Annotated in this window: 109 protein-coding genes, 1 tRNA gene and 1 pseudogene (2 of these 111 cut by a window edge); 40 read left to right on the plus strand and 71 right to left on the minus strand. The window is 65.7% G+C overall.

All coding sequences use genetic code 11. The features are described 5' to 3' along the window. A protein-coding gene (gene rsmI, locus ACZ5BH_RS02075; protein WP_464890266.1) for a 16S rRNA (cytidine(1402)-2'-O)-methyltransferase crosses the window boundary here: on the minus strand, positions 1-123 show its 5' end (the start). Its footprint begins 696 nt before the window's first position; 123 of the gene's 819 nt are visible here — the first part of the coding sequence; it begins with the start codon at positions 121-123; its stop codon lies off the left edge, out of view. Positions 124-207: 84 nt separating this feature from the next. On the opposite strand from rsmI, the gene ACZ5BH_RS02080 reads away from it, so the two are divergent. From ACZ5BH_RS02080 to ACZ5BH_RS02095, 4 genes are read left to right on the plus strand one after another with little or no spacing between them, the layout of a single operon-like run. Further along, positions 208-2058, plus strand: a complete 1851-nt coding sequence (locus tag ACZ5BH_RS02080; RefSeq protein WP_464890267.1) for a penicillin-binding protein activator — start codon at positions 208-210, stop codon at positions 2056-2058. A gap of 4 nt (positions 2059-2062) precedes the next feature. Beyond that, positions 2063-2434: a YraN family protein gene (locus ACZ5BH_RS02085; protein ID WP_464890268.1), complete on the plus strand. Its 372-nt coding sequence runs from the start codon at positions 2063-2065 to the stop codon at positions 2432-2434. Between the two features lie 9 nt (positions 2435-2443). After that, positions 2444-3028, plus strand: a complete 585-nt coding sequence (locus ACZ5BH_RS02090) for a phosphoheptose isomerase (RefSeq protein WP_464890269.1) — start codon at positions 2444-2446, stop codon at positions 3026-3028. Continuing rightward, positions 3025-4437 carry an FAD-binding oxidoreductase gene (locus tag ACZ5BH_RS02095; protein WP_464891181.1) on the plus strand — a complete coding sequence of 471 codons (1413 nt, stop codon included), beginning with the start codon at positions 3025-3027 and terminating at the stop codon, positions 4435-4437. Before ACZ5BH_RS02090 ends, ACZ5BH_RS02095 begins: the two co-directional genes overlap by 4 nt. 210 nt (positions 4438-4647) lie before the next feature. On the opposite strand, the gene ACZ5BH_RS02100 is transcribed toward ACZ5BH_RS02095, so the two are convergent. The 7 genes from ACZ5BH_RS02100 to ACZ5BH_RS02130 all read right to left on the minus strand — a co-directional run bounded on the left by ACZ5BH_RS02100 (position 4648) and on the right by ACZ5BH_RS02130 (position 10013). Then, positions 4648-5151 carry an O-acetyl-ADP-ribose deacetylase gene (locus ACZ5BH_RS02100; protein ID WP_464890270.1) on the minus strand — a complete coding sequence of 168 codons (504 nt, stop codon included), beginning with the start codon at positions 5149-5151 and terminating at the stop codon, positions 4648-4650. A gap of 34 nt (positions 5152-5185) precedes the next feature. Continuing rightward, a complete protein-coding gene (locus ACZ5BH_RS02105) occupies positions 5186-5566 on the minus strand; it encodes a ClpXP protease specificity-enhancing factor (RefSeq protein ID WP_464891182.1) in 381 nt (126 codons plus the stop codon). A 36-nt stretch (positions 5567-5602) separates the two neighbouring features. Beyond that, positions 5603-6229 carry a glutathione S-transferase N-terminal domain-containing protein gene (locus ACZ5BH_RS02110; RefSeq protein WP_464890271.1) on the minus strand — a complete coding sequence of 209 codons (627 nt, stop codon included), beginning with the start codon at positions 6227-6229 and terminating at the stop codon, positions 5603-5605. Positions 6230-6334: 105 nt separating this feature from the next. After that, on the minus strand, positions 6335-7075 hold the full coding sequence (locus ACZ5BH_RS02115) for a cytochrome c1 (protein ID WP_464890272.1): 741 nt from the start codon (positions 7073-7075) through the stop codon (positions 6335-6337). Beyond that, a complete protein-coding gene (locus tag ACZ5BH_RS02120; RefSeq protein WP_464890273.1) occupies positions 7075-8463 on the minus strand; it encodes a cytochrome b in 1389 nt (462 codons plus the stop codon). Before ACZ5BH_RS02120 ends, ACZ5BH_RS02115 begins: the two co-directional genes overlap by 1 nt. Continuing rightward, a complete protein-coding gene (gene petA / locus ACZ5BH_RS02125) occupies positions 8460-9056 on the minus strand; it encodes a ubiquinol-cytochrome c reductase iron-sulfur subunit (RefSeq protein WP_464890274.1) in 597 nt (198 codons plus the stop codon). Before petA ends, ACZ5BH_RS02120 begins: the two co-directional genes overlap by 4 nt. 201 nt (positions 9057-9257) lie before the next feature. After that, the gene (locus ACZ5BH_RS02130) at positions 9258-10013 is read right to left on the minus strand and encodes a Nif3-like dinuclear metal center hexameric protein (RefSeq protein ID WP_464890275.1); all 756 of its coding nucleotides are present in this window, start codon (positions 10011-10013) and stop codon (positions 9258-9260) included. A 56-nt stretch (positions 10014-10069) separates the two neighbouring features. Between ACZ5BH_RS02130 and ACZ5BH_RS02135 the strand changes: the two genes are divergently transcribed. Further along, on the plus strand, positions 10070-11224 hold the full coding sequence (locus ACZ5BH_RS02135) for a S1C family serine protease (RefSeq protein WP_464890276.1): 1155 nt from the start codon (positions 10070-10072) through the stop codon (positions 11222-11224). A gap of 84 nt (positions 11225-11308) precedes the next feature. On the opposite strand, the gene hisC is transcribed toward ACZ5BH_RS02135, so the two are convergent. The 11 genes from hisC to ACZ5BH_RS02190 form a co-directional block, all read right to left on the minus strand. After that, entirely contained in the window at positions 11309-12424 is a 1116-nt protein-coding gene (hisC, locus tag ACZ5BH_RS02140; protein WP_464890277.1) for a histidinol-phosphate transaminase, read from the minus strand. A 48-nt stretch (positions 12425-12472) separates the two neighbouring features. After that, on the minus strand, positions 12473-13816 hold the full coding sequence (hisD, locus tag ACZ5BH_RS02145) for a histidinol dehydrogenase (RefSeq protein WP_464890278.1): 1344 nt from the start codon (positions 13814-13816) through the stop codon (positions 12473-12475). Next, positions 13813-14460, minus strand: a complete 648-nt coding sequence (hisG, locus tag ACZ5BH_RS02150) for an ATP phosphoribosyltransferase (RefSeq protein ID WP_464890279.1) — start codon at positions 14458-14460, stop codon at positions 13813-13815. Before hisG ends, hisD begins: the two co-directional genes overlap by 4 nt. Before the next feature lie 50 nt (positions 14461-14510). After that, a complete protein-coding gene (murA, locus tag ACZ5BH_RS02155) occupies positions 14511-15770 on the minus strand; it encodes a UDP-N-acetylglucosamine 1-carboxyvinyltransferase (RefSeq protein ID WP_464890280.1) in 1260 nt (419 codons plus the stop codon). 43 nt (positions 15771-15813) lie between these two features. Beyond that, positions 15814-16071, minus strand: coding sequence for a BolA family protein (locus tag ACZ5BH_RS02160; protein ID WP_464890281.1), 258 nt, complete (start codon positions 16069-16071; stop codon positions 15814-15816). Between the two features lie 79 nt (positions 16072-16150). Further along, positions 16151-16453 (minus strand): STAS domain-containing protein, encoded by a 303-nt coding sequence (locus ACZ5BH_RS02165; RefSeq protein WP_464890282.1) that lies wholly within the window; start codon positions 16451-16453, stop codon positions 16151-16153. Then, positions 16450-17079, minus strand: coding sequence for an MlaC/ttg2D family ABC transporter substrate-binding protein (locus tag ACZ5BH_RS02170; RefSeq protein WP_464890283.1), 630 nt, complete (start codon positions 17077-17079; stop codon positions 16450-16452). Before ACZ5BH_RS02170 ends, ACZ5BH_RS02165 begins: the two co-directional genes overlap by 4 nt. Continuing rightward, complete coding sequence (gene mlaD / locus ACZ5BH_RS02175) at positions 17076-17543, minus strand: outer membrane lipid asymmetry maintenance protein MlaD (protein WP_464890284.1); 468 nt, start codon at positions 17541-17543, stop codon at positions 17076-17078. The genes ACZ5BH_RS02170 and mlaD overlap by 4 nt, the downstream gene beginning before the upstream one ends. 3 nt (positions 17544-17546) lie before the next feature. Further along, positions 17547-18326: a lipid asymmetry maintenance ABC transporter permease subunit MlaE gene (gene mlaE / locus ACZ5BH_RS02180; RefSeq protein ID WP_464890285.1), complete on the minus strand. Its 780-nt coding sequence runs from the start codon at positions 18324-18326 to the stop codon at positions 17547-17549. Next, positions 18326-19135: an ABC transporter ATP-binding protein gene (locus tag ACZ5BH_RS02185; RefSeq protein ID WP_464890286.1), complete on the minus strand. Its 810-nt coding sequence runs from the start codon at positions 19133-19135 to the stop codon at positions 18326-18328. Before ACZ5BH_RS02185 ends, mlaE begins: the two co-directional genes overlap by 1 nt. A 67-nt stretch (positions 19136-19202) precedes the next feature. Beyond that, positions 19203-19856 carry a hypothetical protein gene (locus ACZ5BH_RS02190; protein WP_464890287.1) on the minus strand — a complete coding sequence of 218 codons (654 nt, stop codon included), beginning with the start codon at positions 19854-19856 and terminating at the stop codon, positions 19203-19205. A 68-nt stretch (positions 19857-19924) separates the two neighbouring features. Here ACZ5BH_RS02190 and ACZ5BH_RS02195 point away from each other — a divergent pair, with 68 nt between their 5' ends. The 17 genes from ACZ5BH_RS02195 to mgtE all read left to right on the plus strand — a co-directional run bounded on the left by ACZ5BH_RS02195 (position 19925) and on the right by mgtE (position 32152). Continuing rightward, on the plus strand, positions 19925-20110 hold the full coding sequence (locus ACZ5BH_RS02195; protein WP_464890288.1) for a hypothetical protein: 186 nt from the start codon (positions 19925-19927) through the stop codon (positions 20108-20110). Between the two features lie 146 nt (positions 20111-20256). After that, on the plus strand, positions 20257-21081 hold the full coding sequence (locus tag ACZ5BH_RS02200) for an MlaA family lipoprotein (RefSeq protein WP_464890289.1): 825 nt from the start codon (positions 20257-20259) through the stop codon (positions 21079-21081). Then, on the plus strand, positions 21078-22064 hold the full coding sequence (locus tag ACZ5BH_RS02205) for a calcium/sodium antiporter (protein ID WP_464890290.1): 987 nt from the start codon (positions 21078-21080) through the stop codon (positions 22062-22064). Before ACZ5BH_RS02200 ends, ACZ5BH_RS02205 begins: the two co-directional genes overlap by 4 nt. 20 nt (positions 22065-22084) lie before the next feature. Next, entirely contained in the window at positions 22085-22285 is a 201-nt protein-coding gene (locus tag ACZ5BH_RS02210; protein ID WP_464890291.1) for a heavy-metal-associated domain-containing protein, read from the plus strand. Positions 22286-22289: 4 nt separating this feature from the next. Continuing rightward, a complete protein-coding gene (locus ACZ5BH_RS02215; protein WP_464890292.1) occupies positions 22290-23264 on the plus strand; it encodes a KpsF/GutQ family sugar-phosphate isomerase in 975 nt (324 codons plus the stop codon). 28 nt (positions 23265-23292) lie between these two features. Then, positions 23293-23817, plus strand: coding sequence for a 3-deoxy-manno-octulosonate-8-phosphatase KdsC (gene kdsC / locus ACZ5BH_RS02220; protein ID WP_464890293.1), 525 nt, complete (start codon positions 23293-23295; stop codon positions 23815-23817). Next, positions 23814-24380: an LPS export ABC transporter periplasmic protein LptC gene (lptC, locus tag ACZ5BH_RS02225; protein WP_464890294.1), complete on the plus strand. Its 567-nt coding sequence runs from the start codon at positions 23814-23816 to the stop codon at positions 24378-24380. Before kdsC ends, lptC begins: the two co-directional genes overlap by 4 nt. After that, positions 24364-24870, plus strand: coding sequence for a lipopolysaccharide transport periplasmic protein LptA (gene lptA / locus ACZ5BH_RS02230; protein WP_464890295.1), 507 nt, complete (start codon positions 24364-24366; stop codon positions 24868-24870). Before lptC ends, lptA begins: the two co-directional genes overlap by 17 nt. After that, a complete protein-coding gene (gene lptB, locus ACZ5BH_RS02235) occupies positions 24867-25592 on the plus strand; it encodes an LPS export ABC transporter ATP-binding protein (RefSeq protein ID WP_464890296.1) in 726 nt (241 codons plus the stop codon). The genes lptA and lptB overlap by 4 nt, the downstream gene beginning before the upstream one ends. Positions 25593-25952: 360 nt before the next feature. Then, positions 25953-27422, plus strand: coding sequence for an RNA polymerase factor sigma-54 (locus tag ACZ5BH_RS02240; protein WP_464890297.1), 1470 nt, complete (start codon positions 25953-25955; stop codon positions 27420-27422). 17 nt (positions 27423-27439) lie between these two features. Further along, a complete protein-coding gene (gene hpf / locus ACZ5BH_RS02245; RefSeq protein WP_464890298.1) occupies positions 27440-27778 on the plus strand; it encodes a ribosome hibernation-promoting factor, HPF/YfiA family in 339 nt (112 codons plus the stop codon). Positions 27779-27787: 9 nt separating this feature from the next. Then, positions 27788-28246: a PTS IIA-like nitrogen regulatory protein PtsN gene (gene ptsN / locus ACZ5BH_RS02250; RefSeq protein WP_464890299.1), complete on the plus strand. Its 459-nt coding sequence runs from the start codon at positions 27788-27790 to the stop codon at positions 28244-28246. A 10-nt stretch (positions 28247-28256) separates the two neighbouring features. After that, positions 28257-29198, plus strand: a complete 942-nt coding sequence (gene hprK / locus ACZ5BH_RS02255; protein WP_464890300.1) for an HPr(Ser) kinase/phosphatase — start codon at positions 28257-28259, stop codon at positions 29196-29198. Continuing rightward, the gene (gene rapZ, locus ACZ5BH_RS02260) at positions 29195-30049 is read left to right on the plus strand and encodes an RNase adapter RapZ (RefSeq protein WP_464890301.1); all 855 of its coding nucleotides are present in this window, start codon (positions 29195-29197) and stop codon (positions 30047-30049) included. The genes hprK and rapZ overlap by 4 nt, the downstream gene beginning before the upstream one ends. Next, positions 30046-30459: a PTS sugar transporter subunit IIA gene (locus ACZ5BH_RS02265; protein WP_464890302.1), complete on the plus strand. Its 414-nt coding sequence runs from the start codon at positions 30046-30048 to the stop codon at positions 30457-30459. Before rapZ ends, ACZ5BH_RS02265 begins: the two co-directional genes overlap by 4 nt. Next, positions 30456-30725 (plus strand): HPr family phosphocarrier protein, encoded by a 270-nt coding sequence (locus tag ACZ5BH_RS02270; RefSeq protein WP_464890303.1) that lies wholly within the window; start codon positions 30456-30458, stop codon positions 30723-30725. The genes ACZ5BH_RS02265 and ACZ5BH_RS02270 overlap by 4 nt, the downstream gene beginning before the upstream one ends. Before the next feature lie 68 nt (positions 30726-30793). Beyond that, positions 30794-32152: a magnesium transporter gene (mgtE, locus tag ACZ5BH_RS02275; protein ID WP_464890304.1), complete on the plus strand. Its 1359-nt coding sequence runs from the start codon at positions 30794-30796 to the stop codon at positions 32150-32152. Positions 32153-32388: 236 nt separating this feature from the next. Here the strand turns inward: mgtE and pmbA are convergent, their stop codons facing one another. Further along, a complete protein-coding gene (gene pmbA, locus ACZ5BH_RS02280) occupies positions 32389-33750 on the minus strand; it encodes a metalloprotease PmbA (RefSeq protein ID WP_464890305.1) in 1362 nt (453 codons plus the stop codon). 65 nt (positions 33751-33815) lie between these two features. Between pmbA and yjgA the strand changes: the two genes are divergently transcribed. Continuing rightward, a complete protein-coding gene (gene yjgA / locus ACZ5BH_RS02285) occupies positions 33816-34325 on the plus strand; it encodes a ribosome biogenesis factor YjgA (protein ID WP_464890306.1) in 510 nt (169 codons plus the stop codon). A gap of 317 nt (positions 34326-34642) precedes the next feature. On the opposite strand, the gene tldD is transcribed toward yjgA, so the two are convergent. The 13 genes from tldD to leuS all read right to left on the minus strand — a co-directional run bounded on the left by tldD (position 34643) and on the right by leuS (position 50557). Then, on the minus strand, positions 34643-36085 hold the full coding sequence (gene tldD, locus ACZ5BH_RS02290) for a metalloprotease TldD (protein WP_464890307.1): 1443 nt from the start codon (positions 36083-36085) through the stop codon (positions 34643-34645). After that, positions 36082-36909, minus strand: coding sequence for a carbon-nitrogen hydrolase family protein (locus ACZ5BH_RS02295; protein WP_464890308.1), 828 nt, complete (start codon positions 36907-36909; stop codon positions 36082-36084). Before ACZ5BH_RS02295 ends, tldD begins: the two co-directional genes overlap by 4 nt. Beyond that, a complete protein-coding gene (locus ACZ5BH_RS02300) occupies positions 36906-37265 on the minus strand; it encodes a hypothetical protein (RefSeq protein WP_464890309.1) in 360 nt (119 codons plus the stop codon). Before ACZ5BH_RS02300 ends, ACZ5BH_RS02295 begins: the two co-directional genes overlap by 4 nt. 42 nt (positions 37266-37307) lie before the next feature. Further along, the gene (locus ACZ5BH_RS02305) at positions 37308-41006 is read right to left on the minus strand and encodes a YhdP family phospholipid transporter (protein WP_464890310.1); all 3699 of its coding nucleotides are present in this window, start codon (positions 41004-41006) and stop codon (positions 37308-37310) included. 25 nt (positions 41007-41031) lie between these two features. After that, a complete protein-coding gene (gene rng, locus ACZ5BH_RS02310; RefSeq protein ID WP_464890311.1) occupies positions 41032-42498 on the minus strand; it encodes a ribonuclease G in 1467 nt (488 codons plus the stop codon). A 48-nt stretch (positions 42499-42546) separates the two neighbouring features. Further along, positions 42547-43179, minus strand: coding sequence for a Maf family protein (locus ACZ5BH_RS02315; RefSeq protein ID WP_464890312.1), 633 nt, complete (start codon positions 43177-43179; stop codon positions 42547-42549). A 116-nt stretch (positions 43180-43295) separates the two neighbouring features. Then, positions 43296-43763, minus strand: a complete 468-nt coding sequence (gene rlmH / locus ACZ5BH_RS02320; RefSeq protein WP_464890313.1) for a 23S rRNA (pseudouridine(1915)-N(3))-methyltransferase RlmH — start codon at positions 43761-43763, stop codon at positions 43296-43298. A gap of 236 nt (positions 43764-43999) precedes the next feature. After that, positions 44000-44344, minus strand: coding sequence for a ribosome silencing factor (rsfS, locus tag ACZ5BH_RS02325; RefSeq protein ID WP_464890314.1), 345 nt, complete (start codon positions 44342-44344; stop codon positions 44000-44002). A 14-nt stretch (positions 44345-44358) separates the two neighbouring features. Further along, positions 44359-44985 (minus strand): nicotinate-nucleotide adenylyltransferase, encoded by a 627-nt coding sequence (gene nadD / locus ACZ5BH_RS02330; protein WP_464891183.1) that lies wholly within the window; start codon positions 44983-44985, stop codon positions 44359-44361. A gap of 307 nt (positions 44986-45292) precedes the next feature. Next, positions 45293-46561, minus strand: a complete 1269-nt coding sequence (locus ACZ5BH_RS02335; RefSeq protein ID WP_464890315.1) for a glutamate-5-semialdehyde dehydrogenase — start codon at positions 46559-46561, stop codon at positions 45293-45295. Between the two features lie 13 nt (positions 46562-46574). Next, positions 46575-47600: a DNA polymerase III subunit delta gene (gene holA, locus ACZ5BH_RS02340; protein WP_464890316.1), complete on the minus strand. Its 1026-nt coding sequence runs from the start codon at positions 47598-47600 to the stop codon at positions 46575-46577. Further along, a complete protein-coding gene (locus ACZ5BH_RS02345; RefSeq protein WP_464890317.1) occupies positions 47584-48096 on the minus strand; it encodes an LPS-assembly lipoprotein LptE in 513 nt (170 codons plus the stop codon). The genes holA and ACZ5BH_RS02345 overlap by 17 nt, the downstream gene beginning before the upstream one ends. A gap of 4 nt (positions 48097-48100) precedes the next feature. Continuing rightward, positions 48101-50557 (minus strand): leucine--tRNA ligase, encoded by a 2457-nt coding sequence (gene leuS, locus ACZ5BH_RS02350; RefSeq protein ID WP_464890318.1) that lies wholly within the window; start codon positions 50555-50557, stop codon positions 48101-48103. Positions 50558-50709: 152 nt separating this feature from the next. Here leuS and ACZ5BH_RS02355 point away from each other — a divergent pair, with 152 nt between their 5' ends. After that, positions 50710-51216 carry a zinc ribbon-containing protein gene (locus ACZ5BH_RS02355; RefSeq protein ID WP_464890319.1) on the plus strand — a complete coding sequence of 169 codons (507 nt, stop codon included), beginning with the start codon at positions 50710-50712 and terminating at the stop codon, positions 51214-51216. 135 nt (positions 51217-51351) lie between these two features. Here ACZ5BH_RS02355 and ACZ5BH_RS02360 read toward each other — a convergent pair whose 3' ends face one another. Continuing rightward, the gene (locus tag ACZ5BH_RS02360) at positions 51352-53304 is read right to left on the minus strand and encodes an AAA family ATPase (protein ID WP_464890320.1); all 1953 of its coding nucleotides are present in this window, start codon (positions 53302-53304) and stop codon (positions 51352-51354) included. A 348-nt stretch (positions 53305-53652) separates the two neighbouring features. Between ACZ5BH_RS02360 and ACZ5BH_RS02365 the strand changes: the two genes are divergently transcribed. Genes ACZ5BH_RS02365 through recD form a run of 4 tightly spaced genes read left to right on the plus strand, consistent with a single transcriptional unit; the run spans position 53653 to position 63327 of the window. Further along, positions 53653-54687, plus strand: coding sequence for a helix-turn-helix transcriptional regulator (locus tag ACZ5BH_RS02365; RefSeq protein ID WP_464890321.1), 1035 nt, complete (start codon positions 53653-53655; stop codon positions 54685-54687). After that, positions 54684-57950, plus strand: a complete 3267-nt coding sequence (recC, locus tag ACZ5BH_RS02370) for an exodeoxyribonuclease V subunit gamma (RefSeq protein WP_464890322.1) — start codon at positions 54684-54686, stop codon at positions 57948-57950. Before ACZ5BH_RS02365 ends, recC begins: the two co-directional genes overlap by 4 nt. Beyond that, on the plus strand, positions 57947-61480 hold the full coding sequence (recB, locus tag ACZ5BH_RS02375; RefSeq protein ID WP_464890323.1) for an exodeoxyribonuclease V subunit beta: 3534 nt from the start codon (positions 57947-57949) through the stop codon (positions 61478-61480). Before recC ends, recB begins: the two co-directional genes overlap by 4 nt. Then, entirely contained in the window at positions 61477-63327 is a 1851-nt protein-coding gene (gene recD / locus ACZ5BH_RS02380) for an exodeoxyribonuclease V subunit alpha (protein ID WP_464890324.1), read from the plus strand. Before recB ends, recD begins: the two co-directional genes overlap by 4 nt. A 119-nt stretch (positions 63328-63446) precedes the next feature. Here the strand turns inward: recD and ACZ5BH_RS02385 are convergent, their stop codons facing one another. From ACZ5BH_RS02385 to ACZ5BH_RS02395, 3 genes are all read right to left on the minus strand, one after another. Beyond that, the gene (locus tag ACZ5BH_RS02385) at positions 63447-64703 is read right to left on the minus strand and encodes an ISL3 family transposase (protein WP_464890325.1); all 1257 of its coding nucleotides are present in this window, start codon (positions 64701-64703) and stop codon (positions 63447-63449) included. Between the two features lie 470 nt (positions 64704-65173). Next, positions 65174-65689 carry a hypothetical protein gene (locus tag ACZ5BH_RS02390; RefSeq protein ID WP_464890326.1) on the minus strand — a complete coding sequence of 172 codons (516 nt, stop codon included), beginning with the start codon at positions 65687-65689 and terminating at the stop codon, positions 65174-65176. Positions 65690-65819: 130 nt separating this feature from the next. Beyond that, the gene (locus tag ACZ5BH_RS02395; protein ID WP_464890327.1) at positions 65820-66473 is read right to left on the minus strand and encodes a hypothetical protein; all 654 of its coding nucleotides are present in this window, start codon (positions 66471-66473) and stop codon (positions 65820-65822) included. Positions 66474-66678: 205 nt separating this feature from the next. Between ACZ5BH_RS02395 and ACZ5BH_RS02400 the strand changes: the two genes are divergently transcribed. Then, positions 66679-67716 (plus strand): IS481 family transposase, encoded by a 1038-nt coding sequence (locus ACZ5BH_RS02400; RefSeq protein ID WP_464889278.1) that lies wholly within the window; start codon positions 66679-66681, stop codon positions 67714-67716. A gap of 58 nt (positions 67717-67774) precedes the next feature. On the opposite strand, the gene ACZ5BH_RS02405 is transcribed toward ACZ5BH_RS02400, so the two are convergent. The 9 genes from ACZ5BH_RS02405 to ACZ5BH_RS02445 all read right to left on the minus strand — a co-directional run bounded on the left by ACZ5BH_RS02405 (position 67775) and on the right by ACZ5BH_RS02445 (position 78914). After that, entirely contained in the window at positions 67775-68245 is a 471-nt protein-coding gene (locus ACZ5BH_RS02405; RefSeq protein ID WP_464890328.1) for a hypothetical protein, read from the minus strand. A gap of 57 nt (positions 68246-68302) precedes the next feature. Beyond that, positions 68303-70990 (minus strand): AAA family ATPase, encoded by a 2688-nt coding sequence (locus tag ACZ5BH_RS02410; RefSeq protein ID WP_464890329.1) that lies wholly within the window; start codon positions 70988-70990, stop codon positions 68303-68305. Beyond that, positions 70987-72126: a metallophosphoesterase family protein gene (locus ACZ5BH_RS02415; protein ID WP_464890330.1), complete on the minus strand. Its 1140-nt coding sequence runs from the start codon at positions 72124-72126 to the stop codon at positions 70987-70989. Before ACZ5BH_RS02415 ends, ACZ5BH_RS02410 begins: the two co-directional genes overlap by 4 nt. A gap of 23 nt (positions 72127-72149) precedes the next feature. After that, positions 72150-72755, minus strand: coding sequence for a hypothetical protein (locus ACZ5BH_RS02420; protein WP_464890331.1), 606 nt, complete (start codon positions 72753-72755; stop codon positions 72150-72152). Further along, positions 72756-74636 (minus strand): inositol monophosphatase family protein, encoded by a 1881-nt coding sequence (locus ACZ5BH_RS02425; RefSeq protein WP_464890332.1) that lies wholly within the window; start codon positions 74634-74636, stop codon positions 72756-72758. A 360-nt stretch (positions 74637-74996) separates the two neighbouring features. Then, positions 74997-75164: a hypothetical protein gene (locus ACZ5BH_RS02430; protein WP_464890333.1), complete on the minus strand. Its 168-nt coding sequence runs from the start codon at positions 75162-75164 to the stop codon at positions 74997-74999. Between the two features lie 126 nt (positions 75165-75290). Next, the gene (locus ACZ5BH_RS02435) at positions 75291-76010 is read right to left on the minus strand and encodes a hypothetical protein (protein WP_464890334.1); all 720 of its coding nucleotides are present in this window, start codon (positions 76008-76010) and stop codon (positions 75291-75293) included. A gap of 266 nt (positions 76011-76276) precedes the next feature. Continuing rightward, positions 76277-76606 (minus strand): hypothetical protein, encoded by a 330-nt coding sequence (locus ACZ5BH_RS02440; protein WP_464890335.1) that lies wholly within the window; start codon positions 76604-76606, stop codon positions 76277-76279. A gap of 142 nt (positions 76607-76748) precedes the next feature. Beyond that, positions 76749-78914: an AAA family ATPase gene (locus ACZ5BH_RS02445; RefSeq protein ID WP_464890336.1), complete on the minus strand. Its 2166-nt coding sequence runs from the start codon at positions 78912-78914 to the stop codon at positions 76749-76751. 139 nt (positions 78915-79053) lie between these two features. Between ACZ5BH_RS02445 and ACZ5BH_RS02450 the strand changes: the two genes are divergently transcribed. Next, on the plus strand, positions 79054-80067 hold the full coding sequence (locus ACZ5BH_RS02450) for a helix-turn-helix transcriptional regulator (RefSeq protein WP_464890337.1): 1014 nt from the start codon (positions 79054-79056) through the stop codon (positions 80065-80067). A 123-nt stretch (positions 80068-80190) separates the two neighbouring features. Here the strand turns inward: ACZ5BH_RS02450 and ACZ5BH_RS02455 are convergent, their stop codons facing one another. The 8 genes from ACZ5BH_RS02455 to miaB form a co-directional block, all read right to left on the minus strand. After that, complete coding sequence (locus ACZ5BH_RS02455; RefSeq protein ID WP_464889278.1) at positions 80191-81228, minus strand: IS481 family transposase; 1038 nt, start codon at positions 81226-81228, stop codon at positions 80191-80193. A 223-nt stretch (positions 81229-81451) separates the two neighbouring features. Continuing rightward, positions 81452-81883, minus strand: a complete 432-nt coding sequence (locus ACZ5BH_RS02460) for a type II toxin-antitoxin system death-on-curing family toxin (protein ID WP_464890338.1) — start codon at positions 81881-81883, stop codon at positions 81452-81454. Continuing rightward, positions 81880-82104 (minus strand): AbrB/MazE/SpoVT family DNA-binding domain-containing protein, encoded by a 225-nt coding sequence (locus ACZ5BH_RS02465; protein ID WP_464890339.1) that lies wholly within the window; start codon positions 82102-82104, stop codon positions 81880-81882. The genes ACZ5BH_RS02460 and ACZ5BH_RS02465 overlap by 4 nt, the downstream gene beginning before the upstream one ends. 287 nt (positions 82105-82391) lie before the next feature. Next, the gene (lnt, locus tag ACZ5BH_RS02470; protein ID WP_464890340.1) at positions 82392-83870 is read right to left on the minus strand and encodes an apolipoprotein N-acyltransferase; all 1479 of its coding nucleotides are present in this window, start codon (positions 83868-83870) and stop codon (positions 82392-82394) included. 3 nt (positions 83871-83873) lie between these two features. Continuing rightward, positions 83874-84767: an HlyC/CorC family transporter gene (locus ACZ5BH_RS02475; protein ID WP_464890341.1), complete on the minus strand. Its 894-nt coding sequence runs from the start codon at positions 84765-84767 to the stop codon at positions 83874-83876. Beyond that, on the minus strand, positions 84764-85228 hold the full coding sequence (ybeY, locus tag ACZ5BH_RS02480) for an rRNA maturation RNase YbeY (protein ID WP_464890342.1): 465 nt from the start codon (positions 85226-85228) through the stop codon (positions 84764-84766). The genes ACZ5BH_RS02475 and ybeY overlap by 4 nt, the downstream gene beginning before the upstream one ends. After that, on the minus strand, positions 85225-86193 hold the full coding sequence (locus ACZ5BH_RS02485) for a PhoH family protein (protein ID WP_464890343.1): 969 nt from the start codon (positions 86191-86193) through the stop codon (positions 85225-85227). The genes ybeY and ACZ5BH_RS02485 overlap by 4 nt, the downstream gene beginning before the upstream one ends. A gap of 14 nt (positions 86194-86207) precedes the next feature. Next, positions 86208-87551 (minus strand): tRNA (N6-isopentenyl adenosine(37)-C2)-methylthiotransferase MiaB, encoded by a 1344-nt coding sequence (miaB, locus tag ACZ5BH_RS02490; RefSeq protein ID WP_464890344.1) that lies wholly within the window; start codon positions 87549-87551, stop codon positions 86208-86210. A 196-nt stretch (positions 87552-87747) separates the two neighbouring features. On the opposite strand from miaB, the gene ACZ5BH_RS02495 reads away from it, so the two are divergent. Continuing rightward, positions 87748-88104, plus strand: coding sequence for an HPF/RaiA family ribosome-associated protein (locus tag ACZ5BH_RS02495; protein WP_464890345.1), 357 nt, complete (start codon positions 87748-87750; stop codon positions 88102-88104). A gap of 57 nt (positions 88105-88161) precedes the next feature. Here the strand turns inward: ACZ5BH_RS02495 and ACZ5BH_RS02500 are convergent, their stop codons facing one another. From ACZ5BH_RS02500 to cbiB, 3 genes are read right to left on the minus strand one after another with little or no spacing between them, the layout of a single operon-like run. Beyond that, the gene (locus ACZ5BH_RS02500; RefSeq protein WP_464890346.1) at positions 88162-89040 is read right to left on the minus strand and encodes a cobalamin-binding protein; all 879 of its coding nucleotides are present in this window, start codon (positions 89038-89040) and stop codon (positions 88162-88164) included. A gap of 59 nt (positions 89041-89099) precedes the next feature. Then, positions 89100-90098, minus strand: coding sequence for a threonine-phosphate decarboxylase CobD (gene cobD, locus ACZ5BH_RS02505; RefSeq protein WP_464890347.1), 999 nt, complete (start codon positions 90096-90098; stop codon positions 89100-89102). Next, entirely contained in the window at positions 90091-91017 is a 927-nt protein-coding gene (gene cbiB, locus ACZ5BH_RS02510; protein ID WP_464890348.1) for an adenosylcobinamide-phosphate synthase CbiB, read from the minus strand. The genes cobD and cbiB overlap by 8 nt, the downstream gene beginning before the upstream one ends. 27 nt (positions 91018-91044) lie before the next feature. Here cbiB and ACZ5BH_RS02515 point away from each other — a divergent pair, with 27 nt between their 5' ends. After that, the gene (locus ACZ5BH_RS02515) at positions 91045-92496 is read left to right on the plus strand and encodes a cobyric acid synthase (RefSeq protein WP_464890349.1); all 1452 of its coding nucleotides are present in this window, start codon (positions 91045-91047) and stop codon (positions 92494-92496) included. A gap of 256 nt (positions 92497-92752) precedes the next feature. Here the strand turns inward: ACZ5BH_RS02515 and ACZ5BH_RS02520 are convergent, their stop codons facing one another. The 10 genes and pseudogenes from ACZ5BH_RS02520 to ACZ5BH_RS02565 all read right to left on the minus strand — a co-directional run bounded on the left by ACZ5BH_RS02520 (position 92753) and on the right by ACZ5BH_RS02565 (position 100219). Further along, a complete protein-coding gene (locus ACZ5BH_RS02520; protein WP_464890350.1) occupies positions 92753-93493 on the minus strand; it encodes an adenosylcobinamide-GDP ribazoletransferase in 741 nt (246 codons plus the stop codon). A 4-nt stretch (positions 93494-93497) separates the two neighbouring features. Beyond that, on the minus strand, positions 93498-94103 hold the full coding sequence (cobC, locus tag ACZ5BH_RS02525) for an alpha-ribazole phosphatase (protein ID WP_464890351.1): 606 nt from the start codon (positions 94101-94103) through the stop codon (positions 93498-93500). Between the two features lie 85 nt (positions 94104-94188). Next, entirely contained in the window at positions 94189-95241 is a 1053-nt protein-coding gene (gene cobT, locus ACZ5BH_RS02530; RefSeq protein ID WP_464890352.1) for a nicotinate-nucleotide--dimethylbenzimidazole phosphoribosyltransferase, read from the minus strand. 3 nt (positions 95242-95244) lie between these two features. Then, on the minus strand, positions 95245-95763 hold the full coding sequence (gene cobU, locus ACZ5BH_RS02535; protein WP_464890353.1) for a bifunctional adenosylcobinamide kinase/adenosylcobinamide-phosphate guanylyltransferase: 519 nt from the start codon (positions 95761-95763) through the stop codon (positions 95245-95247). A gap of 147 nt (positions 95764-95910) precedes the next feature. Continuing rightward, positions 95911-96771, minus strand: coding sequence for a regulatory signaling modulator protein AmpE (gene ampE / locus ACZ5BH_RS02540; RefSeq protein WP_464890354.1), 861 nt, complete (start codon positions 96769-96771; stop codon positions 95911-95913). Positions 96772-97032: 261 nt separating this feature from the next. After that, a complete protein-coding gene (ampD, locus tag ACZ5BH_RS02545) occupies positions 97033-97611 on the minus strand; it encodes a 1,6-anhydro-N-acetylmuramyl-L-alanine amidase AmpD (protein WP_464891184.1) in 579 nt (192 codons plus the stop codon). 2 nt (positions 97612-97613) lie between these two features. Next, the gene (locus ACZ5BH_RS02550) at positions 97614-97967 is read right to left on the minus strand and encodes a thioredoxin family protein (RefSeq protein WP_464890355.1); all 354 of its coding nucleotides are present in this window, start codon (positions 97965-97967) and stop codon (positions 97614-97616) included. Further along, the gene (locus ACZ5BH_RS02555; protein ID WP_464890356.1) at positions 97960-98364 is read right to left on the minus strand and encodes a CBS domain-containing protein; all 405 of its coding nucleotides are present in this window, start codon (positions 98362-98364) and stop codon (positions 97960-97962) included. The genes ACZ5BH_RS02550 and ACZ5BH_RS02555 overlap by 8 nt, the downstream gene beginning before the upstream one ends. Further along, complete coding sequence (locus ACZ5BH_RS02560) at positions 98361-98711, minus strand: P-II family nitrogen regulator (protein WP_464890357.1); 351 nt, start codon at positions 98709-98711, stop codon at positions 98361-98363. The genes ACZ5BH_RS02555 and ACZ5BH_RS02560 overlap by 4 nt, the downstream gene beginning before the upstream one ends. 12 nt (positions 98712-98723) lie before the next feature. Further along, positions 98724-100219 (minus strand): annotated as a pseudogene (locus tag ACZ5BH_RS02565) (DUF1538 domain-containing protein). Between the two features lie 134 nt (positions 100220-100353). Between ACZ5BH_RS02565 and nadC the strand changes: the two are divergent. After that, on the plus strand, positions 100354-101196 hold the full coding sequence (nadC, locus tag ACZ5BH_RS02570) for a carboxylating nicotinate-nucleotide diphosphorylase (RefSeq protein ID WP_464890358.1): 843 nt from the start codon (positions 100354-100356) through the stop codon (positions 101194-101196). 278 nt (positions 101197-101474) lie between these two features. Here nadC and ACZ5BH_RS02575 read toward each other — a convergent pair whose 3' ends face one another. The 4 genes from ACZ5BH_RS02575 to thiO all read right to left on the minus strand — a co-directional run bounded on the left by ACZ5BH_RS02575 (position 101475) and on the right by thiO (position 105087). After that, positions 101475-103214 carry a hypothetical protein gene (locus ACZ5BH_RS02575; protein WP_464890359.1) on the minus strand — a complete coding sequence of 580 codons (1740 nt, stop codon included), beginning with the start codon at positions 103212-103214 and terminating at the stop codon, positions 101475-101477. 73 nt (positions 103215-103287) lie between these two features. Then, positions 103288-103363 (minus strand) — tRNA-Thr (locus ACZ5BH_RS02580). 34 nt (positions 103364-103397) lie between these two features. Next, positions 103398-103856 (minus strand): Fur family transcriptional regulator, encoded by a 459-nt coding sequence (locus ACZ5BH_RS02585; RefSeq protein WP_464890360.1) that lies wholly within the window; start codon positions 103854-103856, stop codon positions 103398-103400. 157 nt (positions 103857-104013) lie between these two features. Further along, positions 104014-105087 carry a glycine oxidase ThiO gene (thiO, locus tag ACZ5BH_RS02590; RefSeq protein WP_464890361.1) on the minus strand — a complete coding sequence of 358 codons (1074 nt, stop codon included), beginning with the start codon at positions 105085-105087 and terminating at the stop codon, positions 104014-104016. A 46-nt stretch (positions 105088-105133) separates the two neighbouring features. On the opposite strand from thiO, the gene ACZ5BH_RS02595 reads away from it, so the two are divergent. The 7 genes in view from ACZ5BH_RS02595 to ACZ5BH_RS02625 are tightly spaced (at most 43 nt apart) and all read left to right on the plus strand, a layout consistent with a single transcriptional unit that may run on beyond the window. Further along, positions 105134-105892 carry a GspH/FimT family pseudopilin gene (locus ACZ5BH_RS02595; protein WP_464890362.1) on the plus strand — a complete coding sequence of 253 codons (759 nt, stop codon included), beginning with the start codon at positions 105134-105136 and terminating at the stop codon, positions 105890-105892. Further along, positions 105889-106395, plus strand: a complete 507-nt coding sequence (gene pilV, locus ACZ5BH_RS02600; protein WP_464890363.1) for a type IV pilus modification protein PilV — start codon at positions 105889-105891, stop codon at positions 106393-106395. Before ACZ5BH_RS02595 ends, pilV begins: the two co-directional genes overlap by 4 nt. 7 nt (positions 106396-106402) lie before the next feature. Next, on the plus strand, positions 106403-107581 hold the full coding sequence (locus ACZ5BH_RS02605) for a PilW family protein (RefSeq protein WP_464890364.1): 1179 nt from the start codon (positions 106403-106405) through the stop codon (positions 107579-107581). Further along, positions 107578-108114, plus strand: a complete 537-nt coding sequence (locus ACZ5BH_RS02610; protein WP_464890365.1) for a pilus assembly PilX family protein — start codon at positions 107578-107580, stop codon at positions 108112-108114. Before ACZ5BH_RS02605 ends, ACZ5BH_RS02610 begins: the two co-directional genes overlap by 4 nt. A gap of 43 nt (positions 108115-108157) precedes the next feature. Beyond that, positions 108158-111760, plus strand: coding sequence for a pilus assembly protein (locus tag ACZ5BH_RS02615; RefSeq protein WP_464890366.1), 3603 nt, complete (start codon positions 108158-108160; stop codon positions 111758-111760). A 14-nt stretch (positions 111761-111774) separates the two neighbouring features. Next, positions 111775-112080 (plus strand): hypothetical protein, encoded by a 306-nt coding sequence (locus ACZ5BH_RS02620; protein WP_464890367.1) that lies wholly within the window; start codon positions 111775-111777, stop codon positions 112078-112080. A gap of 8 nt (positions 112081-112088) precedes the next feature. Next, positions 112089-112373 carry the 5' portion of a type IV pilin protein gene (locus ACZ5BH_RS02625; RefSeq protein WP_464890368.1) on the plus strand. It continues 228 nt past the right edge of the window, so 285 of the gene's 513 nt are visible here — the first part of the coding sequence; its start codon is at positions 112089-112091; its stop codon lies beyond the right edge, outside the window.

Raw genomic sequence — 112373 nt, forward strand, 5'->3', positions numbered from 1 at the left:
GCCGTGGGCATGCAACAAGCGCGCGGTGTGACGGGTATCCTCGGCGGCGATCACCTGCACTTCGCGCAGGACGTCGATCGCGCGCTGTGACAGATCGCCCAGATTTCCGATGGGCGTTGCCACAACATGGAGAACACCGTTTTCCCGGATCACGCTATAATCTCCGCGGCCGGTTTCGGCCGGCCCCTTGTCTCGAGTCCAGCCCGCATGATGCCACGTTTCGCCCTCCTCCCGCTCATTCTGGCCCTGCTGCTCGCCGCCTGCGCCGGGCCCACCGGCCGGCAGGCACAGACCGCCGATCTCCAGGCCCTGGAAACCGCCCTGGCGGCCGGTCGCTATCCCGAAGCGGCCGTGGGGCTGTGGCGGCTGGGCCATCTCGCCGAGGGCGATGCCGCCCGGCGCATCATGCTGCGCACCGCCGAGGCCTATGCCCGCGCCGGCAACCTGCATCAGGCGCGGACGATCCTCAAGGGCCTGCGCCTGAACGGAGCCGATCCGGCCCAGGGTTTCCTCCTGCGCCTGAGCCGGGCCACCATCGCCCTCGGCGAACGCCGCCCCGAGGAGGTGCTGCGCCTGCTGGAGACGCCCCCGCCCGCCAACCTGGATCCCTTCTGGCTGGCCGACTATCACGACCTGCGGGCCGACGCCTACACCATGCTGGGCAATCGCCTGGAAACGGCCCGCGAACTGGTGCGGCGCGAAGCCTGGCTGCGCGACCCGGAACTGATTGCCGCCAACCAGCAGGACATCTGGCAGGCCCTGTCGATGATGTCGGCGCGGGCCCTGCAGCAGTTGCGCACCGAACCGCCGCCGGACGTGCTCAGCGGCTGGATGGAACTGGTGCAGATCAGCAAGGCCTTCCAGCTCCAGCCCACCCGCCTGCACCAGGCGGTACTGGAATGGAAGCAGCGCTACCCCGGCCATCCGGCCCGCCCTGCCCTGCTCGAGGATCTGCTCAGCCGCAAGGCCGAGGACATCGTGATCCCCGAGCGCATCGCCCTGCTGCTGCCGCTCAGCGGCCGCTTCGCGCGGGCCGGCGAAGCCGTGCGGGACGGCATTCTGGCCGCCTACTACACCCGCCGCGCCCGGCCCGAGCAGGTCATCCGGATCTACGACACGGAGAGCAGCCCGGACATCCTCGATCTCTATCGCCGGGCCGTGGCCGAGGGCGCCGGCTTCGTCATCGGCCCCCTGGACAAGCGCCGCATCCAGCGCCTGGCCACCTACGGCGAGCTGAGCGTGCCCACCCTGGCCCTCAATTACATTCCGGACGAGACGGAAATCCCGCCCCGACTGTTCCAGTTCGGCCTCTCGCCGGAGGAGGAAGCGCGCCAGGTGGCCGAGCGCACCTGGCTGGACGGCTACGTGAATGCCGCGGTCCTGGTCCCCGCCGGCCCGTGGGGCGAGCGGGTGGCGCGCGCCTTCGAGACCCGCTGGACCGAGGTGGGCGGCGTGGTGGTGGAACAGCAGACCTACAACGCCGCGCGCAACGACTATTCGGGGCCGATCCGCCGCCTGCTCAACATCGACGAAAGCCAGCGCCGCTACCGGGCCCTGAGCCACCTGCTCAACCAGACCCTCAAGTACACCCCGCGCCGGCGCCAGGACATCGATTTCATCTTCCTGGCCGCCTATCCGCGCCAGGCCCGGCAGATTAGGCCGCAACTGAAGTTCTATCACGCCACCGACGTGCCGGTGTATGCCACCTCGCACGTGTTCACCGGCAACCTCAATCCCGAGCGGGATCGGGACATGGACGGCCTGCGCTTCGGCGACATGCCCTGGGTGCTGGGCACCGGCACCCGTCACCGCGGCCTGCGGCCCGAGGTGGAGCCCTACATCAGCAAGGCCGGCAACCGCCTGCAACGGCTGTATGCCCTGGGCATCGACAGTTACCGGATCATCGGCGCCCTGACCACGCTCAAGCAGTATCCCTGGCAACGCTTCGACGGCGAGACCGGCAGCCTGAGCCTGGACGAACGCCAGCGCATCCATCGCCAGCTCATCTGGGTGCGTTTCCGCAGCGGCCGGCCGATGCCCCTCGACGAATCCCTGTGAGGCGATGGGACGCACCCGGGCCATCGGCGATGCGGCCGAAACGCTGGCCGCCCGTTACCTGCAGCAGCAGGGCCTGGCGATCCGCGAACGCAACTACCGCACCCGCCTTGGCGAGCTGGATCTGATCTGCGAGGACGGGAACACCCTGGTGTTCGTGGAAGTGCGCTACCGGCGCCACGCGCACTACGGCAGCGGGCTGGAGAGCGTGGACCGGCGCAAGCAGGACAAGCTCGTCAAATCGGCCCTATACTATCTGCAAACGCATCCCAGTCTCGCCAGCCGGCCAGCCCGGTTCGACGTGATCGCGGTGGCGCCGGGCGCCGACGAACCCCGCATCGACTGGATCCGCAACGCTTTCGACGCCCCGACCGGATAAGGATCTCGCATGACCACCACCGATCGCATCCGCGAACTGTTCGACGCCAGCGTGGCCACCAAGCAGGCGGCCCGCGACGTGCTCGCCGAGCCCCTCGCCCGGGCCGTGACGCTCATGAGCGAAGCCCTGCGTTCGGGACACAAGATCCTCAGTTGCGGCAACGGCGGCTCGGCCGCCGACGCCCAGCACTTCTCCGCCGAACTGGTGTGCCGCTTCGAGCGGGAACGCCCGGGCCTGGCCGCCGTGGCCCTGACCACCGACACCTCGGCCCTGACCGCCATCTCCAACGACTACCATTTCGATCAGATCTTCGCCAAGCAGGTGCGCGCCCTCGGCCAGCCCGGCGACGTGCTGCTGGCCATCTCCACCTCGGGCAATTCGGGCAACGTGGTGCAGGCCATCGATGCCGCCCACGAACGGGACATGGCGGTGGTTGCCCTCACCGGCCGCGAAGGCGGCGACATCGCCCCCCGCCTGCGGGAACGGGACGTGGAGATCCGCGTGCCGGCCGACTCCACCGCGCGCATCCAGGAGGTGCACCTGCTCGCCATCCACTGCCTGTGCCACCAGATCGACGCCACCCTGTTCGACTGAAATCCTTGACCGACCACGCCTCTCCCAACCTGCCGTCCGCCTTCCTCGAGGCCCTGCGCCAGCACCTGCCGGCGGACCGGCTCCTGACCGATCCGGCGGACTGCTGGAGCTACGGCTACGACAACAGCCGCCGCCAGGCTCCCCCCGGCGCGGTGGCCTTTCCCGAAGATCACGACGAGGTGCTGGCCATCGTTCGCCTGTGCAACGAACACCGCGTGCCACTCACGCCACGCGGTCGCGGCACCGGTACCACCGGCGCCACCGTGCCGGATCAGGGCGGCCTCGTACTCAGCACCGAACGGATGAACCGAATCGTCGAGGTGCGCCCCGCCGATCGCTATCTCGTCGCCCAGCCGGGCGTGCTCAACGCCGCCGTGCAGGAAGCGGCCGGGGCCGTCGGCTTCTTCTGGCCACCGGATCCGACCAGCGCCGCCTTCGCCACGGTGGGCGGCAACCTGGCCTACAACTCGGCGGGGCCGCGGGCGGTGAAATACGGCACGCCGCGGGACAACGTGCTGGGCCTGCTGGCCGTCACCGGCGCCGGCGAAAGCCTGCGCACCGGCGTTTTCACCAGCAAGGGCGTGGTGGGCTACGATCTCACCCGCCTGCTCATCGGCTCGGAAGGCACCCTGGCCATCATCACCGAGGCGACCCTGAAGCTCACCCCCCGGCCGGAGGCCAAACGCACCCTGCAGGCCGTCTACCGCGACATCGAATCGGCCAGCGAGGCAGTCGCGGCCATCATGGCCCAGCCGGTGATCCCCTGCGCCCTGGAGTTCATCGACCACCGGGCCATCGAGATGATCCGCGCCCATGCCGAAACGGATCTGCCCCGCGACGCCGGCGCCCTGCTGATGATCGAAGTGGACGGTCCGGCCGCCAGTCTGGAGGCCGCCGTCGAATCGGTTCGCCGGGCCGCCGCCAACGCCGGCCTGCTGCGCCTGCACGCGGCCGCCGACGAGGCCGAAGTGGCCGCCCTGTGGGCCACCCGAAAGGCCCTCTCCCCGGCCCTGCGGCGGGTGGCGCCGAAGAAGATCAACGAAGACGTGGTGGTGCCCGTCTCCCGCATCCCCGATCTGATCCGCGGCCTCGAACGGCTGTCCCGGGAACACGGCATCACCATCGTCAACTTCGGCCATGCCGGCAATGGCAACATCCACGTCAACCTGCTGTTCGACCCGGACGAACCCGGCCAGAGCGAACGCGCCGACCGCTGCCTGGACGCCGTATTCGACCTGGTGCTCACCCTGCGCGGCACCCTCTCCGGCGAACACGGCATCGGCCTGGTGAAACGGCCCTTCGTGGCGCGGGAGATCGATCCGGTCACACTGGATCTGATGCGGCGGATCAAGCGGGAGTTCGATCCCAACGGGATCCTGAATCCGGGGAAGACGCTGCCGGGGGTGTAGTTGTTTCAACGCAAAGGCGCGAAGGGATTTCAATGTAGGAGCGGCGCCAGCCGCGACCATGCAGGGACGAGTAGCGAGGGACGAGGGCCAAGGAAAAACATTGGATGTCCGGCTTCGACAACCTCGTCCCTCGCCACTCGGTCCTCGGCACTGTTCATCGCGGCTTGCGCCGCTCCTACAGGAACGCCCTTTGCGCCCTTGCGTTGAAAATCACCCGCTGTCCATTTCCGCCAGCACCCGCCGATAGCATTCGTAATCCTCCGGGCTGTGCAGCACGGCGATGATGCGGTCGAATTTCGCTTCGTATTCCTTCATCACCCGCAGGGCGATGCGGGCGGCCTGTTCCTTCGGGTAACCGTAGACGCCGGTGCTGATGGCCGGAAAGGCGATGCTGCGGATGCCGTTGGCCAGGGCCAGTTCGAGGCTGTTGCGGTAGGCGTTCTCCAGCACTTGCGCCTCGCCCTGATCGCCTCCGTGCCAGACGGGGCCGACGGTGCTGATCACGTGGCGGGCCGGGAGATCGAAGCCCGGCGAGAGGCGCGCCTCGCCGGGCGGGCAGCCACCCAGCGTCTTGTTGTATTCACGCAATCGGGGACCGGCGGCGCGGTGAATGGCCCCGTCCACGCCGCCGCCCCCGAGCAGGGAGGGATTGGCCGCGTTGACGATGGCATCCACGTCGAGGGTGGTGATGTCGCCCTGAACGAGTTCGATCATGCCAACATCCTTCCGTGATCCGTCGGCCGCCAGGCTACTTGACCAGTTTCAGACTCGGCTTGCCGGGCTTTTCCGGTTCGGGGCCCGACGGCGGCGGCTCCTCGTTTTCCGGTTCGTTGAAGACCATGCCCTGCCCGTTTTCCTTGGCATAGATGGCCAGGACGGCGCCGACCGGAAAGCGGATCTCCATGGCCTGGCCGGCGAAACGGGCCTTGAACGTCACGTCGTCGTTGCCCAGTTGCAGGCCGCTGACCGCGCCGGGGCTGATGTTCAGGACGATCTTGCCGTTCTCCACGTACTGGCGAGGCACCTGGGCCTGGGGATGCTCGGCGTTGACCAGCAGGTAGGGCGTGAGATCGTTGTCCACGATCCAGTCGTAGAGCGCGCGCAGCAGGTAGGGCTGGCTGGAGGTCATGGCATTCATGGCGGGCAAGCGAAGCGGCGGAACGGCCTACTCGTCCTTCAGTTCCCGTTCGCCTTCGGTCAGGCTTTCCCTGAAGGATTCCCGATCGAACATGCGCTCGGCATACTGAAGCAGCGGCTTGGCCGTGGCCGGCAGCTCGATGCCCAGATACGGCAGCCGCCACAGCAGCGGCGTAATGGCGCAGTCGAGCAGCGAAAACTCGTCGCTCAGAAAATAGGGCTTCTGCTCGAAAATGGGTGACACGCTGACCAGGCTCTCGCGCAGTTCCTTGCGCACGGCGTCCGAGGCCTTGGTCTTGTCCCGCAGCCGCCGGGCCAAACCGTACCAGTCCCGTTCGATGCGATACAGCATCAGGCGGTGCTGGGCGCGTGAGACCGGATCCACCGGCATCAGCGGCGGATGGGGAAAGCGCTCGTCGAGGTATTCCATGATCACCTGGGACTGGTAGAGCACCAGATCCCGGTCCACCAGGGTCGGCACCTCGCCATAGGGATTGAGTTCCTTCAACTCCTCCGACGGCGCCTGCAGATCGACCCGCTGGATGTCATAGCTGATTCCCTTCTCGGCCAGCGCGATCCGCACCATGTGGCAGTAGGGACAGGTGTCCCCGGAAAACAGCGTCATGACCGAACGTCGGTTAGCCAGTTGCACCATGTGCTTGCTCCACCCCTTCTTCAGTCAGGAAACAAACGGGGGGAGGCACCAGGCCATCCCCCCGTGATTCGTGTCATGCAGGCGAACCTGCGGCTCCTGGATGGCCTAGTGGATGTCCTTCCAGTATTCCTTCTTCAGGGCATAGGCCACCACGAAGAGCAGCGCCAGATACAGCAGCACCCAGACGCCGATGGTGTAGCGCTTGAGCTTGGCCGGCTCGCCCATGTAGACCATGAAGTTGACCAGATCCCGCACGGCCTTGTCGTATTCGGCCTTGGAGAGCTTGCCCGGCGAAACCTGCTCGAAGCCGACGATGTGCGGCTCGTCCTTGCCTTCGTGGTTCTTGCGCATCTCGATGATCGGCTTCTTCAGGCCCTCCAGCTCCCAGAGCACGTGGGGCATGCCCACGTCCTTGAACACGGTATTGTTCACGCCCCAGGGACGGCTGCCGTCGAGGTAGAAGCCCCGCAGATAGGAATACAGCCAGTCGGCACCGCGGGCGCGGGCTACCACGGTCAGATCCGGCACCTTGGTCCCGAACCAGGCCTTGGCTTCCCTGGCCGGCATGGCGATGGTCATGGTTTCGCCCACCTTCTCGGCGGCGAACATGAGGTTTTCCTTCACCTGGGCGTCGGTCAGCCCCAGGTCCTGCCCCATGCGGTTGTAGCGCATGTAGGCGGCCGAGTGGCAGCTCAGGCAGTAGTTGACGAACAGCCGTGCGCCGTGGCGCAGGGAGTCCTTGTCGTGCAGATCGATGTCCGCCTTGTCCAGGTGCACACCGCCGCCACTGGCCAGGGCCAGGACCGGAGCGAGGCTAAACAGGAATGCAGTGATGAGTTTTTTCATTAGCTTGTCACCCTTTCAGGAACCGGCTTTTCCTGATTCAGATTGGTAAACGTGCCCAGCAGCATGAAGGCGAGGTAGATGCTGGGAATCAGCCAGCTGGTCAGCACCAGCGTCTGATTCGCATCGTTCAGGCGGACGGCATCGTAGATGCTGTACAGGCCGATCAGCACCACCAGCGAACCGATGGCGAAACCGGTCGTGCGCCGCTGGCTGTGGAACCAGATGACATAGAAGAACAGGAAGTACACTTCGGAGAAGCGCAGCCCCATCTCGGCCAGGACCGGTTCGGGCGGGTTGACCCCCAGATAGCCCAGGTAGACGAACACGGCGGCGAAGAACAGCAGGTTGATCTTGTGCAGGGCACTGCGGTAGCGCCAGGACTTGATGGGATTCTTGTCCAGCCAGGGCAGGAAGAACAGAATCACCACGCCGGCGCCCATGGCGATCACGCCGAGGAAGGGATCGGGCACCGCCCGCAGCATGGTATAGAAGGGGGTGAAGTACCACACGGGGGCGATGTGCTCGGGCGTCTTCAGCGGATCGGCCGGCACGAAGTTGGCGTGCTCGAGGAAGTAGCCGCCCATCTCCGGGTAGAAGAACATCACCGAGGCGAAGAACATCAGGAACACCACCACGCCGACGATGTCCTTGACCGAGTAGTAGGGATGGAACGGGATGCCGTCCAGGGGGATGCCGTCCGGGCCCTTGTTCTTCTTGATTTCCACGCCATCGGGGTTGTTGGAACCCACTTCGTGCAGGGCGATGATGTGGGCCACCACCAGCCCCAGCAGCACCAGCGGCACGGCGATCACGTGGAAGGCGAAGAAGCGGTTGAGGGTGGCGTCGGAGATGACGTAGTCACCGCGGATCCAGATGGACAGATCCTCGCCGATCACCGGGATGGCCCCGAACAGGTTGACGATCACCTGGGCGCCCCAGTAGGACATCTGGCCCCAGGGCAGCAGGTAGCCCATGAAGGCTTCGGCCATCAGGGCCAGGTAGATCAGCATGCCGAAGATCCACACCAGTTCCCGCGGCTGCTTGTAGGAGCCGTACATCAGGCCGCGGAACATGTGCAGATAGACCACGATGAAGAAGGCCGAGGCCCCGGTGGAGTGCATGTAGCGGATGATCCAGCCGCCATACACGTCGCGCATGATGTACTCGACGGACGCAAAGGCGAGGTTGGCGTCCGGCTTGTAGTTCATGGTCAGGAAGATGCCGGTGACGATCTGGATGACCAGCACCAGCAGGGCCAGGGAGCCGAAGAAGTACCAGAAATTGAAGTTCTTGGGGGCGTAGTACTTGGACAGATGCTCTTCCCACATCTTGGTGAGCGGGAAGCGGGCATCAATCCACGCCATGAAATCCTGCGACTTGCTCATCATGCGGCTCCTTCATCTTTACCAATCAGGATGCGGGTGTCGCTGAGATACATGTGCGGCGGCACCAGCAGGTTGATGGGGGCGGGCACGCCCTGGAAGACCCGGCCGGCCAGGTCGAAGCGGGAACCGTGGCAGGGACAGAAGAAGCCGCCGCGCCAGTTCTCGCCCAGATCCGCGGGGGCGATTTCCGGCCGATAGGTGGGCGAGCAGCCCAGGTGGGTACAGATCCCCACGATGACGGCGTATTCGGGCTTGATGGCGCGATATTCGTTCTTGCAGTAGGGCGGCTGCTGCGACTCGACCTCGGACTTGGGGTCGCGCAGGAACGGATCGTTCTTGGGCAGATCGTCGAGATTCTGCTGGGTGCGGTGGACGATCCAGACGGGCTTGCCCCGCCATTCCACCGTCATCATCGCACCCGGCTCCAGTTTGCTGATGTCCGCCTCGACCGGGGCACCGGCCGCCTGGGCACGGGCACTGGGCCACATGGAGGCGACAAAGGGAACGGCCGCGCCCACGGCTCCCACGGCACCCACCACGGTGGTGGCGGCCGTCAGAAACCGGCGTCGGCTGGTATCAACGCCATCTGTACTCATTCACGATTCTCCCGATTTTCGGATGGTTCTTGCGGTCGCGCGGACCTTATCATTCCTGTCCGCCAAGCTGGATGACATGGATCAACTCCACATCATCAGTAATTAATTATTTGTTAAACAGGAATTTCGAGCGCGCATAGTTTGCGCCATGCGTGCCGCATTATCAACCTTGGTGTGGTTTTTACCTTGTTTTCCCGGCACTTATGCCGGGTTCGGCACGTCGACGAAAATCGCTTCCAGGGCAAATTCCGCGGCGAGGTGCTCGCCCAGGGCCCGCACCCCGTCCCGTTCGGTGGCGTGATGACCGGCGGCGAAGAAGTGGATGCCGCTCTCGCGGGCCACGTGCACGGTCTGCTCGGAGACCTCGCCGGTAAGAAAGGCATCGACACCCAGTTGCACGGCCTGTTCGATGTGGCCCTGGGCAGCCCCGCTGCACCAGGCCACCGTCTGCACCGGCCGGTCGCTGCCGGCCACGTGCAGGGGCGCCCGGCCCAGGGCCTGCTCGATGCGCCGGGCGAAGTCGGCGCCGCTTTCGGCCCTCGCCAGGCGGCCGTGCAGGCCCAGTTGCGGCCGTTCCCGGCCAAAGCGGCCCTCCACGCTCAGATCCAGGCGGCGGGCCAGTTGCACGTTGTTGCCGTGCACCGGGTGGGCATCCAGGGGCAGATGGTAGGCCAGCAGGGCGATGTCGTGGCGCAGGAGGGTGGCCAGGCGGCGGTGCTTGAGGCCGACGATGCAGGGATCCTCGCCGCGCCAGAACCAGCCGTGGTGGACCAGGATGGCGTCGGCCTGCCGTTCCACCGCGGCATCGATGAGGGCCTGACAGGCGGTCACCCCGGTGACGAGCCGCCGCACCGGGCTGCGCCCGGCCACCTGAAGGCCGTTGGGACAGTAGTCCTCGAAGCGATCCACTTCCAGCAGATCGTGGCAGTAGGCCTGCAAATCGGCGAGCTCAATCATGGATCGGGTATGATGCGGGGCTGAAACCGAACCGCGATTGTACCCGAACCGGCGCCATGCGACTTCCCAAACTGATCGTCTTCGTCTTCCAGTTCGCCACCATCGGCCTGGCGGCGGCGCTGGTGGTGCTCTATCTGTTTCCCCAGTTCCGGCCGGAATTCGTCCACTCGCCGCAGGTGGTGGAAGTGATCGAGGCGCCGGTCTCGACCCCGCCACGGCTCCCCGGCGTGACCTCCTATGCCGAGGCGGTGGCCAAGGCGGCGCCGGCGGTGGTCAACATCTTCACCCGCAAGATCGTCGCCGCCAGGCCGGGGCCGAAAGACGCCGCGCCCCTGTTCCCCCGTCTGCCGGGCAACGGCGGGGCCGTTCCGCGTCTGGAAACCAGTCTCGGGTCGGGCGTCATCATCAGCCGCAACGGCTACATCCTGACCAACCATCACGTGATCGCCGACGCCGATGCCATCGAGGTGGCCCTGCAGGATGGCCGTACCACCACGGCCCAGGTGGTGGGCACCGATCCGGAGACGGATCTGGCCGTGCTGCGCATCGCGCTGCCCGATCTGCAGGCCATGGTGCTCGGTCACTCGCGCAGCCTGCGGGTGGGGGACGTGGTGCTGGCCATCGGCAATCCCTTCGGCGTGGGCCAGACGGTCACCTCGGGCATCGTCAGCGCCACGGGGCGGGACATGCTGGGCATCAACACCTTCGAGAACTTCATCCAGACCGACGCGGCCATCAACCCCGGCAACTCGGGCGGCGCGCTGATCACCACCGACGGCAACCTGGTGGGCATCAATACCGCCATCTTCTCCCAGAGCGGCGGCTCGGAAGGAATCGGCTTCGCCATTCCCGTGGATCTGGCGCGCAAGGTGCTGGCCCAGATCATCGAAAAGGGCCACGTGGTGCGGGGCTGGCTGGGGGTGGCCATCCAGAACCTCACCCCGGCCCTAGCCCGCTCCTTCGATCTGGACAGCACCCGGGGCGTGATCATCTCCGCCATCCAGGCCGACGGCCCGGCCGCCCGCGCCGGGCTGCAGCCCGGCGACGTGATCCTGCGCATCGACGGCAAGGACGTGGACAACGTGCGCACGGCCCTCAACCTGATCAGCGACAATCCGCCGGGCACCGCCATCGCCATCGAGGGGATCCGCAACGGCCGGCCTTTCCGGCTCATCGCCACGGTGGCCGAAAGGCCCTCGCCGGCGCGTTAGCGCCGGCACGCTCAGGCGAGGGACGAGCAGATTACGAAACGTGCCTGGCAGGGCGCAGGACAAATCCAGTCCCTCGCTACGCCATCAAAGGATCTTCTGCAAGGCGTCAAGGAAGCGTTCGTTCTCTTCTTCGGTGCCCACCGTGACCCGCAGGCAGTCGCGCAGGGCCTCGCCGGCATGGGAGAGGTTCTTGATCAGGATCCCCTGGGCCTTGAGGCCGTCGAAGATGGCGTCGGCGCGGCCGGCGGGGACCCGGAAGAGGATGAAGTTGGCCTCGGAGGGATAGACGGTCAGTTCCGGAAACTGCTGCAGGCCGTTGAACAGGATGTGGCGATCCTCGCGGATCCGGCGGGTCTGGGCGGCGAGGATCTCGCGCCGTTCCAGAGCCAGGCGGGCGGTCTCCTGGGTGAGGACGTTGATGTTGTAGGGCAGGCGGATCTTGTCCAGTTCGGCGATCCAGTCCGGGGCGCCTGCCAGCAGGCCCAGGCGCAGGCCGGCCAGCCCCATCTTGGAGACGGTGCGCATCACCAGCAGGTTGTCGTGGTGCGGCAGATCCGGCATCCAGGTGTGATCGGTGAAGGCGTGATAGGCCTCATCGAGGATCACCAGGCCGGGCGCCCGTTCGATGATGGCGGCCACCGCTTCGCGGTCGAAGACGTTGCCGGTGGGGTTGTTGGGACAGGCCAGGAACACCAGCGCCGGCTGGTGCCGGTCGATGGCCGCCAGCGTGGCTTCGGTGTCGAGCGCGAAATCGTCCCGCAGGGGCACGCCCACGTAGTCGAGGCCGGTGAAGGTGGCGATCATCCGGTACATGACGAAACCGGGCTCCACCGTCAGCACGCAGCGCCCCTCCCCCGCCATTGCCAGCATCAGGATCTGGATCAGCTCGTCGGAGCCGTTGCCAAGCAGCAGCGCCGCCCCCGCCGGCACGCCCATGGCCTCGCGCAGCACCGGCAGGAGATGGCGGGCGGCCGGATCGGGATAGCGGTTGAGCGACACCCGCCGCAGGCGCAGCCGCCATTCCTCCACCAGTTCCTCGGGCCAGCCATAGGGGTTTTCCATGGCATCGAGCTTGACCAGCCCTTCGGCATCGGGCACGTGATAGGCGCTCAGCGCACGGATTTCCGGGCGGACCCAGTGCGCGACGCGCTCGCGCAGGGACGAGGGACGAGGGACGAGGGACGAGGTCTTGTCAGTCATCTGAAGCGTCCTGTTGGCCGGTTGCCGAACATTGAGAAACTCGGCATCTCAGGGGTTCTGACGTTCTTCCTCGCCACTCGTCCCTCGTCCCTCGTCCCTTTTTATGCGGTATTCGGCCGAGCGGGCGTGGGCGGTGAGGCTCTCGCCGCGGGCCAGGACTGATGCAATCTTGCCCAGCGTTGACGCCCCCTCGGGCGAGCACATGATCAGGCTGGAGCGTTTCTGGAAGTCGTAGACCCCCAGCGGCGAACTGAAACGGGCGGTGCGCGAGGTGGGCAGCACGTGGTTGGGGCCGGCACAGTAGTCGCCGATGGCCTCGGCCGTGTAGCGCCCCATGAAGATGGCGCCGGCATGGCGGATCCGCGCGGCCAGGGCCCGGGGATCGGCCACCGACAGTTCCAGGTGCTCCGGCGCGATGTGATTGGCCACGGCGACCGCCTCGTCCAGGTCCCGCACTTCGATGAGGGCACCGCGGCTGCCCAGCGAAGTCTCGATGATGGCCCGGCGTTCCATCTCCGGCAGCAGTTTCTCGATGCTGGCCTGGACCGCATCGAGGAAGCCGGCATCGGGCGAGACCAGGATGGCCTGGGCGTCCTCGTCGTGCTCGGCCTGGGAGAAGAGATCCATGGCCACCCAGTCGGGATCGGTCTGGCCGTCGCAGATCACCAGAATCTCGGAAGGCCCGGCGATCATGTCGATCCCCACCTGGCCGAACACCAGCGCCTTGGCGGTGGCCACGTAGATGTTGCCGGGGCCGGTGATCTTGTCCACCTGGGGAATCGTTTCGGTGCCGTAGGCCAGGGCCGCGATGGCCTGGGCGCCGCCGATGGTGTGCACCCGGGTGACGCCGGCAATGCGCGCCGCGGCCAGCACCATTTCGTTCAGCTCGCCATCGGGGGTGGGCACCACCATGACGATCTCCGCCACCCCGGCCACCTTGGCCGGGATGGCATTCATCAGCACCGAGGAGGGATAGGTGGCCTTGCCGCCGGGCACGTAAAGCCCGGCCCGATCCAGCGGCGTGACCTGCTGGCCGAGCACCGTGCCGTCGGGCTCGGTGTACTCCCAGGATTCCATCTTCTGGTGCCGGTGGTAGGCCTCGAGCCGGGCGGCGGCCGCCTCCAGGGCCTGGCGCTGTTCGGCCGGAATGGCGGCCAGGGCCGCCTCGAGCTGATTCTCGGCAAGGGTGAGATCGGCCATCGAAGCGGCATCGAGGCGATCGAAGCGGTTGGTGTATTCGATCACCGCCGCATCGCCGCGGGTGCGCACGTCGTCGAGGATCCCGCGCACGGTCTGCATCACCTGCTCGTCGGAGACGCTCTCCCAGGCCAGCAGGGCATCGAGGCGGGTCCAGAAGTCGGCCTCCGTGGTGGCCAGTCGCTGGAGCTTCATGCGGCCTCCTCCCGGGCGGCCACCGCCTCGGCAATGCGTTCGATGAAGGCCCGAACCTGATCGTGTTTCATCTTCATCGAGGCCTTGTTGACGATCAGACGGGAACTGATGTCGGCCATGTGCTCCAGGGGCGCCAGACCGTTGGCGCGCAGGGTGTTGCCCGTGTCCACCAGGTCCACGATGCGATCGGCCAGCCCGACCAGCGGCGCCAGCTCCATGGAGCCGTAGAGCTTGATGATCTCCACCTGTTCGCCCCGGGCGGCGAAATGGCGCCGGGCGCAGTTGACGTACTTGGTGGCGATGCGCAGGCGGCCTTCGACCGGCGGCGCGTCCACCGGCCCGGCCACCATCATCCGGCAGCGGGCGATGTGCAGATCCAGCGGTTCGTAGAGGCCCTCGCCGCCGTGCTCCATGAGCACGTCCTTGCCGGCTACGCCGATGTCGGCCGCGCCGTGCTGCACGTAGGTGGGCACGTCGGTGGCGCGGATGATCACCAGCTTCACGTCGTCACGGTTGGTATCGAGGATCAGCTTGCGGCTGCTTTCCGGATCGTCGAGCGGCTCGATGCCGGCATGCCGCAGCAGCGGCAGCGTCTCCTTGAAGATGCGGCCCTTGGAGAGGGCGATGGTCAGTGTGTCCTGCATGATGGCAAACCGCTCATGATCTCTTTTCTCTTGTCTCTTGTCCCTTTTCCCTAACTGGGCACTCGGCGGATCTGCGCCCCGAGCTGCTGCAGCTTCTCCTCGATACACTCGTAGCCGCGATCGATATGATAGATCCGTTCCACCACCGTCTGCCCCTTTGCCACCAGCCCGGCCAGCACCAGGCTGGCCGAGGCGCGCAGATCGGTGGCCATCACCGGCGCGCCGGTGAGGGTGGGCACGCCCTTGCAGAAGGCGGTGTTGCCCTTGAGGGTGATGTCGGCGCCCATGCGCTGCAGTTCCAGCACGTGCATGAAACGGTTCTCGAACACGGTTTCTGTGATCACCCCCTGGCCGTCGGCAATCGCGTCGAGCACCGTGAACTGGGCCTGCATGTCGGTGGGAAAGGCCGGATAGGGGGCGGTGGAGACGTCCACCGCCTTCGGCCGCCGGCCCTGCATGTCCAGGGAAATCCAGTCGGGCCCGCTGTCGATCACCGCGCCGGCCTCCTCGAGCTTGATCAGCACCGCATCGAGCAGGCCCGGATCGGTATCCTTGAGCCGCACCCGACCGCCGGTGACCGCCGCGGCCACCAGGTAGGTGCCGGTCTCGATGCGGTCGGGCAGCACGGCGTACTGGCAGCCGTGCAGGCGTTCCACGCCTTCGATCACCAGCGTGTCGGTGCCGGCGCCCTCGATCCGGGCGCCCATGGCGATCAGGAAATTGGCCAGGTCGGTCACTTCCGGTTCCTTGGCGGCATTCTCGATCACGGTGGTGCCTTCGGCCAGGGTGGCGGCCATCATCAGGTTCTCGGTGCCGGTGACGGTGACCACGTCGAGCACGATCTTGGCCCCGCGCAGCCGATCCGCGCGGGCCTTGATGTACCCGTTCTCCACGCTGATCTCGGCGCCCATGGCCTGCAGACCGTGAATGTGCAGGTTGACCGGCCGCGAGCCGATGGCGCAGCCGCCCGGCAGGGAGACCTCGGCCCGGCCGTGTCGCGCCAGCAGGGGACCGAGCACCAGGATCGAGGCGCGCATGGTCTTGACCAGCTCGTAGGGGGCCACCATGTGCTCGATGGTGGTGGGATCCACCTCGATGCTCATGCGCTCGTTGATGGTGAGCGACACCCCCATGCGCCCGAGCAGCTCCATGGTGGTGGTGATGTCGTTCAGATGGGGGATGTTGCCGATGGTCACCGGCTCGTCGGCCAGCAGGGTGGCGACGATGATCGGCAGCGCGGCATTCTTGGCGCCGGAGATGCGGATCTCCCCCTGCAGGGGCGTCCCGCCGGTGATCAGGAGCTTGTCCATGGAGGTGGGGGGTCCTCGTGGCGGCCTGCGGACGGATCCGCTTTCAGGAGGAGATCTGCAGCTTGCGCGCCTGTTCCCATTCCGCCGACGTGTAGGCCTTGATGGTCAGGGCATGCAGTTCGCCGCTGGTGATGAGATCGTTGACCGTGCCGTACACCAGTTGCTGCTTCTTCACGGGCGTGAGGCCGGCGAACACCTCGCCCACGGCGACCACCTCGAAGTGGCTGCCGTCACCGGTGACGGTGATCTCGCAATCGGGCAGGCCGGCGGCGATCCGCTGTTTGACGTCTTCGGGATTCATGGGCGATGTCTTCCGCTGGATGTGGGCAATTCGGGCGCTATTGTAGCCTGCCGGCCCGGGTTTGTCGTGCGAAGCCGGATCAGGCCAGGGGCAGAATCGGCAGCAGATCGCTGATCCGGGCGATTTCCCGCATCTGTTCCGGCAAGCCGGCCAGCTTCAGGGTCACGTCGCGCTGCCGGGCCAGGCGCAGCCATTCGATCAGCAGGGCCAGGCCGACACTGTCGCTGCGCGTGACCCCGGAGAGATCCACCGTCACGGTGCTGCCGCGGGCCCATTCGCCGAACAGCGGCCGACGGCACAGCGTCGGCACCGTCTCCAGGGTCAGCTCGCCCCGCACGTGGTAACGGTCGGCCGCGGCCTGCTCGACGACCACGTCGCTCACTCCGTGGTTCCTCCGGCCGTTTGCGCCGCCTTCGCCTCGAGCCGGGCGATCAGGGCATCGAGCCCCCTGGCGCGGATCTCGGCGGTGAAGCTGGTGCGGTAGTTGGCCACCAGGCTCACGCCGTCGACGGTCACGTCGTAGACCTTCCACTGGCCCTTGCGCCGGTGCAGGCGGTAGTTGATCGCGGTGGGCGCGCGGCCGGGATGGATGACCTCGGTCCGCACCGTCACGTCGCCCGAGGCCGGATCGCCGCGCAGGGGCAGGTAGCGGATCTTCTCATCGGTGTATTCGAGCAGGGCCACGCCGTAGGTGCGGACCAGGATGGTGCGAAAGGCGCGCACGAAACGCAGTTTCTGTTCCCGGCTGGCCGTGCGCCAGTACTTGCCCAGCACCCAGGCCGAGATGCGCACGAAATCGAAATGGGGCAGAACGTCCCGCTCGATGAGGGCGAAGATCTTCTCCGGCTCCCTTTCCAGTTCCGCCCGTTGGGCACGCAGCCGGGCCAGCACCGATTCGGTGACCGTCTCGACCAGTTGCTGGGGATCCGCCGTGGCGGCGCCAACCGGCGGTGGTGCCCACCAGAACAACAGCAACAGCAGCAGCGGCAGCGCGTGGCGAAGGGTCACTGGCCCTTGTCCTCGAGGAACTTGGCGATGAACTGGGCGATCAGCTTCTCCAGCACCATGGAATCCTGGGTCAGGCGGATCTGGTCGCCGTTTTTCAGGCTCTCCTCCTCGCCGCCGGCTTCCAGCCCCACGTACTTCTCGCCCAGCAGGCCGGCGGTGTAGATGCTGGCCGAGGTGTCCCGCGGCAGCCGGTCGTGGCGCTGGTCGATCTCCAGGGTCACCACCGCCTGCAGGGCCTCGTCGTCGAACTCGATGCGCTTGACCCGGCCGATGCGCACCCCGGCCATGGTCACCGGCGAGCGCACCTTCAGGCCGCTGACATCCTCGAAGCGGGCCGTCACCTCGTAGCTTGGACCGGTTTGGTAGGCGGCCAGGTTGCTGACCTTCATGGCCAGCATGAACAGGGCCGCCAGCCCGGCGGCCACGAAGATCCCGACCCAGATTTCCAGCATGCGTGATGTCATGAATCAGTCTCCGAACATGAGCGCAGTCAGTACGAAATCCAGCCCCAGCACCGCCAGGGCCGAGTGCACCACGGTGCGGGTGGTGGCGCGGCTCACCCCTTCCGAGGTGGGCACCGCGTCATAGCCTTCGAAAATGGCAATCCAGGTGACCACGGCGCCGAACACGATGCTCTTGATCACGCCGTTCCAGACGTCGTCGTACAGATCCACCTTGGCCTGCATCTGCGACCAGTAGGCGCCGTCGTCCACCCCCAGCAGCCCGACGCCGACGAACCAGCCGCCAATCACCCCCACCGCGCTGAAGATGGCCGCCAGCAGGGGCATGGCCAGAAAGCCGGCCAGAAAACGGGGCGCCAGGACGCGCCGCACCGGATCCACGGCCATCATCTCCATGGCCGAAAGCTGTTCGGTGGCCTTCATCAGGCCGATCTCGGCGGTCAGGGCCGAGCCGGCCCGGCCGGCGAACAGCAGGGCGGTGACCACCGGCCCCAGCTCCCGCACCAGCGACAGGGCCACCACCACGCCCAGGGATTCGGCGGCGCCGAAATCCACCAGGGTATTGTAGCCCTGCAGGCCGAGCACCATGCCCACGAACAGCCCCGAAACGAGGATGATCAGCAGGGAGAGAACGCCTACCGAGAACAACTGGCGCACCACCAGGGAAAAGCGCAGGAACAGCGGCGGCACCCCCCCCAGGATGGCCAGCAGCAGCAGATGCCCCCGCCCCAGACGCTGGAAGAAGCCCAGCCCCACGAGGCCCAGCCGGCGCAAGGCTTCCCCCATCAGGCGGCCTCCTCCCCGGCAAGCAAATCCTCGGCATACGCCGGGGCCGGATAGTGGAACGGCACCGGCCCGTCCGGCTCGCCGTGCAGGAACTGCCGGGCCCAGGCCGAATCCGACTGCTCCAGTTCGTCGGACGTGCCCTGGGCTACCACCTTGCCTTCCGAGAGCAGGTAGATGTAGTCGGCGATGGCGCGGGTCTCCTCGATGTCGTGGGAGACCACCACGCTGGTCAGGCCGAGGGCGTCGTTGAGGGTGCGGATCAGGCGCACCAGCACGCCCATGGAGATGGGATCCTGGCCGGTGAAGGGTTCGTCGTACATCACCATCATGGGATCCAGGGCGATGGCCCGCGCCAGAGCCACCCGCCGCGCCATCCCGCCCGACAGTTCGCTGGGCATCAGATGCCGGGCGCCGCGCAGCCCCACCGCCTCGAGCTTCATCAGCACCAGGGTGCGGATCAGCGATTCGGGCAGATCGGTATGTTCGCGCAGGGGAAAGGCGATGTTGTCGTACACGTCCATGTCGGTGAGCAGGGCGCCGTTCTGGAACAGCATGCCCAGGCGCTTGCGCAGGGTGTAGAGAGCCTTGCCCCGCAGACGGTGCACGGGCTGGCCGTCCACCTCGATGGTGCCGCGATCGGGACGCAACTGGCCGCCGATCAGCCGCAGCAGGGTGGTCTTGCCGGTGCCGCTCGGCCCCATGATGGCCGTGACCGTGCCCCGACGGATGTCGATGTCCACGCCGTCGAAAATCGGCCGCGAACCACGGGCGAAGTGCAGATCACGGATACGTACCAGAATGTCGCTCATCTCTCGGCGGTTCCCTGCGCAAGGTGGCGGCATTGTCCCCCAGACGCCCCGGGTTGACAATCCGCGCTCACAGCAACTCCAGCAGGAGCTGGGCCTGCTCCAGGGTCTCGACCGACGGCGGCGTCCCCTCCAGGATCAGGATCACCTCGCGGCGCCCGTCCTGCACGGCCAGGCCGGCCTCCAGCCAGTCGCGCAGGCGGCGGGGCGTGGCCTCCCCGGCAGGGACCCGGATGACCGCAAGCCGGCCCCGCTCCAGCCCCGTGGAGGGACCTTCGCCCCGCCAGACGCGCCCGGGGGACGCTTCCTCCGCGCGGCTGGCCGCCGGCGCGCCGTTCTCAAGCGCCACCGGCAGGCCGGCACCGGCCAGCTCCGCCAGCGCGGCTTCGAGACCCGTGCCGTCCCCTTCGCCCAGCACCCAGCCGCCGGCGGTGTCGCCCAGGCCCTTCACCCGCTCGAGCAGCCCGCTGTCGATTTCGTGCGGCGCCGCCTCCAGCAACACCCGAAAGCCCGTGTCCGCCAGTTCCCGCCAGTCGGCGATCTCCCCGTCACCGGCCGCGGCCAGCCGCCGCGCCGGCATCAGCACCACCGGAAACGCATTGGCGTAATAGGCCAGCCGCCATTCCGGCGGCAGATCCTCGGGATAGAATGTTTCCGACCAGGCGGGATGTTCCCAGCCGGCCGCGCCGATGCGCACGGCGTAGTCACGGGCCTTTTCCGGCATGCCTCGCGGTTCCTGTTTCCACTCAAGATTGTGAAATAATAGCCGACCCTGTTACCTGAGACCGAACCATGGGCGACGTGATCCCCTTTCGCAAGCCGCGCCCCGGCGAGAAGCACCGGGGAAAGACGCTCTGCAAGAGCGGCTTTCACCGCTGGGAAGTGGTCAAGGGCAATCCCTTCGACGTGAAGACGGGCAGGCTCGTGACCCGCTACCGCTGCCGCCGCTGTGGCGCCACCCGGGTGGAAGGCCGCTGACCCACGGTTGCAATGCCAAGGATTGTCGCCCGCCCAAATGGAAGTTCCAAATCCCAGACCAGTTATGCAGATCATCATGCGCCAATACCGCCCAATGCACTATGGTCTGGTATTTGGAACTTCGATTTAGAAAATCTGCCGAGCCCATGTCACACAAGTCTCCCCCCGCTTTGCTGAAACCGTTCCTGCTGTTGCTCGTGCTGGTCACGAGCGGTTGCGCCAGCGTGCAGGGCCCGCCCGACGAGCGGGATCCCTTCGAATCCTTCAACCGGGCCGTCTACAAGTTCAACGACGCGGCGGACCGGGCGGTCATCCGGCCGGTGGCGACCACCTATCGGGAATACGTGCCCCGCCCCGTGCGCAGCGGCGTCTCCAACTTCTTCGGCAACCTCGAGGACGTGATCGTCCTGCTCAACAACATGCTGCAGCTCAAGTTCGACAAGGCGGCCTCGGACTTCGGCCGCATCGTCTTCAACACCACCTTCGGCCTGTTCGGCCTGTTCGACGTGGCCACGCCCCTCGGCCTGCCGAAACACAACGAGGACTTCGGCCAGACCCTCGGCCACTGGGGCGTGCCGCCCGGCCCCTATCTGGTTCTGCCCTTCCTCGGCCCGAGCACGATACGCGACACGGCGGGGCTGACGGTGGACGTCTACAGCCACCCCATCTTCAACACCCTGGTCACCGACGAGGCCGTGGCCTGGGGCGCCGTGGGCCTGCGCTACATCGATCTGCGCGCCGAGCTGCTGGGCGCCACCCGGGTGGTGGACGAAGCCGCCCTGGACCCTTACGCCTTCATCCGCGACGCCTATCTGCAACGCCGGCGCAATCTGGTCTATGATGGCAACCCGCCGCCCGACTCCCAATACGACTTCATCCCCGACGACAACGCCGATGCCGACCTCGAGCTGGAACTGGAACTGGAAAAGACGCCCCCGGCATCGCCGCCCCCGGACAAGGCCCATCCATGACTGACAGCCTGCTGCTGCCCGTCGCCGCGGTCATCGGCGGCTTCGCCGTGCTCGTGTGGGGCGCCGACCGCTTCGTGATCGGCGCCGCCGCCACCGCCCGCAACCTGGGCGTCGCGCCGCTGATCATCGGCCTGACCATCGTCGGCATCGGCACCTCGGCCCCCGAAATCCTGGTCTCGGCCATGGCCGCCTGGCAGGGCAACCCGGCGCTGGGCGTAGGCAACGCCCTGGGCTCCAACATCACCAACATCGGCCTGGTGCTCGGCGCCACGGCGCTGATCACGCCCCTGGTGGTGCGCTCCGAGACCCTGCGCCGGGAATACCCGCTGATGTTCGCCATCATGCTGTTCAGCCTGGTACTGCTGCTCGACGGCGAGATGAGCCGCCTCGACGGCCTGCTGCTGCTGGCCGGGCTGGTGCTGATGGTGATCTGGATGGTGCGCCTCGGCCTGCGCCGGGATCACGATCCCATGGAGGACGAATACGCCCAGGAGATCCCGCGCCTGTCCACGGGCCGCGCCCTGGCCTGGCTGGGCCTCGGCCTGCTCCTGCTCCTGGGCAGCTCCCGCCTGCTAGTGTGGGGCGCGGTGGACATCGCCCAGGCCTTCGGCATCAGCGATCTGGTCATCGGCCTGACCATCGTCGCCGTGGGCACCAGCCTGCCAGAACTGGCCGCCTCGGTGATGAGCGCCCTGCGTGGCGAGCCCGACATTGCCATCGGCAACGTGATCGGGTCCAATATGTTCAACCTGCTGGCCGTGCTCGGCCTGCCGGGCCTGATTCACCCCACGGCCCTGGCGCCCGAGGTGCTGAGCCGGGATTTCGTGTTCATGATCGGCCTGAGCATCGCCCTGTTCGCCATGGCCTACGGGTTTCGGGGCGACGGCCGGGTCAACCGGCTGGAAGGCGTCCTGCTGCTCGGCGGCTACGCGGCCTGGCTGTACGTGCTCTATCTGCACGTGGCCGCCACCCACAGTGTCTGATCCCAACGAGGAGTTTCCCCATGGCAACCATCGAACTGAAGGCCCGGAACATCAAGTGCGGCGGCTGTGCCAGCGCCATCCAGGAGGGCCTGAGCGGCCTGCCCGGCGTGGACAGCGTCGAAGTGGAGGTGGACAGCGGCACCGTGCGGGTCAGCGGCGAGGCCGATCAGGCCGCCATCGAGGCGAAGCTGGCCGAGCTGGGCTATCCGGTCGCCGCCTGAGCGCATGGACGAATCCCGACTCCGCGAGCTGGCCCGGGCGGTGATCGACACCGAGGCCCGGGCCGTCGGCGCGCTGGCGGATCGCATCGGCCCGGACTTCGTGCGCGCCTGCCGCCACATGCTCGACTGCGCCGGCCGCATCGTGGTCATCGGCATGGGCAAGTCGGGCCACATCGGCGGCAAGATCGCCGCCACCCTGGCCAGCACCGGCACCCCGGCCTTCTTCGTCCACCCCGGCGAGGCCAGCCACGGCGATCTGGGCATGATCACCGGGCACGACGTGGTGCTGGCCCTCTCCAACTCCGGCGAGACCGACGAAATCCTCACCATCCTGCCGCTCATCAAGCGCCTCGGCGTGCCGCTCATCGCCCTCACCGGCAATCCGCAATCCCGCCTAGCCCGCGAGGCCGACGTGCACCTGGACGTGAGCGTGGAGAAGGAAGCCTGCCCCCTGGGCCTGGCGCCCACCGCCAGCACCACCGCCACCCTGGTCATGGGCGACGCCCTGGCCGTTTCGCTGCTCGAAAGCCGCGGCTTCACCGCCGACGACTTCGCCCGCTCCCACCCTGGCGGGCGGCTCGGCAAGCGTCTGCTGCTGCACGTGGCCGACATCATGCACACCGGCGAGGCCGTGCCCCGCGTCGCGCCTGGCGCCACCCTCGACGCAGTGCTGGTGGAGATGACGCGCAAGGGCCTGGGCCTGGCCATCGTCACCGATGAGGACGAACGGGTGATCGGCGTCTTCACCGACGGCGACCTGCGGCGGGTGCTCGACCACGGCCGGGTGGACGTGCACAGCCTGCGCATCGACGCCGTGATGACCCACCCCTGCCGCACCATCACCGGCGAGCGGCTGGCCGCCGAAGCCCTGCAACTGATGGATGAAAAGCGCATCAACGCCCTGCCGGTGGTGGACGCCGCAGGCCGCCTGATCGGCGCCCTGAACATGCACGACCTGCTGCGCGCCGGCGTGGCCTGAGCGGCAGACGCAAACAGACGGGAAGACGATGAAGGACATTCTGGAAAAAGCCGCCCACATCCGCCTGGTGGTGTTCGACGTGGACGGCGTGCTCACCGACGGCAGCCTGTTCCTCGGCGACGATGGCCAGGAGTACAAGGCCTTCCACTCGCGTGACGGCCTGGGCATGAAGATGCTGCATCGCACGGGCGTGGAGATCGGCATCATCACCGCCCGCGAATCGGACGTGGTGCGCCACCGCATGGCCAGCCTCGACATCGAGCACGTCTATCAGGGGCGGCTGGAGAAACGGCCGGCCTTCGAGGATCTGGTGGCCAAGCTGGGCCTGACGGCGGATCAGGCCGCCTACGTGGGCGACGACGTGGTGGACCTGCCGGTGCTGCGCCGCGCCGGGCTGGCCATCGCCGTGGCCGACGCCCATCCGCTGGTCAAACAGCACGCCCACTGGCAGACCCCACACCCGGGCGGCCACGGTGCCGCCCGCGACGTGTGCGAGCTGATCATGGAAGCCCAGGGCACCCTCGAGGCCCAGTTGCAGCGCTTTCTCGCATGAACCGCCTCCACCTCCTGCTGATCCTCATCGCCGTGCTGCTGGTGGCGGCCTACGCCGGCTGGCTGCTGGAAACCTTCCGTGGCGAGACCCGCCAGGGCGAAGAGGCCCGCCGCCACGTGCCCGACTATTTCCTGGACGGCTTCACCGTCACCGTCTACGCGCCCGACGGCCGCCCCCGCCACACCCTGCGCGGCGAGCGCGGCGAACACTTCGCCGACGACGGCAGCATCGACATCGTCAACCCCCGCCTCACCGTGCGCGAAACCGTGCCGCCCTGGGAGGTGGAGGCCGAACACGGACGGATCCTGCAGGGCGGCGACCGGATCGATCTGGGCGGCCCGGTCAGCGCCCGGCGCGCTGCCCACGACGGCCAGCCCGCCCTGCACCTGCGCACCCGGGATCTGCGGGTGCTGCCGCCGCAACGCCGCGCCGAGACAGCGGCCAGGGCCAGCCTTGCCGCCGGGCCGCACCGCCTGACCGGCACCGGCATGCGCCTCGACTGGGGCCGCCAGCGCCTGATCCTGCTCGCCGACGTGGAGAGCCGCTATGTGCCCACGCCCTGAACGCCTGCTGCTGCTCGCCGCACTCCTGCTGGCCCCGCCCCTGATGGCCCTGGAGTCGGATCGCCGGCAACCGATCGACATCCGTGCCCGCCAGGTGGTGGTGGACGAACAGCGCGGCTACAGCGAATACACCGGCGACGTGACCCTCACCCAGGGCAGCCTGCGCGTCACCGGCGACCGCCTGGTGGTACACCTCGAGGGCGATCGCCTGCAGCGCATCATCGTCGAGGGCCGACCCGCCACCCTGATCCAGACCCCGGCGCCCGAACAGCCGCCGGTCCATGCCTCGGCCCGGCGCATGGAATACGAAGTGGCCAGCCGCACCGTCCACCTGGATCGCGACGCGCAGGTGGAACAGGGCCCGAACCGCTTCCGGGGGGAACACCTGATCTACGACATCGCCGCCGCCACGGTGAAGGCCCGCGCCGGCGAGGGCCGGGTGCACATCACCATCCAGCCGCCGGCGGAAGAAACCGAGAGCCCGCCATGAGCACCCTGCAGGTCCGGGATCTGGTCAAGCGCTACAAGGGCCGCAACGTGGTCGACGGCGTCTCCATGCGCATCGACAGCGGCGAGGTGGTGGGCCTGCTCGGCCCCAACGGCGCCGGCAAGACCACCTCCTTCTACATGGTGGTGGGGCTGGTGCCGGCCGACGCGGGGCGCATCGCGCTGGACGAGCGGGACATCACCCGCCTGGCCATGCACCAGCGGGCCCGCCTCGGCATCGGCTACCTGCCCCAGGAAGCTTCGGTGTTCCGCAAGCTCACCGCGGCCGACAACATCATGGCGATCCTCGAACTGCGCCCGGATCTGGATCGCACCCAGCGCGAGGAGCGGCTCGAGGCCCTGCTCGACGAGCTGCACATCGGCCACATTCGCAACAATCTCGGCCAGAGCCTCTCCGGCGGCGAACGGCGGCGGGTGGAGATCGCCCGCACCCTGGCCATGGAACCGCGCTTCGTGCTGCTCGACGAACCCTTCGCCGGCGTCGATCCCATCTCGGTGCTCGACATCCAGGCCATCATCCGCCACCTCAAGGCGCGGGACATCGGCGTGCTGATCACCGATCACAACGTGCGCGAAACCCTGGGGATCTGCGAACGGGCCTACATCATGAACGCCGGGCGTGTCATCGCCCAGGGCGACCCCGACAGCCTGCTGGCCGATCCCCAGGTGCGCAAGGTCTACCTGGGCGAACAGTTCCGGTTGTGAAACGCAACCCCTCTGCCCTCGCCCTGCTTTCATGCAAGAAATAGGCGAGCCCGGATATTGCACCAAGGTGCCGGATGATTGCGGTCTTTGCAGCCGCGCTCGCGCCGCGCTGGAGCGAAAGGCGTAGCCAACGCTACGTCTTTCGTGAAGCGCAAGCGAGCGCGAGCGAAAAGCCGCAAGGGCCGGCACAGAGGACGGGCGGAAAGAATGACCTTGGAGAAATCGTCTCAAGGCATCAACAAATCTTTATCACTCAAAGACTTGTTCGTCCGCCCGTCCTCGACTTGGTGCAATATCCGGGCTAGAATTGATTCTGCCGCCGCGAAAGCCGCCGGCCCGTGGTACCCCCGAACCGGATCGATGAAACAGACCCTACAACTCCGTCTCGGTCAGCACCTGACCATGACCCCCCAGTTGCAGCAAGCCATCCGGCTCCTGCAGCTATCCTCGCTGGAATTGCAGACCGAGATCCAGGAGGCCCTCGACGCCAACCCCCTGCTGGAGATGGACGAGGACGGCGATGCCGGTCCCGAGGCCGAGGCCGCGCCGGGCGAGCCCGTCGAGGCCACCGAGGAAGCCCTGAGCGAGACGCCCGCCGACGGCGCCAGCGACATCCCCGAGGATCTGCCGGTCGACTCCAACTGGGACGACATCTACGACAGCCTGGCCCCGGTGGGCCCGGGCAGCGCCCCCGCCAGCGACTTCGACCCGCGCGAGATCGAATACAACAGCCGCCCCGGCGGCACCAGCCTGCACGAACACCTCACCTGGCAGATGGATCTCACCCCCTTCAGCCCCACGGATCGGGCCATCGCCGAGTTCATCATCGACGCCATCGGCGACGACGGCTTCCTGACCCTGAGCGTCGAGGAGATCCACGAAGCCCTGGCCGGCGAACAGGAACTGGCGCCGGAGGAAATCGAGGCGGTACTGCACCGCATCCAGAACTTCGACCCGCCCGGCATCGCCGCCCGGGATCTGCGCGAAAGCCTGCTCCTGCAACTGCGCCAGTATCCCATCGACCATCCCCGCCTGGCCCAGGCCATGGCCCTGGTGGAGCAGCACTTCGAGCGCCTCGCCGCGCGCGACTATGCCCAGATCATGCGGCGCATGAAACTCGACGAGGACACGCTCAAGGAAGTGCTGCAGCTCATCCAGTCGCTCAATCCGCGGCCCGGCAGCCAGATCACCGATCAGCAGCCCGAATACATCGTGCCCGACGTGATCGTCACCAAGGTGGGCGACCGCTGGAAGGTGGAACTCAATCCCGACGCCGCGCCCCGCCTGCGGGTCAACCCCACCTACGCCAGCCTGGCCCGGGAAGTGCGCAACCCCGAAGACAACACCTACATCAAGAACCAGCTCCAGGAAGCCCGCTGGTTCATCAAGAGCCTGATGAGTCGCAACGAGACCCTGCTCAAGGTCGCCACCGCCATCGTCGAGCGCCAGACCGGCTTCCTCGAACACGGCGAGGAAGCCATGCAGGCCCTGGTGCTGCACGACATCGCCGAAGCGGTGGACATGCATGAATCGACCATCTCGCGGGTCACCAACAAGAAGTACATGCACACGCCCCGCGGCATCTTCGAACTCAAGTACTTCTTCTCCAGCCACGTCTCCACCGCCGATGGCGGCGAATGCTCGGCCACCGCGATCCGCGCGCGGATCCGCAAGCTGATCGCCGAGGAGGATCCGAAAAAGCCCCTCAGCGACAGCAAGCTGGCCGGCATCCTCGCCGAGCAGGGCATCAACGTGGCCCGCCGCACGGTGGCCAAGTACCGCGAAGCCATGAACATCCCTCCCTCCAACGAACGCAAACGTCTGGCCTGAACAACAAGGAGCCCGCCATGCAACTGAACGTCACCGGTCACCACGTGGAAATCACCGACGCCATGCACGACTACGTCACCAGCAAGCTGGCCCGGCTGGAACGCCACTTCGACCATGTCACCAACGCCCATGTGATCCTCAGCGTGGAGAAGGAACGTCAGAAGGCCGAAGCCACGGTGCACGTCAGCGGCAAGGATCTGTTCGCCGAAGCCGAGAACGGCAACCTCTACGCGGCCATCGACGAACTGGCCGACAAGCTGGACCGCCAGATCCGCAAGCACAAGGAAAAGCTCACCGATCACCGCCGCAGCGAAGGAGCCGAACGCAAGCAGCAGGACATCTCCGGGGAAGCCTGAACCGCCGCCATGCAACTGACCGATCTCCTCTCGCCCGATCGCATCGCCATCGATGTGAACGCGCACAGCAAGAAGCGCGCCCTGGAAGCGCTCAGCGAACTGATCGCCCACGATCAGCCCGGCAGCGCCGAAGACATCTTCGACGCCCTGCTCTCCCGGGAGCGCCTGGGCGGCACTGGGATCGGCAGCGGCGTGGCCATTCCCCACGGCCGGCTCAAGAACACCGACCACACCACCGCCGCCCTGATCCACCTGCGCCAGGGCGTGGACTTCGATGCCATCGACGATCAGCCGGTGGATCTGCTGTTCGCCCTCATCGTGCCGGAGCAGGCCACCGAGGATCACCTGCGCATCCTGGCCATGCTCGCCAGCCTGTTCCAGGAGAGCGAATTCCGCCAGCGGCTGCGGGCCTGCCGCAGCCCGGCCGAGATCCTGAACCTGCTGCGGCAATGGCAACCCGCGGCCTGACGCCGGCCCCGTGGCGCTGACCGCCCGGCAACTTCTCGACCCCCTGCAGGCGAGCCTGGACCTGGCCTGGCAGGCGGCGCCCGCCGCCCGGGATCGGGCCCTGGACGAATCCCGCCTGCGCGAGGCCGGCGGCAACGCCGTGGGCTATCTCAACCCGGTGCGGCCGAACCCCATCCAGGTGCTCGGCCAGACCGAACTGGCCTATCTGGACCAGCTCGGCGCCAACTCGCGGCACGACGCCATCGCGCGGATCCTCCAGCCCCCCACCGAAATCCTGATCGTGAGCGACGCCCTGCCGGTGCCGCCCGACCTGCGGGACCGGGCCGGCGCGGCCGGCATCCCCGTCCTCACCTCGCCCCGTCCCGCCGGCCACCTCGTCGACACCCTGCGCTATGCCCTCACCCGCCGCCTCGCCGCCCGGCAGATCCTGCATGGCGTGTTCATGGAAGTGATGGGCCTGGGCGTGCTGCTCACCGGCCCCAGCGGCGTGGGCAAGAGCGAACTGGCGCTGGAACTGCTGGGCCGCGGCCACCGCCTGGTGGCCGACGACGCGCCCGAATTCCGCCGCACCGGCCCCGACGCGGTGCACGGCCACTGCCCACCCCTGCTGGCCGACTTCATCGAGGTGCGCGGGCTCGGCATCCTCAACGTGCGCGCCATGTACGGCAACCACGCGGTGCTCGAACACAAGCGCCTGCACCTGATCATCGATCTGCAGCCGGAAGACCAGCCGGCCGCCTCACCCGACGAGCGCCTCGGCCAGCACGACCGCCACCGCGAGGTGCTGGGCGTGCCGATCCCGGAAGTGTGCCTGGTGCTGGCCCCCGGCCGGGATCTGAGCGTGCTCATCGAAGCGGCCGTGCGCAACCACGTGCTGCGCCTGAGCGGGTACAATGCGGCCGAGGACTTCATGCAGCGACAACGCCAGGCCATGCACAAAGCGGAGCCATGAAACTCGTCATCGTCAGCGGCCTGTCCGGCTCCGGCAAGAGCATCGCCCTCCATGTGCTGGAGGATCTGGGCTATTACTGCATCGACAACCTGCCGGTGGGCATGCTGCCGAGCCTGGCCGACCAGCTCCGCCAGCGGCCGGGCCAGAGCGAACCGGTCGCGGTGGGCATCGACGCCCGCAATCTGATCGACGATCTGCAGCGCTTTCCCGCCATCCTCGCCGGCCTGCGCGAGCGCGGCGTCACCACCGACGTGCTGTTCCTCGAAGCCGAGGACGCCACCCTGCTCAAGCGCTTCAGCGAAACCCGCCGCCGCCATCCCCTGAGTTCCGGCGAAACGCCGCTGGCCGAGGCCATCGTCCAGGAACGCCGCCTGCTCGAGCCGGTGGCGGGCGAGGCCCGCCTGCACATCGACACCACCCAGACCAACGTCCACCAGTTGCGGGATCTGATCCGCCAGCGGGTGGCCGGCGCCGCCGACGGCCAGCTCTCGCTGCTGTTCGAATCCTTCGGCTTCAAGCACGGCGTGCCGGTGGACGCCGACTTCGTGTTCGACGTGCGCTGCATTCCCAACCCCCACTGGATGCCCGAGCTGCGCCCCCTCACCGGCCGGGATCGCGCCGTCGCCGAGTATCTCGAGGCCCATCCGGAAGTGGAACGGATGTACGAGGACATCCGCGACTTCCTGGCCACCTGGATCCCCCGCTTCGAGGCCGACAACCGCAGCTACATGACCGTGGCCGTGGGTTGCACCGGCGGTCAGCACCGCTCCGTGTACCTGGTGGAGCGCCTGAGCGAACATTTTCGCCGGCAGCGCGATGGCGTGCTGAGCCGGCACCGGGAGCTGTCATGAGGGTCGGACTGCTGATCATCACCCACGGCGAGATCGGCCAGAGCCTGCTGGACACGGCCATCGCCGTGCTCGGCACCTGCCCCCTGCAGACCCGCACCCTGAGCGTGCCCATGGCCAGCGACACCGACGCCGTGGAAGCCGAGGCCCGGCGCCACGTGAGCGAGCTGGATCAGGGCGACGGCGTGCTGGTGCTCACCGATCTCTACGGCGCCACCCCCAGCAACATCGCCTGCCGGCTGGGACGCCACGATCCGCGCGTGGCGGTGGTGGCCGGCACCAACCTGCCGATGCTGGTGCGGGTGCTCAACTACCCGGAACTGGATCTGCCGGCCCTGGTGCACAAGGCCGTCTCCGGCGGCCAGGACGGCGTGCTGTGCTGCTGCAAGGCCGGCGAGGGCGCGCCACGATGATTCGCCGCGAAGTGGAAATCGTCAACAAGCTCGGCCTGCATGCCCGGGCCGCGGCGCGTTTCGTCACCGTGGCCAGCGGCTTTGCCGCCGACATCCTGCTGCGGCGCGACGAGACCGAGGTCAACGGCAAGAGCATCATGGGCGTGATGATGCTGGCCGCCGCGAAGGGCACCCGCCTGGAACTGGTGGCCGAAGGCCCCGATGAGGACGAGGCCATCGCCCGCCTGACGGAACTCATCGCCAACCGCTTCGACGAGGAAGCGTAAGCCGCGGCTCGCGCTCCCATTTGTCACCGCCCCCTGTTACACTGCGCGCACCCGGAGAGGATCCCGAGATGAGCGCAGCACCCCAAGAAGAACAACCGGATCGCCTCGAGCTCATCACCCAGTGGCTCCGGGAGGGCGACACGGCGCAGATCGCCGTCCAGCTCGCCGAGATGCATCCGGCGGAAATCGCCCACCTCCTCGAATCCCTGCCCCCCGATCAGCGCCAGGCCGTCTGGCAACAGGTTCCCGACGACGCGGAAGGGGAGATCCTCGCCAACCTCAACGAGGAAGTGCGGGCCTCGCTGATCGAACAGATGGCGCCGGAGGATCTGGTCGCCGCCACCGAAGGTCTGGAAACCGACGATCTGGCGGACATCCTCCCGGAGATGCCCCAGGACGTGATCCAGGAACTGCTGCTGACCATGGAGCAGCAGGATCGGGAACGCCTGCGCTCGGTGCTCTCCTACGACGAGGACACCGCCGGCGGCCTGATGAACCTCGACACGGTCGTGGTGCGGGCCGATCTGACCCTGGACGTGGTGCTGCGCTACCTGCGCCGGCGCGGCGAGATCCCCGAGGGCACCGACAACCTCTACGTGGTGGATCGCGAAGGCCACTACCTGGGCCTGCTGCCGCTGTCCACCCTGCTCACCTCGGATCCCTCCCTCAAGGTCAGGGACGTGATGATCGAGGACGAGGAAGCCATTCCGGTGAACATGCCGGCGCGCGAGGTGGCCAACCGCTTCGAACAGCGGGATCTCATCTCCGCCCCGGTGGTGGACGAGCACAACGTGCTGCTCGGCCGGATCACCATCGACGACGTGGTGGACGTGATCCGCGACGACGCCGAGCACGATCTCATGAGCATGGCCGGCCTGCACGAGGACGAGGACATGTTTGCGCCGGTGCCGGTGAGCGCCCGCCGGCGCGCCGTGTGGCTGGGCATCAACCTGCTCACCGCCCTGCTCGCCGCCTGGGTGATCGGCCTGTTCGAGGCCACCATTCAGCAGGTGGTGGCCCTGGCGGTGCTGATGCCCATCGTCGCCTCCATGGGCGGCATCGCCGGCAGCCAGACCCTCACCCTGGTGATCCGCGGCATCGCCCTCGGCCAGATCAGCGGTACCAACGCCAAGCGGCTGCTGATCAAGGAACTGCTGGTGAGCCTGTGGAACGGCGTGATCTGGGCCATCGTGCTCGGCGCCATCGCCTGGCTGTGGTTCGGTAACGACACCCTGGGCCTCGTGATCGCCGCAGCGATCCTCATCAACCTGCTGATCGCCGCCATCGCCGGCGCCCTCGTCCCCCTGATCCTGCGCCGCTTCGGCGCCGACCCCGCCCTCGGCGGCGGCGTGGTCCTGACCACCATCACCGACGTGGTCGGCTTCTTCACCTTCCTCGGCCTGGCGTCGATCTTCCTGATCAATTAGCTGCGGTGGAAGAAACGCAGAGGGCGCAGAGACGCAGAGGACGCGGAGAAAAAATATTATTTTGGCGCAACTCCATCGTAGGGCGGCTCAAGCGCAGCGGAGCCGCCGTTTCAAAGGATGCCATCGTTTCTGCCGGCTCCGCTGCGCTTGAGCCGGCCTACATCTGTTTCAGATCTCCGCGTCCTCTGCGTCTCTGCGCCCTCTGCGTTCATTACACTCCCACCTCCCCGAAGCCCCTACTCCGACGCCACCGTCATCTGATCGATGAGCCAGGAGCCGGTCACGAGGCTGGCGCGGCAGTCGAGGTCGTCGGCGATGGCCTGGATGCCGCGGAACATGTCGGGCAGGGTGCTGGCCAGGGTGAATTCCTCCACCGGGTACCGGATCTCGCCGTTCTCCACCCAGAAGCCGCTGGCGCCGCGGGAGTAGTCGCCGGTGACGATGTTCACGCCCTGGCCCATCACCTCGGTGACGATCAGGCCGGTGCCCATGTGCCGGCAGAGATCCTCGAAGCTCACTTCGTCGTGGGAGATGAACAGGTTGTGCACCCCGCCGGCGTTGCCGGTGGTGGTCATGCCCAGCCGGCAGGCGGCGTAGCTGTCGAGGGCGTAGCCCTTGAGCACGCCTTCCTGCACGAGGTCCCGGGCGTGGGTGGCCACGCCTTCGTTGTCGAAGGGCGCGCTGCCCAGACCGCGCCGCAGGTGAGGCCGTTCGTCGATGCGCACGCTGGCGGGGAAGATCGGCTGCCCCAGGCGGTCGAGCAGGAAGGAGGCCTTGCGGTAGAGATTGCCGCCGGAGATGGCGCGCACGAAGTGGCCGAGCAGGCCGCGGGCCACGTCGGCGCGGAAGATCACCGGCACCTGACAGGTCGCCAGGCGCCGGGCGCCCAGGCGGGCCACGGCGCGGCGGGCCGCCTCGCGGCCGACCGATTCCGGATCCTCGAGATCGTCGGGATGGCGGGCCACCGTGTACCAGTAGTCCCGCTGCATGCCGCTGTCGTCCTCGCCGATCAGGGTGCAGCTCAGGCTGTGGCGGGAACTGAAATAGTGCCCGCGGAAGCCGTGGCTGTTGCCATAGACCCGCAGGCCGTCGTGGCTCGAGAGGGCCGCGCCTTCCGAATTGCGGATCCGCGCATCGCTTTCGCGCCCCGCGGCCTCGCACGCGCGGGCGATGGCGATGGCCCGCTCCGCGTCGATCCCCCAGGGATGGTAGAGATCGAGATCGGGAATGTCGCTGGCCAGCCGCTCGGGATCCGCGAGCCCGGCGCAGGCATCCTCTTCGGTGTAGCGGGCGATGTCGCAGGCCGCCCGGACCGTTTCCCGAATGGCCTTTGCGCCGAAGTCACTGGTGCTGGCCGAGCCCTTTCGATGCCCGAAGTAGACGGTGATGCCCAGTCCCTTGTCGCGGTTGTGCTCCAGGGTGTCCACCTCGCCGAGGCGCACGTTCACCGAGAGCCCGGCTTCCATGCTCACGCCGGCCTCGGCGGCCGTGGCCCCGAGCGCCTTTGCCTCGCGCAACATGGTTTCCACCACCTCGAGGCTGCGATCCACATCGAAACCGTGTTTGTCCGGATCCAGGGCGGGTGTCTTGCTGGTCATGATGATTCGCTGCTTCCTGTCTGTGACTGTGGGTTCGTCTCCGCGCCGGTGGCATAATGAGCCCCATGCACGAAGACGATTTGTTCGACGAACGGCCGCCCAGCAAGAGCCAGCGCAAGCGCGAGGCCCACGCCCTGCAGGCGCTGGGGGAAAACCTGGTGGCGCTCACCCCCAGCCAGCTGGCGCGCATCCCCCTGCCGGACGATCTGCGTGCGGCCATCGAGGCGGCCCGCCGCCTGCACCAGCGCGGCGCCCGCAAGCGCCAGATGCAGTACATCGGCAAGCTCATGCGCCAGCTCGACGATCCGGCCCAAGTGCAGGCGGCCTGGGAACGGGTCGTGGCGCCCGGCGAAGCCGAGACCCGGCGCCTGCATCGCGTCGAACGCTGGCGCGACCGCCTGCTCGAGGAAGGCGACGCGGCCCTCGGCGACTGGCTGGCCGAACACCCCGCCACCGACCGCCAGCACCTGCGCCAGCTCGTGCGCGCCGCGCTGAAGGAACGGCAACGGCAGCAGGCGCCGAAGAAGGCGCGCGAGCTGTTCCGTTATCTGCGCTCCTTCATGGAGGAACCGTAGGGCGATTCAGGCGCAGCGAAGCAGGCATTTTCGCATGCGACAATCAGCTACCCGGGTTTGCCGGATCCGCTTCGCTTGAGCCGGCCTACAGCGACGTCTCATTTAACGGGCTGTTGAAAAACGAAACTTTTCGGCAGCCTGTTATTAAATGTCTCAAAATTGTTTTGACACGATTTTTTGTAGGAGCGGCGCGAGCCGCGAAAACGCAACTCATCGCGGCTTGCGCCGCTCCTACACCCTCAATCCCTTTGCGTCCTTCGCGTCCTTTGCGTTGAAAATACAGCCCCTCATCCGGGCATCGCGGTTTGCGCCGGGCATTACCCCGTTCCGCCGACGGTGAGGGTGTCCACCTTGAGGGTGGGCTGGCCGACGCCGACGGGGACGCTCTGGCCTTCCTTGCCGCACACGCCGACGCCGCGGTCCAGGGCCAGATCGTTGCCGACCATGGAGACCCGGGTGAGCACTTCGGGGCCGTTGCCGATCAGGGTGGCGCCCTTGACCGGGCGGGTCACCTTGCCGTTTTCGATCAGATACGCCTCGGAGGTGGAGAAGACGAACTTGCCCGAGGTGATGTCCACCTGGCCGCCGCCGAAGTTGACGGCATACAGGCCCTTGTCCACCGAGGCGATGATTTCGGCCGGATCGTGCTCGCCGGCGAGCATGAAGGTGTTGGTCATGCGCGGCATGGGCAGGTGGGCGTAGGACTCGCGCCGGCCGTTGCCGGTAGAGGCCATGCCCATCAGGCGGGCGTTGAGCTTGTCCTGCATGTAGCCCTTGAGGATGCCGTTCTCGATCAGCACGGTGCGGCCGGTAGGGGTGCCCTCGTCGTCGATGTTGAGGGAGCCGCGGCGCTGTTCGAGGGTGCCGTCGTCCACCACCGTGCACAGGGGCGAGGCCACCTGCTCGCCGATCCGCCCGGCGAAGGCCGAGCTGCCCTTGCGGTTGAAGTCGCCTTCCAGACCATGGCCCACCGCCTCGTGGAGCAGCACGCCGGGCCAGCCGGGGCCGAGCACCACCGGCATGGGGCCGGCCGGGGCCGGCACCGACTCGAGGTTGACCAGGGCCTGGCGCACCGCTTCGCGGGCGAATTCCAGGCCGCGATCCCCGTCGAGGAAATGGCGGTAGTCCACCCGCCCGCCGCCGCCGGCGCTGCCCTGCTCGCGGCGTTCGCCGTCCTCGGCGATCACCGACACGTTGAGGCGCACCAGGGGCCGCACGTCGGCGGCGAAGGTGCCGTCGGAGGCGGCCACGAGGATCACCTCGTGCACCCCGGCCAGGGAGACGACCACCTGCTTCACGCGCGGATCGAGGCGGCGCGCTTCCTCGTCGAGCCGCCGCAGCAGGGTGATCTTGTCATCGGCATCCAGCGAATCGACGGGATCGAGCGGCGCATAGAGCCGGTGCCCCTGCGGCCGCCGCCAGGCCTGCACCCGGCCGCTGCCGCCGCTGCGGGCGATGGCCCGCGCCGCCCCGGCCGCCTCGCGCAGGGCCGGCAGGGCGATCTCGTCCGAATAGGCGAAACCGGTCTTCTCGCCCGAGATCGCGCGCACGCCCACGCCTTCGTCGATGCCGTGATGGCCCTCGCGCACGATACCGTCCTCGAGCATCCAGGATTCGTGGCGGTTGAACTGGAAATAGAGATCGGCGTAGTCCACCTGCCGGTCGAGCAGCCGGCCGAGCACCTGCTGCAGCGCCGCCTCGTCCAGCTCGCCAGGGGCGAGCAGGGTCTGCACCGCCATCTCGAGGGGCTGTTCGCTCATTGGGCGATCTCGCAGGGGATCTTGCGGTGTTCCAGGGCCGGGAAGTGGCGGCGCGTGCTGCGCACCTTGTCCGGATCGATCTCCGCAATCACGAAGCCCGAGCCGCGCGGCAGGCGGTCGAGCACGTTGCCCCAGGGATCGACGATCAGGCTGTCGCCGTGAGTCTCGCGGCCGTTGACGTGGTAACCGCCCTGGGCGGCGGCGATCACGTAGCTGAGGTTTTCGATGGCGCGGGCCCGGACCAGGATCTCCCAGTGGGCCCGGCCGGTGATGGCGGTGAAGGCCGAGGGCACGGCGAACAGCTCCACCCCCTCGTTGACCATGCGCCGGAACAGCTCGGGAAAGCGCAGATCGTAGCAGATGGCCAGGCCCAGCCGGCCGAAGGGCGTGTCGACCACGGTGACCCGTTCGCCCGGCTCGATGGTCAGGGATTCCTCGTAGGTTTCGGCGTTGTCGGGCAGTTGCACGTCGAACAGGTGGATCTTGTCGTAGCGCGCCCGCTGCCGGCCCTGGTCGTCGAAGACCAGGCAGGCGGAGCGGATCCGGCCGGGATCGTTGCCGGCCAGCGGAATGGTGCCGCCCACCAGCCAGATGCGATGCTTGTCGGCCTGCTCGGCGAGAAACTGCTGGATGGGGCCTTCGCCCTCGGTCTCGCGCAGGGGCAGCTTGTCTTCCTCGCGCATGCCCATGAAGGCGAAGTTCTCCGGCAGCACCACGAGACCGGCGCCGGCGTCCACCGCCCGGCTGATCAGGCGGCCGGCTTCGGTGAGGTTGGCATGCAGGTTCGGCCCGGAGGCCATCTGAATGGCGGCGACGCGGTTCATGCGCCTGCTTCCAGCCGGAGCGGACGACGGATCTCGAGTTCGATGCGCCGCGGATCGGGGCTGCCCGGCGCCTTTTCGATCCGCGCGCGGGGCACGCCCAGGGCCACCAGCCAGCTCTCCAGCTCGTTGACCCACAGGGTGCCGGCGTCGCCGCCGGGATAGCGCAGGATCAGGCGGCCCTCGGGCGCCTCACCCAGGGCCTGCACGGCGCCGCGCAGGGCCGGCATGGCGATCAGGGTCTCGGCGCGGCGGGGGACGGACCAGACATCGTATTGCAGGGCGAAGACGGCGTTTTCCGCTGCCTGGGCGGGAGCCGCCATCAACAGCAGAAGGAATGAGGAAAGGCGAATGATCATGCCTACAGGATACCATGGCGCCATCCGGCCCGGCCATGCCCGTCAGCCCTCTTCGTCTTCCTCCACGGCCGGCGAAGCGGGCTTGTCGAGGCGGGTGACGATGGGCTTGTCGAGCGTGCCGGTGACGCGGTACTCGCGGGCGCCGGCCTTGTTCAGCTCCTTGCCGACAAGCTGATCCAGCAGCGCCACCAGCGCGCCCACCTGCAGGCCGAAGGCCAGACCGGTGGCCACCGGCAGGCTGCCGCCCACGTTGGGAATGACCGTCACCCGCTGATCGATCCGGCCGTCGGCCAGCTGCACGTGGCCCTGGACCTCGATCTGCGCCAGCGGGCCGCGAATGGTCAGCTCCGCGATGCGCATGTCGCCCTCGTTCAGGTCGAAGCGGCCATCCACGTCGTCGAAGTTGAAGCCCTTGCGGGTGTCGCCGCCCAGCAGGCGCGGGATCATGGACAGGTTCAGCAGGCCGAGGAGCCGGGCCGGGCCCGGGTCGATGCTGGTGAAACTGCCGTTGGTGAGTTTCAGGCGCAGTCTGCCGTCGAGGGTGGCCGGGTCCGGCTGGTACAACGCCCCCGGCCACTGCAGCCGGGCGTTCAGATGCAGGATGCCGTCCTCGATCACCCGGGGCGCCTTCAGCCTGGCCAGCGCCTGGCCCAGGTTGGCGCTGCTCACGGTCAGTTCGATGCGTGAACGGTGGCCCAGCAGGGTCCGTTTCCAGGTGCCGGCCAGATGCACCTGCAGGGACGGGCCGTTGATGTCCAGCCAGTCGATGCGCAGGCCGCGGCGCACGGGCTGGCTGCGCAGGGCGACCACGCCCAGATCCTTGCCGCCATAGCGAAACTGGCGGATGGTGCCTTCCACGGGGGGGAAGCGCTCCGGCGCCGGCGGTTCGCCGGCGGCGGCAGCGTCCATGGCCAGCAGTTCCAGGGCCTGGAGATCCAGTTGCCAGGACAGCGGCGCCGCCCCCGGCCTGCCGGGGGGAACCAGGTCGTTCCAGGCCGCGGTCCACTCGGGCAGCCGCACGCCCCGCAGGCGGCCCGAGAGCACGATCTTCGGCGACGGCGGCATGGCCACCTCGCGGGGCGGGCCGAAGTGCAGGGCGGCCCGCTCGATGCCCTGCGGGCCGTTGCGCACCACCCCGTTGAGCACGTCGGCATAGCGGAAGGCCACGTCCACGCGATGCCCCCTGGCGAAGGTCAGTTCCGCGCCCAGCTGCCGGGATTCGCCGGCGGGCTTGGCCAGCGGCGAGGGCAGGCGCAGCGCCACGCCGACCAGATCGGAGGTCACCTGCAGCACCGGTGGCAGTGGCCGGCCCTCGGCATCGCGGCCGAAACGGAACACGCCCTGCCAGGCGGAGCGGCCCTGCACCCGGCCGTCCGGGCGCAGGTCGAGCCGTTCGAGCAGCGTGGCGCTGTCGAGTTCGGCGCGGGCCACGATGCTGGTCTGCCGGCCGCCGTCCAGGGGGCGGCTGAAGACGTCGAACACTGCCGGACTGCCGAAGATCCGGCCGCGCAGATCCCGCGCCGTTTCGCCGTTGCGGTCGAACCGGAGCTGGCCCTGCAGGCCGCTCACGTCCACCTTGCCGTCGTACATGCCGATGGCCACGTTCTCGAGCTGCAGCTCACCCTGCCAGTCGCCGTCGCGTTGCATGCGTTCGGGAATCAGGGGCAAATCCAGATTCAGGCGGCCGCGGTAGTTCCCGCTGATGCGCATCTCCCGCAGCACCGGCGTCGCCTCGCCGCCCAGGGGACTCTCCGCCATGAAGCGGGCCACGTCGGCAAAGGGCCCCTGCAGGCGGCCCGCCACCTTCAGCACCGGCTGGTGATAACGGGGGATGCGCACCTGCGCCGGTCCCACCCGGCTCTGGAAGATCCGGGCCGACTGCACGTCGATGCCGATCCCCTGGCGGGTGAAGCGGGCCGCGGCCCGGGCGCCGGTGAGCGCCGGCCAGCCCTCGGCATAGCGCAGGGTCAGATCCTCCACATCGAAATCCACCCGGAACTGTCCGTCGCGCAGCAGATCGCGGAAACGGCCGAGCCGGCCGCGCACCACCGCGCCACCGGCGCGCACGCGGCCCTGGCGAAGGCTCTCGTCGAGCCAGCGGATCAGGCGGGGCTTCATGATGCCCACCGGCAGGTAGGTGGACACCTGGCTGCCGTCGCCATCGGCGAAGCGGGTCTGCAGATCCAGCCAGGGCCTGTTGCCTGCCTCGAGCTGGAGCAGGAACCGGCTGCGGGTCTGGATGTCGGGCGTATCGACGAGCAGGCGGGGGGCGTCCACCTGCCAGCGGGCCTCGTCCAGGCGCCGCCAGCGGATCCGGCCCTCGGCGCGGCTCAGCGTCAGCGGCGCGCGAAACAGGCGGGGCAGACGCAGGCGCATCTGGCGCCCGTCGATCCGCAGATAGCCGTGCTCGGCATCGCTCCACAGCTGGCCGGAGAAGCCTGCCAGGCCGGGGATCCGGCCGTCGGGCGCCATGGCCAGCTGATCGAGGCGGGCCTGCACCCACAGGGGATCCCCCGGTTTCCAGCGCGGCCATGGCAGGCGCAACGCCAGATCGCGAACGTCCCCGGAAGGCGCGGCCTTCGCCATCCACGCATGCAGCGACGCCGGCAGCAGGCGGGTCTGGATCAGCAGGGCCGCCAGATCTTCCAGACGCAGGTATTCGGCAACGAGAGAAAGGGTGCCCCGCGAAGCGCCCCGCGGCTGCCGCTGACGCAGGCTCAGGCGGCTGGCCGGCCACACGGAGCGGCCGCTGATGAAGCGCAGCCGGTCCACGGCCAGATCCCAGCCCGCTTCCCGGGCGCGCCAGTCGAACAGACCGCCGATCAGATCCACCACCAGCGGGGCGCGCAGGAAATCCCCTTCCAGGAGCAGGCCGGCCAGGGTGAGATCCCCGCTCAGGCGCCGCAGCCGGCCCCGGTCGAAGGCGGTCCAGACCCGCACGTCGGCCGCGCCCCGGCGCAGGCTGGCCTTCTCCAGTTGCAGGAAGTCACCCCATTCGGGCAGGTTGATGCCCCGCCCCTCCAGATACATGCGGCCCACCCAGGTGGAAGGCAGGCGCATGTCGCCCCGCACCGAGAGGGCGAACACGAAACGGTGCCCCAAAAGCTTCGGCAGCGACACCTCGGCGCGCAGGTGATGCCGATCGCCCTGATTGATGAGTTCCACGTCCACGTTGCGGAAGTGGCGGCGCGCGCCGCCCCTGCGGTAGTCCTGCCAGACGATGCTGCTGTTGCGGATGGCCAGCTTCGAGCGCCGGAACAGCCATTCGCCCAGTTCGGCGGCCGCTTCCGGATCCACGCGGCGGGGCTTGAGGGTCTTCAGGTCGATGCCCTGCAGGCGGATGCTGCCGTCCTTCTGCCGAGTTACCACCAGATCGATGCCTTCGATGACGAAGCGCGCCGGCACCACCCGCTCGGCCATCAGCGAATCCCACACGGCGATGCTCAGGCGCGCCTCGCGAAACCCCGCCAGTTCGCGCTGACCACGCTTGTCGAGCATCCGCACCCCCCGGAAGACCAGGGTGGGCGTAAGCCCCTCGAAACGGGCGTCCAGCGAATCGATGCGCACCGGATGGCCGAGGAAGGCGCTGGCGATCTGCTCCACGTCGTAGCGGTAGGTGTGCACGTCGGAGATAAACAGCCGCGCCAGCGACAGCAGCACGGCGGCGGTGACCACCACGGCGGTCACGCCATAGAGCAGAAAGCGCCGGAGGCGATGGGCTTTGGCGGGGCGGTGTTTCATGGGGCAGCCGTCTTGCGGGGGGCGCCTACATCAGCACCACGTCGAACTGCTCCTGAGTGTACTCCGCTTCCACCTGGAAGCGGATCGGCTTGCCGATGAAATCCTCCAGCTCCGCCACGGAAGTGGATTCCTCGTCCAGCAGCATGTCCACCACCGGCTGGGCGGCCAGCACCAGGAACTGCTGGGCATCGAACTGGCGCGCCTCGCGCATGATCTCGCGGAAGATTTCATAGCAGACCGTCTCGGCGGTGAGCAGCGAGCCCCGCCCGCCGCACACCGGACAGGTTTCGCACAGCACGTGCTCGAGGCTCTCGCGGGTGCGCTTGCGGGTCATCTGCACCAGCCCCAGGGCCGAGACCTCGCTGATGTGGGTGCGGGCGTGATCCCGCTCCAGCGCCTTTTCCAGGGCGCGCAACACCTGGCGCTTGTGATCCTCGTCCTGCATGTCGATGAAGTCGATGATGATGATGCCGCCGAGGTTGCGCAGGCGCAGTTGCCGGGCGATGGCCTGGGTGGCCTCGAGGTTGGTCTTGAAGATGGTCTCCTCGAGATTGCGGTGTCCCACGAAGGCGCCGGTGTTGACGTCGATGGTGGTCATCGCCTCGGTCTGGTCGATGATCAGATAGCCGCCGGACTTGAGCTGCACCTTGCGCTCCAGGGCACGGCGGATTTCGTCTTCCACCCCGTAGAGATCGAAGATGGGCCGCTCGCCCGGATAGTATTCGATGCACTCGGCCAGTTGCGGGATGAACTTGCCGGCGAACTTGCGCACCTTTTCGTAGGTGGTCCGCGAATCGATGCGCACCTTCTCGATCTCGGTGCCGGAGAGATCGCGCATGGTGCGCATCACCAGGGGCAGATCCTCGTGAATCAGCGTCCCGGCCGGTTCGCTGCGGCTGCGCTCGCGGATGTTCTCCCACAGGCGTTGCAGGAAGTGCATGTCGTTGACCAGGGCCTCCTCGCTCACGCCCTCGGCCACCGTGCGCAGAATGTAGCCGCCCGGATCGAACTCGCCGGCATGGCGGGCGATGATCGCCTTCAGGCGCTGGCGCTCGTCCTCGTCCTCGATCTTCTGCGACACGCCGATGTGATCGGCCCCGGGCATGTAGACCAGATAGCGGGAGGGGATGGAAATCTGGGTGGTCAGCCGCGCGCCCTTGCTGCCCATGGGGTCCTTGACCACCTGCACCAGCACCTCCTGCCCTTCGCTGAGCAGCTCCATGATGGTGTTCGGCTGTGCGCCGTTGGCTTCCCGATCGGCGGCGCTCTGCACGATGTCGTTGGCATGCAGGAAGGCGGTGCGTTCCAGGCCGATTTCCAGAAACGCGGCCTGCATTCCCGGCAGCACCCGGCTCACCCGCCCCTTGTACACGTTGCCCACCAGCCCCCGGCGCCGGGCGCGCTCGATGTGCACCTCCTGCAACACGCCGTTCTCCACGTAGGCCACCCGCGTCTCCTGGGGGGTGACGTTGATCAACAGCTCTTCGCTCATGCCATGCGGCTCCGGAAAAATCCCGATTTCATTGCAACCATAGCAGACTCACCACAGGGAGATGCCGAACCGGCCCAGCAGTTCCGCCGTCTCGAACAGGGGCAGGCCCATCACGCCCGAATAACTCCCTTCCAGGTGCTCGACGAAGGCCGCGCCACGCCCCTGGATGGCATAGCCGCCGGCCTTGTCGGCCGGCTCGCCGCAGGCCCAGTAGGCGGCCATCTCGGCTTCGCCGACGGGCCGGAACCGCACCCGGCTGCGGCTTATCTTCACCGCCTTGCGGGTGCCCGTCATCAGCGCCACGGCGCTCAGCACCTCGTGCTCGCGCCCCGACAGGCGGCGGAACATGGCCTGGAAATGCGCCTCGTCCCGCGGCTTGCCGAGGATCTCCCCGTCGATCACCACCGCCGTGTCCGCGCCCAGCACCGGATGGGAATCGTCCGCCGAAAGCGTCCGCCACCCGGCCCGCGCCTTGTCCAGCGCCAGGCGCTGCACGAACACCTCCGCCAGCTCGTTGCGGCGGGGCACCTCGGGCACGTCCACGGCAAGTCGCCGGAAGGTCACGCCGATCTGATCGAGCAGTTCGGCGCGGCGGGGGGAAGCGGAAGCCAGGTACAGTTCGAAGCGGTCCGGCGACAGGGACGAGGGACGAGTGGCGAGGGACGAGGTGGTGTCATTCATCGTGCTTTGTCAATTTGCTCTCGTGGCTTTACACCAACCTTCCAGGATTCCGTTTCATCCCGTCCGGGCCATCCGGCCATCGAAGCCTTTCCTCGTCCCTCGCCACTCGTCCCTCGTCACTTGTGGTATGGATGCCCCTTCAATATCGACATGGCCCGGTAAAGCTGTTCCGCCACCAGGATCCGCACCAGGGGGTGGGGGAAGGTCAGCGGCGAGAGGGACCAGCGGCGGTCGGCGCGGGCCAGGCAGCCTGGGGCGAGGCCTTCGGGGCCGCCCACCAGCAGGGCCACGTCGTGCCCCCCGGCCAGCCAGCCTTCCAGCCAGCGGGCGAGGCCGGGCGTGTCCACCCTCTTCCCGCCCGCCTCCAGCGCCACCACCTCGGCGCCACGGGGGATGGCCGCGAGCATCTTCTCGCCCTCCTCCCGCTGCAGACGCGCCAGATCCGCCCCCTTGCCCCGCTGCCCGGCGGCAATCTCCACCAGTTCCAGCCGGCACTCGGGCGGCATGCGCTTGCGGTACTCCTCGAACCCCGCCTCCACCCACCCCGGCATGCGCTTCCCGACGGCGATCAGATGGATGCGCATAAGGGGTGAGGGCTTCGTTCGGGCAGGGCTGGAAAAAACGCGGAGGACGCAGAGACGCAGAGGGCGCGGAGATTGTCGGCGAATGAATTTCCTAGTCGTCTGCGGGCAGCGAGGTCACCAACTGCCCGTTTCCGCTCCTTTCCGCCTGCACCCGGACTACCCAGCGAAAACATGCTGCCCATGTTCTTCTCTGCGTTCTCTGCGTCTCTGCGTCCTCTGCGTTACTTCCACCGTGCTCAAACCTCGCGTGCGGCGGGGCTTTCCTCGCCCCAGAGTTTTTCCAGGTTGTAGAAGTCCCGCACCGCCGGCTGCATGATGTGCACGACGATGTCGCCCAGATCCACGAGGATCCATTCGCCGTGTTCGGCACCTTCCACGCCGAGGGGGCGGACGCCGGCTTCCTTGGCCTTTTCGATCACGTTGTCGGCCAGGGCCTTCACCTGGCGGGCGGTGTTGCCCGAGGCGATGATCATGATGTCGGTGACGCTGGACTTGCCCTCCACGTCGAGCACGCGGATGTCCGCGCCCTTGATGTCCTCGAGGGCATCGATCACCAGTTGCTTGAGTTTTTCGCGTTCCAATGTCGTTACCTGTTTCAAGTATATAACCGATGTTCATGGATGTATTGCCGCACCGCTTCGGGCAGCAGATAGCGGATTTCCCGGCCCCGGCCGCGCAGTTCGCGGATCCGGGTGGCCGAGATGTCGAGCGGGGTGACCGAAAGGCGCGTGACGCCCCCCGCCGGCCGCTGCCGCAGCGCGTCGGGCGCGCATTCCCGCGCCGCCAGCAGGGCCTCGAGGGGGGCGGCGAGTTCCTGGCCGTCCCAGCCGGGGCGGTGGGCGACCACGACGTGGGCCAGGCGGGGGATCCGTTCCCAGGCGTGCCAGCGGTGCAGGCGGGCGAAGGCGTCGGCGCCGAGGATCAGGCACAGGGGCCGCTCGCCGATCTCCTCGCGCAACGAGGCCAGGGTGTCGGCCATGTAGGACACGCCGGGGCGCGCCAGTTCCCGGGCGTCCACCGCGAAGCCCGGCTGACCGGCCACGGCCAGGCGCAGCATGGCCAGACGCTGCTCGGGACTGGCCATGGGCGCGTCCCGCAGGTTCGGCCGCGCCGCCGGCACGAAGCGCAACTCGTCCAGCGCCAAGGCCTCCAGCGCCTCCAGCGCCGGGCGCAGATGACCGAAATGGACGGGATCGAAGGTGCCGCCGAAGATGCCGAGCATGGTCATGCTCGGCCGGTAGCGGGTAGCGGGTGGCGGATAGCGGGAATCATGGTTGAAACCGACATGGGCGAACCTCTTCTGAAGGGTGAACACCCCCACGTAGGAGCGGCGCAAGCCGCGAACATGCAATAGCAGGTGCCGTGTTGCTGGCGGCTGGACACAAACAGAACCTCTTTTCCAGCGACTCGCTCCCAGCCACTCCCTACGACTGCATCGCGGCTTGCGCCGCTCCTACACGGATGGCTCGCCGAAGAGGATTTTGAGGAAAACTCTCTCCAACCCACGCAGTCAGAATCCCATCCCCTCGTCACTTCCTCACATGCCCGTCACCGATGACCACGTACTTCTGCGAGGTAAGGCCTTCGAGGCCCACGGGGCCGCGGACGTGGATCTTGTCGGTGCTGATGCCGATCTCGGCGCCGAGGCCGTATTCGAAGCCGTCGGCGAAGCGGGTGGAGGCATTGACCATCACCGAGCTGGAATCCACCTCGGCGAGGAAGCGGCGGGCGCGGGCCAGGTTCTCGGTCATGATGGCCTCGGTGTGGCCGGAGCCGTGGCGGTGGATGTGTTCCATGGCCGCGTCGAGATCCGGCACCACGCGGATGGCCAGGATGGGGGCGAGGTATTCGGTGTCCCAGTCCTCGTCGGTGGCCGCCCCGGCTTCGGGGAGGATCTGCCGGGTCTTCTCGCAGCCGCGCAATTCCACGCCCTTCTCGAGGTACATGCGGCCCAGTTCCGGCAGCACGTCGGCGGCGATGGCCTCGTGCACCAGCAGGGTCTCCATGGCGTTGCACACGCCGTAGCGGTGGGTCTTGGCGTTGAAGGCCACGGCGATGGCCTTGTCGCGATCGGCCTGGTCGTCGATGTAGACGTGGCAGATCCCGTGCAGGTGCTTGATCACCGGCACCCGGGCCTCGGCGCTGATCCGCTCGATCAGGCCCTTGCCGCCGCGGGGCACGATCACGTCCACGTATTCGCTCATGGTCACCAGTTCGCCGACCGCGGCGCGATCGGTGGTCTCCACCACCTGCACGCAGTCAAGCGGCAGGCCGGCGCTCTTCAGGCCCGCGTGGATGCAGGCGGCGATGGCCTGGTTGGAACGGGCCGCCTCGGAGCCGCCGCGCAGGATGGCGGCGTTGCCCGACTTGAGACACAGGGCCGCCGCGTCGGCGGTGACGTTGGGGCGGGATTCGTAGATGATGCCGATGACCCCCAGCGGCACGCGCATCTTCCCGACCTGGATGCCGGAGGGGCGGTACTTCATGTCGCTGATCTCGCCCACCGGATCGGGCAGGGCGGCGATCTGGCGCAGGCCCTCGGCCATGGCCTCGATGCGCTCGGGGTTGAGTTCCAGGCGGTCGAGCAGGGCCGCGTCCAGCCCCTTGGCGGCACCGGCCTCCAGATCCTGGCGGTTGGCCGCAAGCAGCTCGCTCTGTTCCATCAGCAGGGCGTCGGCGGCGGCCCGCAGGGCCGCGTTCTTGGGTCCGGTGGGGGTGCGGGCCAGCACCCGCGAGGCGGCCCGGGCCTGGCGGCCGAGCTGATGCATGTAAGTCTTCACGTCCACGTTGGCGTCCATCGCGCTATCCTCGTTATCCGGCGGCCCGGAACAGGGGCCGCCCGGCGATCTTGAGTGTCAATTGTAACAACTCCTCCCACGGGCTGCCGGGCGCCTGGCCCTTGACCACCCGCTCCAGCTCGCCGGCCTGCCACAGCAGGGCCTGCCAGCGGCGGGCCGGATGGCGCCGCAGGGCCGCCTGCACGGGGCCCTTGCGCTTGTCCCACACCCGGTGGGCCTTGAACACCGCCGCCTGCGGCTGCCCCGCGGCCAGCGCGCGGCTCATGGCGGCCAGGGCGCGCAACTCGCGGGTGAGGGCCCACAGCACCAGGTTGGCCACCACCCCCTCGCCGCGCAGGCCGAAGAGCATGCGCGCGGCGCGGGCCGCGTCGCCGGCGAGGGCCGCATCCACCAGGCCGAAGACATCGTAGCGGGCGCTGTCGGAGACCGCCGCGGCCACCTGATCGGCGTCCACCGGGCCGCCGCCGCTGAGCAGGCGCAGCTTCTCCAGCTCCTGATCGGCGGCCAGCAGGTTGCCCTCGACCCGCTCGGCCAGCAGGGCCACGGCCTCGGGGGTGGGCTGCATGTCCCTGGCCTGCATGCGCCGCGCGATCCAGGCCGGCAGGGCGGCCGCGTCCACCGGCCACACCTGGATCACGGCACCGGCCGCGTCGATGGCCTTGAACCACCTGCTGCTCTGCTGGGCCTTCTCCAGCTTGCCGGCGATCACCAGCAGCACCGTGTCGGGGGGCGGATTCTCGCACCAGGCCGCGAGCACCTTGCCGCCCTCGGCCCCGGGCTTGCCCGACGGCAGGCGCAACTCCACCAGGCGCCGCTCGGCGAACAGGGAAAGACTGTCGGCGGCCCCGGCCAGGCGCGGCCAGTCGAAGCCGGCCTCGGCCCAGAACACCTCGCGGCTGGTGTGCCCGGCGGCCTTCGCCGCCTCGCGCACGCTGGCCGCGGCCTCCTCGAGCTGAAAGGGCTCGTCGCCGGCGATCAGATAGACCGGCAGCAGGCCTTCGCGCAGGCGTGCGGCGAGCTGCTCAGGACGCAGGCGCACGGGCCGGCTCCGGGGCGGCGAGGCGGGTGGTGATCTGGCGCAGCAGGCGGCCCACGGCCTCGCGACGCATCTCTTCCTGCAGGCGCCGCTCCTCCTCGCCCTTGGCCAGCACCGCGTCCGGATCGAAGCGGTACTGGCGCAGCACGGTGAGCCGGCGGGCATCGAGCAGGGGCCTGCCCTCGGCGCTGTCGAGCCGGTAAGCGAGAAGGTAGCGCAGTTCGTATTCCTGGGCGCGGCCCCGGCTGTCTACCGACAGCACCCGGCGGCTGAGGTTCTCGGCCGTGATCACCAGCACCGCGTCGGCCGCGGCCGGGCCGGTCAGGCGGCCGCCGGCGCGCGGCAGGGCGTCGCGCAGCACCCGCCACAGGGGACCGTTTTCGGGCGTGCCGGTGACCGCCAGGGCCCGCAGATCGGCCGGCAGAGACACCGCCCCGCGCAGGTGGAAGCCACAGGCGGCCAGGAACAGGGCGAGCAGCAGAATCGGTATCCGGTTCACGCCCCTATTTGACCACGAAATTGACCAGCCTGCCCGGCACCACGATGATCTTGACGATCGTCTTGCCCTCGGTGAAGCGCTGCACGTTGGCATCGGCCAGAGCGATCTCCTCCACCTGGGCCTTGTCGGCGTCGGCCGGCACGTCGATCCGCGCCCGCAGCTTGCCATTGACCTGTACCACGTACTGCACCGTGTCGCGGCGCAGGGCCTGTTCGTCGGCCTGCGGCCAAGGCGCGTCGATCACCGGCTCGTCGTGACCCAGCTCCCGCCACAGCACGTGGCAGATGTGAGGCACGATGGGCGAGAGGATGAGCACCGCCGCCTCCAGGGCCTCGCGCACCACGGCCCGATCCTGGGGTGTGGCCTCCTCGTAACGCTGCAGGGCGTTGAGCAGCTCCATCACCTTGGCGATGGCGGTATTGAAGGTATAGCGCGCGCCGATGTCGGCGGTGCAGGCGGCAATGGTCTCATGGGTCTGCCGGCGCAGGTCGGTCTGCTTGTCGTTCAGCGCCTTCGGGTCCAGCGCCGGCGCCTCGCCGGCGTCCAGATGCGTCTGCACCCGCTTCCACAGGCGGCGCAGGAAGCGGTGGGCCCCCTCCACCCCGGCGTCGGACCACTCCAGCGACTGCTCGGGCGGCGCAGCGAACATCATGAACAGGCGGGCAGTGTCAGCGCCATAGCGCTCGATCAGCGCCTGGGGATCGACCGTGTTGCCCTTGGATTTGGACATCTTGCTGCCGTCCTTGAGCACCATGCCCTGGGTGAGCAGGCGGGTGAAGGGCTCATCACACTTCACCAGGCCTTCGTCACGCATCAGCTTGTTGAAGAAGCGGGCATAGAGCAGGTGCAGGATGGCATGCTCGATGCCGCCGATGTACTGGTCCACCGGCAGCCAGTAGTCGGCCCGCGCGTCGAGCATGGCCCGGTCGTTGTCGGGACAGGCGTAGCGGGCGTAGTACCAGGAGGACTCCATGAAGGTGTCGAAGGTGTCGGTCTCGCGCCGCGCCTTGCCGCCGCACTCGGGGCAGGTGGTCTCGACGAATTCGGGCATGCGCGGCAGTGGCGAGCCCTGCTCGTCGAGGGTGACGTCCTCGGGCAGCACCACCGGCAACTGGTCCTCCGGCACCGGCACGTCGCCACACTTCTCGCAGCGAATCATGGGTATCGGTGCGCCCCAGTAGCGCTGGCGAGAGATGCCCCAGTCGCGCAGGCGGTAGGTCACCCGCCTGCCGCCGAGGTTCCGCTCCTCCAGCCAGCGGGCGATGGCCTCGAAGGCTTCCTTGGAGGTCAGGCCGGTGAACTCGCCCGAGTCGACCAGGATGCCCTTGTCGGTGAAGGCCCCTTTCGAGAGATCCACCTCGTCCGACTCGTCCTGCGGCGCGATCACCTGGTGGACGGGCAGGCCGTACTTGCGGGCGAACTCCCAGTCGCGCTGATCGTGGGCCGGCACCGCCATCACGGCGCCCTCGCCGTAGCCCATGAGCACGAAGTTGGCGATGAACACCGGTACCTTGTGGCCGGTGACGGGATGGACCGCCTTGAAGCCGGTGTCCATCCCCTTCTTCTCCATGGTCTCCAGCGTCGCCTCCGCCACACCGGTAGCCTGGCATTCGCGCACGAATTCGGCCACGTTGGGGTGCTTCTCGGCCGCGGCACGGGCCAGCGGGTGTTCGCAGGCCACCGCCACGTAGGTCACGCCCATCAGGGTGTCGGGGCGGGTGGTGAAGACCTTGAGCTTCTCCTTTCGCCCGTCGATGGCAAACTGCACCTCCACCCCCTCGGAGCGGCCGATCCAGTTGCGCTGCATGGTCTTGACCTGCTCGGGCCAGCCCTCCAGCTTGTCCAGATCGGCCAGCAGCTCCTCGGCATAGGCGGTGATCTTCATGAACCACTGGGGAATGTCGCGCCGCTCCACCGGCGTGTCGCAGCGCCAGCAGCGACCGTCGATCACCTGCTCGTTGGCCAGCACGGTGAGGTCGTGCGGGCACCAGTTGACCGGCGCCGTCTTGCGGTAGACCAGCCCCTTGCGGTAGAGGCGGGTGAACAGCCACTGCTCCCAGCGGTAGTAGTCGGGATCGCAGGTGGCCAGCTCCCGCTCCCAGTCGTAGGCCAGGCCCAGGCGCTTGAGCTGGCCGCGCATGTAGTCGATGTTCTCCCGGGTCCACTTGGCGGGCGGCACCTTGTTCTGGATGGCGGCGTTCTCCGCCGGCAGGCCGAAGGCGTCCCAGCCCATGGGCTGGAGCACGTTCTTCCCCTGCATGCGCTGGTAGCGGCTGATCACGTCGCCGATGGTGTAGTTGCGCACGTGGCCCATGTGCAGGCGGCCGCTGGGATAGGGGAACATGGAGAGGCAGTAGAACTTCTCGCGGTCCGTGTCCTCCACGGCGCGAAAGGCGCGGGTCTCGTCCCAGAAACGCTGGGCGTCGGCCTCGACCTGGGCGGGATCGTAGTGTTCTTGCATGGGCTGTCCGGTTCCGGGTGGGCGCGGCCCGGGGGCCGCCTCGAAAGGACGGCAAGGATACCGCAGCCCCCGCCCCCTCTCAATCGGCCCTTGCAATCGCCCGCCCCTGCCACGATGATGGAAGGGACCCTTCATCAGCCGGAACGCACGCCATGACCGAACACCGCGACGACAAGCTGCTGCATGCCTACAACACCATGCGCGAGGCCCTGAAGAAGGCCTGGCACGAGGCGGAGGAAAAGACCGCCGAAACCCTGAAGGAGGCCCTGGAGAAGGCCGAGGAAAAGGCCAGCGAACTGGGCGAGCTGACCCGCGAGGAAATCGACAAGCTCAGTGACTGGCTGCGCCGCGACCTGCGCGAAGCCGCCGAAGCCTGGGAAAGGAACAAGGAAGACCTGGCCGCCTGGTGGGAAATGGACAAGGATCTCATCGAAGCCCAGCTCCTCGACTGGGTGGCCAAAGTGGCCGACCCCACGATGGTGCAATGGGAACTGCTGCGCGAACAGGCCCGCTTCGGCGAATGGCACACCGGCGAGATCACCGGCCCCGGCGTCCTCGTCTGCCGCAACTGCGGCGAAAAGCTCACCTTCGAAAAACCCGGCCACATCCCCCCCTGCCCCAAGTGCCACGGGACGGTGTTCGACAAGGTGTACGAATAGCCTCCCCCTCCTGGTTGCCAACTCCCCGCAGGGTTGCGCCTCCAGCCCTTGTTTTTGTCGGCTCCGCTGCGCCTGAGCCGGCCTGCCTCGATTCCCCGCTACCCGCTTCCACACACCCCACAGACGTTCCCTGTCTCACAGCCGGGCCATGAAACCCACCCCCCTGCCCGGCCCGCCGTCCTTGTGTTCCGCTTCGCGCCGCAACAGCTCGAACACCATACCCGGGCCTGCCTTCTCGCCGGTGACCCGCAACTGCCTTGCCAGATTGGCAAAATCACCCGGGGTGAGATTGCGCAGGCCTCCGAGACGTGAGCGCCAGCGGCGTTCACCGCCGTCACGACGAAGTGCCGCCGGCGTCACCAGCTGGCGGAAAAGCCGCCACGCCTGCTCCGGTTTCAGCCAGTCGAAACGTACCTTGAAATCGAAACGGCGCAACGAAGCGGCATCGAGCACATCCACCAGATTGGTCGAGACGATGAAAATCCCGTCGAAGCTTTCCATCCGGGTCAGCATTTCGTTGACCATGGTCACTTCCCACGCATGCCAGGCACCTCGCCGGTCACGCAGAAAACTGTCGGCTTCGTCTACCAGAAGAATTGCACCCTCGTTCCGGGCCGCCTCGAACATTTCGGCAATGGCCGCTTCGGTCATGCCCACGTAGGGACCGAGCAGGTCCGAGGCACGCCGCACCAGCAGAGGCCGGTCGAGACGCTGAGCCAGGTGCCGGGCGAAACCGGTCTTGCCGGTGCCTGGCGGCCCGTAGAGACACAGCCGGGCATCGGGCACCCGCTTCAGCCCCTCGAGAAGCGTCGGCAGTTTCTGATCGGTGTTGAGCACATCGAGCCGATAGGGAATCCGTCCTTCCCCTTCAGGCGCAAGCCGCAGTTCGTGGCCCATGGCCTTGAGCGTGTTGCCCAGAATCCGCTCCAGTTGCCGCTCAACCTGTTTCCCGCCACGTCGGCGATCCCGTATCGTTTCGACCACCCGAGCAGCCCGGCTGACCAGGGCTGGCACCATGTCCGGCACATCCGCCATGCGCTCCAGCCATTCATCACTCACACCTAGGTGGGCAAGATGCTCGGCCAGGATGTTCCGGCGCGTGCTGCGGGGCGGCGCATCGATTTTCAGCACATAGTCGAAACGCCGCAGATAGGCCGCATCCATCTGTTCGATGGCGTTGCTGATCCAGATCGTGGGCACGGGATTGCTCTCCAGCAACTCGTTGACCCAACCCTTGCTGAGCCGGTGGCGATCGGGGATCACCGATTCCGGGAACACGTCCTCGATTTCATCGAAGAGCACCACGGCGCCCTTGCGACGGGAAAGAATGCACTGGGTCAGCCGGTAGGCGCCGAAGCGGTGCATGCCCCGCAGGGAGTCGCCCTCACGGTCAACCACACTGATCTCGTGCAGATCCAGACCAAGCGCTTCACACAGCGTGCGGGCCAGTTCCGTCTTGCCTACTCCCGGCGGACCATGGAGCAGTACATTCACTCCCGCCCGTTGACTGGTCACGACCGCCTTCATGTAGCGCCGCAACAGACGCCAGTCCTCGCCCAGATGCCGGAAGTCTTCCTCTGTCAGCGTCGCCGGCTTCGCGGGTCGGAAGAATTCCTGCATCATGTGGCCAATGTCGGGCTGGATTTCCACCAGAATGTCCGCCAGGCCATCCATCAGTTCCAGTTTCCGGATCAGATGCCCCGCCCCCTTGCGGCGGATCTGCAGAATGCCGGAACGGGGCATCGGGCTATCCGGCGACAGGGCCTTGCGAATCGCCGGACGGGGGATATCGAGGATCACCGACAGGACCCGCACGACATCCGAACTGTTCAGGGTGCCCAGCGCATCGGATATCTCCTCCAGCGGGGGATGGGAATGAAGGATTGTGGCAAAGCCGAGGATCTCCAGATCCACCGCCTCGAGGCCCACCAGTTGCCCCAGGCGATCCAGATTGTTGCGCAATTCCCCGCCAATGCTCGGGCGCTCCCGTTCATAACCTTCGTGGCGCTCCCGGAAAAACCGCAGCACGTCCTCCCGTGGCGTGTCATCGTCGTAGCCCGGGACATGCAGATCGAGCAGCCGGGCCATGCTGCCCTGATCCCCCATCAGAAAGAGACGGTAGTGTTCCCGCATCCCCAGCTTCTGCAACATCCGAAAGGCCCACAGACTGGCCACGGGCAGGGCGGAATCCGGCATGCTGGCCCCACTGGCTGCCTCTTCGAGCAAATCATCGAGATTCATCACGACCTCCTTCACGCTTCCCCTCCAATCGACAGGGAATGAGGGTACATGCCTTCTGCGACAATTTCTGTCGCACGAAGGCAGTCTTGTTGACACAATTGTTTTGTGTATTATTTCTCTCAAGTTGCGACAAAAACTGTCGCTGAATCGTGATGCACTTGCAGGACACAGCGCCTGCCGGGAAAAGGGAAACACATGACCACCGCCACCGAACGCCGAATGAAGCTTCTCAACTTCATTCCGTCCCGCCGTGACGGCGGTATCACCGTTCCCCGCCTGGCGAGACTGCTTGCGGAAGAGGAAATCGACACCACACTCCGCACCCTGCAACGGGATCTGGAAATCCTCAGTCGCCACTACCCCCTCGTCTGCGACAATCAGGCCAAGCCCTACAAATGGTACTGGGACTCTGACGAATTCCTGCCCGTGCCAGCCATGGGCCCGTTCACGGCTCTCACCTTCCAGCTCGCCGAACGGATTCTCAGGCCCCTTCTGCCGGCCCAGGCCCTCGAACATCTGCAGCCCAGCTTCAACACCGCCCGCAAACTGCTCGAGCGGCGGGCCCGGCAGAAGGCCCATCGCTGGCTGCACAAGGTTCGCATCGTGCCTCGCTGCCTGCGTATGGAACCCGCTCCCCTCGCAGAAGGCGTGTACGACACCCTTACCTCCGCGCTGTACGACGATCAGCAAGTGGAGCTGTGCTATCTGGCCGCATCCAGCCAGACCGGCGAACCCCGCACCTATGCCGTCCATCCCTATGCGCTGCTGCACCGTGATGCCACTACCGAACTGGTGGGCCGCATCGAGGGCGACGGCAAGATCCGTCGCTGGCTTCTGCATCGCATTCGGCACGCCCGACTGCTCGGTCTGCCGGCCATGCGGTCCCCGGACTTCGATCTGGACGACTACATCCACCGCACCCTGGCCTACCCGCTCAGTGGCGAGGAAATCACCCTGCGCGCCTGGATTGCCGACGATCTGCTGGCCCTCAATCACGTACGGGAAACCCGGCTCTCGACAGATCAGATCCTCGAACGCACCACCGACGGCTGGCTGCTCACGGCACGCTTGCGCGAAAGCATCGAACTGAAATGGTGGATCCTCGGTCTCGGTGAACGAATCCGCATCCTCGAACCCGAATCATTGCGCGAGGAAATCCGCCGCACCCTGACCGCTGCCGTTCGTTTGTACGAATCCGACCAATCTCCCACCGGGGACACCCCCTCATGATGCACCTGCATACCGGCAACCGCCTTGAGACCCTCGCCGATGCCCTCATCGACGCGGAACAGACCGCCGAACTGCCCCCCCTGGCGCCCCGCACCCTGATCTGCGAAAGCCCCGGCCTCTGGCGCTGGCTGCGCCAGCGTTTCTGCCTGCGCACCGGTATCGCCTGTCTGCTCGACACCCGCCTGCCTGCCGGCTGGTTATGGGCCCAGGCCCGACGCAGCCTGGAACTGCCCCCCGGAGACGACCCGCTGGACAGGACGCACCTGCACTGGCGCGTGTTTGCCGTGCTCGAACCCGGCAACGCCTTCTGGTCGGACGACGCCACCCGCCCCCTCGCCACCTATCTTGCCGACGATCATGACAGCCTGAAGCGCTGGCAGCTCTCCGGTCGCATCGCCGACGTGTTCGATCGCTACCAGTATTACCGCCCGAACCTGATCCGGGACTGGAATGCCGGCAGGGAAAGTACTGCCGATGGCTGGCAGGCACGCCTCTGGCGTCACCTGACCGACGGTCTGGACAATCACCGCATCGCCCTCATGGATCGCTTTCTGGCCGAGCTGGCCGGCGGCAGGGTGCCGCATCTGCCCCCCCGCCTCGACCTGTTCGCCATCCACAATCCGGCACCGCTTCTGTTGGAGGCCTTCGTTGCCATCGCCAGGCACATTCCCGTCCACCTGTGGCTCCTGTCGCCCACACCGGAATACTGGGCGGATCTCGAATCTCCCCGGGAAGCCGCGCGCCGTCGCCGCGAGTCGCCGACGCCCGACGACCTCACCCTGTGGAACAGCGAAAGCGGCAACCCGTTGCTCACCCAGTGGGGCCGGCAGGGACAGGCACTGCAGGATCTGCTGCTGGACGAGGGCATCCCCCTGCAGGAAGACGACTCCCATTTCCGGGAACCGGACGGCAACAGCCTCCTGCACCGCCTCCAGGCCGACATTTTCCGGGCCGTGGACGAACCTGCGCCACCGGAACCCCTCGATGCAGAGCCCGACCCGCCCAGCATCCAGTTTCACGTCTGCCACGGTCCCCTGCGCGAGGTCCAGGTCCTGCACGACACCCTGCTGCACCTGCTGAATGCGGATCCCGACCTGCAGCCCGAGGACATCCTGGTCCTGGTGCCGGAAATCAGCCGTTACGCCCCGGCAATTGAAGCCACCTTCGGCGTCGCACGCGGCAGCAACGCCCTGCCGTTCAATCTCTCGGACGTGGTCCGCAGCGAGGAGCATCCCCTGATCCGCGCCTTCCTCGACCTGCTGCAACTGCCGGAAAGCCGCTTCACGCGCGCCGAACTGCTGAGTCTGCTCCGCATCCCTGAGCTGCGCCGGCGTTTCGGGCTCGACGCCGACGACATCGGCGAACTGGCCGATCTGTTCGAACGGCTTCGGATCTGCTGGGGACTCGACGGCAAGCAGAAAACCGCGCTTGGCCTGCCCGCCATCGACGACAACACCTGGCACCAGGGCTTCCAGCGCGCCATGGCCGGCTATGCCACGGGCAGCGATGCGCTGTTCGACACCGAGCCACCCATCGCGCCCCTGGAGCGGCTCACGGCCAAATCGGTCCAGCCCCTGGCCCGCCTCCTCGACCTGCTCGACACCCTGCGGCGCTGGGCCGGCGAACTTCAGGCGCCGGCCCTGCCCGCGGCCTGGGCCGAACGCCTGAACCGCCTGCTCGATGCCCTGTTCCTGCCGCAGGACGAAGAGGGCCGGCTGGCACACATACGGCAAACCCTGGGTGAACTGGCCCGCGCCGAGACCGGTGAAGCGGTCGTCTCCCTGGCCGTGATTCGCCACTGGCTGACCGGTGAACTCGGCGAAGACCGGGAACAGGGGCGCCTCTACAGCGGCGGCATCACCTTCTGCGGCATGAAACCGCTGCGAGGCGTGCCGTTTCGGGTGATCTGCCTGCTTGGCATGCAGGAAACCGCCTTTCCCCGTCGCCGCCGCGATACCGAATTCGATCGCATGCGCAACAACTGGCGCCACGGCGACCCGGATCCGGTGCTGGAGGATCGCTACCTGTTCCTGGAAACGCTGCTGGCCTGTCGGGAACGGCTGATCATCAGCTACACGGGACGCGACGCGCGCAGCAATGAACCGCTGCAACCCTCCGTGGTGGTTCAGGAACTGCTGGACCATCTGGACGCGCGCTACCGGCTCGGCTCCGAACCGCCTTCCAAAGCCCTCACCCGCATCCATCCCCTGCAGCCCTTTGGCCCCGCCAACTTCCGGCCACCGATGACAAACAGCGCCAGCGGACTCCACCTCGGCCCCGGCTTCAACAGCCACTGGCTCGCCATGGCCCGGGCCATTGTCGAACACCGTCCAGCCGAACGGCGTTCCGGCTGGCCCGCGGCCAGCCTGCCCCAACCCGAGCAGGAAGATCATCGGATCACGCCCCAGGAACTGGCGCGCTTCTTCAAGGACCCGGTCAAACAGTTCGTGCAGACTCGCCTGCGCGTTTTCAAGCCGGAAGATGCCGCGCTGGTGGAAGAAGAGCCCTTCGATCTCGATCACCTTGAGAAATGGACCATCCGCGACCTGCTGCTCGACAACTGGCTGCAGGGGGGCAATGCACAAGAGGGACGACACCGGGTACGCGCCCATGGCCTGCTGCCCCACGGCGCTGCCGGAGAGAAACTGCTCGACGCCATCGAGGCCGAAATCAAGGACATGGCCGCTCGCGCCACCAAGCACGACATCGAACCGCCATTGCGAAAGCGTCCACTGGATATCGATCTGCCACTGACCGTGGACGGGCAGCGCTGGCATCTGAGCGGCCGCCTGGAACTCTGCCACGAAGATCACGGCCTGCTGCACATCAGCGCCAGCAAGTACAAACCCCGCAACCTCCTGACATTGTGGATCGAACACCTCTGCCACCACGCGACCGGACATGAACCCGCCAGGTCCCTGTTCATCGGTCAGGACAAAAATGCCCTCTTCCACCCGTTGGACGACAACGTGGCCAGGGAACACCTCGCCACGCTGATCGCATGGTTGCAAAAGGGCATGAAAAGGCCCCTACCCCTACCGCCCCGGAGCACCGACGCATTTGCGACATCAAACAAACTGAAAAATACCGAAAGCACCTGGAAAACCAATCAGAATTCAACGGGCTATGAAGACGATTTCTTCATTCGCCTGGCGCTGCGCCATCACCGCTGGCAACCCGACTGCGACGAAAAGTTTGTCGAGGCCGCCACCACCATCTTCCAGCCGATGATGGACAACCTGAAACAGAAGGAAGACACATGAGCCGCAAAACCGCCGAGGCGCTGGACGACATCACCGCGCCGGCCACCGGCCACACCCACCTCATCGAAGCCAACGCCGGCACCGGCAAGACCTACGCCATCGCCAACCTGTTCCTGCGCTTCGTCCTGGAAGGCCTCCGCGTGCGTGAACTGCTCGTGGTCACCTTCACCCGCGCCGCCACCGACGAACTGCGCGGGCGGATCCGCAAGCGACTGACCGAGGCACGCACCCTGCTCGAAACCGGCAAGACCGAAGAGAACACCGATGCGTATTTCGCCAGCCTCCCCCAACGCCACCCGGAAGGCGAAGCCCGGAAACAGGCCATGCGCCACCTTGAACTAGCCATCCTGGAGATCAGCGAAGCGCCCATCCACACCATCCACGGCTTCTGCCAGCAGGCCCTGACCGACTGGGCCTTCGGCAGCGGCCAGGCCTTCGATCTGGAACAGGCCGACGACAGCGAGCTGACCACGCGGGCCCTGCGGGACTGGTGGCGACGACAGACCTATACGTTGGACTTGCCGGAACGCGACCTTCTGCAATGCGTTTTACCCAACTTCGACCGCCTCAGAAAACACCTTGCGCATTTGCTTTCTGCAAAGCAACCCGAACTTGCTCCATCACCAGACCCCAGAGCAACGGAAACCATCCTCCAAGCCCTCGAACAACTGGCAGACGCATGGCGACAGGAGCATCAGGAGATTCGCGCACTGCTGCTGGACAAGGACACCCCTCTGAACAGGCATAGCCATCGCATTGCCACCCTGAAAAAACACCTTGATCTCCTTGATACCTGCCTGCTGGGCGACGCAATCCGGCTGCCATCCGAAGACACCCTGAACAGGCTGTCCAGGCGCAATTTCAAGTTCAAGGGAAAACCGGATGCAGTCACACTGGAACGCTTCGACCTCCCCGCGCTGCATCACACGGCAAACTTGCTGGACGTACTGCGCAGTCAACGCCCCCGATATCTATCCTCGCTGCTCGCCGATGCCGCGGATTTCGTGCGCCAACAGGTCACCCAGGCCAAGCAACGCCTGGGGAAAATCAGCTTCGACGACATGATCGAACGCCTGCACCACGCCCTGCATGAAGGCGAAAGCGCCGGACAGCTGGCGAAAGACCTGGCTCGCCAGTATCCGGTCATCCTGGTGGACGAATTCCAGGACACCGACGCCCTGCAATACGCCATCTTTCGCCGCATCCATCAGGCCGCCGAGGATCACACCCTGATCCTCATCGGCGACCCCAAGCAGGCCATCTACGCCTTTCGCGGCGGCGACATATTCACCTACATGCAGGCCAGCCGCGAGGCGGACCGGCACTGGTCGCTGACCACCAACTGGCGCTCCACGCCGGAAATGATTGACGCAATCAATAACCTGTTTTCCGGCAACAATCCCTTTGCCTACAAGGACATCCCCTACAGCGATTCCCACACTCCGCCCGACTGCAAGGCCCGTTCCCTGATAGTGGACGGAAAAATGTATCCAGCCCTGCGAGTAGAGGATCTTCCTCCCAACAACAACGGAAAATCATACAACAAGAAAGACGGCACCACACGGGTATGTGAATCCGTCGCCGGCCACATCGCCTGGCTTCTGCAACCGGGCCGGGCCAGCCTCGACGGCCGTCCGCTGCAGCCTGGCGATATTGCCATCCTCGCCATCACGAATGAACAGGGCGCCGCCGTGCGCGAGGCCCTGCACGAACGGGGCGTGCGTGCCGTCAGCGCCGGGCGCAACAGCATCTGGGAAACGCCCGAGGCCGAAAGCCTGCGCCTGTTGCTGGAAGCCGCCCTGCTGCCCCGGGAGCGCGGCCTGCTGCGCCAGGCCCTGGCCTGCGACCTGCTGGCCCTGCGCTACGAGGAACTCGACGCCCTGTTCTCCGATCTCGAGCGCTGGGGCGCCTGGGCCGATCTGCTCACCGAAACCGGCAGGCGCTGGCAGGAACACGGCTTCATGTCCGGTTTCCAGCACCTGCTGCACGGCCTTGGCGAGGTACTCGCCGAAGCCGCCTGGCTCGACCGCCAGTCCGATCCCGAACGCAGCCTCACCAACCTGCTGCACCTTGCCGAACTGCTGCAAACCGCCAGCCGGGAACATCCCGGTGGCGAACGCCTGCTGGCCTGGATGAAGGCGCAGCAGAAGTCCACGCAGGAGGATGAAGAGCGCCAACTGCGCCTGGAAAGCGACGCCAACCTGGTAAAGATCCTCACCATTCACAAGAGCAAGGGCCTGCAGTTCCCGGTGGTGTTCTTGCCCTGGCTGTGGAGTGGAAAGGAACCAACCAAGGCCACCGGCTCGGTCCAGTGGCACGAACCCGAGGACGAGGGCTTCCGCCATCTCTACGCCCCGACCGGCGACCCACAGGGTGCCATCCTTGCCGATCACGAACGGCTGGCCGAAGCAGTGCGTCTGGCCTACGTGGCCCTGACCCGTGCCGAATCCCACTGTCACCTGTACCTCGGCTCCGCAGGCGAAAATGCCGGCCGCTCCGCCCTGGCCTGGCTGATCTCGGACCAGTCACATGATTTCGCGCAGGAACCCTTCGACCTCGGTGTGGAAAACGTCTCCCCGGAGCGGCTCCGCGGCAGAAAAAATATCGAGATCATCGATCCCCAAACCTGGCCGGACGATCTGCGTCTCCCCGTCAATCCGATCGACAAGGGCACACTCGAACGCAGCGAGCTCAGCCGTAGCATCCGCCAGAACTGGCGAATCGGCTCCTTCTCCGCCATGACCGCCGGCATCCACCAAGCCACACGCGCACCGGCGGCCAGCGGCGCCGAGCGCTTTGCCCTGCGCTACCCGGCCGGTGCCCAGGTGGGCAGTTTTCTCCACACCCTGCTCGAACGGCTCGATCCGGCCCAACCCCTGCGACCGCAAATCGAGGACATGGCGCGCTGGATCTTTGCTGCCCACGGCATCCCCGACGACCCCGTCGCACGCGATCTCGACGGGCTGGCCAACTGGATGGAAGCGGTTCTGCACACGCCGCTGGATGGAGACAAGCTCACGCTCGCCAACCTGTCACCGTCCGGCGTATTGCGCGAACTGGAATTCGACCTCGGTGCCGGACTCATCGAGGCCAGCCGGATCGATGAACTGCTGGCCGGCGACGGCAACCGCCCGCCCCTGGATTTCCGCGCCTTCCAGGGCATGCTCAACGGCATCATCGACCTGGTGTTCGAATACCAGGGGCGCTATTACATCGCCGACTACAAGAGCAACCTCCTCGGCCGCCATCTCGAGGATTACCGGCCCGAACGGCTGCGAGCGGAAATCGACGCCCGCCGCTACGACCTGCAATACCTCCTCTACCTGCTGGCCCTGCACCGGCATCTGAAAAGCCGCCTGCGCGACTACGACTACGACACCCACATGGGCGGTGCCTGGTACCTGTTCCTGCGTGCCATGACCCCGGAGACCGGCCCCCGCTACGGCGTGTTCTTCGAGCGCCCGCCCCGCAACCTCATCGAACGCCTGGACCACGATGTCATCGGTCAACCCGGAGAAACCGCCGCATGAACGTCCTTGACCATATCCGCCTCGCCGAACTCGACCCGCTGGCCCGCCACTTCGCCCGCTTCTGCGCGGAACTGGATCCGAACGCCGGCGACGACGCCCTGTACACCGCCGCCTGGCTGGCCGAACGCAACGTCCACAATGACACCTGCCTGGATCTGCGCCGCCATGCCACCGAGCCCCTGCTGCACCAGGCGCCGCCCGACGACGACACACCGCCTGTCGTGCTTTACACCGCCCCGGCCCTCCCCGCCTGGCAGAAAGCACTGGCCTGCGGTTTCATCGGCGCCCCGGAAACGAACAAGCCCCTCGTGCTGGAAAACCATCGCCTCTACCTGCGCCGCCACTGGCGCGAGGAAATCGCCATCTGCAGGGCGATCGAAGCGCGCATGGTTGCCGTGGACTGCGATCGGCAATGGCTCCGGGAGCGACTGGATGCGCTGCTCCCGACCCGCAGCGAGGAACAGCGCATCAGACAGCTCGGCCAGAAACAGGCCGCCGCCATGGCCCTCACCCGGAAGCTGGCCATCATCACCGGCGGCCCCGGAACCGGCAAGACCACCACCGTCACCCGGGTGCTCGCCCTGCTGCTGGAAAGGCAGCCCGAAACCCGTATCCGGCTCGCCGCCCCCACCGGCAAGGCCGCCGCCCGCCTGGCCGAGAGCATCGACGAACAGATTGCCGGACTCGAAGGACAGGTCGATGCCGACATCCTCGCCCGCATTCCCCGCAAGGCGCAGACCCTGCACCGGCTCCTCGGCTGGCACCCAACCGGTTTCCGCCACAACGCCCACAATCCCCTGCCCGCCGAATGTGTCCTGGTGGACGAAGCCTCCATGATCGACCAGGGCCTCATGGCCAGCCTGATCGACGCCCTCCCCGAAGGCTGCCGCCTGATCCTGCTCGGCGACCGCGACCAGCTCGCCTCGGTGGAAGCCGGCAGCGTGCTCGGCGATCTCACCGGCCACGGCCGCCCCCTGCGCCTCTCGGAAACACGCCATGCCGAACTGGCGGAACTGCTGGGCACAATGCCTGCCACCGCCGCCGCGGCAGACAGCCCGACCATCGCCGACCACATCGCCGTACTCGACTACAGTCACCGCTTCGCCGCCGGCGGCGGCATCGGCCGCCTGGCCGGCGCCGTCAATGCGGGCGACACCGATGCCGTCCGGCAAATCCTCGAAACAGGCGATCCCGAACTGGCATGGATCACCGCCGAAGGCGCCCAGCCAGGCCCGTCCATCATCGACCGGGCCGTTGAGAAATACGCCGCCATTTTCCAGGCGAAACACCCCCGGGCCGCCCTCGACGCCTTCAACCGGGCCCGCGTTCTCACCGCCCTGCGCGTCGGACCCTGGGGCGAAGAGGTCATCGGCGAGCGCATCGCCGAACGCCTGCACCATGCGCACCGGATCCGAAGCCGGGAAAACAGCCCGTACCCCGGTCTGCCCATCCTCGTGCGCCGCAACGATCCCGAAACCGGGCTGTTCAACGGCGACACCGGCATCTTCTGGGAAGACGACAGTGGACAACTCCGCGCCTGGTTCGAAATCGCCGGTGAACTGCGCCCCTTCAGCCCCCACCAGCTTCCCACATGGCAACCAGCGTGGACCCTCACCGTCCACCGCAGCCAGGGCTCCCAGTACGACCATGTTCTGCTGATCCTGCCCCCCGAGGACGCCCCCGTCCTCACCCGCGAACTCCTTTACACCGGCATCACCCGCGCCGCCCGACACTGCACCCTCGTCGCACAACCCGACATTCTCTCCACCGCCGTTGGCAGGCGAACCGTTCGGAATTCGGGGCTGGGGGAGCGTTTAGGGTGGCAATATATGAAGCCAAATGAATAGAGAGAACTTTAATTAGATCAACAACCCATATTTACAGAGAGATTTACGATGACGCTCCTTAACACAAAGCAGTACCAAAATATCACTGCTCGCTGCGCAGAATATCTTTAGGCTCTTCATCAATTCGTGTGGGTCCGTAACGCCTTGGCGGCCTCAGGATAGAGATCCAACCCGCCCAGGTGGAAGTAGATGGCAGCCCGGAATCGCGCCTTGTTGCGGAAGCCCCGGCTACGAACCTTGATGAGTTTGATGCGACTGTTCGTGCTCTCTGCCAGCCCGTTGGAGGCCTTGAGGATAATGGCATTCAGAATCCCCCACAGGTGCGTCTTGACCATTCTGGCAACTTTCTTCACCGGCTCCAGGCGGCTGCGAATGGCCCAGTCATACCAGCGCTTCCAGCCTTTCTCGGCCCAGGTCCGATGCACGTAATGCCACAGGCTCATGCCCTGCTCCTTGATGGCCCAGGCCCGAGCCGTTTTGAGGTTCGCGTTTCGCAAGGTGGAAAAATCTCGCCACTGCTTGCGACTCATGTTCTCGGGGTTGGCCAGCCAGGCGTGCTTGCTGCCCGTGAGAATGGCATTACCCTCGCGAAGCAGCGCCTTGTGCTCCTGGCGGCGCACCTTGTCCACCGCCTCGCCCAGGGCCTTGGCGACATGAAATTTGTCGAAGGCAATCTTCTCCGCCGCACCGGGAATCGCGGCCAGCGTGGCCTGGATGTAGGCCGGCCACATGTCCATGGAAACGCTCTCAATCGCCGCCTTCCGGGTTTCATCCAGCCCCGCGTAAAACGCCTCCAGCGTCTCTTTCTTGCGGTCGTCACCCACGTGAATGACTTCGCCCGTCTCCCGGTCGGTCACGACCGTGACGTAGTCATGCCGTTTGCGAAAAGTGGTCTCGTCCACGCACAAATGGGCATGGCACTTTTCCGCATCACGCCGCCCGAGCCCTCGCTCCACCGCCCGTTGCATGATGCCGTCAATCGCATTCCAGCTCAGACCCAGCTGCCAGCTTACCGCGCTGGGGGCAGCCTCTTTCAGCCAGTCAATGACCAAGGCCTCGAACAGGGCCGTGTAGCGGCTGCCGGACTCGGCCCAGGGAACCTGGATAAGGCAGACACCGTGCTCGGGGCAGGATACACGGGGAACCTCCGCACACAGGACCGTCCGGTATTGACAGGTATCCAGATGACGCCATTTCCGGGTCCGCTTGTCGTAACGAGGGGCGGATTTGCCGCAATGCGGACAGACAAGCTTCGCATCCGGTTCAATCCCCACGTAAACGGTCACTTCCCCCTCGCTCAGGTGCAATTCCACATCCTGCACCTGCCAAGGGCTCTCAATACCCAGAATCCGGGCGTACAGGTCTCGATCTCTCATGAGAAGTACCCTAAGCTACCCATACGAATTGGGGAAGACCCAGCTTTTCATTCCTTCGCGCTGGCTTCCGGGTCGCTGGCCACCAAGCACCACGGTTCCTTCATCCCCTTGTCCTTCACGCAAACCACTGTCGCCACAGGAAATTCGTTGCTGGCCGTCACAAGGGCGTTTCGCAATGTCCGGGCCCGGCCTCCCTTACCTACCCAATCCTGCGCCTTGCACCGTTTACCCTTGGCATTCGTCACGTAATGATTGCCTCGGATACGAATTATTAATCGTCTCAAAATTGTTTTTACGACCCTCCCCGTAGGGCGGCTCAAGCGCAGCGGAGCCGCCATGGCAGGATGACACGCTTTTTGCCGGCTCCGCTGCGCATGAGCCGGCCTACGCCCGCTCCAGACGGTGCCGTTTGCGTCAGCACAATTTTGAGACGTTTAATACATATCCAAAGGCTAGTTCTTCCAACAGCCTCAGAAGTGCACAATCTCCAAACCACCGGTCGGCCTCCCTCGACGTCCGCGGGCTTCACCGTCCGCCAAAGCAGCGGGAGCGCTGCGTCCCTGGCCGGTTATCAGCGACAGCACCAGTGTCGCCTGGGCATCCCGGTCGAATTCCATCCAGTCCATGGCCACATGGATTTTGTTTTGCTCACCAATGACATGCGGCACCCAATATGCAAAATATCGGTCAACGTCTATCCCGCGGTTGCTCAGCAACCGGTCAACCTGCTTGACCGCGTGCTTCGGCGTCAAACCCTTCGCATGGGACAGCCCCTGGCCAATCGCATGGACGGCCAGGGAAGCGCTTTGCAACACCCCCAGCGTCGCGTTCGACAGCGACAAAACTCGCTTCGCGTGTTCGTCTCCTTGCACTAAGCTGTTGATAAAACGTGTAATATCATCAGACTGGAAGACCTTTCTCTTTGCCATGACATGCCCCCATTCTTCTGTTGATAATAGCATGATCTTCTTGGGGATAAATGGCAAGAATGAGGGGATCCCTGAGCCGGGGACGGACTTTTCAAACGCCCGCGGGCACACTGCGGTACCCACAACTCCTCACGAGAGGCGCTCGGAATCGTCCGCTCCCCGGTGCCCCTGGCCAGACCTGCCCTGGCTACCCGGCATGGCCATTACCGGCGATTTCCCTAAGGGCGTCTGTACACGCTCGACAAAACCGCGTCGCCCCTTCCATTTCGGCTCGATAGTGTTCCTGACACAAGGGGCACATGGACCAGCCGCTCTCTTGCAACACATTATTGACTACCCGCGGATCTTCAACAGCAGACCACTTGGCGTCGAGCCGCTTGTTGATATCCTGAACAGCGGTTCCATCACCTGCACTCAAAGCAATATCTAGAACCCCGATTCCGTTTTCGATGCACTGTTTCATCAAGCCATCGAAGTTGCTGCCTACAAACTGCTCCGCATTGAAACCCGGCGCAATGATCCATACATAGTTGGCAATCCGTCGGTTTCTGTAACTGATCGCCTGGGTGAGCGCCGTGTACAACGACTGGGCCGAATTGTCTTTCTTCAGCTCGAAGACCGAACTGCGGATCGCCTTTCCACCCATCAGATTCACCTTGCTCACTGCAAACAAATCGAAGTTCTCGTAGGTGCCACGCGCCCTTCCGGCATTGTTGGCCTTGACGAAGGTCCACTCCAGCCCTTCGTCACTGCAGTGCAATTGCCGCACCGTATCCCGGAACAGGTCCTCGCCTGCAAGCAGTCCTTCAAGCTCCGACTCGGCACCGCCATAGGTAATCACCGAATTTTGCACCACGTACTGCCGGTCCAGAAAGTTGTGATAGTCGTTACCCAGGAACCTTTCAGGGGATCCGATACGCAACCCATTGGCATTATTTGTATTAGTTCAGACCCGATCTGACACCTCACAGTTGAAAAAGTGAGGGTTACCGGTTTTGATGGGGGTGCGAACCCAACCCAATCAAAACACGACGGAGGTAACCCTCATGTTGCATAGTAGCGAACGAATCATCAAACACAAACTCGGCTTGCTGAATCTGGCCGAGGAATTGGGAAACGTCTCTCGAGCCTGCAAGATCATGGGGCTGTCCCGAGATACCTTCTACCGGTATCAGAAAGCGGTCGAGGAAGGCGGAATCGATGCCCTGCTGGAGCCGGACCGTCGGCGCCCGAACCCCAAGAACCGGGTGGCGCCGGAGGTCGAAGAGGCGGTGGTGGCGTATGCCATTGATTTTCCGGCCCATGGCCAGGTCCGAGTCAGCAACGAACTGCGCAAACGGGGGATCTTCGTCTCCCCCACCGGCGTGCGCAGCATCTGGCTGCGCCACGAGCTGGCCAACTTCCGGAGCCGCCTGAAGGCCCTGGAGGCGAAGATGGCCGCCGAAGAAGGGCTGATTCTGACGGAAGCCCAGGTCCAGGCGTTGGAGAAGAAGAAACTCGACGAGGAGAACCACGGCGAGATCGAAACTGCCCATCCCGGCTACCTGGGCTCACAGGATACCTTCTACGTGGGCACCCTCAAGGGGGTAGGCCGTATCTACCAGCAGACCTACGTGGACACCTACGCCAAGGTGGCCCACTGCAAGCTGTACACAACCAAGACGCCGATTACGGCCGCCGACCTGCTGAATGACCGGGTACTGCCCTTCTACGAAGCCCAGGGCCTGCCTGTCCTGCGGGTCCTCACTGACCGGGGTACCGAATACTGCGGCAGGCCCGACACCCATGACTATGAGCTGTTCCTGGCGGTCAATGATATCGACCACACGAAAACCCGGGCCAAATCTCCGCAGACCAACGGGATCTGCGAGCGGTTCCACAAGACCATTCTCCAGGAGTTCTATCAGGTGACCTTCCGGAAGAAACTCTATGAGAATCTGGCATCGCTCCAGGCCGACCTGGATGAATGGCTGGAGTACTACAATACGGAACGAACCCACCAGGGCAAGATGTGTTGTGGGCGTACCCCCATGGCAACGCTGGAGGACGGCAAGAAAATCTGGCAGGAGAAGTTCGTAGGCTGAGCTTGACCTGACAGTCGCCCCCGGAAAAACCGGTAACTGTCAGATCAAGTCTGAACTACTACACATTATTGGTGGTATCCCTGAATGCCCTGACAAAATCATCCATATCCAGATCGATTTCTTCTTCCAGACAAAAGTCCACAAACTCGGTCAGATCCGTATTATATTGTTCGAGCATTTCCCGTCCCGTACCGAGCTCATCGCCAACCATGGCATTCGCCAAAATATCCTTGGCGATCTCCTCACCCCATTCAGCAGGGAAACGGACACCTTGAAGGCGCAAATACCCCACCCCCTGAACTCGTCGATAATAAAGACCAATATCACCCAATTCAGCATAATGCTCTTGCAGCCCGCTGAACCTATTCTGGACAAGATATTCGTGGATAAACTCAACCAACAACGGTGCTGTATCTCGCATCGCTTGTGTTATATTTCTTCCATTGAAATGCACAGGCATCAAATCCCTGACAAATTCGTTACCCTGTCGAACAAACCACATCCACTGTCGAACATCTTGCTCAAGCATCACACGCTCCTAATCTCTTGCATCCAAATGGTGTTCCGATGAAACGGTACGGCACGCTCACCCCAGTGCCTCCGCTTGCATCTTCGCCGTTCCGATCTCACCCAAACGCAGCAGGCACCCGCCCGTGTCCCGGTATACCTCCTCGTGGCAGGTCAGCACCAGCACCTGGTATTTCCGAGCGGCCTGGTAAAGTATCGACTTCATGCGTTCCCGACGTTCCTCGTCGGAGTTTACCAGCGCGTCGTCCAGGATCACCAGGGCCGGGGTGCCCTTCTCGGCCAGCAGGTCGGCGTAGGCCAGCCGGATGAGGATGGCGAGCTGTTCCCGGGTGCCGAGGCTGAGGGTATCGAAGGCTTCCTCGATCCCGTTGCGCCGCAGGCCGGTGAGGGCCATGTTCGTGTCGATGACGGGTTCGGCGTCCGGGATGAGCTGGCGCAGCCAGGGCTGCAGGCGTTCGACGATGGGCCGCGCGACGGCCTGGCGGGCCTCGGCCAGCTTCTGCTCCAGGGTCCGGTAGAGCAGATCCAGCGCCCTGGCTTCGTTGTCGACCAGGCGGTGGCGGATCTTTAGCTGTTCGTATTCGGCTTCCAGGGAATCCACCTCTTCCTGCAGCCCCTGGTGACCGAGGGCGGTGAGTTGGCCGTCCAACTCGATGATCTCGTCCCGGCGCCGGGCGTGTTCCTGCCGGAGGCTTTCCACCACGCGGCGGCGGCGTTCCAGCTCGGCCTCCACCTGCTCAGGGTTTTCGGCGGCCAGCCGGTTGCGTATTTCTTCCAGGCTGCTGTTGGCCTTCTCAATCGCGGCCCGGGCTTCGGCAACGCGGGCGGAGAGGCGCTGGTCGTCTTCCCTTTCCCGTTCGGCCTGCAGGCGAGTGGCCAGCCGCTCTCGCTCCTGGGTGAGTGCCTGGGCTTCGCCTCGGGCTTCGGCCAGCCGTTCCGCCAGGTGCCGGACGGCGACACTGTCCTGTTCACGGCGGGCGGATCGTTCCTGCCATTTCGCCTCCGCTTCTCGCCGTTTCGCTTCCAGCTCCTTGACTGACGCCTGCGGGATGTCGGCGCCTTCGAGTTGCCGGGACAGAGCATCGCGCCGGGCCTGCAGGGTGTTCACGGCATCTTCAAGAGCCGGGAGCCCCTGGGGTGCGAGCATCCGGATCCGGGTCTCCAGGTCACCTGCCTCCCGTTCCAGCACGGTAGCCTGGTTCAGGCGCGCCTCGGCCTCCTGCAGGTCGGCCACCCCGACCTCGGCCAGCAACTGGCGGAGGTGGGCCTCGGCCTGCTCATGCTGCCGGCGCAACTCGGCCAGCTCGCCGCCACCGGGCGTGATGGTGATGGTGCCGGCACCGGCAATCGCCAGTTCGGTCGGGTGCACCAGGCGGGATTCGCCCTCCCCGCGCAGGAGTTCGCCTTCGAGCCGGATTTCCACCTCGCCGTCCAGGCGATAGTCGATGGCTGTGGCCACCGAATCGAGGCGTGCGGCCGCCATGTCCCGCTCCCGTTCCTGCTGGCGCAGGGTCTTGACGACGTCGGCGTTCACCGCGATGGCTTCCCGTTCCGCGAGGCAGCGGCGGCGCCGCGCGTCGGCCTCGCGGGCCTCGGCCAGGGCCTGCTTCCGCTCGGCCAGTTCGGCTTCGTGCCGTGCATGCTCCTCGGCGGCCCTGGCAAGCTGCAGGGTCTGGTCCAGCCTTTCCCGCTCGGCCTGCAGTGCGTCCAGTTCCCTTTCCAGCGCTTCCAGCGCCGCCTGGCGCGGGGCCAGCTCGGTCTCCAGCACCTCGATGGCCGCCGACTGGCGCGCCTCTTCCTCCTTGCGGGCAGCCAGGTCGGCAATCAAGGCATCGCGATCCTTCTGCGCACGCTGCGCCTGTTCGTGCTGCATCCTGGCGGCTTCGCTCTCTGCTTCCTTCCGGGTCAGTTCCTCGCGCAGGGTGGCCAGGCGCTGCGCGGCCGCCTCCGCGCCGGCGCGTTCGGCGAGGGCCTTCTCCAGCACCCCCTCCCGCTCGAAGCGTTCCTGTTCCGCCTTCAGCCGGCCGAGGCGCGCCGTTTTCTCCTCGTAGGCTTGAAGCGCGGCGCGTTTTTCCAGCAGGCGCGCTTCGCTTTCAGCCAGTGCCTTTTCCAGCCTGGCGTATTCTCCCGTGGGCCGGCCTTCCTTTGGCGTGAAATACGCATTTCGCCGTTCGGCAATTCGCGCGAACAGGGCGTCGCCCCGGTCGCCGCCCAGCATTTCCTGCATCTGCGAATCGAACACCGACTCGATGCGGTTGCGGGCCATGCCTTCGGGCTTCACCTCCTGCCAGGCGCTGCCCTGTTCCACCCACAGGAGGCCGGCCAGCCCCTGGTGTTCCGGCTTGCTCGGCCCCTTGCCCGGGTACTCGAAACCCAGCAGTTCGGCGAGCCGTTCTTCCGCCTCCGGGCCTTCCCAGCGCCGGCCGGTGGCGGTGTCTTCGAGTACGGCCTTGCCATCCTTTCGTTTCGAGAACACCTTTTCCAGACGGTATTCGACGTTCTCGAGGTCGAATACCAGACGCACACGGGGACTGCCACCGCCCAGGTGTGGCGCGTGCCGTTCGCCCGCCGTGCCCTTGTAGCGATCGAAAAGGACCGAGCGGACGGCCTGCAGGAGGGTGGACTTGCCGGCCTCGTTGCGCCCGGCGATCACATTGAGATCCGGTGCCAGTTCGCCCACCGTGACCGGTTCGCGAAACTGGCGGAAGTTCTCGACCTCGATGGTACGGATGCAGAAACGGCTCATGACTTCAGCGCCTCGTGTTCACGATACAGGATCTGCAGGGCACGGGCGGCAGTCTCCCGTTCAGGGCTGTCGGGCGCATCGGCCATCGCCAGCAGCGTGGTGAGCGCCTCGCGAACGTAGCCTGTCACCGCCATGTCGGCGATGTCGTCGTCGCTGGGCCGGGCATGCAGATCCGTATCGTCCAATCGCAGCACATGCAGCCGGGCCTGCCAGTCGGCAAGGCAGGCATCCAGATCCGAGCGGGTGGCGAAATCCGTGTCTCCCCGCAGGCGCAGGTTCACCACCAGCCGTTCCGGCTCGCCGTCAGCCAGCTCGGCCAGGCGATGGTTCAGGACGGAGACGCTCTCCGACCCGCCGATGTCGAAATCCAGCTCCCGCCAGCGGTAGCGACCGATAGGGAACCGTTCCACCGCAGGCGACCGCCCTTCCTCCAGGGTGACGATCAGCACGTTGCCGGGATCGTTGCCCCTGAACCGGTCCTGTTCGGGCGTACCCGAATACCAGGTGCGCGGGGCCACCTCCAGGGTGCCGTGCCAGTCACCGAGCGCCAGGTAGTCCAGGCGGGCGGTTTCCGCACGGGTGTCCGCAATCGGGTTCATGGCCTCGGCCGCTTCGGGAAGGCGGTTGGTGATGGAGCCATGGGCCAGACCAATGCGGAATGCACCCGATGGCGTTTCAGCCTCGTCGAACCATTCGGTAAGATCTCCCACTTCATGACGCCGCTGCAGCGGCGCTGCAAGCACGGCCGCACGGCCATCGCACAGTTCGATGATGCCGGGTTGATCTGCAAGGATCACGTTCTTCGGCACCGCGCCCATCCTGCGCAGGCGATGCCACGCACTTTGCTCCTCCCCGCTGTCGTGGTTACCGGGCAGCAGCACCCACGGGCCGTCGAAGGATTCGAGGGCATGCATGGCCCGGCGCAGGGTCTCGTCGGCAACGGCATTGGCGTCGAAGACGTCGCCGGCCACCAGCACGAAATCGACGTTCCGTTCCCGCGCCAGCTCCGCGATGCGCTTCACGGTCTCCAGCCGTTGCAGACGCAGTGCCGCGGCGGCATCGCCCTCCGCGAGGGTGCCGAACTGCCGGCCAATCTGCCAGTCCGCTGTGTGAAGGAAATGCAGTTTCTGTGTCATGTCTGTTCTCCGGTTGGTGGCGTTCAGGTGGCCACACCGGCGATCAGATCGCCAGTGGCGGCATCCCATACGGCCAGGTAGCGCGTCAGCAGCATGTCCACCATGCTGACAATGCGCCGATCACCGTCCTGCCAGCCGACCAGGCGGTGCTTCACCATGGGCTCAAGCCAGCCTCCGTCATCTTCAATGATCAGGCAGTGGTGCCAGCAAAGCCGACCATGGGGCATCTCCAGCAGACTGAGGCAGGCATCGGAGGAACTTATGGCGAGATACCGGCCACAGGCGCTCCAGACCGCCGAACCGATCTTCTCGCCATCGAGCATGTCGAGCCATCTTTCCTGCCACTGACCAGCCAGGTAGTGACGGGCATATACCCGACCGCGTACGGAGTGCAGGCTCTGCCAGCCGAGCGGCGTGCGTTGCACCGCATGCACCTGCGTTTCATAGCGTTCATCCTCGTTTACCTCTTCACGCCGCCAGACGCACTGCTCCCGACCATCGAGATCGAGCAGCCAGGCCCGTTCATGGCTGGCCAGCAGAATCGCGTCGTCCGTTACGCCCGCAAGCACATGGGCACAGTCAACCTGCTCCTGGTAATCGATTTCGAACTTCGGTGAGCGTGCCAGCATCTATGCCTTCCTCCCCACGGCCGCCCCCGTGAGCAGCAGCTGCTCGGCCAGACGCAGGGCATCCACTGGCCAGAAGGGCTCCGGCCGGGGCTGCCGAACGTGTTCGAATCCCGCAATGGGTCTTGCCGATAGCACACTGCGCCGCCAGGCAGCGGGGATGGCATCCCTTCCATGCACCGCACCCAGAAGGGCCCCGGCAATGGCGGCATTGGTATCGGTATCCCCGCCCCGGCGGACCGTATCCACCAGCGCCGATTCGGGATCACTTGCATGGCACAACTGCCACAGAGCATTGTGGAAGGCCGTGAGAACCCAGCCGGCCTGTCGATCGTAATCCAGCGGCGGTTCCTCTCTTGACAGCGCGATTCGTTCCTTCAGTACATCAGCAACGTCCAGATCCTCGGCCCATCCGGCGATCCGGGCATGCAGGTTGTCGGGGGTGACTGGCTGACGTATGGCCTCGGCGAGGGCGCGCACGAAAAGCATGCTGGCATCGCGGCACACGGGGTGGGGATGGGTGAGTGCCGCATCGGCCCGGGCCCAGGCCATCAGTGTGGCATCGTCATCGAGGGTGCTGCCCAGGATCCCGAGCGGACTGATCCGCATGAGCGCGCCATTGGCCTGGCTTTCATCATCCGGCTCACCGTCCAGTCCACGGCAAACAGTGTTGCCCATGTCGAAGGGCCGACTCCCTGCCCATGCGCGATAGCCGTCGAGAACGACCTGCGGATCATATTCCCCGGTCTGCAACAGACTGCGTGCCAGTGCCAGGGCCATTTCGGAGTCGTCGGTCGGCTGGCCGCCCAGAGTGTTCCAGACAGGGCTGGCACGCATTTCACGCACGCCTCCCGGATAACTGTCTGCAATGTGCCGGGAATCGGCAAACTCGACCTGCGCGCCCAGCGCGTCGCCACAGAGCTGGCCCAACAGGCACCCCTGGGCGCGCGCCAGCTGACCACTGTCGGAATGCACCTGCCCTGGCGTGGGCCATGACAGGCGCCAGGGCATCTCCCCATTCCGGTTCGGTTCTTCCAGGACGGCACGCCAGTGGCGATCCAGAAGTTCGCGGCAGACATCCGGCTCGCCGCCGATGATCACGTCACCAAGCGCATTTTTCATGCGCCCCTCGGGGTCATAGCGGACCGGCTCGCCATACTGATCGAGAAGGACCATGCCCGCGCCTGTCAGCAGGGCATGGCCTGCGGCCAGATCCCAGGCCACGGGCCGGGCCAGCGAGACCCCGGCCACGCCCTCGCCCGCAGCCACCAGGGCAAGGCGCAGGGCTATGCTCGGCAGGGCGAGATACCGGCGCGGTGCCACACAGGCGAGATTTGCGGCCGGGTTGCGATCGGCGCTCTGGGAAACGATGACCACCTGCTCCTCTTCAGGTGGCAGCGCCACCGGCTCGATCACACGACCATTGCGGATCACCGGCCCCCCTTCGGCCCAGGCAATCAGTTCACCCCGGTCGTCGGGCCAGTTGTGGGCATGCACCACGCCCAGCACCGGCTCGCCATTGCGCAGCAGGGCAACGGAGACGGCCGATCCTCGAAAACCCTTGAGATAGGCGTATGTGCCATCATTGGGATCGACGATCCACACATGATTCTGCACATCGTGGCCGGCACAGAAGCCGGTTTCCTCACCACGGTAACCGAAATCGGGCCAGTGGGCTTCGAGCATCTTGCGGATCCGGCGTTCCGCCTCGTTGTCACACTCGGCATGATAGACACCATGGCCGCGAGGCCCGCCGGGACGACGGAAGTCGGTACGCAGTACCGCGCCCGCATCCAGCACGGCCTCGATCACGGGGCGCCAGGGCACCAGCGCGGCAGAGGCCGCCAGGGTCTTTTCGACAAGATTCTGCTGATGTTGATCCATGGAGGTTGCTCCTCGGAATTGAGTGTCAGGAAACGGCCGTACAGGCCTGGCAGACGCACCATTCCCGTGGGCGGCCCAACAGGCCGAACCGTTACGGGATGGTGGAGAAGCAACCGGGAATCAGAAGACGGCAACGGGACAGTGAACCTGGCCCGGCCTCGGAGAAGATGAATGAGCCGGATTCGGTACGGTCGATTTGTCGATGCCGCAGATGAATCCGGAGTCATTCATGAGGATGATTATACCTGAATCCCGCTTCTGACGCAAGCTGCCAACCACATTATCGATTCCGGATCAATATTGATCCGGAATCATGTTTGTGTTCAGCCCTTCCCGGTCTCCACGCAGGCCTGCATGGTGTCATGACGTCCAGATGACATTGCCCGACGGATCGAGTACTCGCACCATGAAATAGCGACCCGCCACCCGCGTGGCGTTGGACAGGGCTACCGATTCACTCCCGTAACTGCCCAGTGACGTCCAGGACTGATATGCATTGTGGGACTTGAATTGTACCTTGTAGGCCATGCTTCACCTCCTGCTTTCGAAATGCCGGCACCCCATTGTTCCGGCTCTGGTTGCAGGATATGGGGATGGTGCGTCAATTTCTGTCGCAGAAAGGCAGAATGTATTTTTTGACGGTGTGCCTGCTCACTAGTCCGGATTCTCGTGATACCTGTACAGAAATCTTGCATTTCCATGCATGCCACCGCGATCGCTACCGACTTCGGGGATACGCACATACCCGTTCCATGGCCGGGTATCCGTCGCGACAAGCAACATCTTGGGCCTTGCATTGCACCGGCCAGCGATTGCTTCAAACAGGCCGCCTCGGCCAAATCGATCATAGTTTCCGCCAAAGCCGTGATCCTGAAGCACAATGGCAAATGGTGGCGAAATGCTGTCTTGCTGGCAAAACAGCGCATCATAAGTGGCAATACCATCGGCACCAATGAAGAGAATAGCCAGACGCGATGGACCATGGTTGTCATCCAGTTCCGGTTGTCGTTTCATGACCTCAAGAAACGCAAAAGGATTGTCTCTGATTCTTGCAAAACTTTTCATCATCTCGGGCGAAACACGTCGACCAGCAACGTCGTAAAAATGTGATACCCAGCCATTGGGGACAAGGTCGCTCTCACACACCGACACCCTGGCCAATGTGTCATACCCACGGAACCCGCTCAGAGGATCATCAAGATTTTTTTCAAAGAACTCCCGTTGATGTCCATAGTCAACATAAACGAAGCAATGTGCTGCGTGGCTTGCCCCAAACAACCTGACAGGCTGACCATCGGTACCGCACCCGGGATAATAGACAACCCGAGATCCGAAAAACTGTTCGCGAGGAAACCGTTCACCCTTGTCGAACATCGCAAGCCATTCCGGCACGGGTTCTCGCATTTCACGCAAGTACTCACCAGGACTCATAAACCATCGCCTTTACCACATTGCCTCAATCCAGACCAACACGTTTGAGAAGTCACACATTCAGGAAATGCGGGGGGGGGTGTAAATTGAACTGTGTAACTGGTTATCATGCAATAACTTACACAGTTCAATTTACACCCCCGAACTGGAGCCAAATTTACGCAACTGTAGGGTATATTCAACACATGGCAACCTATACTCTACTCTTTTCATTCGCCATGTTGCATAGCCAACCTATCATACATCTCATAAGCAAATGCAAAATCACTAAACCGATACTCAAACAAACGTGCGCAGCGATCAAAGTCGCTTTGATTTTTCTGAATCTTTTTGCTGACCGCAATCCTTTTTTTCCGGAACTTCCTGCAGTTTTCACTGCTTTTTATAGCAGTTTTTTTATTCTTTGCATAGTCCACATCTTGAACACATGCCACTGCAAGCGCGGCTGCGTTTTCGACATCGACGAGGACGATATCGCACATTCCCGCATGCGCCACGCTTGCCATGCTCATCAGAACAAAGACGATCAGCTTTTTCATCGCATTCTCCTTTTGAATTTGAAATGAAATCTGGTCACCACCATCGCGTCATTGATTAAGCTTGGTAACTTCGGATATTTCTGACCAATGGCCCGGCGCGCAGACGCATCTGCATCTACGCGCCGGCTTTTACATCACCGCCTCAGCCCGAAACCGCCTGCAACACCGCGCCGCTGCGCCTTTCGCGTTCCCGCACTTCCTGTTGCAGCCCGCGCAGCAGGCGGCGGGCGGTGCGATCGAGGCCGGCGATGTCGATGTGGCGCAGGACTGCCTGGAAGTCGCCGGGGGTGAGGTTTTCCAGGTTCGCCAGTTCCTCGCGCAGGGCGGCGTCCACCGGCTGGCCGGCGTCTTCCAGCGCCTGGCAGAACAGGCCCCAGGCCTGGTCGGCGTTCAGCGGAGCGAAGCGCACGCGGATGTCGAAGCGGCGCATGGCCGCCGCGTCCACCACTTCGTCGAAGTTGGTGGAGACGATGAAGATGCCTTCGAAGGCTTCCATGCGGGTGAGCATTTCGTTGACGCGACTGACTTCCCAGGAATGGTGGGCGCTCTCGCGGGTGCGCAGCAGGCTGTCGGCCTCGTCGATGAGCAGCACGGCGTCGTCGCGCTCGGCCTCCCGGAACATGCGGGCGATGCCCTGCTCCGTCTCGCCCACGTACGGGCTCAGGATGTCCGATGCCCGACGGACCATCAGGGTGCGGTTGAGGCGTTCGGCCAGGTAATGGGCGAAGGCGGTCTTGCCGGTGCCGGGCGGGCCGTGGAAGAACAGCCGGCCGTAGCCGCTGCGCATCAGGGCCTCGGCCAGCCGATCCACGCCGGGATCGGTGTTGATCAGATCCGGGCGGTAACGCAGCAAGGTGTCGCGCCGGGGTGGCAGACCCGTCTCCCCGGCCGCCCGCAACCAGCCGTTCATGAGCTGTTGCAAGCGCTGTTCGACGGCATCCGGTGCCTGCTCGCCCAGCTCCCGCACCACTTCGGCGGCCCGCGTGACCATGGCGGGGCTCAGTTTCTCGTGGCCTGACACCCGTTCGATCCACTGGCCGGATACCGGCACGCCTTCCAGGCTCTCGCGCAGGATCCGCAGCCGCTCCCGGCGCGGGGGGACCGGCATCTCGAAGACCATGTCGAAACGGCGCAGGAAGGCCGGATCGAAGCCGCCGGGATCGTTGCAGATCCAGATGGCGGGCAGGGCGTTTTCCTCCAGCAGTTCGTTCATCCAGGCCTTGCTGTCGCCCCGACGCCGCGCGTCGCCGAACAGGGCGGCAAGGGGATGAACCGGGGGAAACAGATCTTCCACCTCGTCGAACAGCACCAGCCCGCCACGCTGGTGCCCGAACATGCTCTGGATGAGCCGGTAGGCCCGCAGCCGCTCGGCGGGCGAGCGGGCCTCGCCGTCGGGGTTGCTGTTGGGCACTTCCATGGGCGTCAGCTTCGAGCGTTCGGCCACCAGGCGCATGAATTCGGTCTTGCCGGTGCCGGGAATGCCGTGGATCAGCACGTTCACGCCCTTGCGCCCCTTTTCGGCGGCCTTGGCCAGATAGCCGGCCACCGTCTCCGGCGAGAGGGCCAGATGGGAAAACATCGCCGGCTCCAGGGTGGCCGGTTTCGGCCGGCGGAAGAGCTGATCGCCCAGCGCCGTCTCGATGTCGTCCTCCTCGTGCATGAAGACGTTGACGAAGCCGGCATCCATGTCGTCCACCACGTCGTGCAGCGAATAGGGGCTGTCGTCCAGATCCAGCATGCCGCTGCGCACCAGCAGCCCCTTGCGGTGCATGGCCTCCCGGATCGTCGCCTCGTCGTGCCCCAGCAGGCGCGACAGCAGACGGTAGAGCTGGTTGTAGGGAAACACCAGGCGGCGTTCGACCTCGGCGGCGAGGCTCATGAAGACGGCATCGCCGTTGACGAGAATGGCCAGGGCGAGCACGTCCCGCTCCACCGGGTTCAGGTTCATGTGCGAGGCGAGCCAGGCGAGGTTGTCGTCCAGCGGCCGGGGCAGGCGCAGTGGCGCGTCGGGATCCTCCAGCTCGCGCAACCGCCGCAGGCTGCGCCGGTACAGCACCGGCGGCTCGTCCGGATCGAGGTGGTCAACGTCAAGGCCATCGATCGGATCCAGCGACTCCAGGAGATTGGCGAGCATGGCCGCCGCATCGTCGTCGAAGGAGTGGGCGTGGTGGGTCATCGGGCGCTTGAGAAAGTGCACCACCAGCCTCAGCAGCCACAATTCCCTCAGGGTTTCCGAGGTGGCAAGTGCCGTGTTGGGCCGCCCGGACCGGTAACGACGCGGCCCCTTTCTTCTGCGGTATGCGCTCATGTCTGTCTCCTCTGTTTCCGACGGGGGGTGGATTCCGCACCCGTCACGGCGTATATTCGCTCAAGACAGGAGACAAGGTAACGTCTCGATACACAGACAACGACACAATATGTCGCCTAACAAACGAAGCTCGTCATATATGGTTGTGCATCGGCTGCTGCGCACCCTGCAGCTCATTCCCCGGCACCGGGAAGGCGCGGCGCCACGCATCGGCACCGGCGATCTGCTGAAACGCCTTGAAGAAGAAGGCTTCGACATTTCGCTGCGCACGCTGCAGCGGGATCTGAAGGCACTGCAGGCCATCTTTCCCGATCTGCGCAACGACGGGAACCGCGACGCCCTGGGCTGGTTCTGGGCAGCCGATGCCGAGCAGGTGAACATCCCCTCCATGGACCCCGTTCAGGCCCTGGCGCTGAAGCTGGCCGATCATTTCCTGCAGCCGGTGATGCCGGGGCTGATTGCGCCGCTGGAGAAATACTTGGCCGCCGCCGAGCGGATCCTGGGATCGGAACAGACGGCGGTGCTGGAGCGGATTCGCTTCGTGCCGCGCAGCATGCCGCTGCAGGCCGCCGCCATCCCGCCGGCGGTGGTGGAAATCGTGCTCACGGCCCTGGCCGAAAAACGGCGGATCCGCGTGCGCTATGCCTCGCGCAGCGGCGGCGCACCGGGAGAATACGTGCTCAGCCCGCTGGGCGTGGTGCTGCGCAACGAGGTGGCCTACCTGCTCGCCACCGCATGGGACTATCAGGACGTGCGCCACTACGCCCTGCACCGTTTCGATCCGGCGCACCTGGAACTGCTCGAAGAGCCGGTAACGGAGCCGGACGGCTTCGATCTCGACAGGCTTCTGAACGAGGGCGCGTTCCAGTACCGGATGAGTGAGGAACCACTCACTCTGGTGCTGCGCATGCGCGAGGAAACCGCGGCCCATCTGCGGGAGACGCCGCTGGCCGACGACCAGCAGATGGAGCCGGCCGAAGGCTGCGACGGGAGCTGGGTGCGGATCCGCGCCACCGTGGCCGACACCCTGCAACTGCGCTGGTGGTTGCTGGGGCTGGGGGCGAATGTGGAAGTGGAGGCGCCGGAGGCGCTGCGGGGGGAGATTGCCTGTCAGATCAGGGAAGCATTGGGGTATTACGGGAGTGATGGATGACGGACATGGCCGCAGAAACTCGACACATCATGACGTGATGGAGAGCATGACGGCATTTTCTGTAGTAGTTCAGACTTGATCTGACAGTTACCGGTTTTTCCGGGGGCGACTGTCAGGTCAAGCTCAGCCTACGAACTTCTCCTGCCAGATTTTCTTGCCGTCCTCCAGCGTTGCCATGGGGGTACGCCCACAACACATCTTGCCCTGGTGGGTTCGTTCCGTATTGTAGTACTCCAGCCATTCATCCAGGTCGGCCTGGAGCGATGCCAGATTCTCATAGAGTTTCTTCCGGAAGGTCACCTGATAGAACTCCTGGAGAATGGTCTTGTGGAACCGCTCGCAGATCCCGTTGGTCTGCGGAGATTTGGCCCGGGTTTTCGTGTGGTCGATATCATTGACCGCCAGGAACAGCTCATAGTCATGGGTGTCGGGCCTGCCGCAGTATTCGGTACCCCGGTCAGTGAGGACCCGCAGGACAGGCAGGCCCTGGGCTTCGTAGAAGGGCAGTACCCGGTCATTCAGCAGGTCGGCGGCCGTAATCGGCGTCTTGGTTGTGTACAGCTTGCAGTGGGCCACCTTGGCGTAGGTGTCCACGTAGGTCTGCTGGTAGATACGGCCTACCCCCTTGAGGGTGCCCACGTAGAAGGTATCCTGTGAGCCCAGGTAGCCGGGATGGGCAGTTTCGATCTCGCCGTGGTTCTCCTCGTCGAGTTTCTTCTTCTCCAACGCCTGGACCTGGGCTTCCGTCAGAATCAGCCCTTCTTCGGCGGCCATCTTCGCCTCCAGGGCCTTCAGGCGGCTCCGGAAGTTGGCCAGCTCGTGGCGCAGCCAGATGCTGCGCACGCCGGTGGGGGAGACGAAGATCCCCCGTTTGCGCAGTTCGTTGCTGACTCGGACCTGGCCATGGGCCGGAAAATCAATGGCATACGCCACCACCGCCTCTTCGACCTCCGGCGCCACCCGGTTCTTGGGGTTCGGGCGCCGACGGTCCGGCTCCAGCAGGGCATCGATTCCGCCTTCCTCGACCGCTTTCTGATACCGGTAGAAGGTATCTCGGGACAGCCCCATGATCTTGCAGGCTCGAGAGACGTTTCCCAATTCCTCGGCCAGATTCAGCAAGCCGAGTTTGTGTTTGATGATTCGTTCGCTACTATGCAACATGAGGGTTACCTCCGTCGTGTTTTGATTGGGTTGGGTTCGCACCCCCATCAAAACCGGTAACCCTCACTTTTTCAACTGTGAGGTGTCAGATCGGGTCTGAACTAATACACATTTTCTGCGCCATCCGCCACTGCCCACCCGCAGGTCGGCTCAAGCGCAGCGGAGCCGGCGAAAATCCGAAAATCGAGTCATACCCTGTCGGCTCCGCTGCGCTTGAGCCGACCTACCTCGGTTCCCCCCGCCAGCCATCATCCCCCTGCGACCCACTCTCGGCGACCGACCAGCGTTCGAGCCAAAGGGCGAAATCCGTCTCGCCGAGTTCGCCTGCCGCCAGGGCTTCGATGATCGCCACCGCCTCGGGCTCCGGCGCTTCCAGGCGATGGCCGTTCAGCTCCAGAAAGAGCGCCGCGATGGTAAGGGCCATGCGCTTGTTGCCATCGATGAATGGGTGATTCTTCGCCAGGCCGTGACCATGGGCAGCAGCAAGATCGAACAGCGAGCAGTCGGCATCGTACGCAAGGCGCTGCTGCGGTCGATGCAGTGCCGATTCGAGGAGAGCCGGATCGCGCAGGCCAGGGGTGCCACCGTGTTCTTCCAGCAGCAAATCGTGAACGAGCCGGGCCACGTCGGGCAGCACCCAGCGGGGCGCGTTCATCTGGCCAGTTCCCGCAGGGCGTTGCGGTAACGCTTCATCACCGCGCGGGCCGCCTCGACCTGTTCCTCGAAATCCTGATCATAGGGTGTGAGCATGAGGCCGTCCGGCCCTTCGACCAGGTAGAGCACATCCCCCTTTTCCACCTTCAGCTTCGCCAGGGCCTCCTTCGGCAGAACCACGCCGAGGGAATTGCCGATGGCCGTAACCTTGACCTTGCGCATGGATCGAACCCGTTATAACGAAAGTTATTACGATTCTAGTCCGAATATCACTGCATGTCGATGCGCATCATGTACGGGCTCAGTGTGCTCCTTGGGTGTCAGCCCGATATCAGGTAGGTCGGGCTTCAGCCCGACATCAGGCCCGATATGTGATTCGGTGCAAAACCCTTGTCGGCCTGAAGGCCGACCTACGAGAGGGGTACCCGGATATTGCTCCACGTCGAGGACGGGCGGACGAATACGTGCAGGCGATTTCAGCGGCTCGGTTCCCGGCTACCCGCCACCCGCTACCACTCGCGGCGTCGCAGGCCGACGAGCACGGTCAGGAACAGCAGTACGATCACGGGGGTGTTGCCGAAGCGGATGTAGGGGGTGGCGCCGGTGCGGGGCTGGATGGTGCCGGTGAGGACGGCGGCTTCGAACTGGCGGGAGCGGGCCCGGACGAGGCCGTGGTGATCGACGATGGCGCTGATGCCGTTGGTGGTGACGCGCAGCATGGGGCGGGCGGTTTCGAGGCTGCGCATGCGGTTGATCTGCAGGTGCTGGTGGGGAGCGAAGGAGTCGCCGTACCAGGCGTTGTTGCTGCCGTTGACGAGCACGGTGGACTCGGGAAGGAAATCGAGCAGTTCCTCGCCGAAGGCGTCTTCGTAGCAGATGCTGGGGGCCAGTTTCTGGCCGGCGGCTTCCAGGGGCGGCTGGTCGGGGGCGCCGGGGGAGAAGCCGGTCATGGGCAGGTTGAAGAAGTCCACCAGCCGGCGCAGGAGACTGCCCAGCGGAATGTATTCGCCGAAGGGCACGAGGTGGCGCTTGCGGTAGAACCGGGGCGGGTCGCCGAGCACGGCGAGGGTGGTCCAGTAGGCGCCGGTGGCCTGATCCTCGATGGGCACGCCGATGATCAGGGTGGCGCCGTGGGCCTTGCCTTCTTCGGCCAGGGGGCGGAGGTAGTCGGCCTCGAGGCGGTGGTAGAACAGGGTGAGGGCGTTTTCCGGCCAGAGGATCAGATCGTGATTCCAGTTGCTGCGGGTGAGTTTGGCATAGGTGTCGAGGCGGATGCGGATCTGTTCCGGATCCCACTTGGTGATCTGGGGGACGTTGCCCTGCACCAGGGCCACGCGCAGCGGTTCGCCGACCGGCTGTGACCACTCGGGACGGCCGGCGGCGAAGGCCAGCAGCCAGAGGGCGCCGAGGCCGATCAGGGCGCCGATCCGCCGCCGCCCGGCCCAGCGCACGGCGGCCACCAGCAGGGCGGCGCTGATCGCCGTGGCCCAGGAGACGCCGTACACGCCGAGCCAGGGCGCGAGGCCCGCCAGGGGCAGATCGATCTGGCTGTAACCGAGCTGCAGCCAGGTGAAGCCGGTGAACAGCCAGCCGCGCAGCCATTCCACGCCGGTCCACACGGCCGGCACCACCAGCAGCAGCCATTGGCACGGGCGCGAGCCGCGCAGGCGCGCGGCCAGCCCGCCTGCCAGGGCCGGATAGAGGGCGAGGAAGATCACCAGCAGGGCGGTGAGCAGCGCCGCCACCGGGGCCGCGCTGCCGCCCACGTCGTGGATGGCCACATAGACCCAGGAGACGCCGACGCCGAACTGGCCGAGGCCGAACAGGAAGCCGAGCAGCGCGGCCCGGCGGGGCGGCGCATCGAGCCACAGGCGGAACAGCACCGCCGGGGCGAGGAAGGCCAGGGGCAGGAGGTTCAGGGGGGCAAAGGCCAGGGGCAGGGCGGCCCCGGCCAGCAGGGCCAGCAGCCCTTGCAGCGCGCCCGGCATGGATCAGGCTCCGGCGGCCGGTTCGGCCAGGGGCGGGGCGTTTTCGTCCTCGCCGGCGCGGCTGACCTTGAGCAGGTGGATCCGCCGGTTGGAGGCGCGCAGCACCTCGAACAGCCAGTCGCCGATGCGCACGCGCTCCCCGCGCTTGGGCAGGTGGGCGAAGGCGTGCATGACCAGCCCGCCGATGGTGTCGAACTCCTCGTCGCTGTAGTCGGTGCCGAAGTGTTCGTTGAAGTCTTCGATGGGGGTCATGGCCTTGACGATGAACTCGCCGTTGCGGTGTTCGAAGATCCAGGTGTCCTCGTCGATGTCGTGCTCGTCCTCGATCTCGCCGACGATCTGTTCGAGCACGTCCTCGATGGTCACCAGGCCCGCCACGCCGCCGTATTCGTCCACCACGATGGCCATGTGGTTGCGGCTGGCGCGGAACTCCTTGAGCAGCACGTTGAGGCGCTTGCTCTCGGGGATGAACACCGCCGGGCGCAGGATGTCGCGCAGGTTGAAGCGCGCCTCCTCGCCGTGCAGGAACAGGGGCAGCAGATCCTTGGCCAGGAGGATCCCCACCACCTCGTCGCGGTTCTCACCCACGGCGGGGAAGCGGGAGTGGGCCGAGTCCACCACGATGCGCAGGATGTCCTGCAGATCGGCGTCGCGCTCCACCACCACCATCTGCGAGCGGGGGATCATGATCTCGCGCACCTGCATCTCGGAGACGCCCAGCACGCCCTCGATCATGGCCAGGGCGTCGTTGTCGATGACGTGATTGCGGGCCGCTTCCTGCAGGGCTTCCATGAGCTGCGCACGGTCGTGGATCTCGCCCTTGAGGCTGTGGCCGAGGCGTTGCAGCCAGTTGCGTCTGGGTCTGCCGTCGGAATCGGCGGAGGCGTTGTCGTTCATGAGGCTTCGGGAAGTTGATAGGGATCGGGATAGCCGAGGGTGGCGAGGATGGCGACTTCGCGCGCTTCCATGGCCTCGGCCTCGGCGTCGGTCTGGTGATCGTGGCCCAACAGGTGCAGGGTGCCGTGGACGACCAGGTGCGCCCAGTGGGCGGTTTCGGGCTTGCCCTGTTCGGCCGCCTCGCGGCGCACCACCGGCGCGGCGATCACCAGATCGCCGAGCAGTTCGACGGGCACGCCGGGCGGCGCCTCGAAGGGGAAGGACAGGACGTTGGTGGGCCGGTCCTTGCCCCGGTAGCGGCGGTTGAGATCGGTGATCTCGGCCTCGCCGACGATGCGCACGGTCAGTTCGGCCCCGGCCGCGCGGCCCTCGGCGGCCAGCGTGGCCTGCACCCAGCGGCGTATGTCGTCGTCCGCGGGGCCTTCGTCCACGACCCGCTGCACGTCCACGGCGAGGGTCATTTGTCCGCCTCGCTGGCCTCGTAGGCGGTGACGATGCGCTGCACCAGGGGATGGCGCACCACGTCGCGGGCGTTGAAGAAGGTGAAGGTGATGCCTTCCACGTCCCTGAGCACCTCGATCACGTGGCGCAGGCCGGAGGTCTGGCCGCGGGGCAGATCCACCTGGGTCACGTCGCCGGTGACCACCACCTTGGAGCCGAAGCCGATGCGGGTGAGGAACATCTTCATCTGCTCGACGGTGGTGTTCTGGGCCTCGTCGAGGATCACGAAGGATTCGTTGAGGGTGCGCCCGCGCATGTAGGCCAGGGGCGCCACTTCGATGACGTTGCGCTCCATCAGCCGCGCCACCTGCTCGAAGCCGAGCATCTCGTAGAGGGCATCGTAGAGGGGGCGCAGGTAGGGGTCGATCTTCTGGGCCAGATCGCCGGGCAGGAAGCCCAGGCGCTCGCCCGACTCCACCGCCGGGCGGGTGAGCACGATGCGCCGCACGCTCTCGCGCTCCAGGGCGTCCACCGCCGAGGCCACCGCCAGGTAGGTCTTGCCGGTGCCGGCGGGACCGACGCCGAAGCTCAGGTCGCCGTCGGCGATGTTGCGCAGGTACTGTTTCTGGTGCGGGCCGCGGCCGCGCACGGCGCCCCGGCGGGTCTGGATGATGACCTCGTCGGGGGGGGTGATGTCGGCCACCAGGGCCTCGACGCCCGACTCCTGCAGGTGCAGGTTGACCCGCGCCGGGTTGAGGGTGCGGGTCTCGGTTTCGGCGTAGAGATCGCGCAGCACCTCTTCGGCGGCGCGCACCGAGCGCGAATCGCCGATCACGCGGAAGGCGTTGCCCCGGTTGTTGACCTCCACCCCCAGGCGGCGCTCGATCTGGCGCAGGTGCTCGTCGAACTGGCCGCACAGGTTGGCCAGCCGCTGGTTGTCGGCGGGCTCCAGGACGATGTCGGCGGAAACGGCGCGGGTGCTCAAGGCAGGGGGGCGATTCAGGCGCAGTGCTGGGTCTGGCGGACGAGTTCGCCGCGCAGGGAGTTGGGCAGGGCTTCGGTGATCATCACGTCGACGAAAGTCCCGATCCGATCGGTTTCACCCTCGAAGTTTACCACACGATTGCATTCCGTGCGCCCGGCGAGCTGGCCCGGATCCTTGCGCGAGGGGCCCGAGACCAGCACCCGCTGGACGGTGCCCACCCGTTGCCGGCTGTAGCGCTGGGCCTGGGTCTGCAGAAGCTGCTGCAGGCGGGCCAGGCGTTCCTTCTTGACCTCCAGGGGCACGTCGTCGGGCAGCAGGGCCGCCGGGGTGCCGGGGCGCGGGCTGTAGATGAAGGAATAGGAATGGTCGAAGCCCACCTCGGCCACCAGATCCAGGGTGGCCTGGAAGTCGGCCTCGGTCTCGCCGGGGAAGCCGACGATGAAATCGGAAGAGAGGTGGATGTCGGGCCGGGCCTCGCGCAGGCGGCGCACGATGGCCTTGTACTCCAGCACCGTGTGCTTGCGCTTCATCAGCGCCAGGATGCGATCGGAGCCGCTTTGCACCGGCAGGTGCAGGTGGCCCACCAGCTCGGGCACCTCGGCATGGGCGCGGATCAGGCCGTCGCTCATCTCCAGGGGATGGGAGGTGGTGTAGCGGATCCGGTCGATGCCGTCGATGGCCGCCACGTAGTGGATGAGCAGGCCCAGATCGGCCTGGCCGCCGTCGTGCAGCTCGCCACGGTAGGCGTTGACGTTCTGGCCGAGCAGGGTCACCTCCCGCACGCCCTGCTCCGCCAGCGCCGCCACCTCGGCGATCACGTCGTCCAGCGGGCGCGAGAACTCCTCGCCGCGGGTGTAGGGCACCACGCAGAAGGTGCAATACTTGGAGCAGCCCTCCATGACCGAGACGTAGGCCGAGGGGCCGTCCACCCGCGCCTCGGGCAGGTGATCGAACTTCTCGATCTCGGGAAAGCTCACGTCCACCACCTGGCCGCGGGCACGGCGCACGTCGTCGAGCATCTGCGGCAGGCGGTGCAGGGTCTGGGGGCCGAAGACCAGATCCACGTAGGGCGCGCGGGCGAGGATGGCCTCCCCTTCCTGGCTGGCCACGCAGCCGCCCACGCCGATGACGAGGTCGGGCCTGGCCGCCTTCAGCTCGCGCCACATGCCGAGCTGGGAGAAGACCTTCTCCTGGGCCTTCTCGCGCACCGAGCAGGTGTTGAGCAGCAGCACGTCGGCCTCGGCGGGATCGTCGGTCAGGGCCAGGCCGTGGCTGGCGGCGAGCAGATCGGCCATGCGGGCCGTGTCGTACTCGTTCATCTGGCAGCCGAAGGTGCGGATGTGGAGTTTGCCGCTCATCTGTCTCGGGACATCGGAAAAAAGGGGCGTAAACTTAGCATTCTGGTCGAATTTTATCCAGTCCGGCGCGGCTGTGATACGCTTTGCCGGGCGTCACCGCTTGGCGTTCCGCTTGCAATTGATCTCCGTCATACCCACATCCTCGGTGAAGCGACACACTGAATCCACGAACCCGTAAAGAAAGAAGGGGATGCCTATGCAGATTCCGCTCCAGACCGTCTACCACAACATGGACAAGTCCGATGCCGTCGAGGCCCGGATCCGTGAGAAGGTGGACAAGCTCGAACAGTTCGCCCCCGACATCATCCGCTGCCGCGTGACCGTGGAAGCGCCCCACAAGCATCACAACAAGGGCAATCCCTATGCCGTGAAGATCGACATCACCCTGCCCGGCAAGGAAATCGTGGTCTCCAGTCATCCGGGCAAGAACCCGGCCCACGAGGATCTCTACGTGGCCCTGCGCGATGCCTTCGACGAAGCCCGCCGCCAGCTCGAGGACTTCGTGCGCAAGCGCCGCGGCAAGGTCAAGCATCACCAGCCGCCGGCCGTCTGATCAGGATATTGAAAAAGCCCCTCCCGGGGCTTTTTCAATCCGGGAACGAAAAACGCGTCATTCCGGCATGGCGGCGCCGCTGCGCTTGAGCCGCCCGACGGGACGTGCCGCTGCCCGGCGCGCCTTCTCCACTACCTCGCAAAGCGCCTCGGCGCCATCGAGAATGCGCGGCCCGTGGCGTTGCAGGAGATCGGCATCGATGAGATAGAGCTGATCCCGCGCCACCGCCGGCAGGGAAGGCCAGCGCCGCCACGCCGCCAGCCAGCCCTGCCGATCCTGCCCCATGCCGCTGCCGGCGACGATGATCTCCGGTCGGGCCGCCAGCACCGCTTCCACGCTCACCTGCGGCACCAGGGCGGGCAGATCCGCGAACATGTTGCGCGCCCCGCACAGGCGGATCACGTCGCTGATCAGGTGCTCGCCGTTGACGGTCAGCAGCGGCCGGTTCCAGATCTGATAGAACAGCCGCACCGGTGAGCGACCGGCATACTGCGCGCGCAATCGCCGGTAGCGGGATTCGAAGCGCTCGGCGAAGGCCCCCGCCTTGGCCGGCGTGCCGGTCAGGCGCCCCAGCCGGCGCGCCGTGCTGGCGATGTCGCCGATGCGCCGCGGCTCGTTGCGAAACACCGCCAGGCCGAGTCGTTCCAGCGTGTCGAGCTGGGCGGCATTGTTGCCGCTGGCCCAGGCCACCACCAGATCGGGCCGCAAGGCCAGAATGCGCTCCACGTCGATGTTGTTGTAGCCCCCCACCCGCGGAATGGCCCGCGCCGCCGGCGGCCAGTCGCTGTAGTTGACCGCACCCACGATGCGCTTTCCGGCACCGATGGCGAACAGGATCTCCGTGGCGTGAGGCGCGAGGCTGACGAGGCGTCTGGCCGGTTTCTCGAGACAGACAGAATGATCAGCATCATCCCGCACGCAAACCTGTCCGGCCATCACGCCCGAAGGGAACGCGAGGAAAATCAACAGCCCCAGGCTCAACCGGAACGACCGTTTCATCGTGACTCCAGAATCGACAGTGAATGGGCGAGGCGCTGCCAGTTTTCCTCGCTGCCGGGCAGACCGAAACGCAGGGCCGGACCGGCCAGCTCGTTGGCGGGGAAAACCCGCACCAGAATCCCCAGCGCGCCCAGCGCTTCATGAATGTCCGGCGCATCGTCGTGCGCGACGTATCGAAACAGGCACGTGCCACCCGCAGGGGGCAAACCGGCCTTTTGCAGCAAGGCATCGAGACGCGGCCATGCACGACCAAGTTGCGACCGCATCCGCGCCTGCCAGGGCGCATCCCCCAGGGCCAGCGTGCCCCAGTGCCGCGCCGGCGCCGAGACGGACCAGGGCCCCAGACAGGCGGCAAGCCGCGCCAGCAAGGGCGGCTCGGCCAGCACGAACCCCAGCCGCAGCCCCGGCAGGCCGAAGAACTTGCCCAGCGAGCGGAGGACGATGAGGCCCGGTTCGTGGGCCAGGGGGGCCAGAGCGTCTTGCGGGGTGGCGTCCATGAAGGCTTCATCGACGATCAGCCAGCCGTCGCGGGCGCGCAGGGCCTGCCACCAGGCGAGCACGGTGTCACGGGGGACCACCCGGCCGTCGGGGTTGTTGGGCCGCACCAGCACCAGCACGTCGAGATCGGGCAGGGCCGCCTCGACGGCGTCGGGCGAGAGCGTCAGCACCGTATGGCCGGCGAGCCGCCAGTGGTGGGCATGTTCGGCATAGGTGGGGCCGATCACGCCCACCCGGCAGGCAGGGCGCAGGCGTGGCAGCCAGGTGATGGCGGCCTGGGAGCCGGGCACGGGCAGGGCGTGGCGGGCCCCGTAACAGCGGCAGGCGGCCTCGACCAGGCCATCGTCTTCGTCCGGCAGGCGGTGGACGGCCTCCGGGGGCAGGGATGGCAGGGGCCAGGGCCAGGGGTTGATGCCGGTGGACAGATCCAGCCACGCGTCTGGCGGGATCCCCCAGCGGCGCGCGGCGGCGGAGAGGTTGCCGCCGTGTTCAGGCAAGGAACAGGCCTCCGGCCAGGATCGCCGCCAGGGCGAGCCCTTGGGCGCGGTCGAGCAGGGCAAGGGCCCGCTCGATGGCGTCGTCGCCCGCCACCGTCTCGCCACAGCCCAGGGCGGGGCGCTCGATGCGGATGCCGTGATAGCGGGCCGGCCCGCCCAGCCGCAACCCCAGGGCGCCGGCCCCTGCGGCCATGACGACCCCGGGGTTGATGCCTTCCCAGGCCGGGGCCTGGGCGCGCCAGCAGCGCAGGGCCTGCCGCGTGCGGCCCGCCAGGCCATAGGCCAGGCCGGTGAGGCGGGCCGGGAACCAGTTGAGCAGATCGTCGGCACGGGCGGCGAAGGTGCCGAAGTGGCGGTAACGCTCGTTGCGATAGCCCCACATGGCATCGAGGGTATTGGCCAGGCGGTAGAGCACCACGCCGGGGGCCCCGGCCAGCGCGAACCAGAACAGGGCGCCGAAGACGGCATCGTTGCCGTTTTCGAGGATCGACTCCACCGTGGCCCGGCGCACCCCGGCCGCATCGAGCCCCGCCGTCTCGCGGCTGACCATCCAGCCCACCCGCCGCCGGGCGAGCGCCAGATCGCCGCGCGCCAGGGCCCGCGCCACGGCCAGACCGTGCTCCCGGAGACTGCGGCCGCCCAGCGCCAGGTACAGCAGCCCCACGCCGACCGCCTCGGCGAAGGGCGCGGGCAGGCGCTGGAGGAGAACGGCGAGCAGGACGAAGGGCATCACCGCAAGCGCCCAGCCCAGCAGGCCGCGCAGGCGGCGGTGCGAAGGCGAAACGCCATCCCCGCCATACACGGCCCGTTCGATGCGCGTGGCGAGGCGGCCGAAGGCCACCAATGGATGGGCCCGGCGCGGTTCGCCGAGCAGGCGATCCAGCAGCCAGGCAACGAGGATCTGCAATGCGGTTATCATGCGCCGAAGTTTACCCCAGGACGCCCCATGACCCGATTCGATCCTCACGGCACCCTGATGATCCAGGGCACCACGTCCGATGCCGGCAAGAGCACGGTGGTCACGGCCCTGTGCCGCCTGCAACACCGCGCCGGCATCCGCGTGGCGCCCTTCAAGCCCCAGAACATGGCCCTCAACAGCGCGGTGACCGCCGACGGCGGCGAGATCGGCCGCGCCCAGGCGCTGCAGGCCCGGGCCGCGGGACTGGAGCCGCACACCGACATGAACCCGGTGCTGCTCAAGCCCGAGACCGACACCGGCGCCCAGATCATCGTGCATGGCCGCCCGGTGGCCCGCCTGGACGCCCGCGGCTATCACACCTACAAGCGCGAGGCCATGCGCGCCGTGCTGGCCTCCCATGCGCGCCTGCGCGCACGCTACGACTCCATCCTGGTGGAAGGGGCCGGCAGTCCGGCGGAGATCAACCTGCGGGATCGGGACATCGCCAACATGGGCTTCGCCGAAGCGGTGGACTGCCCCGTGGTGCTGGTGGGCGACATCGATCGGGGCGGCGTGTTCGCCCAGCTCGTCGGCACCCTGGAACTGCTCGCGGCCAGCGAACGGGCGCGGATCCGCGGCTTCATCATCAACCGCTTCCGGGGCGACCTCGCCCTTCTGCAGCCGGGGCTGGAGTGGCTCGAGAAACGCACCGGGATCCCGGTGCTCGGCGTGCTGCCGTGGCTGGACGGCCTGCATCTGGACGCCGAGGATGCCCTCGATACCCGCCAGCGGCTCGCGGCGGAGGCGCCCCTGCGGGTGGTGGTGCCCGCCCTGCCCCGGATCAGCAACCATACCGACTTCGATCCCCTGCGCCATCACCCCCGTGTGGATCTGCGCTTCGTCGGCCCCGGGCAGACGCCGCCGCCCGCCGATCTCCTCATCCTGCCCGGCAGCAAGAGCGTGGCCGCCGATCTGCGCTGGCTGCGCCAGCAGGGCTGGGAGGAACACATCACCCGGCATCTGCGCTACGGCGGCCGGCTTGTCGGGATCTGCGGCGGCTTCCAGATGCTGGGCACGGCCATCCACGATCCCGAAGGGATCGAGGGCGAAGCGGGCAGCACGCCGGGGCTCGATCTGCTGGCGATGGAAACCACCCTGGCGCGGGACAAGTGCCTGCGCCGGGCCGGCGGCCGGCTCGTCCTCGACGGCGCGGCCGTGAAGGGCTACGAGATCCACATGGGCCAGAGCCGCGGGCCGGCGCTGGAGCGCCCCGCGCTCGAACTGGAGCATGGGCCGGATGGCGCCCTCTCCGCCGACGGCCGGATCCTCGGCACCTATCTCCACGGCCTGTTCGACCATCCCGAGGCCTGCGCCACCCTGCTCGCCTGGGCCGGGCTCGCCGACCCGGAACCCTTCGACGCCGAGGCCGTCCGCGAACGGGAAATCGACCGGCTGGCGGATGCCTTCGCCGCGCACGTGAGGATGGAGGGATTCTGGTAGCAGGGTGGCGGGTTGCGAGGGGCGCTCAAATGCCATCCCGCGGTGCTCGTTTTCCCGGGCTGGGATGTCGATCGCGAATCGGCGGCGTAATGCCCTGTCATCCATGCACACCGTAGGCCGGCTCAAGCGCAGCGGAGCCGGCAATAAAATGTCACCTGGAAATGCCGGCTCCGCTGCGCTTGAGCCGGCCTACATCGGAAGCGGGATTCGTCGGGGCTGAAGCGGTACGCCTGCCGAGCGGACCCTTCCGTGGCCGTCAGACGAGGAAAACCAGCCCCGTGAGGACGGCGGTTTCGGTCCATTCCACCAGGGCGCCGGCGGTGTCGCCGGTGGTGCCGCCGAGGCGTTGCAGCAGGCGGTGGCGGTGCCAGAGGAAGACGGCCAGGGCCGCAATGCTGGCCAGCAGCGCGGGGCGGGGCCAAAGGAACACCAGGGGCAGGCACGCCAGCGCGGCGATGAACAGGTGGGGCAGGCGGTTCCCGGCCGCCGTCAGGGCTTCGCCCATGCCGCCGGGGCGCACGTAGGGGGTGGTGAGGAACAGGGTCGTGAGCGCCGTTCGGGCCAGCACCGGCGCCAGCAGCAGGGCCGGTTGCAGGGCGGTGGCCAGGGCGGCGAGCGCGGCGAACTTGAGCAGCAGGACGAGCACCACGGCCGTCACGCCGGCGGGACCGGCGCAGGAGTCCTTCATGATCTCGAGGGTGCGTTGGCGATCCCCCAGCCCGCCCAGCCAGGCGTCGGCCATGTCGGCCAGGCCGTCCAGATGCAGGGCGCCGGTGAGCGCCACCCAGGCGGCGAGCAGCAGGGCGGCGGCGGGCAGCGCCGGCATCCCCAGCGCCTCCAGCAGGGCCGCGAGCGCCCCCAGCAGCAGCCCCAGCAGCGCCCCCACCAGCGGATACCAGGCGAGCGAGGCGGCCATGGTCTCGCCGGCGTGGTCCTTCGGCGGCGGGACCGGCAGGCGGGTGAGCAGGCGCAAGGCGATGCGCAGGGAATCGGACACGGCTTCAGAGGCGTCCGTCGTGGAAGATGAGCCGCGGCAGGGCGGCCTCGCCCTCGCCGTCCACCTGCACCCGGCTGATGGCGGCGTTGGCGATCTGGATGCGGAACATCCGATCCAGGGGCATGTCGAGCACGTGACGCAGGATCATGCGCATCATGCCCGCATGGCCCACCAGCAGCAGGTGCTCGCCGGCGTGACGGTGGAGGATCTCCTGCCAGGCCGCGAGCACCCGCGCGGCGAAATCCGGCAGGGTCTCGGCGCCCGGCGGGGTGTGGTTGAGGGGATCGGACCAGAAGCGCTGCAGGCGGTGCGGATCCTCGGCCAGCAGTTCCTCGGCGGTGCGCCCTTCCCATTCGCCGAAGCCGATCTCCATCAGCCGCGGTTCCTGCGCAACCGGGATGCCGTGGCGCTCGCCCAGCGCCTCGGCGAAGGCCCGGCAGCGCACCAGGGGCGAAGTGATGATCCGATCCCAGGGATGGTGATCCCCGACGGTGGCCCACATCTGCTGCCAGCCCTTCTCGCTCAGGGGATCGTCGATCTGGCCCCGGTAGCGCTTGCCGCCGACGGGTTCGCCGTGGCGAAGGAGGTCGATGGTGGTGGTTGTGTGCATGGTGTGTATTCGGAAGATTGTTGGTGTCGCGGGATTATCCCCTTTCCCCCTCACCCCGGTCCTCTCCCCCAGGGGGGAGAGGGGGTTAATCGGAGCCGGAGACGCCGGCTTCGGTGAAGGTGGCCATCTGGTTGTGCAGGGCGCAGGCGGTGCGCAGGAGGTTTGCGGCCACGGCGGCGCCGCTGCCTTCGCCGAGGCGCATGCCGAGATCCAGCAGGGGATCGGCGCCCACGGCTTCGAGCACGCGCTGATGGCCCGGCTCGGCGGAGCGGTGGGCGAAGAAGGCGCGGGCGGCCACGCCGGGGTTGAGGCGGTCGGCCACCAGCAGGGCCACGCTGCTGATGAAGCCGTCCACCAGCACCGGCAGGCGGGCCTGGGCGGCGGCCACCCAGGCGCCGGCCAGGGCGGCGATTTCGAAGCCGCCGAGATGGCGCAGGACCGCGAAAGGCGAGTCCAGTGCCGCACGGTAGCGGGCGATGGCGGTGTCGATGAGGCGCGCCTTGCGGCTTACGCCGTCGGCATCGAGGCCGGTACCGGGCCCGGCCAGATCGCCCGCCGGCCGGTCCAGCAGGGCGCTGGCCACGGCCGCGGCGGCCGTGGTGTTGGCGATGCCCATTTCGCCGCCGATGAAGAGTTCGGCCCCGGCGGCGGTGGCCCGCTGCACAGCCTCGCGGCCTTCGGCCAGGGCCCGTTCGCACTGCGCTTCCGTCATCGCCGCCTCGCGGGCGAAGTTGCGGGTGCCGGCAGCGATGCGCCGGTCGAGCACGCCGGGCAGCGGCCCCGGCGGATTGGCGGTCCCCGTGTCCACCACTTCCAGTTCCGCGCCGAGTTCACGGGCCAGGACCGAGATGGCCGCGCCGCCGCGGGCGAAGTTGCGCACCATCTCGGTGGTGACGGCCTGGGGAAAGGCCGAGACGCCCTCCTCCGCCACCCCGTGATCGCCGGCGAAGACGACGATCCGGATCCGCGCCACGGCCGGCCGCGCCCGCCCCTGCTGGGCGGCCAGTTCCTCGGCCAGGGATTCGAGCCGGCCCAGGGAGCCGGGCGGTTTGGTGAGCTGCGCCTGGCGGGCGCGGGACGCGGCGCGGGCGGTGTCGTCCAGAGGGGGAATGGGTTCGGTGTACCAGCGTGGGTTCATGTTTCAGGTTTCCCGGGGTTTGAGCGGCAGCTCGAGGCCGGCGACCACCAGGGTCACCCGCTCGCAGAGGGCCGCGAGGCGCTGATGCAGGCGGCCGGCCTCGTCCACGAAGCGGCGGGAGAGTTCCCCCAGGGGAACCACGCCCTGCCCCACTTCATTGCTCACCAGCAGGAGTCGGCCCGGCAGGGCCGGCAGCACGTCGAGCAGGGCGGCCTGCTCGCGTTCGCACACGCCCTCGCCGGCCAGCAGCAGGTTGTTCAGCCAGAGGGTGAGGCAGTCCACCAGCAGGCAGCGGTCCTCCCGCGCCTGTTCGCGCAGCACCCGGGCCAGCGCCAGGGGCTCCTCGAGGGTGGTCCAGTGCGCGGGACGATCGGCCCGGTGGCGGGCGATGCGCGCGGCCATCTCGGCATCATCGGCGGTGGCGGTGGCGATGTAGCACACGGCCAGGCCGCTGTCGCGGGCCCGCCGTTCGGCCAGGGCGCTCTTGCCGGAACGGGCGCCGCCGAGGATCAGCTCCTTCATGCCCTGCGCTTAACCCGGATATTGCACCATGTCGAGAGCGGGCGGTTACTCAAGCGATTGAAGAGCAATGGCATATTGAGGATTATCGGCTTGTTTTGGTAGACACATTTCGTTCCTGCCCGCCCTCGACATGGTGCAATATCCGGGTTAGAGAATCCAGCCGGTCAGGGTCATCAGGCCCAGCACCGCCAGCCACACCATGAGGGTGCGCTTGACGAGCGCCATGAGTTGCACGAGGCCTTCCCGGTCGGGCTTGTCGGCTTCGGCGTGCGGCTCGTGGGCGATGGCGCCCAGACTGCTTTCCACCAGCAGGGCCTCGCTGTCGGCCCGCCAGATGTCGTTGAAGGATCGCCAGCGGCTGATGGTGTCGACGAAACTGCCGGCCAGGGCGAAGCCCAGCACCAGCAGCCGGGCCGGCAGCCAGATGAGAATGCGGTACAGATCCTCGACGCTGCGGGCGAAGCCGCTGTCGATGAGGCGCAGATGGCGGCGCAGGACGATGGTGAGCCGGAACAGGGCGGCTCCCACCGGCCCCAGCAGCATGAACCAGAGGATGACGCTGAACAGGCGGTTGTTGGCCTCGATGACCAGCCCGGCCTTGACCTGTTCGAGCATGTCCCGTTCGTTGGTGCCGACGTCGTGGCCGAGCATGGCCGTGGCCCGCAGGCAGGCCGCTTCCTCGTCGCCCCGCTCCAGCGCCTCGAGGAAGGCGTCCAGCTCGCGCTCGAGATCCTTCGGCCCCAGGCAGTAGACCAGCACGGCGATGCCGAACAGGAAGCTGAAGAAGGCGGCCACCCCGTGCAGCATGGCATCCACCAGCCACACCCCGAACACCGCGCCGCCCAGGACCGCCAGCAGGCCCAGGGGACCGTCGCGCCAGGCCTGCTGGTCACTGCGGGCCAGGAAGCCGTCGGTGAAACGCTCGAACCAGTCGAAGCGCCGCAGCTCCTCCACGGGCCGGTAGAAGGTTTCGATCGCCAGGGCAATCAGGATGCTGATCAGATTCATGGGGGCAGAGTTTCCCCGCTCGGGGCGGGAATATCAAGCCAAATCGGGCCGGGCCAGCCCGGATATTGCACCAGGGCGCCGGATGATTGCGGTCTTTGCAGCCGCACTCGCGCCGCTCTGGAGCGAAAGGCGTAGCTCCGGCTACGGCTTTCGTGAAGAGCAAGCGAGCGCGAGCGAAAAGCCGCAAGAACCGGCGCAGAGGGCGGGCAAAAGAAGGTGTCTTTCCCGGAATATTCGGGAACTTTCAATCATGCCTTCCATTTACGAACCGGATGATCGCCCGCCCTCGACCTGGTGCAATATCCGGGCTATCCGCGCCCAGTCGAAGGCCGGACCGGGATCGGTCTTGCGCGCCGGCGCGATGTGGCAATGGCCCACCACGTCCTGCGGCCCAATGGCGGGATAGGCGCTGCGCAACAGGGGCAGCAGGATGTCGAGCACTCGGTACTGGGCCTCGGCGTAGGGGGTGGTGTCGGTGCCCTCCAGCTCGATGCCGATGGAGAAGTCGTTGCAGGCTTCCCGCCCGCCGTGACAGGAGACGCCGGCATGCCAGGCGCGGCGGTGGAAGGGCACGTACTGCACCACCTCGCCGTCGCGCCGGATCAGCAGGTGCGAGGAGACCCGCAAGTCCCGGATCTCCTGGAACCACGGATGGGCCTGCGGATCGAGGGTGTTGGTGAACAGGTGGTCGATGAACGGCCCGCCGAACTCGCCCGGCGGCAGGCTGATGCCGTGAATCACCAGCAGGCTGATCTCGGCGCCCTCGGGTCGCGCATCCTGGTTGGGGGAAGGCACCTGGCGGGCGCCGATCAGAAGCCCCCGCGCCACGTCGATCCGCAGGTTCACGGCGCCTCCTGCGCTTCGGCCCGGCGGGCGGCGTCCAGGGCCTCGAGCAGGGCCGGCAGGCGGGCCTCGCACTGGATTTCGGCGTGATATTCGCCATCCACGAACAGGTGCAGCGCCGGCAGATGAAAGACCTCGAACTCCCGGGCCAGCGCCATGTTGCGTTCCACGTCCACCCGGCGCACGGCGTATTCGGGATGGCGGGCCTGCAGTTCGCCCAGCAGGCGTTCCCAGTGGCGGCAGGCGGCGCAACCGGGGCGGGTGAAACAGACGAGCACCGGCCCGGCGAGGCCGGCCAGGGTGGCGTGGAAGTCGCCGTCGTCGAGCGGGGCCAGAGCGGCAGGCTCAGACATGGCGGCACAGGCCCTTGAGCACCATGTCGGTGAAGCTGACGATGCCGATCACCTTACGGTTCTCGATCACCGGCGCCCGCGACAGGCCGAACTTCTCGAACAGGCGGGCGCAGTAACGGATGTCCATGTCCGGATCCACCGAGATCACCGGCTTGGTCATCACCTCGTAGACGTTGACCCGGTCCGGGGAGCGATCGGTGGCCAGCACCTGCTTGGCGATGTCCGAGATGAGCACGATGCCGTATTCATCGTGTTCGTGCCGCTTGTTGACGATCAGGCTCTTGGTCTCCACGTGGCGCATGGTGGTGAGCGCCTCGCTCACCGTGGCCATGCCATCGACCATGTCCACTTCGGTCTTCATCACGTCGCGCACGCGGATCAGGGTGCGGTCGCTCATATTTCCTCCTCCACCACTTCGGTCAGGGTCTGCATCTGGTGGGCCACGCCGATGGCGTCCTCCACGTCGATCTGGAAGGCGATGCCGGTGCCCGGCTTTTCGTCGAACTCGCCGGCCCGGGCAATGGTCTCGAGGATCTTGCGGCTCAGGTGCTCTTCCACCAGCAACAGCAGCACGTCACGCTGGGTCTCGAGGGTGAGGCCGAGAAAGGTGCGGGTCTTCTCCAGCCCTTCGCCCCGGGCGTTGGTGACCACGGTGATGCCGGTGGCGCCGGCCTGGCGGGCGGCATCCATCACCGCGTCGGTCTTGTCGTCGTCGACGAAGACGATGAGCAGCTTGAAGTGCATGGCAGTCTCTCCTCAGGACGTTCGGGAACGCTGGCGCCGGGCCCGCCAGTGGCTGATCTGAGCGTAGCCCATCACGCTCATGATGGGAAACAGGCTGGCGAAGGCGATGAGGCCGAAGCCGTCGAGCAGCGGGCTGCGCCCCGGCACGGTGGAGGCCAGCCCCAGGCCGAGCGCCGCCACGAGGGGCACGGTGACCGTGGAGGTGGTCACCCCGCCCGAATCGTAGGCCAGGGCGACGATGTTCTTCGGCGCGTAGATCGTCTGGATCAGCACCAGCACATAGCCGGCGATGATGTACCAGTGCAGGGGCGTGCCGCTGACGATGCGAAAGGCCCCCAGCGCGATGCCGGCGCCCACGCCGATGGCCACGGCGATGCGCAGCCCCCACACGCCGATGGCCCCGCCCGAAACCTCGTTGGCCTTGATGGCCACCGCCAGCAGCGAGGGCTCGGCCACGGTGGTGGCAAAGCCGATGGCGGCGGCGAACAGGTACACGTACAGGTAGTCGCGCCAGTCGAGCGCCATGCCTCCCACGTGCATGGCCCCGTGCAGAAAGCCCGGATCCGTGAGCTGTTCGGCCATCAGCCGGCCGAGGGGAAAGAGCGCCTGTTCCAGGCCATCGAGGAACAGGGCCAGCCCCAGCAACACGTAGAAAAAACCCAGCAGCACCCGGCGCAGATTGGCGATGGGCCGCCGGATCACGAATACCTGAAAGCCGAAGATGATGGCCGCGATGGGCAACACGTCGAGCAGCGTGCCCGCCAGGGCCTGAAGAAAGTTTCCGTTCATCCAATCAGCATCCCGTAGCCCATGACGAAGATCATCGGCGTGAGCGAGGCGAAGGCGATGAGACCGAAACCGTCGGTCATGGGATTGCGCCCCCGGATGCTCGAGGCCAGCCCCACGCCCAGGGCGGTGACCAGCGGCACGGTGATGGTGGAGGTGGTCACGCCGCCCGAATCGTAGGCGATGCCGATGATTTCGGGCGGCGCGAAAATCGTCATCACCACCACGCCCAGATAGCCGCCGATGATGAGGTACTGGATGGGCCAGCCGCGCAGGATGCGCAACACGCCGATAACGATGGCCATGCCCACCGACAGGGCCACCGTGAGGCGCAGGCCGTCGGCGTATTGTTCGCGGGCCTGCAGGGTGTCGGCGATGGCGCCGCCCCGGGCCGCCACCTCGGCCGCCTCCTCGGCCACGGCGATGAGGGCCGGCTCGGCCACCGTGGTGCCGAAGCCCAGGGCGAAGGCGAAGGCCAGCAGCCACCCCAGGCTGCCCTTGCGGGCGAAGTCGTAGGCCATGCCCTCGCCGAGGGGAAACAGCCCCATCTCCAGCCCCTGCACGAACAGGGTCAGCCCCAGCACCACGAGAGCCGTGCCCCACAACAATTCACCGAGATGGGGGATGGGCTGGCGCAGGATCACGAGCTGGAAGAAGGCGATCACCAGCAGAATCGGCAGTAAATCTCGCAGGCTCTCGAACAGGGAATGCAGCAGGGGCAGGAGATACTCTTTCACGTCAGATTCGAATTGCCGGGCTACTCGCTACCATACCACCATCGCCGCCCCGGCCGGAACCGGCCATGGCGCGGGCCGGCGTGCTACCATCCGCGCCAACCCGGAACGGAAGAAACCCGATGAAACATGGCATCGACGCAGCCGACATACACGATCAGGTGCGCCTGGCGCTGGCCGAGGACGTGGGCCCCGGCGATGTGAGCGCCGCGCTGATTCCGGCCGATCGCCAGGCCCGCGCCCGCCTCTGGTGCCGCGAGGCGGCCGTGATTTGCGGCATCGACTGGGCCGCAGAGGCCTTTTACCAGTGCGCCGCGGAGGTGACGCTCGACTGGCAGGTGGCCGACGGCGATCCGGTCGGCCCCGACACCCTGCTGTGCACCCTGCACGGGCCGGCCCGCGCCCTGCTGACCGCGGAGCGCACCGCCCTCAACTTCTTGCAGACCCTTTCGGCCACGGCCACCGTGACCCGGCGCTACGTGGAGGCCGTGGCCGGCACCGGCTGCCGCATCCTCGACACCCGCAAGACCCTGCCGGGCCTGCGCCGGGCCCAGAAGTACGCCGTCACCTGCGGCGGGGGGCACAATCACCGCTTCGGGCTGTTCGACATGGTGCTGATCAAGGAAAACCACATCGCCGCCGCCGGCGGCATCCGCCAGGCCGTGGCGGCGGCAAGACGCCAGAGCCCGGACATCCCCGTGGAAGTGGAAGTGGAGGATCTGGATCAGTTGCGCGAGGCCATCGACGCCGGGGTGGATCGCATCCTGCTCGACAACATGGACTGCGCCCACCTGCGCGAAGCCGTGGCCCTCACCGCCGGCCGCGTGCCGCTGGAAGCCTCCGGCGGCATCACCCTCGACAACGTGCGCGCCGTGGCCGAAACCGGCGTGGACTTCATTTCCATCGGCAGCCTGACCAAGGATGTGAAGGCGGTGGATCTGTCCCTGCGCTTCGAGGACGGCTGAAACAGGATCTCCCCCGGTGCCGGAAGGTCTGGGAATGGCCTGTCAATGTTTGCCGGCTCCGCTGCGCTTGAGCCGGCCTGCGATTGTGCAATCGTCTTATTGAATGCCTCAAAATTGTTTTCACACGATTTTTTTGTAGGAGCTCCAAATTTGGGTCAAGACAATTATGAGACGATGAATAAACCTGATCGTTGCAACAAACCGGCGCTGTAGGTCGGGCTTTAGCCCGACATGTCGGCTCAAGCGCAGCGGAGCCGCCAAGACCCCCAACGGTAACGCTACCCGTTTCCGACCAGCCCCGGCGAGCGCAGCTCGAACAGGTTGAATTCCGGTTTCGACAGGCGCAGCTCGCCCAGGCGGGCGGGATGGCTGCCTTCGGCGCGCTGCAGTTTCAGCGGCAGGCCGGGCTGCAGGCGATCGTCCGGCTCGCACACGGCATACCAGGCACCGTCCTGATCATGCAGGAGCATGGCCAGAACCCGCGCCGGTCCCTCCCCCGCGGGGACTTCGAGAATCACCATCTCGGCGGCCGTGGCCAGGCGCGTGATACCCACCTCCACCACCCGGTCCTGGGGGCGGTTCAGGCGGCAGACATGGCCGATCGACGGGCTGCCGGCCTCGTCGGAAGGCAGAAAGGCCACCAGCTGACCCAGAGCCACCGGCTGGCCGAACTCGCCGTCCAGGGCGCTGATCAGGATGCCGCCGGCACTGAAATTGACCAGTTGCCAGTGCCCTCCCGCGCCGGTGGCGGCCTCGCCAATGGCCAGTTTCGCGGCCTGCCCCATGGCTTCGCGGAATTCCCGGCCACGCAGGCGATGACGCCATTCGGGCGTGGCCGCCTCCAGCAGCCGGGCCGCCACCTCGCCCAGGCCGAACCAGACCCGGATGCGGTTCTCGGCCACCACCGCATGGCGCCGGGAACGGCGCTCCCGCTTGCGCAGGCCACCCAGCATGAGCTGCAGCACCGGCACCTGTTCCTCGTCTTCGAGCCGGCGCAGGGGGGTACTGATCCGGCGGGGGTCGAAATTGTCGAGGAAACGCATCTGCGCGATGGTCTCGTAATCCTGCACCAGGCGGTTGTAGTAGGCGCTGTAGTCCAGTTGCAGGGCCGGTTCGGCCAGTTCCGCCGGCCGCTCGAAAACCGGCGGCGCAGCGTGATTCAGCCAGGTGATGAGGGTGCCGGGCGCCAGCGGCTCGCCATCGTCGCGCCGCAACACGATGCCGGTATCGAGGGAATCGAGGTAGGCATCGGGCACCGTGAACAGGCTGGTCGGCCAGCTGCTCACGTCGAGCACGCCGAACAACTGGATGGACAGATACAGCCGCTGCAGGCTGGCCTGCGGCCGGGACGTCGCCCCGCTCTGCCCGTTGCGCCGGCGCAGGCCCACGAAGCCGGTCAGCGGCAGGGCGGCGTCGATGTCGTCATGCAGGATCTGGGCGAAGAAGATGTGATTGACGTCCACCCAGGCGTTGCGCGGCAGCTTTTGATAGCGCAGGGCGCGCAGCCGCTGTTCGAGGAACAGCATCTCGAGCACGCGGAAGGCGTGGCGGTAGATGATCTCGCGCTGCTTGCGGTAACGGCGCGCTTCGCGATGCCAGGTCTCCCTGAACAGGTGCTTCCAGGCGATGGCCAGCTGTTCCAGCACGCCGATGGCGGCCAGGAGCTGTTCCCGGCGGGACGGACTCTCGGGCAGGCTGCTGGCCCGATCCCGGGCCTTGGCGTGGATCCGCGCCACCACCGGATAGACGGTCTGCAGAATCTGGACGGCCAGCGCCTCGCGCTTCTCGGGCCGCAACCGCTGGAGGTTGTAGCCGGCCAGCAGATGCCGGGCATCCTCGAGCAGGCGTTCCGGCTGATGGGTCAGGGCCTCGAGACGGGCACGGACCGCCTCCGGTTCCGCCAGGGTCCGATCGGGATTCCGATAGGCCCGGGGCAGATTGGCGAAGACCGCCAGATCCGCCCGCCGCAGCAGGGCAGGCGAAATCAGGCCGGCGTCGTTTTTGGCAAACAGTTTCATGGCGGACCGCTCGGGGAAACAGTCCGAGAATAGCACCCGGGGCGGTTGGGCGGAAACCGATGGGGCAAGGAAGTGGTGCCGACGAGAGGAGTCGAACCTCCGACCTACTGATTACGAATCAGTTGCTCTACCAACTGAGCTACGTCGGCGACGCGGGCACGAAGTATACCGGATACGGGGATTTCAGTGCGCGGCGTCGCGCGAGCGGATGCGGAAAATCACGTCGATGCCGGCCGACTCGGTTCCCGGGGGAAGTTCGGGCATGCGGGTCAGGATCAGATCGTCGGACGGAATGTCGGTGAGCTCGCCGGTATCCACATTGAAGAAGTGGTGATGAGCCGCCGTATTGGAGTCGTAGAACACCTTGCTCGGATCGACGATCACTTCCCGCAGCAACCCCTTGCGGGCGAACAGGCCCAGGGTGTTGTAGATGGTGGCCTTGGAGGCGATGGGTCCGTCACGGTTGACCACGGCCAGCACCTGATCGGCCGACATGTGGCGGGGACGGGCAAACAGGATTTCGGCAATCTGGACCCGCTGCTGGGTTGGCGTGATGCCCACCTTGCGCAGCTGGCTGGCGATATCCTGTTGCGGATCGATCTTGAGGATGGTCCGTTCGTTCATGGCAAGAGTATAGGTCATGGTTTTGTACAAAGTCTAGAAAATGCATCCCCTCCGGCGAGTGAGCCAGAAGAGCGCTCCGTGACGCGCAAACCGGCTTCCTTTGGAATCAATGGCTTGCGCTTTTACTGCATCTAACCTGAGCAATTTTCGCGGTTTCTCGCCGGATTCTCAAAGGTCAAACGGAGATTGCCTGATCGGGATCAATATTCCCGCGTATCCGGTAAGGGGATGGATCGAGAACGGGTTCCCGCTCAAGGAGCAGATCCGCCAGCAGGCGGGCCGAGGCCGGCCCCATCACCACCCCGTTGCGGAAATGGCCGGCATTGACGAACAGCCCCTCGATCCGGGGATGGGCCGATATATAAGGTATCCCGTGGGGCGATCCGGGCCGCAGTCCCGCCCAGTGCCGCTCCAGGGGGTAATGGGCCAGCGCCGGCACCAGTCGCGCCGCCGCCTCCCGCAGGGTCGTCAGCGCCTCCCCGGTCGTGGACTTGTCGAATCCGACCCGTTCCATGGTGCTTCCCACCAGCACCCGGCCATCCCGGCGGGGAATCACGTAGTGGGCGGCATCCAGCAGGATCCGCTTCACCACCCCCGGCTCGGTGCGGTACAGCAGCATCTGGCCGCGCACCGGCTCCACCGGCAGCGGGATCCCGGTGGACGCCAGCAGTTGCCCGCTCCAGGCGCCGCTGGCCACGACCACACTGCCGGCGGCAATCTCCCCTTCCGGCGTCTCCACGCCGACCACCCGGTTCCCGCGCAGGCTCAGGCCGGTAACCGGACGCTGCTCCAGCACCGTGACCCCCAGCCGCTCGAGCGCACCGCGCAAGGCCTGCCCCAGCCGGGGATTGCGCACCTGGCCGACGGACGGTAGCCAGGCCGCGGCTTCCCCCCCGGTGCCCAGCGACGGTTCCAGCGCCCGTGCCTCCGCCAGCGTCACGCGTTCCAGAGGGCGCGCCCAGCGCCTGGCCCACCGTTCGGCCTCGTCCGGCTCGAAACCGTCCACGATCAGCAGGCCGCTGCGCACGTATTCGGGATCCGTGCCACTCTCCGCCTGCAACGCCGCCAGCAGATCCGGATAGCGATCCTGGCTCCAGGCCGCCAGGGCATTGACCGCCTCGGGATAGCGCCAGGGATGCAACGGCGAAAGGATCCCGCCCCCGGCCCAGGTGGATTCCCGGCCGAGCGCCTGCCGCTCCACCAGCGCCACGCGCAGCCCCGCCCGGCGCAGCTCGCGGGCCGTGAACATGCCGATGAGCCCGCCACCGACGACAAGACAATCGAAAGGAGCCGGATTGACCATCACCACCTCGAATTACCGCAAAGACCGGCATTGTGGATCAGCCCCACGCCTGGCGAAAGGGGCCTGTGAACCGGTTCACGATTCGGCACGCTCCCTCGCCACTCGTCCGCCATTTTCGCCGCCTGGTCAGATCCCCCCTGCAACGGCCGGGGGAATCTTCTATATAGAACCCATGAAGACGGAAAACGGCTTTACCCTCATTGAACTTCTGGTCACCGTGGCGGTGGTCAGCATCCTGCTGGCCATCGGCGTGCCGGAGTTCAAGCGCATGACGGAAGACAACCGGCAAGTGGCGATCATCAACCATCTGTCAGCCAGTCTCAATCTAGCGCGCAGCGAAGCCGTCAAACAGTCCCAGGCCGTCACCGTCTGTTCCAGCACAAACGGCGTCACCTGTGATGGCAGTGCCGACTGGACGAACGGGTGGATTGCCTTTCTCGATCAGGATCGGGACGGCAATCCGGACGATGCCAATGCCCTGCTCAACCGGCAGGGCCTGCTGCCGGCAGGGCTGTCGCTCAAGGCAACCGAATTCGACGACAACACGCAGATACTTTTTCTACCCAATGGCCGACTTGAGCGAACGGCTGACCCGGATGGAACATTCGTTCTCTGCGACACCCGCACGAACGATGCCACCCGAGCCCGCGCCCTCAATGTCAACGCGCTAGGGCGCGTAAGTCTGGCTCAGGATCCCGATAGCAGCGGAGTCCGCAACGATGTCGAAGGCAACGATGTGACCTGCCCATGAAACATAGCACTCTCCAGAAATGGGATTCAGAACGGGGCTTCACCCTTCTCGAGGTGATGATTGCCCTAGTGATCTTCTCCATCGGGCTGCTCGGCCTCGCGGGTCTGCAGTCCCGTGGGTTGCAGAGCAACACGACAGCCCAATATCGCACCACCGCCATCATTGAGGCCTATGACATGGCCGATCGCATCCGCGCCAATCCAGCGGGCGTGGCGAACAATCGCTATGACAATCTGAACAATCCCACTCCGCCCGCCGGACCCGATTGCTTCGCCAACACCTGTGATGATGCCCAGATCGCTCAACTCGACTACTTCGAGTGGCTCAACAACCTCCAGAACGCCTTGCCCTCCGGCTACGGCACCGTCACCGGCAACGGCGCCGGCACACCATTTACCATCACTGTCATGTGGGATGAGGAACGGACCGGTGCGACTGGAACAAACTGCGGCAATGATCCGACAGTGGATTTGAAATGCTATACCTTCGTCTTCCAACCCTGAGATGAGCATGCACAGATTTTCCAACCACAAAGGTGTCTCTCTCGTAGAGCTGATGATCGCATTGGTGGTCAGCTCCATCGTCTTGATCGGCGTTGCCACTGTTTACACCTCCAGCAAGCGTGCCTACAAGATTCAGGAAGAGATGTCACGGTTGCAGGAAAACGCCCGTTTTGGTTTTGACAACATGGTACGGGATATTCGTATGGCCGGTTACGGCGGATGCAACCCGAGCATCAACAGCCTGCTCAATCCCGGACCTGATGTCAGCACCCTCTATGACCTTCAATCAGGCATTGGCGGTTACGAATATACGGCACAAAACACGACCCCGGGAAATGACTACACAATAACCTCATTGACCAACACAGGCACAGCGTCAGACTGGAAGGGTTTCGATTGGAACAATGATGGCAATCCTGATGATCTCATTGCCGAACTAGCCGGAAACGTCCTTGTCGGCAACGATGTGATTTTAATCAGAACCGCGATGACCCGTGATGATCTCGTGCTCAATGGCCTCCAACCGGCCACCAGCGCTTCACTCGTCTTCACTACCAATACAGGGATCCCGGATGGCCAGATTGTCATCATTTCCAACTGCAATCGTGGTGACATGTTTCAAAATAATCCTGGCGGCGGTGGAGGCAACGCCAACGCCCTCATGCGATCTGCCGTCGGCAATCCCGGTAATCAGAATCCAGACACAGTGAACTTCAGTCAGGATTATGATGTCCAGGACAGCAAGATCCACGAAGTGCGCGCCTACGCCTATTTCATTGGCCCTGGAGCCAGTGGCGAACCGGCCTTGTATCGCGCTGACTTCAGCCAAGGGACCGTAGGGTTTCCTGTCGAAGAAATCGTTGAAGGCGTTGAAAACATGCAGGTTCTGTATGGGGAAGATCTGACTCCAGCCGACGACAGCATTCAACCGGATCGTTATGTCAGCGCCAATCAGGTGGCTGATTTCAATAATGTGGTAAGCGTACGGATCAGTCTTCTCATCCGCACCCCGCAAGAAACCAATCGCCCTGTTCAAACCAGCACAAACCGCCTGCTTGGCGTGACCGATGCCACAGGAGTTGACATTACCAACATGGCGGACCGTCGTATCCGCAAGGTCTTTACCACAACGGTCTTTCTTCGTAACAAGAGCATCTACCGTCAAGCACCGGGAGCCCAGCAATGATTGTCCATTCTCGCCACCCCACGGGTATTTCACAGCGTGGCGCTGCTCTCGTCACCAGCCTGGTCATTCTGCTGATCCTGACCATTCTTGGCGTCACGGCCATGAGCGGGTCTTCGTTGCAGGAAATGATGGCGGGTAATTTCCGCGACCATATCCTCTCGTTCCAAGCAACCGAATCCGCCCTGAGGGATGGCGAAACTCAGGTGGAAGGATGGACCGTTCAGCCGGTATATGATGACCTCGGAAGCAACGGGGTCTTCACACCCGATCTCTTTGGACCCTTTGAAAACACGGCTTTTGACGACGTTGTTTGGGCCAATGGCACCCCCTACAGCGTGGCCGGCGTGCTGCCTGTCAGTCAGGATCCGCGATACATCATTGAGGAAGTCGGTTTCTCCGGCTCGAGCGCTGACTACCGAGATGAAGTCCGTCGCGCCGGCGTAGTCTTTTACCGGATCACCGCACGTGGTTTCGGCAGTTCAAACAATAGCGTCACTCTGCTGCAATCCACCTACGGAAAACGCTATCAATGATGCCGACAGACACAAAGTGCCCACTTACCGTGGAGACCGTATCATGAGCATGCAAGAAAATATTCGCCACTTGAAAAAGACAGCCTGGTGCGTTTTCAGCGCAGCACTGCTGTACATTCCTGCGCAGTCCCACGCCGCACTTCTTGATTTGGCCGACATTCCCCTGGAAGTGAAGGAAGGCGTCCCTCCAAATATCATTTTGACCATGGACGATTCCGGAAGCATGGCCTGGGGTTTTTTACCCGATGGTGCTCAGGACGAATGGTCCAACCATTACAAGTCATCCACCTACAATCGCATTTACTACAACCCCAATGTCACCTATCTTCCCGGCGTCGATGAAAATGGCAATTCCCTCGGGGATGCCAACTTCACCTCTGCATGGCTAAATGGGTACAATCACGCACAAGGCACCGTTGACCTTTCCACCAACTATCGCCCAACGTACTACGACTATCGACCGACTTCCAATTCATGGCACTACCATGGCGGCGGTATCCCGGCTGATTACTACCTGTTTGACAGCTCCCTAACGACCGCCGGTGGTGTTCCCTGCGACATAAACAACACAGCGCATGTCAGCGATGACAACTGTTATACCCAGGTCGTTGTCTCTGCCACTTCGGGGGTGAATCGCTATTCGCCAGAAGTCACGGGATGCGCCCCCGTCGATACATCCAATCCTGCTTGTTATACCGGCCCCGACGAGCGTACGAACTTCGCCAACTGGTATTCGTATTACCGCCTGAGGCATCTGCTTGCCAAAACCGCAACTACCCGTGCCTTTGCCGGCCTGAACACCAACGTGCGTGTTTCCTGGCAAGCACTCAATACCAATACCACTATCGGCGATCCTCTCCCCTTTGGTGGCACCCATCGCAGCAACTTCTTCAACTGGATTTTTTCTGCCCCCACCAGCGGTGGCACACCGCTGACGAATGCTACATGGCGTGCGGGCGTAAAGTATGAAACCGATGCGGACGTCTATCGCAAGGACCCGACTGACAACACCTCGCCCGAGTATTCATGTCGACAGAACTTCCATTTCGCATTTACCGACGGTTACTGGAACAGCAACAGCGTCAACATCCCCGGACCAAACAATTATGACGCTCAAAATATCACCTTGCCCACCACAGGGGATAGTCCCTACGGTGACATCAACTATCAAGCCAATCCGGGAACTGCAGCCAGTGACACGACCCCACCCATCTACCGGGATGACGATGGTAACTTCCTGGGGGACATTGCCCTATATTTCTGGGCGCGGGATCTCCGTACGTCGCTTCCCAACAACGTACCCTTGTTCATTGCCGATCAGGATACAGATATCGATGGCGACAATGACGTCGACAATTTTGATATCTTCTGGAACCCCCTGAACGATCCGGCTGATTGGCAACACATGGTCAACTTTACTGTTGGCTTGGGTATCGATGGCGCACTCCCTTACAACGACACAACCTACCAGGCGTTGCTTAGCGGAGCACAGCACTGGGTCGGAAACCATGTCGATGATCTTTGGCACGCCGCCATCAACAGTCGTGGACGATATTTCAGCGCCCGCAGCCCCGAAGAACTCGTACATGGATTCGAGGAAGTCATCAACTCCATCGTCGAACGCAAAGGCTCTGCCAGTGCGGTGACGACCACTAGCAGCCGATATGAAGTTGGAACCAACCTTTTCCAGGCAATTTACGACCCCAATGACTGGAGTGGAGAAATTCTGGCAAAGGATGTCATCACCAACAGCACTCAATGGAGCGCCTCTACTCAACTCACCCAGATGATCAACAATGGCGTTTCCCGCAACATCATCACCTTTGACCCGGCTAATGATGGAATCCCCTTCCAATGGAGCAGCCTGACTACAGAACAGCAAACTGCCCTCAACACACTCAATGGTGCAGCTGATGGAAAAGGCAGCATCCGTCTCGAATGGCTGCGTGGAGACAACAGCAACGAGGAACAAAACGGGGGCACCCTGCGAAACCGAAAATCCTATCTGGGTGACATTACCCACTCCGATCCAGTCTACGTCCCCCCTCCTGGACCACCGCTCTATTTCTACCCGGAAAGCCTGGAAACCGTAGGTTATTCAACGTACGTAAGCACCTACGCCAATCGCCCCAACATGCTCCTATTTGGAGCCAACGACGGTATGCTGCATATCCTCAATGCCGACACCGGCCAGGAACTACTGGCTTATGTCCCCAACATTCTGTTCAAGCAGCTCAGCGCCCTGACGGATCCCGACTATACGCACCAGTACTATATCGATCGGACGGTCTCCGTATGGGATGTTTTCTACGGAGGCGCTTGGCACACCGTTGCCATTGGCGGTCTCGGCAAGGGTGGTCAAGGCCTGTTCGCACTCGACATCACCGACCCTAGCACATTCACCGAAACCAATGCCGCGAATCTGGCAATGTGGGAATTCACCGACGCAGATGATCCTGATCTTGGCTATACCTACACTACTCCTTACATGATGAAGATGAACAATGACAAGTGGATGGTCGCGTTCAGCAACGGGGTCAATTCGACCGAACCCGATAGCAATCCCTCCTCAACCGGTGATGCCATCCTGTTCCTGCTCGATATCGAAAATGGTGGTAAGGGACCCAATGGGCTGAAGATCAAACTGAGTACGGAAACCGGAACCAACGAAGATCCTCTTGGTCTTCAGCGGCCAAACGCTCTCTCTGACATTGCCGCCATTGATACCAATCGCGATTACAAGGTCGACTATATCTACGCGGGTGATTACTTCGGAAATCTCTGGAAATTCGACGTCTCCAGCCCGGATCCGGCCAATTGGACAGTCTACAAGCAAGGCAATACACCCAAGCCCCTGTTCGTCGCTCGTTCTCCCAATGGCGTTCCACAACCAATCACGTTCCCGCCGGTTGTCAGTGAACACACCAAGAAACACGGCTACCTCGTTTATGTTGGCACCGGGAGCTATATCAAGAATGACGATGTCACGGACAATACCGTCCAGACCATCTACGGTATCTGGGATCGGTTTGAAACGAACATCAATACCATCCAGAGAAATCACCTGCTTGAGCAGTCACTGCTTGATATCAACACGACACAATTCACCACTACCAATGCCCGCAACAGTACCGACAACAAGATGCGCTGGTTTGACGGTGCAGGGCTTCCCACCGGCAGCGAGAACCCTCCCGTCTATCTTGGATGGAGAATGGATCTCCTGAACAACGGCGTTGCACAAGGGGAGCGCCTCTTCGACAATCTCAACGTAACCAGCAATGTCCTTTCGTTTACCACACTGATCCCCTCCTTGGATCCCTGCGTAAGTGGTGGTGAAGCCTGGGCATTCCGCATCAATGCAGACACCGGCAGCCGCTTCCTGAACAGTTCACCTTGGGACTATAACGCGGATGGTGGGCTGAGCATTGCTGACAAAGTCCAGCAAGCAGGAGGAAACACTGTCTGGGGCAGCGGCATCCAGGGCAAGGGCAAGCGCCTGTTCCGCTCACGGACCCTGCTGATTCCCGGTTCCTGCAAGGAAGCCAACATCCAGAACCTGGCTGATGGAACCATTCGCATGATCACCAGTTCGTGCAGCACACGGCAGATCGGTCGACGCTCTTGGCGCCAGATCGAAATTCACTAAGGAGAGGACCTAGCATGAAATTACCACAAGTTTCGGTGGCGATACTCTTGATCTCCTACATGATCTCGAGCCCATCGCTAGCCGCACCGAACCAGAACCGTGATACTCCAACGCTTGGAGTACAAGGCCCTGTAGACAGTATCTCCATCAAACGAGGAACCATCGTCGTGATGGATTTCGCCCGCCAACTGGCACCGGGATACAAAGTGGCCGACTCCAAGGGGAAGGAAGTGTCGGCCTTCAACGTACGCCCCGGTACTCCTGTCAGGCTAGAACTCGATACACGGGGGCGGGTCAAGCGCATCATCATCCAGAAATAAATTGCATCATGCTTCTATCATCAGACTACGCAGGACGCCGTTCGAATCATCCGGATGGGTTTACCCTCATAGAGATGGTCATTACGGTTGCCATCATTGGCATTCTTGCGGCCGTGGCTTGGCCGTTGTTCCAGAATCAAACGCTCAAAAAGGCTCGCAGCGATGGACATGTGGCGCTGACTTCGGCACGTCAAGCGCTGGTGCGATTTCGGTCGGACACTGGCGCTTATCCTCCCGATGCCGCCACTGCCACCGCGTTCTTGCAGAACTTCAAACCCGGTGCAGCCAATGCT

The organism is Thioprofundum lithotrophicum, from assembly GCF_055387065.1.

Bases quoted from the DNA above. Each gene is read 5' to 3' on its own strand.
- ACZ5BH_RS02425 (WP_464890332.1), bottom strand. From the start codon at position 74,636: ATGGATCAACATCAGCAGAATCTTGTCGAAAAGACCCTGGCGGCCTCT.
- ACZ5BH_RS02385 (WP_464890325.1), bottom strand. From the start codon at position 64,703: ATGAGAGATCGAGACCTGTACGCCCGGATTCTGGGTATTGAGAGCCCT.
- hpf (WP_464890298.1), top strand. From the start codon at position 27,440: ATGCAACTGAACGTCACCGGTCACCACGTGGAAATCACCGACGCCATG.
- ACZ5BH_RS02615 (WP_464890366.1), top strand. From the start codon at position 108,158: ATGAGCATGCAAGAAAATATTCGCCACTTGAAAAAGACAGCCTGGTGC.
- ybeY (WP_464890342.1), bottom strand. From the start codon at position 85,228: ATGACCCTCGCCGTGGACGTGCAGCGGGTCGTGGACGAAGGCCCCGCG.
- recC (WP_464890322.1), top strand. From the start codon at position 54,684: ATGATGCACCTGCATACCGGCAACCGCCTTGAGACCCTCGCCGATGCC.
- ACZ5BH_RS02265 (WP_464890302.1), top strand. From the start codon at position 30,046: ATGAGGGTCGGACTGCTGATCATCACCCACGGCGAGATCGGCCAGAGC.
- ACZ5BH_RS02445 (WP_464890336.1), bottom strand. From the start codon at position 78,914: ATGAGCGCATACCGCAGAAGAAAGGGGCCGCGTCGTTACCGGTCCGGG.
- pmbA (WP_464890305.1), bottom strand. From the start codon at position 33,750: ATGACCAGCAAGACACCCGCCCTGGATCCGGACAAACACGGTTTCGAT.
- ACZ5BH_RS02270 (WP_464890303.1), top strand. From the start codon at position 30,456: ATGATTCGCCGCGAAGTGGAAATCGTCAACAAGCTCGGCCTGCATGCC.
- hisD (WP_464890278.1), bottom strand. From the start codon at position 13,816: ATGAAGCTCCAGCGACTGGCCACCACGGAGGCCGACTTCTGGACCCGC.
- ampE (WP_464890354.1), bottom strand. From the start codon at position 96,771: ATGAATCTGATCAGCATCCTGATTGCCCTGGCGATCGAAACCTTCTAC.
- ACZ5BH_RS02215 (WP_464890292.1), top strand. From the start codon at position 22,290: ATGGACGAATCCCGACTCCGCGAGCTGGCCCGGGCGGTGATCGACACC.
- yjgA (WP_464890306.1), top strand. From the start codon at position 33,816: ATGCACGAAGACGATTTGTTCGACGAACGGCCGCCCAGCAAGAGCCAG.
- ACZ5BH_RS02460 (WP_464890338.1), bottom strand. From the start codon at position 81,883: ATGAACGCGCCCCGCTGGGTGCTGCCCGACGTGGCCCGGCTCGTTCAC.
- ACZ5BH_RS02410 (WP_464890329.1), bottom strand. From the start codon at position 70,990: ATGAGCCGTTTCTGCATCCGTACCATCGAGGTCGAGAACTTCCGCCAG.
- ACZ5BH_RS02160 (WP_464890281.1), bottom strand. From the start codon at position 16,071: ATGAATCCCGAAGACGTCAAACAGCGGATCGCCGCCGGCCTGCCCGAT.
- lptB (WP_464890296.1), top strand. From the start codon at position 24,867: ATGAGCACCCTGCAGGTCCGGGATCTGGTCAAGCGCTACAAGGGCCGC.
- ACZ5BH_RS02200 (WP_464890289.1), top strand. From the start codon at position 20,257: ATGTCACACAAGTCTCCCCCCGCTTTGCTGAAACCGTTCCTGCTGTTG.
- ACZ5BH_RS02560 (WP_464890357.1), bottom strand. From the start codon at position 98,711: ATGCACTTCAAGCTGCTCATCGTCTTCGTCGACGACGACAAGACCGAC.
- ACZ5BH_RS02305 (WP_464890310.1), bottom strand. From the start codon at position 41,006: ATGAAACACCGCCCCGCCAAAGCCCATCGCCTCCGGCGCTTTCTGCTC.
- ACZ5BH_RS02450 (WP_464890337.1), top strand. From the start codon at position 79,054: ATGGTTGTGCATCGGCTGCTGCGCACCCTGCAGCTCATTCCCCGGCAC.
- ACZ5BH_RS02080 (WP_464890267.1), top strand. From the start codon at position 208: ATGATGCCACGTTTCGCCCTCCTCCCGCTCATTCTGGCCCTGCTGCTC.
- ACZ5BH_RS02475 (WP_464890341.1), bottom strand. From the start codon at position 84,767: ATGAACGACAACGCCTCCGCCGATTCCGACGGCAGACCCAGACGCAAC.
- ACZ5BH_RS02085 (WP_464890268.1), top strand. From the start codon at position 2,063: ATGGGACGCACCCGGGCCATCGGCGATGCGGCCGAAACGCTGGCCGCC.
- ACZ5BH_RS02300 (WP_464890309.1), bottom strand. From the start codon at position 37,265: ATGATCATTCGCCTTTCCTCATTCCTTCTGCTGTTGATGGCGGCTCCC.
- ACZ5BH_RS02415 (WP_464890330.1), bottom strand. From the start codon at position 72,126: ATGACACAGAAACTGCATTTCCTTCACACAGCGGACTGGCAGATTGGC.
- ACZ5BH_RS02465 (WP_464890339.1), bottom strand. From the start codon at position 82,104: ATGCGCAAGGTCAAGGTTACGGCCATCGGCAATTCCCTCGGCGTGGTT.
- recD (WP_464890324.1), top strand. From the start codon at position 61,477: ATGAACGTCCTTGACCATATCCGCCTCGCCGAACTCGACCCGCTGGCC.
- ACZ5BH_RS02110 (WP_464890271.1), bottom strand. From the start codon at position 6,229: ATGGTGCAACTGGCTAACCGACGTTCGGTCATGACGCTGTTTTCCGGG.
- ACZ5BH_RS02435 (WP_464890334.1), bottom strand. From the start codon at position 76,010: ATGTTCGACAAGGGTGAACGGTTTCCTCGCGAACAGTTTTTCGGATCT.
- ACZ5BH_RS02115 (WP_464890272.1), bottom strand. From the start codon at position 7,075: ATGAAAAAACTCATCACTGCATTCCTGTTTAGCCTCGCTCCGGTCCTG.
- ACZ5BH_RS02100 (WP_464890270.1), bottom strand. From the start codon at position 5,151: ATGATCGAACTCGTTCAGGGCGACATCACCACCCTCGACGTGGATGCC.
- tldD (WP_464890307.1), bottom strand. From the start codon at position 36,085: ATGAGCGAACAGCCCCTCGAGATGGCGGTGCAGACCCTGCTCGCCCCT.
- ACZ5BH_RS02295 (WP_464890308.1), bottom strand. From the start codon at position 36,909: ATGAACCGCGTCGCCGCCATTCAGATGGCCTCCGGGCCGAACCTGCAT.
- ACZ5BH_RS02400 (WP_464889278.1), top strand. From the start codon at position 66,679: ATGTTGCATAGTAGCGAACGAATCATCAAACACAAACTCGGCTTGCTG.
- lnt (WP_464890340.1), bottom strand. From the start codon at position 83,870: ATGCCGGGCGCGCTGCAAGGGCTGCTGGCCCTGCTGGCCGGGGCCGCC.
- ACZ5BH_RS02585 (WP_464890360.1), bottom strand. From the start codon at position 103,856: ATGACCTATACTCTTGCCATGAACGAACGGACCATCCTCAAGATCGAT.
- miaB (WP_464890344.1), bottom strand. From the start codon at position 87,551: ATGAGCGGCAAACTCCACATCCGCACCTTCGGCTGCCAGATGAACGAG.
- lptC (WP_464890294.1), top strand. From the start codon at position 23,814: ATGAACCGCCTCCACCTCCTGCTGATCCTCATCGCCGTGCTGCTGGTG.
- ACZ5BH_RS02240 (WP_464890297.1), top strand. From the start codon at position 25,953: ATGAAACAGACCCTACAACTCCGTCTCGGTCAGCACCTGACCATGACC.
- hisG (WP_464890279.1), bottom strand. From the start codon at position 14,460: ATGCAGGACACACTGACCATCGCCCTCTCCAAGGGCCGCATCTTCAAG.
- ACZ5BH_RS02515 (WP_464890349.1), top strand. From the start codon at position 91,045: ATGACCCGATTCGATCCTCACGGCACCCTGATGATCCAGGGCACCACG.
- ACZ5BH_RS02090 (WP_464890269.1), top strand. From the start codon at position 2,444: ATGACCACCACCGATCGCATCCGCGAACTGTTCGACGCCAGCGTGGCC.
- ACZ5BH_RS02335 (WP_464890315.1), bottom strand. From the start codon at position 46,561: ATGGACGCCAACGTGGACGTGAAGACTTACATGCATCAGCTCGGCCGC.
- ACZ5BH_RS02430 (WP_464890333.1), bottom strand. From the start codon at position 75,164: ATGGCCTACAAGGTACAATTCAAGTCCCACAATGCATATCAGTCCTGG.
- mlaD (WP_464890284.1), bottom strand. From the start codon at position 17,543: ATGACATCACGCATGCTGGAAATCTGGGTCGGGATCTTCGTGGCCGCC.
- ACZ5BH_RS02355 (WP_464890319.1), top strand. From the start codon at position 50,710: ATGACCGAACACCGCGACGACAAGCTGCTGCATGCCTACAACACCATG.
- lptA (WP_464890295.1), top strand. From the start codon at position 24,364: ATGTGCCCACGCCCTGAACGCCTGCTGCTGCTCGCCGCACTCCTGCTG.
- ACZ5BH_RS02455 (WP_464889278.1), bottom strand. From the start codon at position 81,228: ATGTTGCATAGTAGCGAACGAATCATCAAACACAAACTCGGCTTGCTG.
- rng (WP_464890311.1), bottom strand. From the start codon at position 42,498: ATGAGCGAAGAGCTGTTGATCAACGTCACCCCCCAGGAGACGCGGGTG.
- ACZ5BH_RS02315 (WP_464890312.1), bottom strand. From the start codon at position 43,179: ATGAATGACACCACCTCGTCCCTCGCCACTCGTCCCTCGTCCCTGTCG.
- ACZ5BH_RS02365 (WP_464890321.1), top strand. From the start codon at position 53,653: ATGACCACCGCCACCGAACGCCGAATGAAGCTTCTCAACTTCATTCCG.
- ACZ5BH_RS02130 (WP_464890275.1), bottom strand. From the start codon at position 10,013: ATGATTGAGCTCGCCGATTTGCAGGCCTACTGCCACGATCTGCTGGAA.
- ACZ5BH_RS02405 (WP_464890328.1), bottom strand. From the start codon at position 68,245: ATGCTTGAGCAAGATGTTCGACAGTGGATGTGGTTTGTTCGACAGGGT.
- ACZ5BH_RS02440 (WP_464890335.1), bottom strand. From the start codon at position 76,606: ATGAAAAAGCTGATCGTCTTTGTTCTGATGAGCATGGCAAGCGTGGCG.
- ACZ5BH_RS02190 (WP_464890287.1), bottom strand. From the start codon at position 19,856: ATGCCGGAAAAGGCCCGTGACTACGCCGTGCGCATCGGCGCGGCCGGC.
- cbiB (WP_464890348.1), bottom strand. From the start codon at position 91,017: ATGATAACCGCATTGCAGATCCTCGTTGCCTGGCTGCTGGATCGCCTG.
- ACZ5BH_RS02105 (WP_464891182.1), bottom strand. From the start codon at position 5,566: ATGACCTCCAGCCAGCCCTACCTGCTGCGCGCGCTCTACGACTGGATC.
- leuS (WP_464890318.1), bottom strand. From the start codon at position 50,557: ATGCAAGAACACTACGATCCCGCCCAGGTCGAGGCCGACGCCCAGCGT.
- recB (WP_464890323.1), top strand. From the start codon at position 57,947: ATGAGCCGCAAAACCGCCGAGGCGCTGGACGACATCACCGCGCCGGCC.
- kdsC (WP_464890293.1), top strand. From the start codon at position 23,293: ATGAAGGACATTCTGGAAAAAGCCGCCCACATCCGCCTGGTGGTGTTC.
- thiO (WP_464890361.1), bottom strand. From the start codon at position 105,087: ATGTTCACGGCCCGCGAGCTGCGCCGGGCGGGGCTGCGCGTGGCGCTG.
- cobT (WP_464890352.1), bottom strand. From the start codon at position 95,241: ATGAACCCACGCTGGTACACCGAACCCATTCCCCCTCTGGACGACACC.
- ACZ5BH_RS02550 (WP_464890355.1), bottom strand. From the start codon at position 97,967: ATGTCTGAGCCTGCCGCTCTGGCCCCGCTCGACGACGGCGACTTCCAC.
- nadC (WP_464890358.1), top strand. From the start codon at position 100,354: ATGAAACATGGCATCGACGCAGCCGACATACACGATCAGGTGCGCCTG.
- ACZ5BH_RS02135 (WP_464890276.1), top strand. From the start codon at position 10,070: ATGCGACTTCCCAAACTGATCGTCTTCGTCTTCCAGTTCGCCACCATC.
- rapZ (WP_464890301.1), top strand. From the start codon at position 29,195: ATGAAACTCGTCATCGTCAGCGGCCTGTCCGGCTCCGGCAAGAGCATC.
- ACZ5BH_RS02500 (WP_464890346.1), bottom strand. From the start codon at position 89,040: ATGGCCGGACAGGTTTGCGTGCGGGATGATGCTGATCATTCTGTCTGT.
- ACZ5BH_RS02555 (WP_464890356.1), bottom strand. From the start codon at position 98,364: ATGAGCGACCGCACCCTGATCCGCGTGCGCGACGTGATGAAGACCGAA.
- ACZ5BH_RS02620 (WP_464890367.1), top strand. From the start codon at position 111,775: ATGAAATTACCACAAGTTTCGGTGGCGATACTCTTGATCTCCTACATG.
- rlmH (WP_464890313.1), bottom strand. From the start codon at position 43,763: ATGCGCATCCATCTGATCGCCGTCGGGAAGCGCATGCCGGGGTGGGTG.
- nadD (WP_464891183.1), bottom strand. From the start codon at position 44,985: ATGCTCGGCATCTTCGGCGGCACCTTCGATCCCGTCCATTTCGGTCAT.
- mlaE (WP_464890285.1), bottom strand. From the start codon at position 18,326: ATGGGGGAAGCCTTGCGCCGGCTGGGCCTCGTGGGGCTGGGCTTCTTC.
- ACZ5BH_RS02360 (WP_464890320.1), bottom strand. From the start codon at position 53,304: ATGGCCCGGCTGCTCGATCTGCATGTCCCGGGCTACGACGATGACACG.
- ACZ5BH_RS02210 (WP_464890291.1), top strand. From the start codon at position 22,085: ATGGCAACCATCGAACTGAAGGCCCGGAACATCAAGTGCGGCGGCTGT.
- ACZ5BH_RS02120 (WP_464890273.1), bottom strand. From the start codon at position 8,463: ATGATGAGCAAGTCGCAGGATTTCATGGCGTGGATTGATGCCCGCTTC.
- ACZ5BH_RS02420 (WP_464890331.1), bottom strand. From the start codon at position 72,755: ATGCTGGCACGCTCACCGAAGTTCGAAATCGATTACCAGGAGCAGGTT.
- murA (WP_464890280.1), bottom strand. From the start codon at position 15,770: ATGGACAAGCTCCTGATCACCGGCGGGACGCCCCTGCAGGGGGAGATC.
- ACZ5BH_RS02610 (WP_464890365.1), top strand. From the start codon at position 107,578: ATGATTGTCCATTCTCGCCACCCCACGGGTATTTCACAGCGTGGCGCT.
- ACZ5BH_RS02205 (WP_464890290.1), top strand. From the start codon at position 21,078: ATGACTGACAGCCTGCTGCTGCCCGTCGCCGCGGTCATCGGCGGCTTC.
- pilV (WP_464890363.1), top strand. From the start codon at position 105,889: ATGAAACATAGCACTCTCCAGAAATGGGATTCAGAACGGGGCTTCACC.
- ACZ5BH_RS02605 (WP_464890364.1), top strand. From the start codon at position 106,403: ATGCACAGATTTTCCAACCACAAAGGTGTCTCTCTCGTAGAGCTGATG.
- petA (WP_464890274.1), bottom strand. From the start codon at position 9,056: ATGAGTACAGATGGCGTTGATACCAGCCGACGCCGGTTTCTGACGGCC.
- ptsN (WP_464890299.1), top strand. From the start codon at position 27,788: ATGCAACTGACCGATCTCCTCTCGCCCGATCGCATCGCCATCGATGTG.
- cobC (WP_464890351.1), bottom strand. From the start codon at position 94,103: ATGCACACAACCACCACCATCGACCTCCTTCGCCACGGCGAACCCGTC.
- ACZ5BH_RS02195 (WP_464890288.1), top strand. From the start codon at position 19,925: ATGGGCGACGTGATCCCCTTTCGCAAGCCGCGCCCCGGCGAGAAGCAC.
- hisC (WP_464890277.1), bottom strand. From the start codon at position 12,424: ATGACTGACAAGACCTCGTCCCTCGTCCCTCGTCCCTCGTCCCTGCGC.
- ACZ5BH_RS02185 (WP_464890286.1), bottom strand. From the start codon at position 19,135: ATGAGCGACATTCTGGTACGTATCCGTGATCTGCACTTCGCCCGTGGT.
- ACZ5BH_RS02575 (WP_464890359.1), bottom strand. From the start codon at position 103,214: ATGAAACTGTTTGCCAAAAACGACGCCGGCCTGATTTCGCCTGCCCTG.
- cobU (WP_464890353.1), bottom strand. From the start codon at position 95,763: ATGAAGGAGCTGATCCTCGGCGGCGCCCGTTCCGGCAAGAGCGCCCTG.
- mgtE (WP_464890304.1), top strand. From the start codon at position 30,794: ATGAGCGCAGCACCCCAAGAAGAACAACCGGATCGCCTCGAGCTCATC.
- ACZ5BH_RS02495 (WP_464890345.1), top strand. From the start codon at position 87,748: ATGCAGATTCCGCTCCAGACCGTCTACCACAACATGGACAAGTCCGAT.